Below are 115343 nucleotides of genomic sequence, written 5' to 3'. Positions count from 1 at the left end.
GTGCAATTCTGGCTGGGCCGCCGTCCCAGCACACCCGATGGGATGCCCTGCATCGGTCACTCCCGCGCCAGCGGCGACATCATCCATGCCTATGGCCACGGCCATATCGGCCTGGGCTGCTCGGCCCGTACCGGTCGTATCGCCGCCCAGTTGCTGGCCGGACAAGCACCGGAAATCGACCTGGCGCCTTTCAGTCCACAGCGGTTCTGAAACCCGCAGTGCCTATCAGAAGCGGATATCGCTGGCCGCGGTGATGGTGGTACGCACGCCATAGGCGCCCAGGTTGGCCAGGGTGGTCTGGTGATGCGCGATCACATCGGCCACCGACAGTACGCCATTGGGCGCCGTGGTGTGGGCGCCGGCTGCCAGCGTCACCGGGAACCCCAGCGCCAGCGCGCGCCGCACCGTGGACTCCACGCAGAACTCGGTCTGCATTCCGCAGATCACCAGTTGCCTCACCCCGCGTGACTGGAGCAGGGCTTCCAGTTGCGTCTGGTGGAAGGCATCCGAGCCGCGCTTGCCCAGGTAAAGGTCGTCGACTTGATGATGCAGTCCCGCTGCCAGTTGCCAGCCGGGGCTGTCATGCGTCAGTGCGCCGTGATCCGCGTGTTGCACGAAGATCACCGGCACGCCGGCGGTGCGTGCCCGTTGCGAGAGCAGGTTGATGCTGGCAATGGTTTGTTCTGCATTGGCCACGGCATCAGCGCCGCTGCACAAGGCTTGTTGAACATCGATGATGAGCAGGGCAGAGGTCATGGCAGATGGACTGTTTCAATCAATCGGCCATGGTAACCCATGCCCCGCCACCCTGTGATCAGAACGAATGGCGGATGCCCAGCATCGCCACGAACTGGCCGCGACCATTGGAAGGCGTGCCATTCTGCGAGTCGCCCACGACGGCCACCGCATCGACGATGCTGGTTCCCGAGCTGCCCACGCGCAGCGTCTGGCCATTGGCACGCTGGTAGGCCTGGATCGCATACAAGGCGGTGCGCTTGGAGAGCGCATAGACCTGCTCCAGCGAGAGCTGGTTGTACTTGGCCGGCGAGGAAATGCCATTGCGCGCCTTCTCGGCCGTGTAGCTGTAGCCGGCGGCCAGGGTCAGGGCGGCATTGACGTTGTAGCTGGCGATCAGACCCACGGTGTTGAAGGTCGCCGTCTGCGTGAAGGCCGACAGCGCACCGGGCTTGTACTGCACATTGGAATAGTTCAGGCCCATCATCAGATCGCCCCAGGTGTAGCGGGCTGCCGTAGCCAGCAACTGGGTGCTGTCGGCCGAGGCATAGCCGGCATTGATGGGGGAATTGTTGGCGAAGCTGCCGACATTGCCGAAGTTGCCGGCGCTGTTGCCGCTGGCCAGGTTCTTGATGCGGGTATAGCCGGCGCTCCAGGAGAAGGCTTGGTAGTCGTAGCGCAGCGCGGCACTGACGCTGCTGCCGTTGGCCGCGCTGCCCGCCTGTTCGCCCATGCCGTACTGGATGCCCGCCTGCAGGCCGCCCAGCGTGGGCAGTGTATAGACGATGGAATTGTTCATGCGCAGCGTGGTATCGAGCGCATCGATATCGCCCGGATGCGCACCCGTAGCGCCGGTCAGCACACCGGTCGGGCCCAGGCCGCCCACGTACTGGAAGTAGGGCGTGTACTGGCGGCCTACCGTGACCTGGCCCCATTGCGTGCTGGCCAGGCCGACATAGGATTGGCGGTTGAACAGCACGCCGCCGCTGGACATGGCGCCGGTATCGGCACTGAAGCCGTTTTCCAGGCGGAACAGGGCGCTGGTGCCGCCGCCCAGGTCTTCGCTACCCATAAAGCCCAGCTTGCTGGCGTTGAGTGCGCCGGAATTCATGTAAGTGTTGGAGGCGCCGCCCTGGTTGCTGCTATAGGCCAGGCCCAGGTCGACCGTGCCATAGAGCGTCACCGCCGATTGCGCCCAGGCCGGCATCGCCGCGCCCGCGCCCAGCAGGGCGGCGCACAGATACAGGGGGTGCAGCGACAGCCGGGTTGCGGGGGTAGGGGTGTTGGTCGTTTTCATTCATGTCTCCTGTTTTGGCGTGGTGTGTTGTGCTTGTGGTTGCTGTATTGCCTGCTTAATTCTTCATATCGAGCCGCAGACAGCGCCAGCCGTGGCTGTTGTGCTCGCTGGCGATGCGGGCCTCAGGTGTGTGCAGGGTGCGGGTGTCGCCAGCGGGCAGCCAGATGTCCACCGTGTCGGTGGCCACCGGCATCTGGCCTTCCTGCGTCACCTGCAGCGTGATGCTGTGGGCATCGCTGCGGGCGCGCACCTGCCAGCGTCCTTGCTCACCTTCGCGCCAGGCCTGGCTATGGCCATCGTCCTCGATGCAGCCGCCGCTGGCTTCCCCCTCACCGGCCACCGGCGCCACCAGGAAGGCGCGCGCATCGGCGGGCTGGCCGAAGTGTTGTTCGGCCACGTTCATGGGGATCACGCCCCCCTTGCGGATGAGCATCACCGGCTGCTCCCAGGGCGCCGGCAGGCGCACGCGCTGGCCGCCGGCAAAGCTTTCGCCGCTCCAGTACGAGACCCAATCCGCACCGGCTGGCAGATAGAGCTCGCGCTCGGTCTGTCCAGCCTCGACCACGGGGGCGACCAGCAGGTCGCTGCCCAGCATCATCTCGTCACATTCTTCATAGCAGCGACGATCCTGCGGGAACTGCGCGAAGGTCGGGCGCAGCACCGGCTGGTAATCCCGGGTGGATTGCCACAACAATTCATACAGGTAAGGAATGAAGCGGTAGCGCAGCTTGATGAGCGCGGCGATCTGGGCAGTCGCCTCGGGATACATCCAGGGTTCGTTGACGGTCTTGTCGTCGTTCCAGGAATGGATGGAAAAGCGCGGCATGAACACGCCGAAGGCCACCCAGCGCACCAGCAGTTCCGGTTCCGGCGCCGGCCCTGCGAAGCCGCCGATGTCGTGGCCGATATTGGAGACACCCGACAGCGCCAGGCCCAGACCCATCTTGAGGTTGTAGCGCAGGGTTTCCCACGAGGTGTAGTTATCGCCCGACCAGGTCTGCACGTAACGCTGCATCCCGGCGCCGCCGGAGCGCGACACCAGGAAGGGGCGCTGCTGTGGTGCGGCCTCGCATTGCGCATGGTGCGAGGTGCGCATCATCAGCATGGTCTGCAACACCTTGGCCTGCTGCACCGGATAGGGCGCGCCGAAGCCATGGGCCAGGGCATCCGGGGTCCAGACTTCGAACTCGTTGTTGTCGTTCCAGGTGGCGCTGATGCCATAGTCCAGCAGGGCCGACTTGACGTTGGCTTTCCACCATTGCTGGGTGGCCGGATTGGTGAAATCGAGATAGGCCCCGACCTCATCCCAGAACTGCACCCAGGCCGGCTGGCCCTGGCTGTCGTTGATCAAGAGTCCCGCTTCGCGCGCCTGTTCGAACTGCGGATGGTCGCGCAGCAGGCAGGGTTTGATGTTGGCGCACAGGTGTACGCCGGCATCGTGATAGCTCTGCACGAAGCCCTTGGCATCGGGGAATTTGTCGGTGTTCCAGTGGAACACGTAACGCTTGGGACCAATCGAGGTATAGCCCGACGACAAGTGGAAGGAGTCGCACAGGATGTCGTGCTCGCGGCACTTGTCGATGAACTGCCCCATCTGCACCTGGGCATCGGGCGCATCGGTATAGCTCATGGTGGAGCCGGAGTAGCCCAGGCCCCACTTGGGCATCCAGGCGGGCCGGCCGGTGAGCCAGGTGAAGCGGCGGGTGGCGGCCAGGGGCGTGTCGGGCGAGGCGATGAAGTAGTAATCCAGGTCGCCATGGGGCGCCACGAAGTAGCGATACAGGCCGTGGTAGTTGTCCAGCTCGCGGCCCATGTCGAAGCGGCAGTCGGAGAGGGTGTCGTAGAACAGTCCGAAGCCGCTGGCGGCTTGCGCATTCCAGGTGATGTAGAAGGGGATGTGCTTGTAGAGCGGATCGGTGTTGCGGGCGCTATAGCCCATGGCATCGATGTTGCGCATCTCGTAGGACTGGCCGGCGCGGTTCATGTCACCGGCGCGCTCGCCCAGGCCGAAGTACAGTTCATCGGGCTGGCGCTTGAGGTAGTGATAGACCTGCTGGTCCCAGTAACCGAAGTTGTAGGCTTGCGTGGGACGGTCCGTCAGCACCGTCTGCCACTGGCCTTGGCGCTGCATCTCCCATTGGCAGAAGCCGCCCTCCAGCGTCACCGTCAGACGGATTTGCGTGGTCTCGATCTGCACCCGGCCGGCTTCATTGTGCAGGGCGAAGTCGGGCAGCGTGAAGCCGTTCATATCGCGCCGGTCGCGGCCTTGCGGCGGCGTGTCTTCGGCGCCGGGCGCAATGGCCCAGGAGGCTGGGCCGTGCAGTTCGCCCTGGGGCAGCACCAGCACCCGGATGATGTCTTCTTCCAGGACAAACAGCTCGATAGCGGCACCGGACTCGGCGGCCAGGCGCAGATGGTTGCCGTAGCGGGATTGCAGCGCGAAGCGCGGCGGATGGAGCATGGACATGATGAAACCCTTGCGTTTAGACAGTGCGAGGCGGCGTGCGCGCGGCACGCTCCTCATTGGATTGACCACGGATCAGGAGGATGAGCAGGACTGCGCCGATCAGGTCAAAGGCGCCCAGCATACCGAATAGCGGGCCATAGCCTACCTTGTCGGCCAGCGCACCCACCAGCAGCGAGAAGCCCAGGCCCCCGATCCAGGCCGACATGCCGGCAAAGCCGCTGGCCGTGCCCACCTCTTCGGGATCGAACACGTCCGCCGAGAGCGTATTGACCAGGCCGGAAATCATCTGGTGCGCAAAGCCGCCCACGCAGAACAGCGCGATGGCGGTATAGGGCGAGGCCACCAGGCCGACGCAGGCGGGACCGATCATCATCACCGCGCCCAGCACCACGCCATAGACGCGCGACCAGATCAGCGGCACGCGGAAGCGATTGATCAGCCAGGGCGACAGGTAGCCCCCCACCAGTCCACCCAGGTCGGCCGCCAGGAAGGGCAGCCAGGCAAACATGGCGATGGATTTGAGGTCCAGGTGACGCTCGTTGACGAAATACAGGGGGATCCAGAAGCTGAAGGTCTGCCAGGCCGGTTCCGCAAAGAAGCGCGCCAGGGCGATGGCCCAGAAGCGGCGCGAGCTCACCACGTCCTTGACCGGACGCTTGCCGCGTTCTGCGCTCACCGGACGTTGCTGGCCGCTGACGATGGTCGTGCGTTCTTGCTCCGACAGCGCCGCATGGTCGCGCGGCGAGCGATAGAACGCAAACCACAGCGCAGCCCAGGCAAAACCGAGCACGCCGGTCACCACGAAGGCCGATTGCCAGCCATAGCGCAATTGCAGGAAGATCACCAGCGGCGGCGCCAGCATGGCACCCAACGAGGTGCCAGAATTGAACCAGCCTACCGCCACCGATTTTTCCTTGTCGGGGAACCACTCGGCCACCGCCTTCATGCCGGAAGGGATGGCCGCTGCTTCGGTCAAGCCCATCAGCGCGCGGAAACCGGCCAGTGACAGCCAGCCGGTGGCGCCGGCGTGCAGCACGCCCGCCAGTGACCACAGCACTCCGAACAGGGCAAAGCCGATGCGCAGCCCGATGAGGTCCACCACGAAGCCACAGACCGGCTGCATGATCGTATAGCCGACCTGGAAGGCCGCCACCACGTAGGAGTATTGCTGGGTGCTCATCCCCAGTTCGTCCTTGAGCGTGGGCGCCAATACGCCCAGTGAATTGCGCGCCAGATAGTTGGTGATGGTGCCCAGACAAACCAGCACGATGATCCACCAGCGCAAGCCTTTGATCGTTTTCAAGCGATGTCTCCTGATAGGAATGTTATTTGCCGTCAGGAAACGGTCGCCCGGAGAGGGCAGGCTGAACCTTGTCGGCGAATTGGTAGCGGTACCAAATTTATTTTGCGTGATGGTAGCGGTACCAAAATGCGATGTCAACGATTGTTTCCTGACCCCTGGGACGCCCCAAGGGGAGGGGCAGCCTCACTTGCCACTCTGGCACTGCGGCAATTTGTCCCATGGGCGCGGGGGTCGGGCTTGGCTAGAATGGAGCGTTGGTCACTGTCTCCATTTCCCCCGTTTCTTCATTTCCTTCATTTTCGCCATGACTGCCCTGTTTGACCGCGTCGAAGGCTTCCTGCGCAAGGCATCCGGCCTGCACATCGTGCTGGCCCTGCTGCTGGTGTGCAGCCTGTTGTGCTGGGCCGTGTGGGTGTGGGCCACTGGTGAGGGCCGTATCCCGTTCGGGATGCTGGACTTCTGTATCACGCCACCGGCCAGGTAATACCCGCCTGGGAGATTGCCCTGCACGCGGGCCGCGTCGCGCCCTACAATGGCCGCTTCCCGAACCTTCCCTGGCCGCATGTCGTCTTCGCCCGCTCCCTGTACCTTGCATCCCCGCCTGACCCTGCAGACGCTCACCCGCGGCCAGGGCCTGTTGGGAATGCGCGCGCACGGCCTGTTCGGACCGCGTGGCGGCATGGTCACGGTGGCGCAGATCGACTGGGTCTATGGCGAGGGCGCGCAGCGCTGGAGCACGCCGGCCCCGACCAGCCAGGCCGAGCAGGAGACCAGCTACACCCCCGCCCACATCCGCCGCGATCCCGACGCCGAAGCCCTGGCACTGGACACCATCCGCGAGATGGGCCTGTTGCCGCTGCGCGAAGATGCCCTGCAATGGCGCGCCGACAATCCCCTGCACGATGCCGGTCCACTCTGGAGCCTGATGCTGGAAGCATCCTTCGGTGACTTCTGGGCCGACCAGGCGCCGCGCCTGCAGCAACTGGGCTGGACCTTGCGCGTGCGTCCCGGCTTTGCGCACGAGAGCGTGCCGGTCAGCGCCTGGCGGTTCATCGTCAGTAGCGACACCGGCGCAGTCATGGCGCGCGAAGTGGCCGCACCGCTGCAGCCGCGCGCCTTTTCCAGCGAGCTCTTCGATGGACTGGACCCCGGCGGTCGCTGGCTGCTTTCGATGGGCATCGAGGTCGATGGACAGCACCTGGACCTGGCACCGATGGTGGCCGACCTGCTGCGGCGCGACCCGCGCTGGGGCGATGCCCAGCAGGTCGAACGCATGGACCCGCACGCGGTGATTTCATTGCGCGCACCCGGTGGCCGGCGCATCGATGCCATGGTCGGCCCCTTGCGGGCCGTGGTGCTGGCGCTACTGGATCTGCTGGTGGACCTCAAGCGCAAGGAGGGCCCGCTAGCGCTGTCGCCCTGGGATGCCCATCGCCTGGAGAGCCTGCAGCACGCCTTGCAGGGTATCGAAGGCGGCGCCCCCTGGCACTTGAGTGGCGCCGCCGGCCTGCTGCAACTGGCGCAACGCCTGCGCGCAGCCGGCAGCGTGCAGCCGGTAGCGCCACCGGCCGGACTGGGACTGGACTTGCGCGGCTACCAGCGACAAGGCGTGGCCTGGTTGCAGTACCTGCGCCAGCACGGTCTGGCCGGCATCCTGGCCGACGACATGGGCCTGGGCAAGACCGCCCAGGTGCTGGCCCACCTGTTGATCGAACAGCAGGCCGGTCGCCTCGACTTGCCGGCGCTGGTGGTGGTGCCGACTTCGCTGCTGCTGAACTGGCAGCAGGAAGCGCGCCGCATCGCCCCGGCCCTGCGCGTGCAGGTGCTGCATGGCGAACACCGCGCCGCGCAGTTGCCCGCCATCGCCGCCGGCCAGGCCGATCTGGTGCTGACCACCTATACCCTGCTATGGCGCGACCTGGATGCGCTGCTGGCACTGCGCTTTCACCTGCTGGTGCTCGATGAGGCGCAGACCATCAAGAATGCCGGCGCCCGCAGTGCCGCCGCGGCACGCCGCCTGCACGCGCGGCATCGCCTGTGCATGACCGGCACCCCGGTGGAAAACCACCTGGGCGAATTGTGGAGCCAGTTCCATTTCCTGATGCCGGGTTTGCTGGGCGACGCCCGCAGCTTCGCGCGCTTGTGGCGCAAGCCCATCGAGCAGCAGGGCCAGACCGCGCGTGCCCGCCTGCTGGCCCAGCGCGTGCGCCCCTTCATCCTGCGGCGACGCAAAGAGGATGTGCTGCAGGAGTTACCCGCACGCATCGAGATGGTAGAGCGCCTGCCCTTGCAGGGCCGCCAGCGCGAACTCTACGAAAGCGTGCGCATGGCCGCCGACAAGCAAGTGCGGCGGGCCCTGGAGCGACGCGGCCTGGCCAGTTCGCAAGTCACGGTGATGGATGCCTTGTTGAAGTTGCGCCAGGTCTGCTGCGATCCCTACCTGTTGAAGCAGGGCCGTATGCCCAAGGGCCTGGAGCGCGCCAAGATCGAATGGCTGCGCGACACCCTGCCCACGTTGATGGAAGAAGGCCGGCGCGTGCTGGTGTTCTCGCAATTCACCAGCATGTTGCAACTGATCGCCAGCGAACTGGCGGCCTTGCAATTGCCATGCCTGATGCTCACCGGCGAGATCGACCCGGCCGCACGCGGCGCCGTGGTCGCGCAGTTCCAGGAGCAAGCCGTACCGCTGATGCTGGTGAGCCTGAAGGTGGGCGGCGTGGGTCTGAACCTGACCGCAGCCGATACCGTGGTGCTGGTCGATCCCTGGTGGAACCCGGCCGTGGAAGAGCAAGCCATCGCCCGCGCCCACCGCTTGGGCCAGCGGCGCCAGGTGTTCGTCTACAAGCTGGTCATCGAAGGCAGCATCGAAGAACGCCTGCTGGAACTGCAGGCGCGCAAGTCAGCCCTGGCCGAAGGCATGTTGGGGCGCGATGACGCCAGCACCGTCAAGTTCGGCGAAGAGGAATTGCAGGCCCTGTTGGCACCGCTGGGGGCGGGCATCGCCGAGAAGATCCTGATCTGAACGTCTGCTTTTTTCTTTCAGTTTTGCCATTCCGCCACGTCTTCCAGCGTGCGCCGTTCGGCATCCACCGCCCAGCAGCGGGAATACCTCGCTGGCCGTGAGATAGGCCGAACCGCTCCAGGCGGGCCGGGATGTTGGCCGACGATGTGACAGATGAGCTAGGCGATGAGGGGGCAGACATGAAGGGCTCCGCGAACGGCACATGAACGGCAGACCCTGACGGCACGTGCGCGGTTCCTGCCGATGAGCTTGGCGCGGGCGGCATAGGCGTATAGGAGCGTAGCGGGCCGGCCACTCAGTCATTTCCTGATGGGCGTGTCAGGATGGCGGCGCTACCATCGCCATATTCAATGCAAAGGCGAGGAGGGGGACGTGGACTGGTTCGACATCCTCATGCCCTATGCCATCTATGCCGCCCTGGCACTGTGCATGGTGGGCTTGCTGGCTTCCATCGTGCTGTTCATCGCCCTGGAACGTCGCTGGCAGGTGCGCGATATGGAGGCATTGGAAGCGCTCGCGGTGCACTGGGTCGCGCCACCGCGCTGCGATGACCTGCCCATCCATCCCTGGGAAGAACTGCGCAATCGCATCGGCGAGATGCAGATCGTGGCCGATGAGATCGACCGTCCCGCTCCTTACAAGAACATCGCCTGAGCCGCACCGGCAGCCATATTCAGCGCGGTCCTTTCTGCTGCCGATACGCCAGTTGCGCCCGGCTGATGCCCAGCAGGCGCGCCGCAGCCGACAGGTTGCCCTCGGCGCGGGCAATGGCTTCGGCGATCAAGGTGCTTTCCATGTCCGGTAACGACAATGCCGCGTCTTGCTGCGTGCTCCGCCATTGCGTGAGCAGGTCCAGCAGACTCTGCTGGCCACCGGCGTCGGGCTTGTCTTCCTGCCGTCCGGCCAGCGTGCCGGTCTCGCCCTGCAAGGCCAGTGACAGCACCTCATCGTTGAGCGTCTCGCCGCTGATGAACATGTGCGGCAAATCCAGCGGATGGCCCTGGGCCAGGATCACGCCGCGTTCGACCAGGTTCTGCAATTCGCGGATATTGCCCGGGAAGCTGTAGTTGAGCAGGGCCTGGATGGCGCGCTGGGTAAAGCCGCGCACCGCCACGCCATGGCGCTGGCCATAGAACTTGAGGAAGTGGTTCATCAACAGCGGAATGTCGTCGCGCCGTTCACGCAGTGGCGGCAGATGGATGGGGAATACATTGAGCCGGAAGAACAAGTCCTGCCGGAAGCGCCCCTGACGCACCGCCTGCGCCAGGTCTTCGTTGGTGGCTGCGACCACCCGCACGTTGACCTTCACCGGCCGGGTCGAGCCGACCCGCTCGAATTCCCCCTCCTGCAGCACGCGCAGCAGCTTGCCCTGCGCCACCAGACTGAGCGTGCCCACCTCATCGAGAAAGAGCGTGCCGCCATCGGCCAGTTCGAACCGCCCGGCGCGCGATTGGGTGGCCCCGGTATAGGCCCCGCGCTCCACGCCGAACAGTTCGGTCTCGATCAGCGTCTCGGGAATGGCGGCGCAATTGATGGCGATGAAAGGCTGTCGCTCGCGCTTGCCGATCTGGTGCAACATGCGCGCAAAGCGTTCCTTGCCGACCCCTGATTCCCCCGTGAAGAGGACCGTGGCGTCCGTCGCGGCGACCCGGTTCAGCAGATGGCAGGCGGCGTTGAAGGCCGAGGAAGTGCCCACCAGTGCGCGTGTCAGTTCGGCCTCTCCAGCCTCTGCCTGTTCGGCCGGGGTGGCGCTGTCGCCAGCGATCTCGCCGTCGCTTGCCAGCATTCCCGAGCCGACGAAATCCTGGGCGTTCAGGTAGCGCAGGTCATCCTCGGCATCGCTCCACAGTTCGGCCGACTTGCCGATGACGCGGCAATGTGGCGTGCCCATGGCGCGACACTCCACTTCGCGAAAGATCACCAGATGCCCCAGCAGGGTACTGACGTAGCCGATCGCATAGCCGATCTGCTGCCAGCACGAGGGTGCGGCGGCGATGCCATAGGCGGCCAGGTGTTCATCGGCCTCGCTGGAGTTGTGCCACAGGAATTCCCCTTCATAGCGACCGCTGTCGGGGTCATAGCTGAAGCTCACCGGCACCACCTTGACCACCCCTTCCAGCGTATGCAGCCGGGTGCCGGCCATGAGGATGGTGGAGGGATCGGCCTCGGGCCAACGCTCCCGCACCAGTTGCGCGTCGCGTGCCCCGGAGATGTAGCCGGCGCGGGTGAGCAGGCCGCGTGCCTTGTCGATGCCGAGGTTGTCGATCAGCTCGCGCCGCAGCGTGCCCATGCTGCGGCTATGGATCAACAACATGCGCTGGTCGTTGAGCCAGATGCGGCCATCGCCGGGCGAGAAGAACAGGCATTCGCTCAGGTCGGCCAGGGTGGGATGGGCATCCACGCTCCAGCGGTCGGTACCGGCCGAACTGAGCTGGGTCAGCGGGGCACCCTGGCTGCGCGCCATCTCGGCAAGGGAAATACGCGGCGACGGCGGCATAAGCGGGCTCCTGGCGGGCGAGTCGGGTTTCATCAAATGATGAAATTCAGTGGACTGATGGTTGGCGAATTTGCGCAAATCCGCAAGCTGCACTGCGTCATGAAACCCCGGCACGGTGCAGCAAAAAGGCCATATGAAGATTCCTTCAGCTCCTTCCGCACGCCTTGTCGCATGTGCTGCAAAGCCGCATGGAATCTGGCTCTGCGCGATGGCACAGGCTTTGCACTATGGCCGCTTGAGCCGGCATCGCCGATCATGAAGAGGGCTTCCTGATTGCGCCGGTAATAACACCAGGAGACCAACCATGCCATCCACCCCCTTTCTCGATTCCGCCTGCTGGCAGCGCCATCTGTTCCGTGGCCGCTGGGAACCCGCTGCGCAGGGCGCCACCGTCATCGAACCCGCCACCGGGCAACCGCTGACCGAGGTCGGCCTGGCCACCCCGCAGGACGTGGACATCTCGGTTCAGGCCGCAGTGGCCGCCCAGGCCGAGTGGCAGGCCGTGCCGCCGCGCGAACGCGCCGACCTCTTCCGCCGCGCCGGCGCGCTGTTCCAGCAGCACTTCGACGAACTGGCGCGCATGGTGGCGCGCGAAACCGGTGGCGTGCTCTTCAAGGGCGAGCACGAGGTGCGCGAAGCCATCACCCTGTGCCACCTGGCCGCCGCCATGCCCTTGCAGGCGCAAGGCCAGGTGCTGCCCAGCGTGCCGGGCCGCCTGAGCCTGGCGCGCCGCGCTCCGCTGGGCGTGATCGGCGTGATCTCGCCCTTCAACTTCCCCCTGATCCTGACCCTGCGTACCGTGGCGCCGGCGCTGGCGGCCGGCAATGCGGTGGTGGTCAAGCCGGACGTGCGCACCCCGGTCTCGGGCGGCTTCATGCTGGCGCGTGTGTTCGAAGAAGCGGGGTTGCCCGCCGGTCTGTTGCATGTCCTGCCGGGCGGCGCCGAAGCTGGCGAGGCGCTGGTGAGCGCGCCCCAGGTGCCGATGATCGCCTTCACCGGCTCGCCCGCCGTGGGGCGTCGCATCGGCGAGCTGGCCGGACGTCATCTGAAGAAGGTCTCGCTGGAACTGGGCGGCGCCAATGCGCTGGTGATCCTGGAGGACGCCGACCTCGACGTGGCCGCCAGCAATGCCGCCTGGGGCGCCTGGCTGCATCAGGGGCAGATCTGCATGGCGGCCAACCGCATCCTGGTCCATCGCTCGCAGGCGCCGGGATTGCTGGAGCGCCTGGTGGAAAAGGCGCGCCACCTGCCGGTGGGCGATGGCGCCAGCGGCCAGGTGGCGCTGGGCCCCTTGATCGACCAGCGCCAATTGCAGCGCGTCCATGGCCTGGTGCAGGACAGCGTAGCGGCCGGCGCACGCTTGCTGGCTGGCGGCACATATGAAGGTTTGTTCTACCAGCCCACCGTGCTGGCGGATGTGAAGCCGGGAATGCGCGTTTTTGATGAAGAAATCTTCGGACCTGTGGCCAGCGTGATCAGTTATGACAGCCAGGAGCAAGCCATCGCCCTGGCCAACCAGAACCAGGGCGGACTGGCCGCCGGCGTCATCTCGCGCTCGGTAGGACGGGCCATGGCGGTGGCTGCGCAACTGCGCCAGGGCATGGTCCACGTCAACGACCAGACCGTCAACGACGAATGCGTCAATCCCTTCGGCGGCCCCGGCATCGCCGGCAACGGCACCAGCGTGGGCGGCCCGGCTGACTGGGAAGAGTACACCCAGTGGAAGTGGATCACGGTCAAGCAGGAGGCCAGCGCCTATCCATTCTGAATTGTCTCGTTGTCGTCGTTAATAAAGCTATAAATCATTTAAATCATTTAAAAAAATTTGGACCGCCAGGCCGATCCGGCTTGTTCGATCCATCAAGGAGACCAGCATGAAACTGCAAGACAAGACCATCGTCGTCACCGGCGTGTCTTCCGGCATCGGTGCCGAGACCGCGCGACTCTTGCGCGTCCAGGGAGCCCGCGTGATCGGGGTTGATCGCAATGCCCCGATGATCAGCATGGAAGGCTTCGTCCAGGCCGACCTGTCGACGGTGGAAGCCATCGATGCCGCCGTGGCCCAATTACCGGCCCAGGTCGACGGCCTGTGCAATGTCGCCGGCGTGCCCGGTACGGCCCCGGTGGACCTGGTAGGGCGCGTCAATTACCTTGGTCTGCGCCATCTCACCGAGCGCCTCATTGCACGCATGGCGCCGGGCAGCGCCATCGTCAACGTCGCCTCCATCCTCGGCGCCGAATGGCCCAAGCGGCTGGAGCCGCACAAGGCGCTGGCGCAGACCGCCAGCTTTGCCGCCGGCGCCGACTGGCTGGCGCAGCATCCGGTAGCGCAGGAAAGCTGCTACCAGTATTTCAAGGAAGCCCTGATCGTATGGACCCTGACCCGCGCCCAACCCCTGTTCCTGCGGCAATCGGTGCGCATGAACAGCGTCGCGCCGGGGCCGGTGTTGACGCCCATCCTGGGCGACTTCGTCACCATGCTCGGACAGGAACGGGTGCAGAAGGATGCCCATCGCATGAAGCGCCCGGCCTATCCCGATGAAATCGCCGCGGCCATCGTCTGGCTGTGCGGCGATGACAGCCGCTGGATCAATGGCGTGAACCTGCCCGTCGATGGCGGGCTGGCCTCGACCTATCTCTGAGCCCGGCCTGCGACTCCACCACCACACCCAAAACAACGATAAGCAAGGAGACGACAACATGAGAAAGATCAAGCGACACGCACGCCGCATCGGCGCCACCGCCCTGCTGGCGGCCACACTCTGCCCCGGCTTGGCCAGCGCCTTCGACCAGCCGTCCGTCAACATGGGCGGCACCAGCTTCTTCGACGGCGCCCCGCTGCCGGGCGGGCCGGGATTCTATTTCATCGAATACCTCAGCTATACCAAGGCCACCAAGCTGGTCGACAACAACGGCAACCGCATGGGGTTTTCGAGCACCCAGGACATCAGTGTCTTTGTCCCCACCAGCCAGTTCATCTTCGTCCCCCAGGGCGCCAAGTTCGGCAACAAGCAACTGGGCTTCCAGGTGCTGGTGCCGTGGGTGGCCCGCGCCAAGGTGGACGATGGCGCCAACAATGCCATCCTGCGCGGCAATACCGGCATCGGTGACATCAGTGCCGGGGTGTCGGTGCAGTACGATCCCATCATGGGCAAGCAAGGGCCGCTCTATGCGCAGCGTTTCGAACTGCAATTCATCCTCCCCACCGGCGCCTATGACCGCAATGCCACCGTCAACCCGGGCAGCAATTTCTGGTCGTTCGACCCGTACTGGGCCGGCACCTTGTGGGCGAGCGAGAACCTGAGCTTCAGCTGGCGCCTGCACTATCTCTGGAACGCCCGCAACAACTCCCCCAGCGCCGCCTTCGGCAACAACGTCACCTCCACCCAGGCCGGCCAGGCGGTCCATGCCAACTTCGCCGCCGAATACGTCCTCAATCCGACCTGGACGGTGGGCGCCTCCGGTTACTGGTTGCAGCAGATCAGCGATACCCAGGTCAATGGCGCCGACGTCAGTGGCCGCCGCGAACGGGTGGTGGGATTGGGACCGGCGGCGATGATGCGGCTATCCGATCGCGACTCGCTGTTCTTCAATGTCTACCAGGAATTCGCCGTACGCAACCGGGCCGAGAACAGCAAGATCCAGATCCGCTACGATCATCACTTCTGATATCTGAGTTCTGACCTCAGAGTTCTGAGCTCTTAGTTTTTGGTTCTGACCGACCGGCTTCATCACCGGCCTGGCTCTGCCTGCATTGCGGTAGCAGGCAGAGCCATGGTTTTACTATTGCCCTGATAGTCCCTGCCGATTGTTCCAGATCGAGGAACACTCAATTCTCTCCAGCCTGGTTTTTCTCCCTCACGTGCTTGCGTAGACTTCAGTCCATCGGCAAGTAAAACCACCAAGAGGAATGCATCATGTTGCAGCAACTGTTCTCGCGTAGCCTGTCCGTCTATCCACGGCTCTACCTGCAATTTGCCGCGCTGGTCGGTTTGCTCATTGCAGCCGAGTTCAGCTTGAGCACACTGTCCATGATGCTGACCCAGCGCGCCGTCTATCGCGTCTCGCAAGGCGTGCGCCAACGTCGGGCCGCGTTGCGCCAGGCGCGCAGTGGCCACCTCGACGGCGACTGTTGTGCCTGAGCGTCGGCCGGGAAGAACCGGGCCATGAAACGACAACGGCGCGCCATTCTTGCAGATGGCGCGCCGTTGTCGTTGCGCGGGGCCGCTTTGCGCTGTCCGTACTACAGCCCGCGTTCCAGCAACTGCAACTGTTCACGAAAGGCCGATTTCAATCGATACAGTTGCGCCGGTCGATGCGCGCCGCTGGCGTCGAACTGGCCATCGACAGCGTCCAGCATATCCATCTCGCTCATCTTGCGGCGGAAGCTGACCTTGTTGATGGTTTCTCCCAGCAGGATTTCATAGACCCGCTGCAACTGCGGCAAGGTGAACGCTTCACCCAGCAGATGGCAGGGTAGGGAGGAGTACTGGCTCTTGCTGCGCAGGCGCGAGACCGCCGTGTCGATGATGGTGCTGTGATCAAAGGGCAGCGGTGGCAAGCGGTCCACGCTGTAGAGGCGCACCTGGCTGCGTTCGGCCTGGGCGATGGTGGCCGCAGGCACCAGCGCGTAATAGGCAATCGACACCGACCAGCCGCGCGGATCGCGCGCCGCACCCGAAAAGGTCGCCAATTGTTCCAGGTAAGGCGCGGCGATGCCGGTCTTGTCCAGCAGCACGCGGCGCGCCGCATCGCGGGCGTCGGCGTCGGCCTGGGTGTGGATGTAGCCGCCGGGCAGGGCGGTCACGCCCTTGAAGGGCGCATGTTCGCGCTTGAGCAGCGCCACCTCCAGCCCATCGGCTGCCAGCGTGAGCAATGCCACATCGACCGTGCAGATCACCGGATCCATTTTCCTCCTCGACGTTTCCCCGTTTGCCAGTCTGGAAGTCTAATGGCACTTAGTGTCATTGTGAATCTATTTATTGTATTTCTTTAAATGATTTTTGCCAGGAAGGTATTGGGTCTGTATCAAGAACGTTTTTGTTAGTTGCAAAAGTAAATTAAGTGGTCTACACTGGTTTCACCGTAACCCGCTGGACTCAGCATTCATCAAAGGTGAATACCATGAAGCGCTCCCTGCACCTGCTCGTCATTGATCCGCAAAACGATTTCTGCGATCTGCCAGCGTCCTGGCTGCCGGTCGATCCGGTGGCCGGTGGCGTGCTGCAGCCGGCCTTGCCGGTGACCGGCAGTCATGCCGACATGCTGCGCGTGGCGCGCCTGATTGAGCAAGGCGGCGCCGGCTTGTCGGCCATCAGCATTACCCTCGACGCACACCACCGGTTCGACATCGCCCATCCCACCTTCTGGCGGTGCGGCGATGGCGCAGCGCTCGCGCCCTTCACCCAGATCGAGGCGGCCCAGGTGCGCGCCGGCCTCTATCTGCCGCGTGACCCGCAGGCCCTGCCGCGCACCCTGGCCTACCTCGATGCGCTGGAAGCGGCCGGGCGCTACCGCCTCATGGTGTGGCCGGTGCACTGCGAGATCGGCAGCTGGGGCGCCGCCGTCCATGCCCAGGTGCGGGCCGCCTACAACCGCTGGGAAGCCGATTCGCTGGGCATCGTCACCAAGCTGGGCAAGGGCAGCAACCCCTGGACCGAACACTATTCAGCCGTCATGGCCGAAGTGCCCGACGCCGACGATCCCGATACCCAGCTCAACCGTGGCTTCATCGCCACCCTGGCCCAGGCCGATTGCGTCTACATCACCGGCGAAGCCGGCAGCCACTGCGTGCGGGCCACCACCGAGCATATCGCCGCCAACCTGGATGCCGCCGGGCGCGCCCGGCTGGTGCTGGTGACCGACTGCATGAGCCCGGTGGCCGGGTTCGAAGCGCAATACCGCGACTTCCTGGCCGCCATGTCCGAGGCCGGTTTGAGGCTGGCCAGTTCGGAGCAGGTGTTGCAGGAGCTGCAAGCCAATTTCTGACATCCTCCAGATTCCGATTCGATCCTGAACCGACCCACAACAAGGAGTGCCCATCATGGCGCCCGTCGTCCGCAGTCTGCTCGAAACCGATCTCTACAAGTTCACCATGTGGCAGGCGCTGCTGCATAGCCACCCCGGCGCCCAGGCTGAGTACACCTTTGTCTGTCGCAATGAACCACAGTTCCCGCTGGCCGAACTGCAGCAGGAGGTGGAGCGCGAACTGGATCATCTCTGCCGCCTGCGCTTCCAGCCCGAGGAACTGGCCTACCTGGCCGGGCTGCGCTACATGAAGAGTGACTTCATCGACTTCCTGGCGCTGTTCCGTTTCCAGCGCAAGTTCATCCAGGTCCAGACCCGTGGCGAGCAACTGTGCATCGTCGCCCGTGGGCCGCAGGTGCATGTGATGGGCTTCGAGATCTTCGTGCTCTATATCGTCAACGAACTCTACTTCCGGCGCCTGGGCACACCGGCCACGCTGGTGGAGGCCCGGCGGCGCCTGCAGGACAAGCTCGCCTTGCTGCACGAACTGGCCAGCCAGCCTGCGGGCCGGCACCCCTTCGAGTTCTTCGACTTCGGCGTGCGTCGACGCTACTCCGGCGCCTGGCAGGAAGAAGTGGTCGCGACCCTGGCGCGCGAGGTGCCGCATTATTTCAAGGGCAGTTCCAATGTCTGGCTGGCCATGCAGTACGATCTGGTTCCCATCGGCACCATGGCCCACGAATACCTGCAGTCCTACCAGGCCTTCGGGGTGCGCCTGCGCGACTTCCAGAAGGCTGCGCTGGAACATTGGGTGCAGGAATACCGGGGTGACCTGGGCGTGGCGCTGACCGACGTGGTCGGCATGGATGCCTTCCTGGCCGACTTCGACTTGTACTTCGCCAAGCTCTTCGACGGCCTGCGGCATGACTCGGGCGACCCCTTCGAATGGGGTGAGAAGGCCCTGGCCCACTACCGCAAGCTGCGCCTGGATGCCCATACCAAGCGCCTGGTGTTTTCCGATGGACTGGACCTGCCGCAGGCCATTGCGCTGTATCGCCACTTTTCCGACCGTGCCATGACCGGCTTTGGCATCGGCACCAACCTGAGCAACGACACCGGCATCCCGCCGCTGAACATCGTCATGAAGCTGTCTTCCTGCAATGGCCAGGCCGTGGCCAAGCTGTCTGATTCGCCGGGCAAGACGCTGTGCAAGGATGAAACCTTCCTGGCCTACCTGCGCCAATTGTTCGGCATCGCCGCCCCGGCGCCCGGCGCTATCTGAACGCAAGAAAGGATCTCTCATGCTTCGCATCGCCATCGCCCAATGCAATCCCACCATCGGTGATTTCGACGGCAACCTCGCGCTGCACCTGGCGGCCCTGCAGCGTGCCGCGCGCGCCGATGCCGACCTGCTGGTCTTTCCCGAACTCTCGATCTGCGGTTATTACCCGGGCGATCTGCTGGAAGAACCGCGCTTCCTGGGCCAGGCCGAGCAGGCCTTGCAGCGCCTCATCGCCGCCACCCGCGACTATCCCGGCTTGACCGCCGTCATCGGCGCGCCGCGCCGCAATGCCGGTCCCGGCAAGCCGCTCTTCAATGCCCTGCTGGCCCTGCGCGAAGGCCAGATCGTGGCCGAATACCACAAGCAGTTGCTGCCGGTCTATGGCGTCTTCGACGATGGCCGACACTTCGAGGCCGGTCCCGAAGTGGCTTGCGTCCTGCCGTTGAAGGGACAGCGCGTGGGCTTCCTGATCTGCGAGGATGGCTGGAACGATGAGCTGCGCAGCTATCGTATCAATCCCTTCCAGCGTCTGGCCGAGGCCGATGCGCAATTGGTGGTGTCCATCAATGCCAGCCCTTCCGACATCGGCAAGCGCAGCCAGCGCCATGCCCTGTTCCAGGCGGCTTGCCTGCGCCGTCAGATGGCGCTGCTCTACGTCAACCAGGTGGGGGGGCAGGATCAACTGGTCTATGACGGCGGCTCCTTCGCCATGTCGCCCACGCAGGGACTGGCCTTCGAGGCGGCCCGCCTGGCCGAGGATTTCCAGGTGCTGGCCTTCGAGGAGGGACGATTCCTGCGCAGTGACGGCAGCAGCGATGCACTGCCGCTACAGCAGGCTCTGGCCACGCCCGAATTCCAGCGCCGTCAGATCATCCTCGGCCTGCGCGACTATGCCCGCCGCTGCGGCTTCGGCAAGGTGGTGGTCGGCAGTTCCGGCGGCATCGATTCGGCACTCACCATCGCCTTAGCCGCCGAGGCGCTGGGTGCGCACAATGTGGTGGCGGTGACCATGCCGTCGATCTTTTCCAGCACCGGTTCCGTGGACGATTCGCAGGAACTGTGCCGTGCCCTGGGTGTGACCCTGTTCCGCCACCCCATCGCCGAGCTGGTGCGTGAATTCGAAGAAGGCTTCGCCCGCGCCTTCGGCGCCCCCTTGCGCGGCCTGCCGCTGGAAAACCTGCAGGCGCGGGTGCGTGGCGCCATCCTGATGGAATACTCCAACGGTTATGGAGCACTGCTGCTGACCACCGGCAACAAGAGCGAAATCTCGGTGGGCTATTGCACCCTGTATGGCGACACCAACGGCGGCCTGGGCCTGATCGGCGATCTCTACAAGACCGAGGTCTATGCCTTGGCGCGGCACCTCAATGCCAGCGCCGATCGCGAGATCATCCCGCGCGCCATCATCGACAAGCCGCCTTCGGCCGAACTGGCGCCCGACCAGCGCGATACCGACAGCCTGCCGCCTTACGAGGTGCTGGACGACATCCTCAAGTGGCACATCGAAGGCACGCGCCTGCCCGCCGACGAGGCGCAGGCTGCGGCGCGGGCGGTGGAGCAATTGCAGGCCAGCCAGCAGGGCGCGGCGCTGGTCGAACGCATCTGCCGCATGGTGGCGCGCAACGAATACAAGCGCCGCCAGTCGCCCCCAGTGATCCGCGTGCGCGCCCGCGCCTTTGGCAGTGGACGGCAAATCCCCATCGCGGTCGCTTATTGAAGCGTCGGCAGGTACAGCCTCAGGCGCAATTCGCGTTCAACAGAAGCAGAAGAAGGAATTTCCATGTCAGCATCCGCTCCACTTTCCCAGGCCGACGCCGCCGTCGTGATCGGTCGCTTCCAGCCCTTCCACCACGGCCATCTGCACTTGTTGCGCCATGCGTTGGAACGCGCGGCCAGCGTCATCGTCGTGCTCGGTTCGGCGTTCCACGCCCGCAATACCAAGAACCCCTTCACCTGGCAGGAGCGCGCCGCCATGATTGCCGGTGCGCTCGCGCCGGCCCAGCGCGAACGCGTGCGCTTCGTCGCTACCCGTGACTACTACGACGACCGTCGCTGGTCGGCCGAGGTGCAGCGGCTGGTCAGCGCAGAGCTTGACCCCCAGGCCCGGGTGTTGCTGGTGGGGCATTTCAAGGATGCCTCCAGCTACTATCTGCGCCACTTCCCGCAGTGGCAACTGGAATCGCTGGAACGTGCCGGCGAAGTGGACGCCACCGACATCCGCCGCGTCTGGTTCGAAGCCGAAGACCTGGAGGTCAGCCTGGACGTGCTGGCGCCCATGCTGCCGGCCAGCGTGCGCCACTACCTGCGCGCCTGGTCGCTGCTGCCGCACTATGCCGCGCTGGTGGAAGAACATCGCCAGTTGCGCAAGTACCAGACCGCCTGGGCCGCCGCGCCCTATCCCCCGGTCTTCACCACGGTGGACGCCGTCATCCGTGCCGCGGGCCACGTCCTGCTGGTACAGCGCAAGGGCTTTCCGGGACGCGGCCTGTGGGCCATTCCCGGCGGCTTCCTGGACCAGCGCGAGCGGCTCATGCAGGCCGCGCTGCGCGAACTGGCCGAAGAAACCAACCTGGCCGTGCTGGAGGTGACGCTGGAAGAAGCGCTGGTGGACGTCAAGATCTTCGATCACCCCGACCGCAGCGCGCGCGGCCGCACCATCACCCACGCGTATTACTTCGACCTGCGTCTGGAACACCTGCCCGAGGTCGAGGCTGCCGACGATGCCGCCCAGGCGATCTGGATGCCCATTGAACGGCTGGTGGCCATGGAAGAGCAGTTCTTCGACGATCACTTCCATATCCTCGATAGCTTCCTCAACCTGACAGCGCCGCATTGATCCCCCTGGCACCGCTGTGATGAAGAGCTGAACCGCTGGCCCGCTTAACTCCTGCTCAACCTATCGGGGGGCGCTCTATGCCAAAATGGCATGAAACGCCTCCCCTTATGCCGTATCGGTATAGTGGTTGGCGTTCCAAAGGATGGGCGCGGCCAAGAATCAGGTGGCCGGCGCCGTAGAGAAGCCGCCTGATCAGCGCGGCAGGCCAACGGGGTAGGCAAGCATGGAAATCAAATGGGTGGAGGACTTCCTCTCGGTAGTCGAAACGCTGAACTTCAGCCGCTCGGCCAAGTTGCGCAATGTCACGCAACCGGCCTTTGGACGCCGCATCCGTTCGCTGGAAACCTGGCTGGGCGCGGAACTGTTCGACCGCTCCTCCTACCCCTGCACGCTCACGCCGGCCGGCGAATCCTTCGTGCCGATTGCCAAGGAAATGCTGAACCAGTCCATGCAGGCCCGACTGGTGCTGCGCGGCCAGTTGGCCGGGGCGCAATCGTCGCTGCGCTTTGCCATGCCGCACACGCTGTTGCTGACGGTCTTCCCCAAGCTGCTCTCGGAAATCGAAAAGAAGATCGGCACCATCACCACCACGGTGATGGCCGGCAACGTCCACGACGCCGTCATGGCCCTGGTGGAGCGCAACTGCGATCTGCTGCTGTGCTATGACCATCGCCAGCAGGGCATCGCGCTCGATACCGAACGTTATGCGGTTCTTTCGCTGGGCAAGGAACCGCTGCGCCCCTATGTCAAGGCCTTACCCAGCGGCTTGCCCAAGTACGTGCTGCCGGGCACGCCCAATGAGCCGCAGCCCTTGCTCGCTTATTCGCCGTATTCCTCGCTCTCGCGCATCGTCGAAAAGGCCTTGCATTCCAGCCAGCGTCGCGTGCACCTGTTCCGTCGTTTCGAAACCGACCTGGCCGAGGGCTTGAAGAGCATGGCCGTGGAAGGGCATGGCATCGCCTGGCTGCCGGCCAGCGCGGTGGCGCGCGAGATCGCCGAAGGCAAGCTCACGCTGGCCATCGCCCCCACCGACAGCGAGGCGCTGGCGCAGGGCTTGTGGTGCGATGAAATGGATATCCGCATCTACCGCCGCCTGGATGGCGCTAACCCCGATATCGACCGTGTCTGGAACTACCTCAAGGCCGAGCACGGCACTTCTTGATGCGCTCAGGCGAGCGCCTTCTTGTCCTTGAGCGCTACTGCCGGCTTGGCCCGCAAGGCGATGGCGGTCGCTACCAGCACAATGGCAATGCCGGCCACGGTACCCAGGGTCACCGCTTCATCCAGCAGCAGCCAGGCCCACAGCGAGGCCGTCATGGGTACCAGAAAAGTCACCGTGATGGCCTTGGTTGCACCTTCGGCGGCAATCAGTTGGAAGAATAGTGCATATGCCAGCCCGGTACAGACTACCCCCAGCACCAGTACGGACAGCAGCGCCGGCAGCGTCCCGGCTTGCAGCGCGTGCGGCACCGAGGGCGCCGCCAGCGGCAGCAGGCACAGGGCGGCGGCGAACTGGCTACCGGTCGCCATGGCGATGGGCGGGATGCCACCGGCACGCATCCGCGTGAAGGTGGCCGCAAAGCCATAGCTGACCGCTGCACCCATGGCGGCCAGCACACCGGCGATGACCAGTGCGTCGGCCGGCGCCGGGCCGATGCCCACCAGCACCGCCACGCCCACCAGGCCCAGCACGAAGGCCGCGGTCCGTAGCAGGCTGAGCCGTTCGCCCATCAGCAGGAAGCCGAACATGGCCGTGAAGATCGGCGCCAGCGAATTCATGGTGGCCATGTAGGCCGAGGGAATGTGCAGTGCCGACCAGGCAAAGAGGGCAAAGGGCAAGGCCGTATTGAACACTCCGATGATCAGGTAGGGCAGCCAGTTGCGGCGCCAGTGCAGCGGCACCCCGCGCACGCGGGCATAGGCCAGCAGCGCGAGCGTGGCCAGCGCGGCGCGGCCGAAGGTGGTCAGCATGGGGCCGAAAATGGGCGCAGCGATACGCATGAGCATGAAGCTGGTGCCCCAGATGGCGGCCAGCAACAGCAATTTGGCGATATTGGATGAGGACATGAGGCTGGGGCTGCCGCACGGGCGGCCGCGGGGATGGCCAATCGGACCATGATTGTACGGCCAGTTCAGGCCACCGTCCCGGTACAGTTACAGACTTTGTACCGTGCCACTTGCCTGGCCACCACAGTCAGTTGGGATGGCCGATCGGAACTGTACATGGAGTGGGCATGGCCGCAAAGCGGATGGGCGCGGTACACTGCGGCCTTGCGCCCCTTTTCCGTTTGCAGGCTTGCCATGGTGTCCCGAAAGAAAAAACTGCTGTTCCTTGCCGCCTTCCTCGGCTGTTTGTTGCTGGCCAGTGTGCCGTTGTTGTCCTTGCTGTTCTATTGATGAACTATTGAACGAGCAAAAAAAGCCCCCGGATCAACGACCAGGGGGCCTAACACCATCACACCAACATTCCTGCTGGTTCGTTCAATAGGGCAGCCGTTGCTCCGGCAAGCTGGCGGCGCGGGCCAGCGGGTGATGCCGCCAGTGGGCTTCGGCCAGCAGGTAGATGCCCACCGAAGACAATCCCACGGTCAACAGCATCAACAGAACGACATTCAGCAAGAAGGGGGTGAACATGGTGATCTCCTCAAGACGACTTCATCTTAGGAGAGCTCATTACATTTGGCTCTAGTGATTTTCCCTAGAAAACTCCCTCGTCGCTCAGGAAATTCCTGAACCGCTGGCCTTGCCGGTCGGCAACCCGTCAATAGCGCTCCAGCCAGTGTGCATACGGCGCCGGCAGCGTCCACGAAGGGCGCTCCACGCCCAGTTCCTTGGCGGCCTGGTAAGGCCAGTGCGGATTGACCAGGTGCGAGCGGCCCACCATCACCAGATCGAGCTGGCCCTCCTTGACGGCGCGCTCGGCCAGTTCCGGCGTGCCAAAGCCCCAGGCCGAGGACACCGGTACGCCGGCTTCGTCGCGCACCCGCTTGGCAATCGGGCCGAGGAAGGCCGGGCCCCAGGGGATCTGCACCTCGGCAATGGTGAAGCCGACGGTTACGCTGATCATGTCCATGCCGCTGTCCTTGAACTGGCGTACCAAGCCGATGGATTCCAGCAGGGTCTGCTCATCGCGGCCATCGTATTCCAGCACCCCGAAACGCACCGTCAGCGCCAGGTGCTGCGGCCATACCTGGCGCACGGCGCGCAGGGTTTCGAGCAGGAAGCGGGCGCGGTTTTCGACGCTGCCGCCATAGAGGTCGTCGCGCTGGTTGGTATGCGCCGAGAAGAAGCTCTGGCCCAGATAGCCGTGGGCGAAGTGCAATTCCAGCCATTCGAAGCCGGCATCACGGGCACGGATGGCGGCGTCCACGAAGTTCTGGCGCACGCGGGCGATGTCCTCCAGGCTCATGGCCTTGGGGACTTTGGGCAAGCCACGGCCATAGGCAATCGCCGAAGGCGAGAGGGTGTCCCAGCCGCGCGGATCATCGGCGGCAATGTGATCATCGCCTTCCCACGGACGGTTGGCGCTGGCCTTGCGACCGGCATGGCCGATCTGGATGCCGGGCACGGCGCCGGCCGCCTTGATGGCTTGCACCACCGGCACGAAGGCTTGGGCCAGTTCGTCCGACCAGATGCCGGTGCAAGCCGGGGTGATGCGACCTTCCGGCGCCACCGCCGTGGCCTCCACGATCACCAGGCCGGCACCGCCCCGGGCCAGGCTGGCATAGTGCGACAGATGCCATGCATTGACCTTGCCATCCACGGCCATGTATTGGCACATGGGCGGCACGGCGATTCGGTTACGCAAGTTCAGCTCATTGAGCTTGAAAGGGGTGAAGAGGGCGGACATGAGGGATTTTCCTGTCAACAATGAAAGAGAATTGTCAGGCAATGCCGATGCGCATTGTCTGCTTCGTTGGTTCGAAGATATTCGAACTATGGAACGAGTATAACCCAAGGTGTATCATCCTGCAGATGCGTCCCTACAAACATCCCGAGATTGCCGAGTTCGTGCTGGAGCGCGTGCTCTATGCACTGAGCGATTCGATCCGCCTGGAGATCGTGCGCCACTTAGCGCGCGTCGAATGCGCGACCTGTGGCGAGCTCGATGGCGGGCGTCCCAAGTCCACCGTCTCGCACCACTTCAAGGTCTTGCGCGAAGCCGGCCTGGTGCGTACCGAGAGCAATGGCACCACCCACATCAATACCTTGCGTAGCGCCGATATCGAGCAGCGTTTCCCGGGCTTGCTCTCGGCCATCCTGGCCCAGCAGGACAAGCTTCCCAGCCGTCGCAAGAAAGCCGCCTGAGGCGCGCTCTGGCGATCAGAGCTTGCCGGTGGCGATATCGGCATCCACGGCAACAAAGGCCGTGGCCATCGCGTATTGTTCCGCTTCCACCGAGGTATTGCCGCGAAAATCCTCACACGCCACGCGCCGGAAGGCGACCGGGTTGTCGTTGCGATGCAGCTGGTAATGGCCGACCCAGGTGCCATCGAGCTGCTCGGTGCTGCTGACCCGGATGAAGTAACCGTGATGCTCGGCCACGTCATTGTCGAGCAGGGTATCGATCACCGCGCGCGCATAGCCGACCCCGGCCACCTGTGCTGAGGCCGCCGAGCCGAAGGGATTGCCGCGCAGGCCGGGTGCCGGCTCGCCGTCGATGGCAACGGTGCAGATGACCTCACCCTCGCGTTGCTGCGTGCAGGAGACGCTGATGTGCTTGCCGCGATAGGTGGCGCCGTAGGTGGGGAACATGCGTACTTTCAAGAGGAATTCCTGGGCCCTATAGTGGCGTGATCGGCCATCCTGGTCAATCGCCGTGCGTTTCCTTTCAAGATCTACAGATGTAAAAAAGGCCCGCATGTTTCCATGCGAGCCTTGCGTTACCACGATCAGTGCAATGGATCAGGAACCGTGCTTGGCAATACCGGCCCGCATCCGGCTCACTTCACTGGCCGAGACCGCACCAGCGTGGTTGCCCCAGCCCTGGCGCACGAAGCTGGCCAGTTCAGCCGCTTCCTGGTCCGAGAGACGATGAGCGAAGCCCGGCATGACCAGGATCGACGGCGCCTTCTCGGTGGAGGGTGTGCGCGCCCCGGCCAGGATCACGTGCAGCAAGGCACTGGGATTGTCGGCATTGACCACGGTGGCGCCATCCAGGGCCGGGAAGATACCCGGTGCGCCACGCCCCGTGACGAAGTGGCAGGCCGCGCAGTTGTCCAGATAGAGCCGCTCGCCCAGGCTCAGGTCCTTGGCCGCAGTGAGCTTCTTGGCGGTGGCCTCGGCGCCTTGCGGGGTGACGCCGCCACTGCTGCTGGCGGCCACCGGCGAGAGCGTCTTCAGGTAGGCGGCGATGGCTTGCAGATCATCGGACTTCAGGTGCGCGGTGCTGTGCTCCACCACCAGGCTCATTTCACCGGCCACCGAGGCGGTCTTGTTGCGACCGGTCTGCAGGTAGTCGACGATGTCCTGCGCGCTCCAATGCGGCATCCCGCGCAATGAAGGCACGGCCCAGCCGTTCAGATCACCGCCCGAGAGGAACTGCGCCTGACTGCTGTCGCTGGCCTTCTCGTTCATGGCCACGCCACGCGGCGTGTGGCAACTGCCGCAATGGCCCAGGCCTTCAACCAGATAGGCGCCGCGCTTGATCTGGTCATTCCAGCCCGCCTGCTCCTGGAACGGCTTGTCATTGGCGAAGAACGCATTCCACAACTTCATCCCCCAGCGGATATTGAAGGGAAAGCTCATGTCGCTGGCCGGTGGCGTGCTGGCCACCGGTTTGACCCCTTGCATGAAGTAGGTGTAGAGGGCATGGATGTCCTCGTCACTCACCTTGGCATAGCTGGGGTAGGGCATGGCCGGATAGAGCTGGGTGCCATCGGCGCGCACGCCATGGCGTACGGCATTGGCGAATTGGGCCTCGCTGTAGTTGCCGATGCCGTGTTCCTTGTCCGGCGTGATGTTGGTGGAATAGATGGTGCCATGGCCGCTGTCGATGGCCAGCCCGCCTGAATAAGCCGGCTTGCCGGCCGCGCTGTGGCAGGCCATGCAGTCGCCGGCGCGCGCCAGGTATTGGCCGCGCGCCACCAGATCCTGGTCGGCCGCGTGCGCCATGGACAACGCACCTAGCGACAAGGCCAGGGTGGCAAACAATGAAGTCAGTTTTTTCATGTTCTCTCCCCCTTATACCTGGACCAGCGGGCCGGGGTTCTTCAGATACTGCGTCTTGATGGCCTGTGCCGCCATGAGCGTGATGGCGCCGATGGTGTCGGTCGGATTGGCCTGGAAGTTCTGCGGGAAGGCATTGCCGCCGGGGACGAAGACGTTGTGCACATCCCAGAATTGCAGGTACTTGTTCAAGGCCGAGTCACGCGGCGAATCACCCATGATGGCGCCGCCCACGTTGTGGGTGGAGACGTACTTGGTGATGTCCCAGTGCGAATCCAGGGCCAGGAAGCTTTCCGACATGTGGTCGGGATTGAGCTCCTTGGAGATCTTCAGCACGATGTCGCGCAGGTAGCGTTGCAGCTTCAATTCGTTCTGGCGCCAGTCGAAGGTCATGCGCAACAGCGGTTGGCCCCAGGGATCCTTGTAGTTGGGGTCCAGGTCCAGGAAGTGGCCGCGATAGGACATGCAGGTGGTGGTGATGCTGATCTTCATGGAATGGTCGTACCAGTCGATCATGCCTTCCTTCCAGCCGCGGCCCCAGCTCGGGGTGCCCGGTGGCAGGGCGGTGCCGATTGGAGCGCCCGAGGCTTGCGAGCTGTGGATCTTGGCGCCGCCGATGAAGCCCAGCTTGATGCCATCGTCGAAGTTGCCCGGCGAGATGTCGTTGAACATTTCGCCGGTAGCGCCGGCCGTGGCAAAGGAATTGAAATGCTTGTCCTTGAAGAACAGCGTGGCCCCGCCATTGGAGAGGAAGGCATAGTTGCGGCCGATGACGCCGGTCTCGGTGATCGGGTCGTAGGGCTTGCCGATGCCCGAGAGCAGCATCAGACGCACATTGGCGAACTGGAAGCTGGAGAGGATCACGATCTTGGCCGGCTGGAACACTTCCTTCATGTTCTCATCGATGTAGGTCACGCCGCGCGCGGTCTTCTTATCGGCGTGCAGATCCACGCGGATGACGTTGGCGTTGACCTTGTAGTCGAAGTTGGGCATACGCTTGACCACATCCAGGATGGTGGTCTGCGGCGAAGCCTTGGAGTAATTCAGGCAGGGATACTTGCTGCAGAAGCCGCAGTAGTTGCAGGGTGCGATCTGCGCGCCATACGGATTGGTCCAGGCCTGCGAGACATTGGCCGAAGGATTGGGGAAGGGGTGGTAACCCAGCTTGCGTGCGACCTCGGCGAACAGACTGTTGTTGTAGGTGTCGTGCAGCGGCGGCAGCGGATAGGGGTTCGAACGCGGACCTTCGAAGGGGTCGCCGCCCGGCTGGATCTGGCCACGCAGGTTACCGGTCTTGCCCGACTGGCCGCACACCTTTTCGAAGAAATCGAAGTGTGGCTCGATCTCGTTCCAGGTGAACGGGAAGTCCTTGATGCGCATCTCGGGATCGAGCTTGCTGTGCTTGTAGGCCTGGTCGGCGTAGGTCTTGAGCTTGATATCGGTGGGCGTGGGACGGATCAATACCGCAGTCCAGTGCAGGCCCGAGCCGCCCACCCCGGTGCCGGGCGCGAAGGCGCCCCACTTGCGGGTGGGCAGCGCCTGTTGCGCGGTGTTGTAGCGCACCGTCAGGGCGGCATCGCGCGGCGTGGCGAAGACCTTGTTGCGGGTGGCGTAGCCGTACTGGTCGGCTGGCTTGGGATAGGCGAAGTCTTCGGGCGGACGGTCCGGGCCGCGCTCCAGGGCGCGCACCTTCAGACCGGCCTGGGCCAGTTCGATGGCCATGAGGGAGCCGGCCCAGCCGAGGCCGACGATGACGACGTCGACGTCGTCGTTGGTGATATTAGGCATGGAGATGGAATCGGTAAGAGGTTGCAGGCGTGAACATCAGAGGGCCAGGCACGATCACGCGCGCTTGCCCGACAGGCTCACGGGCCCCAGCGGATACTTCACGTTGTGCTGGTCCACCCATTCGGTATAGGCCGCACGTGCGCCGGGGAAGCCGATGGCGACCCAGGCCTTCATATCCTTGTTGCCACCGTACATGGGATCGGCCAGGTAGCCGTTCTTGGTATCGCCCAACAATTGGCCGAAGAATTGCGAAGGCTTCATGGCCTTCTCGCCCAGCGCGGCGAAATCGACGCCATTCTTTTGCAGCGCCGTCAGCAAGGCATCCTTGTCCTTGGCTTCCAGTTGCTCGAAGGGCTTGCCGTGCTGTTGCTGGCTGACTTCCTGGGTGAGCTTGATGCCGATGCGATAGATGTCCTGCGGCGCATAGGGAATCTGGAAGCCCAGTGTGGAAGGGAAGTCCGCCGGGTGCGGACCTTGCTGGTAGATATCGCTACCCAGGCCGTGATGCAACTGCTGGTCGATGAAGACCGGCACATTGGTTTCCAGCGCGCCCGGCCCGCGTCCTTCGGCGGGGATCAGGCGGTCACAGGCGGCCAGGATGAAGCGCCATTGGGCATCGTCGAAGAACACCGGCTTGTAGTGCTGCAGCTCGATGCCTTCCAGGCCATCGGCCCGCGCCTGCTTGAGCAAGGGCAGCGAGACGATGGGCACGGCCGCTGCAGTGGCGGCCAGGACGGCGCGCCGCGAGGGACTGAACTTGGTGGTCATGGTGGAGGCAGTGTGGAGTGGGTGGAAAACAAGTCACGCAAGCTGCCGGGGCAACTGCGCCATGGGCGAGAAGGCGTCGCCCGGCTTGTTCCCTCGCCACGACCGGCGTGCGCTGTCCCGTGCCGCTGGCCGAGCCAAGGTACGCGGGTGCTGCCGTCGAGATGAGGGAGTCTGCCATGCGTCGCAATCTCAGAGTGGATCAACTCGTCTCCGATCAAGCGTCCAGCCTCACGGGCCGGCATTTCTTATCATTCCCCTGGTCTTGCCATACGGACAAATCCGGCAAGAAGTGGCGCTCTATGGATGAGCGGGCGCATTTTAACACCTCTAGTTGTCAGATGTCTTAAGACAGCGGGGGTATGGGCAAATTCATCCACAGGCGTCTTCGGCTACACTGCTGCCATGCCCGATGGGCTCTCCTTGACTCGATCTCTGATACCCGAAATCAAACGCCATGCAGATCCGCGACGCCATTCCCGCCGACATCCCCGCCATCACCCAGATCTTCAACGATGCCGTGATCCATACCACCGCCATCTGGAGCGACACCCTGGTCAACGACCAGAACCGCCTGGACTGGCTGGCCGCCCGGCGCCAGCTCGGTTACCCGGTGCTGGTGGCAGTCGAGGATGAGAAGGTGCTGGGCTATGCCAGCTTCGGCGACTGGCGTCCCTTCGATGGTTTCCGCCATTCGGTGGAACACTCGGTCTATGTCCACCAGGACCATCGCGGCCAGGGCCTGGGTGAAGCACTGATGCAGGCGTTGATCCCGCGTGCGCGGGCGGTGGGCAAGCATGTGATGGTGGCCGCCATCGATGCCAGCAACGTCGGCTCCATCGCCCTGCACAAGAAACTGGGTTTCGCACAGGTCGGCCACATGCCGCAGGTCGGCACCAAGTTCGGCAAGTGGCTGGACCTGGCTTTCCTGCAATTGACACTGGACCAGCGCACCGACCCGGATCGCCTCGGTAGCTGAGGAGGGCAACATGAAGAAGGGCCGCTTCAGGGCGGCCCTTCTTCATTGGTTCATACAGTCAGCGTGAGGGTGGCGGATCAACCCTCGTGCTTCTCGGCTTCACGCTTTTCCTTGCCGCGTTCTTCTTCCTCGTGCTTGGCGGCTTCGTGCTTTTGCGCGGCATGGTTGTCGGCGGCATGTTCATGCTCATGCGCGGCGGCTTCATGCTTTTCCATGGCCGCTTTCTGTTCGTGCTCGGGCTTGTTTTCCGAACGGGGTTCGGGTCTTTCGGCGCGCACCGCCTGCGCTTGGCGGCGCTCGGCCTGCTGGGCCTGGAGGCGGGCATTTTCCTGCTCCTGCTGCTTCATGGCCTGGGACTTCCTTTGTTCGGCCTGCAGTCGCGCCTGCTGCTGCTCGTTCTGCTGGGCCTGCAAGCGTTCACGCTGGGCCTGCTGTTCCATCTCCTGGCGTTGATGCGCATCATTGGCATGGGCGGCTTCGCTCTGTGCGGTCGATGGTGTAGCCGGTTGCGCATGGACATTGGCCAGCTCCATCTTCTGCTGCCCCATCTGCTCGCGGTGCTCCGGCATGGCGCCCACACGCGTATCGCTGGCCGTGAAGTGCGGCATGGTCATGGCCGTCGCAGCGGGGGCGACCGTTTCATGACGATTGTCGATGCGGGTCTGGTTGTAGTTGGTGATATTGCGTTGCTCGACGTTGCGCACGTTATTGACGTTATTGACGTTATTGACGTTATTGACGTTATTCACGTTATTGACGTTGCTGACATTGTTGACGTTGTTGTTCACCACCCGCGTATTGTTGATCGTCACATTGTTGTTGGTCACGCGATTGACGATGGTGGTCGAGTGCGAGACATAGGTGGCATTCTTGTACACCACCGCAGGCCGCTGCCACTCGCCGCCACCCGAGCCACCCCAGTGCATACCCCAGTCGTGCCAGCCCCAGCCCCAGTCGCTGTGATGGCTGATGGCCTCACCCACGAACACGCCCACGCCAAAGCTCAAGGCTCCCACCACCACTTCATTGGCCACCGGGCTGGGCGGGCGATAGACGTAACCGGGATAGACCGGCACCGGCGGACCATACACCACCGCCGGGTTATAGGTCGGCACGTAGACGGTATCGGGCTGGCTCGATTCGATCACGATGGTCTGCGGCGGCGGCGGGATCACCGGGGCGCCGGCATAGACCGTGCGCGGCTCGGGCGCATTCTCCACGCGTACCGATTCGCTGCTGCGCACCGTGCTCGATACCCGCAGCTGCGAGGAACTCTTCAGGTTGCCGGCCTGCTGCGCGCGCAGGCGCAGTTCCTGGATGGCGTTCATCACGTCGTTGGGATCGTTGACGAAGGCGTCACCCAGCGAGCGCGTCCAGTCTTCGTTGCTGGCCATCTGCGACAGCGCGGCCGGGAACATGGTCAGTGACTTCACGCTGACGTCCCACGGTTGCTTTTCTTCGGCGGCCTGCAGGATGTCACCCTTGAGCGCGCTGTTCTGGCCCAGCCACTGGTTGGCCGCGACGATCTGGTCGGGATAGGTGGCCCCGGCCAGCACCTGTGCCACCAGCTTGTCCGGGAATAGCGCGATGGGCGCCACCATCTGCGACAGTTGCTGGGCCGTGGGTGGTGTGTAGGGTGGCGTGGTGGGCGCAGCCGGTGCGGCAGCAGCAGTGGGCGGTGGCGTATCCTGCTTCTGGCAGGCTGACAGGGCCAGCACGGCGCCCAGCAATGAGGCAGAGACGATGATGGCGGAAGTTTTGTTTCTTGTTGTCATGATGCTTGTCCTCGATCCGGTACGGATGATGGAAACGGCGTTGGGATAGCCACGCTAACGAGCTGTCGTGTCGCCCAGTTGACCTATGAATTGTGATGGGATGTAACCGTGCCTGATTCTTTGTGAGTGTTACCCGGTGTTAGTCTTCGAGCATCCTTGCGCAGAAAGGTTCGGCACCAAAAAGAAGCATCATGTAAAGATCGCGCAACGCGGGAATCTGACAAAGGACTGACTGGAAATGCACGCCAGCAAAGGGGTTTCGCTTTAAGATCATTGTCAGCCATTTGCAAGGAAGAATAAAAAAAGGCAGACCGTAAAGAGTCTGCCTTGCAAAAGTTTGTATCAGGAAAACTTAGTTTTTATCGCATGCAATTTCCGCCTCAGGCCGCCTGCGCCAATTCATGATGGGCTGCACGCAATGTCTGCGCGGCGGCCACCATATTGCGCAGGGCCGGAATCACTTCAGCCCACTGGCGCGTCTTCAGGCCGCAATCCGGGTTGACCCACAGGCGCCGCGCATCGATGCGTTCGGTCGCCTTCTGCATCAACTGCACCATGTGTTCCTGGGTGGGAATGTTGGGCGAGTGGATGTCATAGACGCCGGGGCCGATCTCGTTGGGATAGTTGAAGTGGTCGAAGGCATCGAGCAACTCCATGTCCGAGCGGGAAGTCTCGATGGTGATGACGTCGGCATCCATGTCGGCAATCGAGGCGATGATGTCATTGAATTCCGAATAGCACATGTGGGTGTGGATCTGCGTGGTATCGGCCACGCCATTGGCGGTGATGCGGAAAGCCTGCACCGCCCAGTTGAGGTAATGCTGCCACTGGGCGCGACGCAGCGGCAGGCCTTCGCGCAGCGCCGCTTCATCGATCTGGATCACGCGCACGCCGGCTGCTTCCAGGTCCAGCACTTCCTGGCGGATGGCCAGTGCCAGTTGACGGCAACTGTCGGCTCGCGGCTGGTCGTCGCGCACGAAGGACCAGTTCAGGAGGGTCACCGGGCCGGTCAACATGCCCTTCATGGGTTTGCTCGTGAGTGACTGCGCATGGGTGATCCACTCCACCGTCATGGCTTGCGGGCGGCTGATGTCGCCAAACAGGATGGGCGGCTTCACGCAGCGCGAACCATAGGATTGCACCCAGCCGAACTGGCTGAAGGCATAGCCCTGCAATTGTTCACCGAAGTATTCCACCATGTCATTGCGTTCGGCTTCGCCATGCACCAGCACGTCCAGTCCCAGCGCTTCCTGCTCGCGCACGCTGCGTTCGATCTCGGCCCGCATGACGGTGCGATAAGCTGCTGCATCCAGCTGACCGGCCTTGTACTGGCTGCGGGCCTGGCGGATCTCGGTGGTCTGCGGGAAGGAGCCGATGGTGGTGGTCGGGTATAGCGGCAATTGCAGCAGCGCCGCCTGCTTGGACGCGCGCTCCGGGTAGTGGCTGTTGCGCTGCCCATGCTGGGGCGTCAACTGCGCTAGTGCGGCGCGCACGGCCGGGTTGTGCACCCGCGGCGAGGTGCGGCGTGCCGCCAGTGCTGCCGCATTGGCGTGCAAGGCTTCCTGCACGGCAGCGCGACCTTCGCGCAGGGCACGGCCGATGAGCTGCAATTCATCCAGCTTCTGCACGGCGAAGGCCAGCCAGGACTGGATGTCCTGATCCAGTTTTTCTTCCTGCGCCAGATCGACCGGCACGTGCAGCAGCGAGCAGGACGGCGCAATCCACAGTCGTTCGCCCAGGCGCTGGGCCAGCGGTTCCAGCCAGTCGAGCAGGGCGCTGAGATCGGTCTTCCAGATGTTGCGGCCATTGATGACGCCCAAGGACAGCACCTTGTGCGGCGGCAGGATATTGAGGAGACCGGTCACCTCCTCGCGGCCCTGGATGGCATCCACATGCAGGCCCGCCACCGGCAGGTTGGCGGCGAGGTAGCCGTTCTCCTGCAACTGGCCGAAGTAGGTGGCCAGCAGCAGCTTGACCTTGCATACCTTGAGGTGGTGATAGGCGTGATTGAGCGCGTGTTGCCAGTCGGCATCCAGTTCCGTGACCAGGATCGGTTCATCGATCTGCACCCATTGCACCCCGGCTGCGGCCAGCGTGTCGAGCAACTGCGAATACACCGGCAGCAGCCGCTCCAGCAGGGCCAGCTTGTCCGAACCATCCTTGGCCTTGCCCAGCGCCAGGTAGGTGACCGGGCCGATGATGACCGGCTTGGCCTGCACGCCCTGCTCCTGCGCCTGGCGCACTTGCGCCAGCAGGCGCGAGGCATCCAGCGTAAAGCGGGTGGTGGCATGGAATTCGGGGACGATGTAGTGGTAGTTGGTATCGAACCACTTGGTCATCTCGCCGGCCGCCACACCGGCGCAGCAACTGTCATGGGCGTGCGGCGCCGAGCGGCCACGCGCCACGCGGAAATAATTGTCCAGCGCATGGCCGTGGAAATCCTGCACCCGCGCCGGCAGGTTGCCCAGCGTCACGCTCATGTCCAGCACCTGGTCATAGAAGGAAAAATCGCCCACCGGCACCAAGTCCAGCGCGGCCTGGTCCTGCCAATGGCGGCGCCGTAATTGAGCGCCCGTCTCTTCCAGTGCGGCAAGCGAGGACTCGCCCTTCCAGTAGGACTCCAGCGCGAACTTCAGTTCGCGCCGGGCGCCGATGCGGGGAAAGCCGAGATTGTGGATGGTGGTCATGCAGTGCTCCGGGAAAGGTCGTCGATGCAGGCATCCTAAGTTTCCTGATACATGAAGTAAAATGGTTATATCTCAACAATCCATGAGTTTCATTCATAGTCATGCTGGACCGCATCCATCTTTCCATCGTGCAGGAGGTCGAGCGCCAGGGCTCGCTCACTGCGGCAGCCGGCGTGCTGCACGTGACCCAGTCGGCCTTGAGCCACAGCATGAAGAAGCTGGAACAGCAACTGGGCACCGACATCTGGCTGCGCGAAGGCCGCCACCTGCGTTTGACGCAAGCCGGCCAATACCTGCTGGCGGTGGCCAATCGCGTCTTGCCGCAACTGAGCCTGGCCGAGGAAAGGCTGCGCCAGTTCGCCCAGGGCGAGCGCGGCGCGCTGCGCATCGGCATGGAATGTCACCCTTGTTACCAATGGCTGCTCAAGGTGGTCTCGCCCTACCTGGCGGCCTGGCCGGACGTGGATGTGGACGTGAAGCAGAAATTCCAGTTCGGCGGCATCGGTGCATTGTTCGGCTATGAGATCGACCTGCTGGTCACGCCCGATCCGCTGGACAAGCCCGGCCTGGTATTCGAGCCGGTGTTCGATTACGAACAGGTGCTGGTGGTGGCGGCCGATCACCGGCTGGCCGATGCGGATTACGTCAAGCCCAAGCAGTTGAGCAATGAAGTATTGGTGAGCTATCCGGTGCCGGTGGACCGGCTCGACATCTACACCCAGTTCCTGGCCCCGGCCGGCATCGTGCCGCGCCGTCACAAGACTATCGAGACCACCGACATCATGTTGCAGATGGTGGCCAGCGGGCGCGGCGTGGCCGCGCTGCCGCGCTGGCTGGTGCTGGAATATGCCCAGCAGATGGCAGTGGTGCCGGTGCGCCTGGGCAAGCACGGCATTGCCAAGCACATCTATCTGGGCGCGCGCGAAAGCGATGTCGAGATCGATTACCTGCGCGCCTTCATCGATGAGGCACGGCAGGCGCAGGCGTAAATTGCGCAATGGCAGGTAGCCGGCTATAGTCTGTTCCGGTTTGGAGACAGGCAAGCGCATGACAACAACGAAACGGCCCGCGAATGCACGCACCGGCCCGGCCCGCTGCGGGCTGGTCGCCGGGTGGCTGCTCGCCTGGGCGCTATGGCTGGGCCTTGGGGTGGCGCAGGCGCAGTCTGCACCAGCGGTAGCGGTAGCCGGTCCGCTCGCCGCGCCATCCAATCCGGTGGCTTCGCTGCAGGTACTGCATTGGTGGACCTCGGCCAGCGAGCGGCAGGCCATCAACGTGGTGGTCAACCAGTTGGCGCGGGAGCATATCCAGTGGCGCGACGTGGCCATCCCGGGCGGCGCCGGCATGGGCGCGGCCAAGGTCTTGAAGAGCATGGTGCTGGCCAATCGCGCACCGGAAGTGACGCAATTGAATGGCGTGGTCTTCGCCGAATGGGCCGACCTCGGCCTGTTGCTCACGCTAGACAACGTGGCCGCCCAGGGCAACTGGGAAAAGCTGATGTTTCCCACCGTCTGGTCGCTGCTCAACAACCGTGGTCACGTAGTGGCCGCGCCGCTGGGCATCCACCGTATCAATTCGCTGTTCTACAACATCGCCATCTTCCAGCGCTACCATTTGAGCCCGCCGCGCACCTGGGATGAGTTCGACCATATCGTCAAGAAGCTGCAAGGCACTGGCGTCATCCCGCTGGCGCAAAGCGCCGAAGCCTGGCAACTGGCGGGCTTGTTCGAGAATCTGGTGCTGGCCGAGAGTGGCCCGGCCTATTACCGGCGCCTGTTCGTGGACATGAACCCGGCCGCCTTCCTCGATGCGCGCATGTTGCATATCCTCAAGCGCTTCAGGGCGCTCGCGGCGGCCATGCCGCAGCCGCTGCGCGAGCGGCCGTGGACCGAAATGGCGCGCAGCATGGTCAGCGGCGAGGCGGCCATGCTCATCATGGGCGATTGGGCCAAGGGCGAGCTCAATGCCTGGGGCATGGAAGTGGACCAGCAGTTCGGTTGCGCACCGGCGCCAGGCACGGCTGAGTTCCACCTCTACAATACCGATACCCTGGCCATGTTCGCCGGCAACCATGCGCACCAGGCCATGCAGGAAACTCTGGCGCGGCTGACCATGTCGCCGGCCGTGCAGTCCGAATACAATAGGATCAAGGGTTCGATCCCGGTGCTGCGTGCGGCTGACCCGCACATGGACCGCTGCGCACGCGACTCCTGGCGCACCTTCAGCAAGGGGCCGGCTTACCAGGCCCCCAGCCTGGTACACCGCATGACCACCGACGACACCACCAAGGACGCCATCGTGGCCGAGGTGCAGCGCTTCTTCCTCGACCGCAGCATCAGCGAGGAACAGGCGCAGAAACGACTTGCAGCGATTGCGCGCACCGTAGCGCGCAATCGCAACGATTAAGACATTGGAGATGGAAGCACCATGACGCGCAAGATATTGATCGTCGACGATGACCAGAAGACCCGCACGCTCTTGAAGGCCTACCTGGAAAAGAACCAGTACGAGGTCAGCCTGGCCCATGACGGCGCAGCCTTCCTCAGTGAATTCCAGCGCGTTGCCGATGAGCTCTCGCTGGTGATCCTGGATGTGATGCTGCCCGATACCGATGGCTTTGCCCTGTGCAAGGCGGTGCGGCGCAAGTCCAATGTGCCGGTCATCATGTTGACCGCCAGTTCGGATGAGACCGACCGCGTGGTGGGCCTGGAACTGGGCGCCGACGACTACATCGCCAAGCCCTACAGCCCGCGCGAACTGCTGGCGCGCATCAAGGCCATCCATCGCCGCATCGGCATCGACAGCAGCGCGGCGCCGCGCTACTACCGCTTCGCCGGTTTCAGCCTCGATACGGTGGAGCGTACCTTGACCGACCGCGCCGGCCAGATCGTCCCGCTGACCGGCATGGACTACCAATTACTGAAGTATTTCGTCGAACATCCGGGTGACGTGCTCGATCGCAACGTGCTATGTGAAGAAACCCGCGGTCGTGATGCCGGCCCGCTGGACCGCTCGCTGGACGTGCAGATCAGCAAGCTGCGCCTGCGCTTGAATGACGGCGGTCGCCAGCCGCATCTGATCAAGACCGTGCGTGGCGCCGGCTATGTCTTCTCGGCCGACGTCAGTGTCGCAGCCGCCTGAGCGCGTGGCGCCGCAGCCGGCGGCCGAGACTGTCGCTGCCAGCTCACCCAGCCTGCGCGCTCGTCTGGCCGCCCTGCTGGACTGGCTGCTGCCGGATTCCCTGCTGGGACGCCTGTCGGTGGTGATGATCTTTGGCGTCTTGGTGACCCAGGTGGCCGGCGGCATGATCTGGGCCGCGCAATTGCGCAGCAAGTCCGAGGCCGAGACACGCATCGCCGCCCAGCACCTGGCCCATAGCGCGGCCTCGGCGATCCGCTACTTCGTCAGCCTGCCGCCGAACTATCGTCCACTGATGATCCAGCAATTGCGCGAGATGGGCGGCACCCGTTTCTTCATCAATGCCAACAGCAGCGCCGTGCCGGTCCAGTCCATCGGCCCGCGCCACCTGGCGGACCTGGCCCTGGAGGTGACCGCCCAGACCCTGCGCGAAGACCTGCCCTTCTTGCCGCAAGCGCGGCTGGCTTTCGCCTGGCCCGATGGCTTGCCGGTGGCCAGCGATGGCTTGACCGTCAACGACCTGCCCGACAACTGGGTGCAGCACATCTTGCTGACCAAGCCTAACTCGGCCCCGGTCTTGGTGATCCAGATGCAGGTGGAAAGCGGTCGCTGGATCTACCTGGCCGCGCTCATGCCCAATCCCTATTTCCTCGACAGCGACAATCCGCTGTGGCTGGACCGGCTGGTGCTGCAGGGCTTGTCGCTGGCCGCCATCCTCTTGCTGACCATCCTGGTGGTGCGCTGGACCACGCGCCCGCTGGCCGCGTTGGCCGACGCCGCCGAAGCCTTCGGCAAGGGCGAGACCGTGCCGCGCCTGCCCGAGAGCGGCAGCCGCGAATACGTCAAGACCGCGCGTGCTTTTTCCGGGATGCGCGAGCGCATCAAGCGCTACCTGGAAGACCGCGAGCGCTTGTTCGTCTCGATCTCGCATGACCTGCGCACCCCCATCACGCGCTTGAAGCTGCGCACCGAACTGATGGATGACGACGCCATGCGCACCGATTTCCATGACGACCTCGATGAGCTGGACATGATGGTCAAGGGCGCCCTGCAATCGGTCAAGGATAGCGACATCCACGAGAACCGCACCGAAGTGCGACTCGATGCGCTGGTGTTGCGCATGATCCGCGATGCCCGCCTGGGCGGTCACGAAATCGCCTTCACGCCTTCCGGCATCAATGTCATGGCCAAGCCGCTGGCCTTGAAACGCGCCATCGGCAACCTGTTCGACAATGCGCTCTACTATGGCCAGAAAGTGGAAATCAGCATCCGTCCCTCGCCCGGCGCCGAAGGCGACCTGGTGGAAATCGAGATCCGCGACCACGGCCCGGGCGTGCCCGAAGACGCCATGCGCACCCTGTTCCAGCCTTATGTGCGGCTGGAACATGGACGCGCCAGCAATAGCGGCGGCATGGGGCTGGGCCTGGGCATCTCGCGCAACATCGTGCAGGCGCATGGCGGCGAGCTGCTGTTGCGCAATCATCCCGAGGGTGGCTTGATCGCCACCATCATCCTGCCGGCACGGTAAGTGAGGCATGGGAACAGTAAGGAAGATGGAGCGGTCATATCGATCCATCGCATTGAATCAGCGACAGGAGCATAGACTTCTGCACGGCACCCAGGAAGTGGCAGTCCCCTCAATCTTTCCCCGCAGAACATTTCTCCAAGGAGAACCATGAGCTATATCGCCGAACCCTCCCGCTACGATGGCCGCATGAGCTACCGTCGCACTGGCCGCAGCGGCCTATTGCTGCCCGCCATTTCGCTGGGCCTGTGGCAGAACTTCGGTGGCGTCGACAACTTCGAAACCGGTCGCGCCATCTTGCGCCGCGCCTTCGATCGTGGCGTCACCCACTTCGACCTGGCCAACAACTATGGCCCGCCCGCCGGTTCGGCCGAAGACAACTTTGGCCGCTGGATGGCCAAGGATTTCCTGCCCTACCGTGATGAGCTGGTCATCTCCAGCAAGGCTGGCTGGCAGATGTGGCCCGGTCCCTATGGCGGCCCCAGCGGCGCGCGCAAGCATCTGATCGCCAGTTGCGAACAGAGCTTGAAGCGCATGGGCCTGGACTATGTGGATATCTTCTATTCGCACCGCGTCGATCCCGACACGCCGCTGGAAGAAACCATGGGTGCGCTGGCCCACCTGCACCGCCAGGGCAAGGCGCTCTACGTCGGCATTTCTTCCTACTCGCCCGAGCTGACGCGCCAGGCGGCCGCCATCCTCAAGAGCGAAGGCGTGCCGTTGCTGATCCACCAGCCCAACTATTCCATGCTCAATCGCGCCATCGAAGGCGGCCTGCTGCCTGCGCTGGAAGAACTGGGGGTGGGTTGCATCGGCTTCTCGCCGCTGGCGCAAGGCTTGTTGACGTCCAAATACCTGGGCGGCGTCCCCGAGGGGGCGCGCGTGACTCGCGCCCCGTCGCTGCCGCAACGGATGCTCTCGGAAGAGAACCTGGCGCGCATCCGCGCCCTGAACGAGATTGCCCAGCAGCGTGGCCAGACCCTGGCGCAGATGGCCATTGCCTGGGTGCTGCGCGATGCCCGCGTGACCTCGGCACTGATCGGTGCGCGCACCGTGGAGCAACTCGACGATGCGCTCGATGCTCTCAAGAAGCCGGACTTCAGCGCCGATGAGCTGGCCCGCATCGACCGTCATGCCACCGATGGCGATGTCGATCTGTGGAAGGTGTCGTCCTCCATCACCTGATGGGCTGAGCTTGTGATGCCGGGCCGGTACCGTGGTGAGCGGTACCGGCCCGTTTCCTGTCTTTCATTTCTCTTGCTCGGTGGCGCTGCCGGGCAGCGCATTGTCAGCCTCGATGCGTTCCGGCCGTGACCACATCCAGGCCGCACCCACCGCCATGCCCAGCGTGGCCAGCACGATCACCCAGTGGCGCTTGACGGTGAAGAGCATGATCACCAGGCACAGGCTCATCATCAGCGAAGCACTGATCTTGGCACGCCGCGCCACCACCTGGCCGTGGCGCCAGTTGTGGATCATCGGGCCGAACAGGCGATGCTGCTCCAGCCAGCGTTGCAGGCGGGGCGAGCCACGACTGGCAGCCCAGGCCGAGAGCAGCACGAACTCGGTGGTGGGAATGCCGGGGATGAAGAGTGCCACGATGCCGATGCCCAGGCTCACATAGGCCAGCAGCAGCCACAACCAGCGCGTGCGCAGCGGCGCCAGTCGGCTACCGGGCAGAGGCGAATGCGGATCCGGCGACGGACTGTCCATGCCGCCTCACGCCAGCGCGAAGTGTTGCCGCAAGAGCCAGCCGAAGCGCGCGAACGCGGCAGCAGCGCCCGCTATCACCGCCGACTGCTGCTGTGCCGACAGGCCCGGCGCATCGAGAAAGCCGACGAAGCGGCGCCACACCAGCGCGCGTCCTTCAGGATAGGCCGCCAGGTTGCGTGCGCCGAAGTCTTCACGCAAGCCCAGCTTGGCCTTGACTTCCTTCAACAGGAACGCCGCGCCCAGGGTCGATCCTTCCGAGACATACAGCCAGCCCAGGGCTTCGGGTAGCTGGACCGTGGCGGTGGCGATGGCCAGCGCGCCCGGTTCTGCATCGAGGTCGGCCAGGTCGGCCAGAGCGGCGGCTTCGCGGCCGCGCACCTGCAGGTCGGGAACGGCCGCCTGCAGGGCCGGGTCGTCGAAGAGATGTTGCACATCGCGCTGGAAGTGATACTGCGCCGCCACGAAACGGGCATAGTGCGCCCGGCTGGAAAAGGGCTGGGCGCTTTCCATCAAGGCGTGCATCTGTTCGTGCAGGGCGGCGGTTTCGGTCTTGAGGCGGGCCGACAGCGGGGCGGCTTGGGGGGAGACAATATTCATGGATGATCAGGACGGGTCAAAGGGTCCGCCATGAAAAATTCGGAAAGCGCAGGCGACATCGTCTTGCGCTATTCCGGCCAGGCTGCATCGGGCAGGCGGCACATGGGCGGAGCGGCTGGCAGACCCGGCCCTAGAGGTCGGTTACGGCTGACTGCGTCGGCCATTTTAACGCAAACGGCCTGGCCCGCTTGCGCGGCCAGGCCGTGAGGGACCTCGTCGGCGTGCCGATGAAGCGACTACATCTTGAAGCCACCGACCAGCACCGACAGCCGGTGGGCCTCATCCTGCAAGGATTTGGCTGCGGCCGCGGCCTGTTCGACCAGTGCCGCATTCTGTTGCGTGCCTTCGTCGATATGGGTGATGGCCAAGTTCACTTCCTGGATGCCGCCATTCTGCTCGCCGCTGGCGTGGGCGATTTCGCTGACGATCACGCTCACGTCGCGGATGCTGGAGACGATCTGTTCCATGGTCTGGCCGGCCTGGGCCACCAGCACGCCACCATCGGCCACCTTGGATACCGAGGTGTCGATGAGCACTTTGATTTCCTTGGCTGCCTGCGCGCTGCGCTGGGCCAGCGAGCGCACTTCGGACGCCACCACCGCGAAGCCGCGCCCTTGTTCGCCGGCACGGGCCGCTTCCACGGCGGCGTTCAAGGCCAGGATATTGGTCTGGAAGGCGATGCCATCAATCACCGTGATGATGTCGGCGATCTGGCGTGAGGAGGCATTGATGGCTTCCATGGTCGAGACCACGTTGCCCACCACTTCACCACCCTTGGCCGCGATCTGCGAGGCGTTGCCGGCCAGCTCGTTGGCGCGGCGGGCGTTTTCCGAGTTCTGTTGTACGGTCGAGGTCAGTTGTTCCATGGCCGAGGCGGTTTCTTCCAGGGCGCCGGCCTGTTGCTCGGTACGTGCCGACAGATCCTGGTTGCCGGTGGCGATCTCGGTGGAGGAAATCTTGACGGTATCGCTGCTGCGGCGCACATCCTGCAGGATGCCGGTGATCTGGTTGACGAACTTGTTGAAGGAGCGCGAGATCTGCGTCACTTCATCCTGGCCATCCTCGGCCAGGCGCAAGGTCAGGTCACCATTGCCAGAGGACAAGTTGTCCATGGCGCGGCGCACGCGCGAGAGGCGCAGGAACACCGCTGTGGTGATCAGGCTCATGATGCCTGCGGCCACCAGGGCCACCAGCACCAGAGCGATCAGCGCCGAGCGGGTGGCGTTACGCATCCCGGCGGTGACGTCGGCCTTGTCCATGGCCAGCACCAGAGTCCATTCGGTGCCCTTGATGGGCAGACCTTTGACCAGCTTGGCGGCGCCATCGAGCATCATGGCGCTGACCTTGTCCTCGCTGCCCAGGCTTTGCACGCGTTCCGGGGTGAGTTCGGCATTCCACTCCTTGGCCGGCTTGTTGACCCATTGGCCGTCTGGGTGGGCCAGCATCAGGCCGTCGCGGTCGATCAGGAAGGCAAAGCTGGCCGGGGTCGGGTGGATGGAGCGCACCACGTCAGATACCCCGTCCAGGAACATGGCTGCCGCCACCACGCCCACCCGTTGGCCGTTCTGCAGCACTGGCGCGGTGAAGGACACCATCGGCTTCTTGGTGGCCACATCGGTGTAGGGCTTGGTCAGCACCGGTTTGCCGGCGGCCACCGCCTGCTTGTACCAAGGACGCGCGGTCGGATCGTAGCCTGCCGGCAAGCCTTCGGCCGCCGAAGTGAAGGCCGCCTTGTCTTCCTTGCCCAAGGTGGTGACGTAGAAGCCGCCGCTCTTTTGCAACATCTTGATGACGAACACCGGATCGGCTGCCAGCACGCCCTCGGCGGCGGCCACCGTCATAGCGCTTCTGGCTGCCACCCATTCATTGATGGTCGAGCCGTAACCGCTGGCCACGGCCTGGGCATTGCGCTCGATGGCGCGGTCATTGTCGCTCTTGATGATGATGAAGGAGAGCGTTCCCACCACCGCCAGGCTGGCGATGAGCAGGGTGATCGTATAGAACAGGATGCGGGCTTTGATCGATTTGAGCATGTGGAGTCCCTGATTGATATCGCTGGGCGATCCAGTCCTGTTGGTGTGGAAGGTATGCGGACCGGTGCATGAGTGTGGCCCCCGTTGCCTTTGGCGAAACGCTGGAATACAGCGGGATTTCACCGTCTAATGCGGGCTTGTCGGGATACTGCCGCCGCGCCCGGCCGGCGGGTCCCGAAAACTAAGAATGTAAGCCAGCTTGCAGCCTGCAAAGCCTTGCAGGAAGCAGCCTGGAAAGATCATTCATATGTTTTTACTAAGTTTTACGGAATGCGGGAGGCGTGTGACTGTTTCATGACAATAGTTCACGTAACAGATCCTTGCGCGGCCCCGACTTGGGTTCGAAGGCCAGCGCCTGTTCCACGTGCAGCAGGTGATGCTCCATCAGTTGCACCGCGCGCTCGGTATCGCCGGCACGGGCGGCGGCGATGAAGGCGCGGTGTTCGTCGCTGGAACAGGCGGCGTCGCGGGTGGACTGGTACAGCATGGTGATGAGAGCGCTGCGCCCGGCCAGTTTTTCCAGGATGTCGGTGAGCACCTCATTGCCCACGATGCGCGCCAGCAAGATGTGGAAGTCGCTCAACAGCGAAGAGCGCACCTGCATGTTGTCTTCCTTGACGGCCTGGGCTTCCTGTTCCAGGTGAGCGTCCAGCCGGGCGTAGTCCTCGGGTGTGGCGCAGGCCACAAACTGGCGCACCATGGCCGCTTCCAGCGTGCGGCGCACGAAGAAGATGTTGCGGGTTTCTTCCACCGTGGGCTTGCTGACGAAGGCCCCCTTGTCGGGGATCAGGTCCACCAGCTTGTCCTTGGCCAGCATTACCAGGGCGGCGCGGATCTTGGTGCGGCTGACCTGGTACACCCGCGCCAGTGCTTCTTCGGGCAACTTGGCGCCGGGCGGCAGGCGTTGCGCGGCGATATTGGCCGCGATGTCGCTGGCGATGGCGTCGGAACTGTCAGGCGCGGGGACGGAATCGGTCATGGCTACAGGTAACGGGTGGCTCGGAAGGCCGCACGGAGCGGCGCTCCATTGTAACCAGTGCAATGCAGCACAGCCATCCCGTTTCCCATGGACAAGGTGTTCACTTCAGGCCTGGGCCGCCTTGCCGGTTACGCCCAGCAAGTCGATGGCCGGGGTTTCATCGACCAGCGGGGCGACGTTTTCGCCATTGAGCACGGCGCGGGCACGGACCTTGTCGATATCCTTTTCCCAACTGGCGATAACCACCGTGGCCACGCAATTGCCCAGCAGGTTGCCCAAGGCGCGGGCAATGCCGATGAACCAGTCGATGGACAGCACCAGTACCAGCCCCACCACCGGAATGGCGGGGATGGTGGTCAGTGTGGCTGCCAGGATCACGATGGCTGAGCCGGGCACGCCGTGCGCTCCCTTGGAGGTCACCAGGGCAATGGCCAGGATCGCTGCCAGGTCGCCCATGGAGAGATGGGTATTGGTGGCCTGGGCGATGAACAGCGCGGCCATGGTCAGGTAGATCGAGAAGGCATCCAAGTTGAAGGAATAGCCGGTGGGGATCACCAGGCCGACCGTGGATTTCTTGATGCCCATGTGTTCGAGCTTGCGCATGATCTGCGGCAGCACGCTATCGGAGGAGGTGGTGGCCAGCACCACCACCAGCTCTTCGCGCAGGTAGCGGATCAGCTTGAAGATGGACAGCCCGCTGGCGCGCAGGATGCCGCCCAGCACCACCAGCACGAAGAAGATCACCGCGCCATAGAACAGCAGCACCAGCAGCGCCAGTTGCTTCAACGAACCGATGCCGTACTTGCCGACCGTGAAGGCAATGGCGCCCAGCACGCCCAGGGGAGCCAAGCGGATGAAGAAGGACATGCACTTGAAGAAGGTATCCGACAGCGACGACACCAGCGCCACCACCGGCGCGCCCTTCTCACCGATCAACAGCAGCGCGCAACCGAAGGTCACCGAGATCAGCAGCACCTGCAGCACGTCGCCGGAAGTGAAGGCGCTCACCGCAGTGGCTGGGATCAGCTTCATGATGAACTCGGCAAAGCCGGCTTCCTTGACCTTGCCGGCATTGGCCATGTAGCTCGACAGGCTGCTGGCGTCCAGGTTGCTGGGATCGATGTTCATGCCGGCGCCGGGCTGCACCACCAGCGCCAGTACCAGGCCCAGCATCAGGGCCACGGTGGTGACCACCTCGAAATAGATGATGGCCTTCACGCCCACACTGCCGACCTTCTTCAGGTCGCTGGCGCCGCAGATGCCCTGCACCACCACGCAAAAGACGATGACCGGAATGATCATCTTGATCAGCTTGATGAAGCCATCACCCAGCGGTTTGAGGTTTTGGCCGAAGTCCGGCCAGAACAGGCCGATGACGATGCCGGCCATCAGGGCCAGTACCACCTGCCCGAACAGGGACTTGAATACTTTGCTCACCGTTGTCTCCTTGACTTGTTTTTTGGAAATATTGCCAACGCAGGTGATCTTTTTGCTCCCGGTGGCGCGAGATCACTATATTGCATACAATTTTTGAATACAATAAAAAAGACGAATTTTTTCGAGTCCCGATCCATCCCGGAGCCGGGCGAGCACGAGGAGACGTGAATGAATGCCATCCATGCCATGGCGCAGCCTTTTCGCCAGGCCGGCCAGCAGGCCATGCAATGGGCCGAACAACTGGCCCGGCACACGGAAACGCCCGGCATGTTGACCCGGACCTACCTCACTCCCATGCACCAGGCCGCTGCCAGCGAACTGGCGCACTGGATGGAGCAGGCCGGCATGAGCGTGCGGCGCGACAATGCCGGCAACGTGATCGGCCGCTACGAAGCCGCTGCCGGCCACGAACAGGCCCCGGCCCTGGTCACCGGCTCGCACTTCGATACCGTGCGCAATGCCGGCAAATACGACGGCAACCTGGGCATCGTCTTGCCGCTGGCTTGCATTGCCCAGTGGCACCGGGCGGGGCGACGCTTTGCGTTTCCGATCGAGGTGATCGGCTTTGCCGAGGAAGAGGGCGTGCGCTTCAAGGCCACGCTACTGGGTAGCCGCACGGTAGCGGGTAGCTTTGACCAGGCAGCGCTGGACCATCTCGATAGTGCCGGCATCTCCATGCGTGAAGCCATGCAGGCCGTGGGCTTCGATCCGGCCCGCATTGCCGCCGATGCCTGGCCGCGTGGTTCGGTGGCGGCCTTCGTGGAGGTACATATCGAGCAAGGCCCGACACTACTGAACGAGAACTTGCCGCTCGGCGTGGTCACCGCGATCTCGGGCGCGACCCGCTTCATGGGCGAAGTGCGCGGCCTGGCCGGACACGCCGGCACCGTGCCCATGCATTTGCGCCGCGATGCCGCCATGGCCGCGGCCGAGATCGGGCTGTACATTGAGCGTCGCTGCGGCATCAAGCCGGGACTGGTGGGGACCATGGGCATTCTGGAAGTGGTGCAGGGCGCGGCCAACGTAGTGCCGGGACTGGCCAGCTTTTCCATCGACATCCGGGCCGAGCGGGATGAGGACCGCCTGGCCGCAGTCGCCGATGTCACCGCCGAGATCGAGCGCATCGCGGCACGGCGCCAGGTCGAGGTGGTGCTGCGCCGGACCCACGAGGCCGCCAGCGTGCCCTGCGCGCCGCGCTTGCAGGCGGCGCTGGCACAGGCCATCGAGGCCGCCGGCTGGCCGGTGCGTCATCTGCCTTCCGGTGCCGGTCACGACGCCATGGCGCTGGCGCCGCTGTGCGAGGTGGCCATGCTCTTCGTGCGCTGTGGCAACGGTGGCATCAGCCATCACCCCGATGAAACCATGACGACCGACGACGCTTGCATCGCCGCCCAGGTCTTCAGTCACCTGGTCGAACAATTCCAGCCTTGAGCCGTCGCGCTCAGGAACCCCTCATAGACGGATCAAGGAACATCTCATGCCTACCAATACCCATACGAATACCCAGACCATCACCATCGACGGTTTCACGCTCACCGCGGCGCAGGTGCTCAGCGTAGCCCGCGCACCGCACCTGAAGGTGGCCCTGGCCGAGTCTTCCCGCGCGGCCTTGAAGCAAAGCCGCGACTACATCGAAAGCACCTGGATGCACGATGAAGCGCCCATGATGTACAGCTTCAATACCGGCGTGGGTCTGTTGAAGGACACCCGCATCAAGGTTGAGCATATCGAACTGTTCCAGACCCAGATGATCCGCGCCCATAGCGCCGGCATCGGCGAACCCTTCTCCGAGGAAGTCAGCCGCGCCACCATGCTGTTACGCGCCAATGCCTTCGCCTCCAACTATTCGGCGCCGCGCGTGGAAGTGGTGGATCGCCTGCTGGCCTTCATCAATGCCGGCATCCACCCCATCATGCCGCAGAAGGGCTCGGTCGGCGCTTCCGGCGACTTGGCACCGCTGGCCTACCTGGCGGCGGCCATCGCCGGTTTCGATGAAGCCGAAGTGATGTACCAGGGTCAGCGGATGCGCGCTACCCAAGCCATCGAGCAGGCCGGTATCGGGCCGGTGAAATTCGATCTCAAGGCCAAGGATGCCTCGGCCCTCATCAATGGTTGCACGGCCTCGCTGGCCGTGGCCATCCTGGCCGCGCACGACGCCCGCAATCTGCTGACCGATGCCTGCCTGTCGCTGGGCCTGACGCTGGAGGCGATGCGTGCCGAGATGTCGGCCTTCGATGCGCGCATCCAGCAGGCGCGTCCCCATGCCGGGCAGATCAAGACAGCGGCGGTGATACGCACGCTCCTGAACGGCTCCACCCGCACCACGCATGACGCCCGCGCCGTGCAATTGCCCGATGAACTGCGCCGCACTGACATCCCCTATACCGCCCGGATCCAGGACGTCTATTCGCTGCGCTGCGCACCGCAGGTGTATGGTCCGGTGTTCGATGCGCTGGACTACATCGACACCATCATCGAGAAGGAAACCAACTCCGCCACCGACAATCCGCTGATCTTCAACAAGGAGGATGGCGAAGGTTTCGAAATTATTTCCGGGGGCAACTTCCACGGCCAGTACTTGGCCCAGGCCATGGATCTGTTGGCCATGGCCATCACCGACCTGGGCAGCATCTGCGAGCGTCGCATCGCGCGTCTGATCGACCCGACCTTGTCGTGGGGTTTGCCGCGCAACCTGATGAGCGGCATCCGTGGCGTCAATACCGGCTATCCGGTAGTGCAATGCTCGATGAGTTCACTGGTGATGGAAAACCGCACCCTGTGTATGCCGGGCAGCGTGGACAGCATCCCCTCCAAGGGCAATAGCGAAGACCACATCTCCAACTCCACCTGGTGCGCTCGCAAAGCCATGACGGTGGTGCAGAACACGCAGTACATCGTCGGCGTGGAGATGCTGCTGGCGGCGCAGGCGCTGACCATGACTGACGATCTGTTGAAAGACTTCACGCTGGGCCAGGGCACGCAGGCCGCCTATGCGGAAATCCGCCGCCAGATTCCCGCTTGTCTGGATGGCGATCGCTGGTTCCATGATGACGTGCAGCTTGCCCATGACTTCGTGGTCAGCGGGTCGGTGCGCAATGCGGTGATCGCGGCGATTGGCGACTTCCTCTGATCCCGTGAAGTGATAATTTAAGGCCTTGCTCTTAAGTCTTTTGAAAAGCCGCCGTTCAGTATGTTCTGGCCGGCGGTTTTTTTGTCGCAGTCCGGTATGGACGGCATCATTGCAAGACCTGTTGCCGCGGGGGAATCAGCTTTTGCGGATCGAGCGTGGCAACACTATCCACCCGCAAAACTCATCAGTATCAATGGGGGGGGTTGTAATGAACGTAAAGAATGTGAAGATCAGCGTGCGCCTGGCAGTGTGCTTCGCCATCCTGATCGCTGTCATGTGCCTTATCACCGGCACCGCAATGAAGAGTTTGTCTGGCGTGAGCCACTCCACCAGCCAGATCGTTGATGATCGTTACGTGAAGATTTCACTGGTCAACGAGGTCAGCGACAACGTCAACAGCGCCGCCCGCAACCTGCGCAATGCACTGCTGGCGCGCAATGTCGAGGAATCCAACAAATACCTCAGCGCCGGCCTGGCCAATAGCAGTCGCACTGTCGAGGCATTGGGCAAGCTCGAAAAGTTGATCAATACGCCCAAGGGCAAGGAAATGTTCGCGGCGCTGATCGCGGTACGCAACGCCTACAGTGGCCCGCGTGACAAATTGCGCGAGCTGATCAAGGAACAGAAGAAAGACGAGGCCATCGACTATCTGTTCAAGGAAGTCATCCCGCGCCAGGACGAGTATTTTGCGGTGCTCGACAAATTCGTGGACTACCAGAAATCCCTGATGGATGCCAGCGTGGCCCAGGGCAAGGAAATTTCTTCTTCGGCCGTCACCCTCATGCTGGCTTTGTCCACCATCGCCATCGTGCTGTGCGCACTGGCCGCCTGGCTGGTGACCCGCTCCATCACCCGCCCGCTCAATGAAGCCGTCAAGGTGGCCAGCGCCGTGGCCGAGGGCGACCTGACGGTGCAGATCGGCCAGACCAGCAAGGATGAAACCGGCATGTTGCTGGCTTCGCTCAAGACCATGAATGAGAGCCTGCATCGCATCGTCAGCGAGGTGCGCAGCGGGACCGATACCATCAATACGGCATCCTCCGAGATTGCCACCGGCAACCTGGACCTGTCCTCGCGTACCGAGGAACAGGCCGGTGCCCTGGAAGAAACCGCTTCGGCCATGGAAGAGCTGACCTCGACCGTCAAGCAGAACGCCGACAATGCACGCCAGGCCAACCAGCTCGCCGCCACCGCCTCCGAAGTGGCGGTGCAGGGCGGCAGCGTGGTCGGCCAAGTGGTGCAGACCATGGGCGAGATCAACGAGGCTTCCAAGAAGATCGTGGACATCATCAGCGTCATCGATGGCATCGCCTTCCAGACCAATATCCTGGCCCTGAATGCCGCAGTGGAAGCGGCCCGGGCCGGCGAGCAGGGGCGCGGCTTTGCGGTGGTGGCCTCGGAAGTGCGTACGTTGGCCCAGCGCAGCGCTTCGGCCGCTAAGGAGATCAAGGCTCTTATCGATGATTCGGTCACGCGCGTAGACAATGGCAGCCGCCTGGTGGAACAGGCCGGCAGCACCATGGGTGAAGTGGTGGCCAGCGTCAAGCGGGTCACGGACGTGGTGGCCGAGATCTCGGCGGCCAGCAATGAACAGAGCGATGGCATCGAGCAGATCAACCACGCCATCACCCAGATGGATCAAGTGACCCAGCAGAATGCGGCCCTGGTGGAAGAAGCTGCTGCTGCTGCGCAATCCTTGCAGGAACAATCCTCGCGACTGACCGCGACGGTGAGCGTCTTCAAACTCAGCAGCAATGATGCCGGGCGTGCGCAGGCCGCACGCAAGCCGGTACCCAAGCCCACCCCAGCCCCCACCCCGGCGCCGCACAAGCCGGTTGTCGCTGCCCCCAAGCCGGTACCGACGGTGCCCGCCCCCAAGGCGCTGCCGGCCAAGCCCGCCGCCGCTTCTGCCGCCAGTGCCAAGGCTGGCAGCAAGCCCGTGGCCGATGATGGAGATTGGGAACAGTTCTAGGCGGCGGGGCCGGTGGTCGATGGGCTAGCGGCGATGGATGCACCAACAGAGTTTCATACCCGTACTTCCACCCCGCCCGTAAAGGCGATGCGCACCAATAGCCCGCTTCCCAGCGCCGGTGTATCCAGCGTTACGCTGGCATGGTGCATGGCGGCGATTTCGCGCACGATGGACAGCCCCAGCCCGGTCCCTCCCGGATTGACGTGCTGGGTGGCACTGGCCCGGTAGAACGGTTCGAACACCCGTGCGCGTTCGGCCGGGGCAATGCCGGGGCCATTGTCTTCCACTTCCAGCAGGGCGCAGGTCGGCTGCCCCGGCGCACTGGTGGCGCGCACCCGCAGGGTGACCTGTCCGCCGGACGGGGTGTAGCGAATGGCGTTGTCCAGCAGGTTGACCATCAATTCATGCAGCAGCAAGGCATTGGCATCGATTGCGATGTCGCCTTCTTCCTCGAAGCCCAGGTTGATCTCGCGCGCCACCGCCTGTTGCGACAATTCCAGCGCCACCTGGCGCGCCGCGTCGGTGAGCGAGACCGGCCGCGTGCCACCTTCGGCGGCGCCATGCTCGGCCCGCGCCAGGGTCAGCAAGCGGTTGGCCAGGTGGACGGCGGCATCGGTGGTGCGCGCCATGCCCTGGACCAGCTCGCGTAATTCGGCGGCATCCAGATGCTCGCGGCGCAGCTCGCGCAGGGTCAGTTCGGATTGCGTCTTCAATACGGTGAGCGGCGTGCGCAACTGATGCGAGGCATCGGCGATGAAACGTCGCTGGCCACTGATGAGCGCCTGCAGACGGCCCATGTAGCCATTCATGGCCAATACCAGCGGCCGCATTTCCTTGTGCACCAGGGCCGGATCGAAACCGGACAGGTCGGTCGGCGCGCGCGACTCCACCTCGCCCTTCAACTGCATCACCGGGCGCAGCACGAAGCGCACCGCGAACCACACCAGCAGGGCCGCCACCGTCACCAACGTGCCTTGTCGCCAGAGCGTGTCGAACAGGATCTTACGTGTCATGCCATTGCGCCCTTCCATGGTTTCGCCGACCTGGATCAAGGCGATGCCGCGCATACTGTCGTCATACACCGGCTGCAGTAGGGCGGCGATGCGGATCGGCTGCTGGTGGTAATCGGCTTGGTAGAAGCGCACCAGGGCCGGATAGGCTTGCGAGCGCTTGACGTTGGCCGGCACTGGCGGCAGGTCGTCGTAGCCCGACACCAATTCGCCATCCAGTCCGGTGACCTTGTAGTAGATGCGGCCCAGGGTATCGGTCTCGAAACTGTCCAGCGCCACGTAGGGCACATCGGCCGTGACCCGGCCATCGACGATGGAGACCCGTTCGGCCAGTGCCCGGGTCGAGGCCAGCAGCGAACGGTCATAGGCCAGGTCGGCCACCTCCAGCGCGTTGTAATAGACCGAGACCGCATCCAGGGCCACCAGCAGTGTCAGCGGGATCAACAGCCAGCGCACCAGCTGGCTGCGCAGGTTGCCCAGGCGCCGCGCCGCTGCACCCATCATGCCGCCTGCAACAGGTAGCCCAGGCCGCGCAGGGTGGTGATGCCGACCCGACCCGGGCCATCGTGTTCCAGCTTCTTGCGCAGGCGATGGATATAGATTTCGATGGCATCTACGCTGGCATTGTCATCCAGCGAAAACACCTGCTGGAACAGCTTGTCCTTGGGCACGGTATGGCCCTGGCGCATGATCAGCGCTTCCAGCACGGCATGTTCGCGCGGGGTCAGGGCCAGCAGTTCGCCGCCATAGGTGAAGGTGCGCGAGACGGTATCGAAATTGAGCGCGCCGCAAGCCACGGTCACCGCTTCCTGACTTTGCGAGCGGCGCAGCAGAGCCTTCACGCGGGCTTCCAGTTCTTCCAGTTCGAAGGGTTTGGCCAGGTAGTCGTCGGCCCCCATGTTCAGGCCGCTGACGCGGTCGGCCAGGCCGCCGCGGGCGGTCAGGATCAGCACCGGCGTGCGGCTGCCGCGGGCGCGCATTCGCTTGAGCACTTCCAGGCCATCCATGCGCGGCAGGGTCAGGTCCAGGATCACCAGGGCATAATCCTGGGTCAGCAGCAGGCTGTCGGCATCGGCGCCGTTGTGGGCGCACTCGACGGTGAGGTGGGCGTCGCGCATGGCCTTGGCCAGCCAGCGGGAAAGTTCGATATGGTCTTCGACCAGCAGGATGCGCATGATGCTGCCTTTGACTTTTATTGAGGTAAGTACGGTAGGGCCTTACGGCCTGTCTCCAGCGCGGATGCTAACAGATGGCTGGCGGCCTTTGAAATGCCCGCTGCCGCCATTGCGCTGATGTGCAGCTTTCCCTGTGGGGAGAAAACCGCACTGCCAGTTTCACCGAAAGGCGACTGAAAGCCGACTGAAAGCCTTTTCTTGTACGATGCGCCCATATCAAAAAAGATCATGCAGGAGACACATCATGACCGCCCTGGGGGCCGGCCGCGCCGGCACCGTTTGTCCCGCATCACTTTTCTTGCGCTGTTGACCGCCATGCAGGCCAGTCGCTGGCGCTCTGTTGGCCGTCCTTTCCTGGTCGCATGTCTGTTGGCGTGCGCGGTGCCGTGCGCGCTGGCGCTGGAGTGCATCGTCCCGGCCAAGCCGGGCGGCGGCATGGATGCCTCGTGCAAGCTGTTGCGCCGGGTGATGCAGGAACAGGGCCAGCATGAGGCGTTCAAACTGGCTTACCTGCCCGGTGGCATCGGTGCGGTGGCCTGGAGTTCGGTGGTGTCGCACCGGCGCGGCGGGCCGCAAACGCTGGTGGCCTTTTCCGGTGGTTCGCTGCTGGGACTGGCGCAAGGCAAGTATGGTCGCGCTGAAGTGGGCGATGTGCGCTGGGTGGCCGGTATCGGGATCGATCACGGCATGATTGCAGTGCGCAGCGATGCGCCCTGGCGCAACCTGAAGCAGTTGCTGGAGGCGATTCGCAAGGATCCGACCAATACCACCATCGGCCTGTCGGGCACGGTGGGCAGCCAGGACTGGCTGAAGATGGCCATGCTGGTGGAGCGCGCCGGCATGAATGCGCGCCAGTTCCACTTCGTGGCGCTGGAAGGTGGGGGCGATTCGTTTGCGGCCTTGCAGGCCGGCCACGTCCAGGTGATCTCGGGTGACGCTTCGGAGGCGGCCTATTTCATCGCCGAGGGCAAGGTGCGGATCCTGGCGGTGCTGTCCGAAAAACGCCTGCCAGGCCCGCTGCAGGATGTGCCGACCGCACGTGAACAAGGCTATGACGTGGTCTGGCCGATCATCCGCGGCTTCTACATGAGTCCGCATACCAGCGATGCCGATTACCGGCGCTGGGTACAGTATTTTGAGCAGGCACTGGCCGATCCTGAATTCGATCGCCAGCGCAGCATCGGCGGCTTGCAAGCCTTTGCCATGACCGGCAAGCCGCTCTCGGAGTACATCGCGCAGACCGTTGCGCGCTATCGCAAGCAGTCCCAGGAGTTGGGCCTGGTGCGCTGACAAGCAGGGCTGCACACGCCGTCAGGCGTGCTCTGCAGCCCGGCCGGCGCAAGGTCCGTTTCATCATCAAGGAGAACCCATGTTGCACAAACGTCGCCTGAGCATTGCGCTCGGCCTGGCCCTCGCTTTGCCTGTCACTTTCAGCGGTGTGGCGCACGCCGATACCCCGGCCGGCTATCCCGCCGACTATGCCAAGGTCATCGAAGGAGCCAAGAAGGAAGGCAAGGTCGTGATCTACAGCACCACCGATTCCAAGGCTGCCGAAGCACTGATCAAGGATTTCAGCGCGCTCTATCCGACCGTGAAGGTGGAATACAACGACATGAATTCCACCGAAGCCTACAACCGTTTCATCTCCGAAGCGGCCGCTGGTGGCGCCACGGCTGACGTGATGTGGTCGGCCTCGATGGACCTGCAGGTCAAGCTGGCCGCCGAAGGCTATGCGGTTGCCTACAAGTCGCCCGAAGCCGCCGCCCTGCCGGCCTGGGCCAACTGGAAGGACACCGCCTACGGCACCACCTTCGAGCCCGCCGCCATCGTCTACAACAAGCGCCTTGTGAGCGAAGCCGAAGTGCCGACCAGCCATGCCGAGTTCACCAAGCTCTTGACCAGCAAGCAGGACAAGTTCAAGAACAAGGTCACCACCTACGATATCGAGAAGTCCGGCGTCGGCTTCAGCCTGATGACCTATGACCTGAAATACAACCCGCAATTCTGGGACTTTGCCCGTGCCATGGGCGGTGTGGCGGCGCGCGTGCAATCCTCCACCGGCACCATGCTGGAACGCATCTCTTCCGGTGAAAACCTGATCGGCTACAACATCCTCGGTCCCTACGCCCTGGTGCGCGCCAAGAAGGATCCTTCCATCGGCGTGGCCTTCACCAAGGATTACAACCTGGTGCTCTCGCGCGTGATCTTCATCAACAAGGCTGGCAAGAACCTCAATGCTGCCAAGCTGTGGGTGGATTACATTCTCTCCAAGCGCGGCCAGACCATCATCGCCAACGATGCCCAGCTCTTCGCCATCCGCGCTGACGTGACCGGTACCACCACCTCGGCCGAACTGACCAAGCAATTGGGCGACTCTCTCAAGCCCATGCCGGTGTCCACCGAACTGCTGGAATACCTGGACCAGAAGAAGCGCCTGGATTTCCTGAAGCAGTGGAAGGAAGCCACCAAGAAGTAAGGCGACCATCGCAAAAAAATCGCGTTTGATCCGCATGGAGCGCGCCGCAAGGCGTCTCCATCGGTACCGTTTTACCTCCGTCATCGCTGGCCGGTGCGGAGGCCACCAGCCCCATCGAGAGGCGCAACATGCAAACCACCACTACCTTGGCCCGCAGCGAGCAAGCCCTGCCGGCCCGCCGATTCCGGCTGAACTGGCCGCGCGGCCTGGTCGTGCTGCTCACGGCCCTGGCCATCTTCGTGCCGCTGCTGCTGATTTTCTACCAGAGCTTCCTGTCGGCCCCGTTCTTCGCGCCGGTCAAGGAACTGACCTTCGATTCCTACCGCTTCATCTTCGATGATCCGGACTTTCGCCAAGCCTTCATCAATGGCTTGACGCTGGCCACCGGCCTGGCCTTGATCGCCGTGCCCCTGGGCGGGATGCTGGCCTTCCTGATGGTGCGCACCGACTTGCCGGGCCGCAGCCTCATCGCCCCGGCACTGATGGTGCCCATCTTCGTCTCGCCCATGGTGATCGGTTTCGGCTATGTGGTTTCGATGGGCCCGGTGGGCTTCTATACCGTGTGGGTCAAGAATCTGTTGTCGGTGTTTGGCTTCGAGGGCGATCCCTGGAACATCTATTCCTTCACCAGCATCGTCATCATCGCTGGCCTGACCCACGTGCCACACGTCTACCTGTATGCCTCGGCAGCCTTGAAGAGCCTGGGGTCGGACGTCGAAGAAGCGGCCCGCGTGGCCGGTGCATCGCCACTGCAGGTGGCGCTGAATGTGTCGCTGCCGATGATCACCCCGGCGCTGGCCTATTCCGGCGTGCTGGTGTTCTTCCTCGGCTTCGAGGTGTTCGGTCTGGTGCTGGTGCTGGGCGACCCGGAAGGCCACCTGGTGCTGCCCACCTATCTCTACAAGCTCACCAACAAGCTGGGTACGCCCTCCTATCACCTGATGGCGGCAGTGGCCGTGTGCCTGGTGGCGGTGACCATGCCGTTGGTGATGTTGCAGCGCTGGCTGCTGCGCTCGGCCAACAAGTATGTCGCCATCAAGGGCAAGGGCGCGCGCCAGAAGGCGCTGCCGCTGGGCAAATGGCGCTGGGTGGCCTTCACCTTGATCGCCGGCTGGCTGCTCTTCACCGTCGTGATTCCGCTCTCGGGCATTGGCTTGCGCACCTTCGTCTCGCACTGGGGTGATGGTGTGAGTCTGCTGGAGGTGCTGACCTTCGAGAACCTGTTGAACGTGTGGGACCAACCCTCGCTGGTGCGCGGCATCATCAATACGGTCTTGATCGGCGTCATCGGCGGCGCCCTGGCGGTGGCCTGCTATACCGCCATCGCCCTGGCCATGCACCGCAAGCAGGATGGCGTGACGCGCTTCCTCGACTACAGCGTGCTGGTGCCGCGTGCGGTGCCGGGCCTGTTGGCCGGCCTGTCCTTCCTATGGGTATTCCTGTTCGTTCCTTCACTGCTGGACTCGGCCCTGAAGGGCATCGACAACCCCATCGCCCTATGGTTGGTAGAAAGCTTCATTCCCGCCCTGCGCGGCCTGCGCTCGACCATCTTCTCGGTCTGGCTGGCCTACTCGGTGGTGTGGATGGCCTATGGCCTGCGCCTGATCAATACCGCCCTGCTACAGGTCGGCCCGGAACTGGAAGAAGCCGCACGTGCCGTGGGCGCCTCGCGTTCGCGCGTCACCCGCGACGTCACCATCCCGCTGGTGCGCTATGGCCTGGTCGGTGCCTGGCTGATGGTGTTCCTGATCTTCGAGCGCGAGTACTCCACCGGGGTCTATCTGCTCTCGCCCGGCACCGAGGTGATCGGCTCCATGATCGTTTCCATGTGGGCCGCGGGCGCGGTGGAACTGGTGGCAGCGCTGTCCTTCATCAACATCACGCTGGTGGCCGTGGGCCTGGGCATTGCGCTGCGCTTCGGCGTGAAGCTGCACGACTGAGCCCGTCTCTCAATTGCACCGGCCGGCGCCATGGATGCGCCGGCCTCCTGATAGCGCATTCTAAGGAATCATCATGACTGAACTTTCCGTCAACGACCTGCACCTGGACTACGGTACCGGCGCCTCTGCCAACCCCATCCTCAAGGGTGTTTCCATGCAATTGCAGCGCGGCGAAGTGGTGGCCCTGCTAGGGCCTTCGGGCAGCGGCAAGACCACCTTGCTGCGCGCCGTGGCCGGGCTGGAGTCGCCCAAGGCCGGGACCATCGACATCGGCAGCCGCCGCGTCTTCGATGGCGCGCGCGAGTTCGAGATGCCGGCCGAAGAACGCAACCTGGGGCTGGTGTTCCAGTCCTATGCGCTGTGGCCGCACAAGACCGTGGCCGACAACGTGGCCTATGGCTTGAAGCTGCGCAAGACACCCTCGGCTGAGATCGCCAAGCGCGTCAAGGAAGTGCTCTCGCAACTGGGCCTGGGGCATCTGGGCGAACGTTATCCGCACCAGCTCTCCGGTGGCCAGCAGCAGCGCGTGGCCATTGCCCGCGCGCTGGTCTACAACCCGCAGGTGATCCTGCTGGACGAGCCGCTGTCCAACCTGGACGCCAAGCTGCGCGAGGAAGCCCGCGCCTTCCTGCGCGAACTGATCGTGCGCCTGGGCCTGTCGGCCCTGATGGTGACCCACGACCAGGGCGAGGCCATGGCCATCTCCGACCGCATCCTGCTGCTCAACAATGGCCGCATCGAACAGCAGGGGACGCCGCAAAGCATGTACCAGACCCCCAATACCCTGTTTACCGCCGAATTCATGGGCAGCAACAACAAGCTGGCCGCCGAAGTGCTCAGCCGCGAGGGCGAGCGCGTGACCCTGAAACTGGATGGCGGCACGGCAGTGGCCACCCTGCGCGGGCGCGACGATGCCAAGCCGGGCGAGCAACTGACCGGCATCATCCGCGTCGAGCAGGTCCGTATCTCGGGCGAGCAGACCGACAATGCGATTCGCCTGCCGCTGTCTACCTGCATGTACCTGGGCGACCGCTGGGAATGCCTGTTCAAGGTCGAGGGCGGTCCAGCCGGATCGGTCGGCCTGCGCGCCTATGCACCGCAGCGCCTGGACCAGGGCCAATACTGGCTGTCGCTGCCGGAACAGGCGCTGTGGGCATTCTGAATACTTAGATGAGCATTTCCCAATACTAAGTTTTTGCGATACATCGACTTAGTTTTTTGACCCTTTCATCTTGATCGATGAAGACCCGGAAGCGATGACTACCCGTTGTCGCTTCCGCCCGTACCACCCGGCTTGCGGCGTGGCCGGGCGCATGACCAGAAGACGTCGCGCGGCGCATCCGTACCGACGCAATACCTCAAGCTTTCAACCAAGGAGACCTCAGTGCAAAGGAATCATCTCGCCGCCAGTATGCTGGCCGCATTCGCTACCCTGGCCGCCGGCGGCGCCCAGGCCCAGACCTCGGTGACCGTCTACGGCCTCATCGATACCGGTGTGGAATATCTCAACAATGCCAACGCAGCCGGCAACAGCGTGGTGCGCTTGAGCTCGGGCAACATGAACACTTCGCGCATCGGTTTTCGTGGTAGCGAAGACCTGGGCGGTGGCCTCAAAGCCATCTTCCAGTTGGAAAACGGCTTCAAGCTCGATACTGGTGGCTTCGATGGCGATGCCAACCAGATCTTCAACCGCCAGTCCAACGTTGGCCTGGAAGGGGGCTTCGGGCGCGTGGTGACTGGTCGCTCCTACTCGACCACCTATGACTTCATCGCCCCGTTCGACCCCATGGGTTACTCGGCCAACTATTCGTGGGTGACTTCGGCCGGTGCCACCGGTGGCCGCAAGGATGGGATGCCGACCGGCGTGTCGAACCTGGTCAAGTACCAGGGCGAATTCAGCGGCGTGAAGATCGGCGCCATGTATGGCTTCGGTGAAGTGGCCGGCCAGACCAGCAATGGCGCCAAGTACGGCGTCGGCCTGGGTTGGGGTTCGGGCCCGTTCAGCCTGGCCGCCACCTATGACCGCAACAACAGCACCACCACCGTCAATACCGCCTACGACCGTGCCACCAGCGCCCATCTGGCAGCGGGCTACCAACTGGCCGATGCCTGGAAGTTCAATCTGGGCTACCGCTACTACAAGAAGACCCTGGCCAGCGGCGCCACCGACCTGCGCAGCGACTTCTACTGGGGCGGCGTGAGCTACAAGTTCACGCCTGCCATGACGGTCATTGGCGCCATCTACTACCAGAACATCAAGAACGTGGCCAAGGATGCGGACCCGATCATGTACTCGCTGCGCTTGAAGTATGCGATGTCCAAGCGCACCGACCTGTACCTGAGCACGGCCTATGCCAAGGCCAAGAACAACCAATTGGTGGGTCTGTCGCGTGATGACGTGGGCTTTGGCAATAGCCAGTTCGGCATGACCATGGGGATGCAGCACCGCTTCTGATGCACTGGGAGCCTGGCCCGGTGCGTGTGAGCGCTATCGGGTCGCAATAGTCTTGAGCTGTTTTGATCGGAGCCCACCTGCTTGCTGCAAGTGTGCTCCGTTTTTTATGGCGACTTGCGTTGGTCTGCGCCGGGCAGTTGCAGGCGATCAATCAGGTTGTCATCGCAGGCGTTGCGATTGCAGCCAGTCATGCTGAGCACCATCTGCGCGCCTACCAGCAGCACGAAGATGGCACCCACGACGATCCGCCCCCAGGGAATGCGGCGCGGTTCGTTCGGCGCTTCGGCGCTTTGTAGCAGCAACAGGGTGGCCGGATATTCGGCGCTCTTGAAACCCAGTAGACCGGCGATGACCACCAGCGCTACCAGCGAGAACAGGATCGCCCAGGTGTAGAAATGCAGGCCCAGCATCAGCGCCCCATGCGCCTGCTGGCCCGCCATCCCCTCCAGTGACAGTTGACGCAGGGCCACCACGCCGGTCAGCAACGCCCCCAGCAGCGCCATCCCGTAATGCGCGCTCTTGACGCCGAAGCGCAGGTTACGCAGGAAACCGATGCCGGTGAGGATGATGCCGATACGCTGCAGCAGACAGAGCGGACAGGCTGGCTCCAGCAGCATCCACTGGTAGTACAGCAGCAGCCCCAGGCAGCCGCTGACGGCCAGCAGGCACAGGCAATTGAGAAAGATCCCGCCCGGCAGGACGGGATCCCGCGGCGTGAAGACGACAGAGCGATCCATGGGACGGCGCGATTACAGGACCAGGCCCTGGGGGAGCTGGAGGTAGGGGCTGAAGCGCCACAGAGTCAGCCCCATTGTTGCCAACCATAGTTTATTGCTCAATGATTTCCAGCCGAAAGAAATCCCGAGGACGGTCAGGAAGGCCAGCAGGAAAGGAAGATAGAGGAACATGAGACAGTCCGGCGTTGGCCCGGATTCATATCCGGGAGGTTGTAGGTGTGTTTTTTATCCAATCGTAGCCGAATGCCTGCCAAAATTTCGCTCAAAAACCTCGAAAAAAATCGAGATTTACCGAGTTTATTCTGAGTGGCCGGGGTCACTTGCGCTTGCGCCGGCTTGGCGCCATTTCCCGCATCAGTGCGATAAAACGCTGTGCCCCCAATCCCAGGGGCCGGTCCTTGCTCCACACCACGTCCACCCACATGCGCTGCTGGTTGCTGATGTTGTCGAAGTCGATCACCACCAGCGTGCCGGCCTCGATCTGCGCCTGCACCAGGCTGTGCGGCAGATAGGCCCAGCCCAGGCCTTCACGCACCAGCGACAAGGTGGCCAGGTGGTTGTCGGTGCGCCAGATGTGGCGCGCCAGGAAAAAGCGCGGATCCGAGATGCTGGCGTCGCGGCTGGCCACGGCGATCTGGCGGATGTCGTACAGGTCTTCGTAGCGCAATTTGCGCTTCTTGCGTAGCCGCGCCGGATGGTCGGGGGCGATCACGGCCACCATCATCTCGCTGCTCAATTCCTGGAAAGCCTCGCTGTCATCACCGGCATGGCGCTCGAACACCAGCGCCAGTTGCGCCGTATTGTCATAGAGCATTTGCATGGCGTCGGCCTGCGGTGAGGACAGCACCTCCACCTCCAGCGAAGGAAACTCCGCCGCCAGCACTGCCAGCGGCCTGGCCCAGGGCACCGACAGCAACTCCGGTGCGATGGCCAGCGTCAGCTTGCGCTCCAGCCCCTGGTGCATGGCCAGCGCGTGGGCATCGAGCTGGCGCAGGGTGCTGGCCAGCAGGCGCGCATCCGGCTCCAGGGCGCGCGCCAGTTCGGTGGGACGGGCGTCGCGCGCGGTACGGTCGAACAATTGCAGGTCCAGCTCCGCTTCGAGCTGGCTGATGGTCATGCTCACCGATGAGGGCACTCGCCCCAACTGGCGCGCAGCGGCCGAGAAGGAGCCACTGTCGAGCACGGCCAGAAAGACCTTGACGTTGTCACTGGAGAAAGCCATCGCAGCATCCTTGCAGGGTGGTCGGCTACCTATCAGTAAAACTGAAAGAAGCCGACTTCTTCTATCAAAAAACTCATCATAGAATGCTTTCCATCCCAAGGCCAGGTGCGCTGGTTTCAGTTTGTCTTATCCACAGGCGCAGCCTCTGCCGTATCTGCAGTATCAGGAGAATGTCATGCAAGGATTCAAACGCAAGCTGGTCTATGCCAGCCTTTTCGAAGGCTTGGCCATCATTTTCACGACCGTCGGCCTGACCGTGTTCGCCGGCCACGACAGCACGCATTCCTTGGCGGCCGCGGTGGTGTCCTCGACCATCGCCTTCCTCTGGAATTTCATCTTCAATACCTTGTTCGAGCGCTGGGAAGCGCGCCAGCCCCGCCGTGGCCGCAACTTCGCCCGGCGCGCCGCGCACGCCATCGGCTTCGAAGGCGGGTTGGTGGTGATGCTGGTGCCGCTGTTCGCCTGGTGGTTGGGCATCAGCCTGTGGCAAGCACTGGCGTTGGACTTTGGGTTGATCGTCTTCTTCATGATCTATACCTATCTGTTCAACCTGCTGTTCGACCGCATCTTCGGACTGCCCAGCTCGGCCATGCCGCTCACCGCGCCGGCAGTCCAGACGCGCTAGAGGGGCGCGATGAGGGGGGCAATGCAATAGAATAGAACGCTCTCATTGCCTCCCATCCCAACGCGCACACTCACACCATGTACATCCCCGCCCACTTCGCCGACAACGACACGGCCAGCCTGCACCAGTTGATCGCAGCCCATCCCCTAGGCGTGCTGGTCTCCCACACCGCCAGCGGGCTCGATGCCAATCACTTGCCATGCCATCTCGATCCCGCGCAGGGCGCGCTGGGCACGCTGCATCTGCACGTGGCACGGGCCAATCCGCTGTGGCGCGAGCTGGCCGATGGCGATGCGGTGCTGGTGGTGTTCTCGGCGGGCGATGCCTACATCTCGCCCAACTGGTACCCCAGCAAGCATGAGGCGCATCGCCAGGTACCGACCTGGAACTACAGCGTGGCCCATGCCCATGGCCGGGTCACCATCCGCGATGATGAGCGCTATGTGCGCGGCGTGGTGGCGCGGCTCACGCGCACCCACGAGGCGAGTCAGCCACAACCCTGGAAGATGTCGGATGCGCCAGCCGATTTCACCGATACCCTGCTGCAAGCCATCGTCGGCATCGAAATCGAAATCACGCGCCTGGAAGGCAAGCGCAAGCTCAGCCAGAACAAGGAAGTGCGCGACATCGAAGGTGCCGCCAATGCACTCAAGGCGGCGGGTCACACGGCGCTGGGGCAAGCCATGCAGGAACAGGCTGCGCTCAAGCAACAGTGAACAAGCGTGAGCAAGGAAGCAATACTCGCGCATCCTCGCACACGAAATGCCGGCTCTGTGTAGAATCCGCAGCACCGGCGTGCAGACGCCTCACATCGCATTCCAATGAGGTCGTCCATGTCCGCACTCGCTACTGTCTCTCCCCATGCCGTGCGCAGCGATTCGCTGGGTTGCTCGGCCACGCACTTGAAGCAAAGCCAGGAACTGCAGGGTAGTGAGTTCAGTTTCTATCGCAAGCGGGTCGAAGGCCAGGAGGTTTCGCAGGTCTATACGCCGGCCTCCGACCGCGGTTTCCTGGTGGGGATCTCATTGGCGCCGCGGCATCAGCGCAGCATCTTGCGCGGTCGCCAGCGCACCCAGTTCGACTTCGCACCCGGTGCGGTCTATACCCGCGATTTTTCCGAAGATTACCGCGCCGACCTGCAGACGCCTTTCGACTTCCTGCTGGTGGAGTTGCCCTTGTCCTGGTTTGCCGCGGCCAGTGATGAGCTGCGCGGTCGCCGCGTGAGCGGCCTGTCCACCGTCACCGGCCAGGCCGACCCGGTGCTGGCGCATCTGGCCTGGGCGCTGGCACCGGCACTGGCGTGGCCCGATCCAGACAATCAATTGTTCATCGACCAGTTGGGCCTGGCCATGGGCACCCACCTGTTGCAACGCTATGGCGGCGTGACGCTGCCCACCACGCGTCCGGTGCGGTTGTCGCGCCTGCATGAAGAGCGCGCCAAGGAGATGTTGTTGCAGAAGGTCAAGGGTAATGTCTGCATTCCCGATATCGCGCGCGAGTGCAATATGTCGGCCAGTTATTTTCTGCGCGCCTTCAAGGCCAGCACCGGCTATACGCCGCACCAGTGGCTGCTGGTGCAGCGGGTGGAAATGGCGCGTGAATACCTGCGCCATACCCAGCTTTCGCTGGCCGAGATTGCGGTGGCGTGTGACTTCTATGACCAGAGCCATTTCAGCCGCGTGTTCTCGCAGGTGGTGGGTTCTACGCCCGGGGCCTGGCGGCGCAAGTTGCGCTGACCGGCAGCATCAAGGGATGCGCGGCAGATCGAAGAAGAACAGTGTTCCCTGGGGCTCGGCGGCCATTACCCGCAGGCGTCCGCGATGGGCCTCGATGATGGAACGGCAGATCGCCAGCCCCATGCCCATGCCATTTTCCTTGGTGGTGTAGAAGGCATCGAAGACCCGCGACATGGCCTCGGCGGCAATGCCTACGCCACTGTCCTGCACCCTGACCTCGACCCGCTGCTCGTTGCAGCAACTGGCGCTGATGCCGAGCAGGCGGGTGTTCGGGACCACGCTGGTCATGGCATCGATGGCATTGATCACCAGGTTCAGCATGACCTGCTGCAACTGCACCGGATCACCCAGCACGAAGACATCGGCCGGCATCAGTGAGAGCGTCAGCGATACCTCACGCTGCTCCAGTTGGCTGCGCGAGAGCGTCAGGATGTGGCGGATCAGCGCATGAAGATTGACCCGCTCGAATTCCGGGGCGCGGTTGCGGGTCAGGTCTTGCAAGCCACTGATGATGCCGCCGGCACGCTGGCCTTCGCTGATGATGTCGCGCAGCCCGGCGCGGGCGTGCTCCAGATCGGGCACCGGCCGATTCAGCCAGCGCAGGCTGGCGCCGGCATTGGAGACGATGGACATCAGGGGCTGGTTGATTTCATGGGCGATGGAGGCCGTTAACTGGCCCACGGTGTTGGCGCGGGCGACCCGTTCCACGTCCACCTGGGCGGCGCGGATGGCGTATTCAGCCTGGCGTCGCACGGTGATGTCGGTGGCCGTGCCCATGTATTCGGTGAAGGTGCCATCGACCCAGACCGGTTTGCCGATGCCCGACAGATAGCGTATTTCGCCGGTATCCTGGCGACAGATGCGATGCTCCACACGGATGGTGCCCCCCATGGCCACGGCGGCATTGACGGTATCGAGCACTTCCTGACGATCATCCGGGTGCATGATGGAGGCGAATTCTTCGTAGGTGATGCAATTGCGCCCGGCTGCCAGGCCGTAGATGCGGCACAGTTCGTCGGAACAGAACATCAGGTCTTCGCGCACCAGGTAGCGCATACTACCGGCGTGATTGAAGCGTTCGCCTTGCTTGAGCAATTCCTGGCTGGTGCGCAGTTCGCGCTCGGCGCACAGTAATTGTTCCTTTTCCCGCAAGGCCCGTGCATGGCGCTCGGCATTGGCCAGCGCCACCGCCGCGTGGGCGGCGATATGGTGGGCGCAGCGCGCCAGGGCCGGCGTGGGTTGGGCGTCGTAATGCAGGTAGAGTTCGCCGCGTGTCTGACCATCGTGATGCAGTGGCAGTACCAGTTGCGCTGCTTGCAGTTCGCGTGAAGTGGCGATGCGGTGCGCCTGGGGATGGCAGACGTGCAGGCCATCCTGGCGCGCCTCGGCCTCGATGAGCGGCAAGCCGGCAGCTTGCTGCACCAGCAGGCAACGCTGCGCACCGGCCAGGCAGCATACGGCGCGGGTGATGGCCGGCTTCAACTGGGTCGGATCGAGCAAGGCGCACAGCGCGCGCAGCGTGTGCAGCAGGGCATCGTTGTCGTCGGGAACAGGCGGGGCGGACGGCAAGTCGGTCTCCTGGCGGGCAAGGGGGCAAAGGTAGGCAAGCGGGCTAAAGCCGCATTGTGCCCGATCCGCCATTTTCAGGTACGGCCGTAGAGCAGGGTGGCGGTGAGCAACACCAGCAGGGTGTCGGCATCGACCGGCTTGGTCAGCAGTGGAAAACCCAGCGCCAGGGCGCGCTGGCGCTGCGGTGGCGTGACCTGCGCCGAGATCAACAGCAGCGGCAGCGTCGGCCGCAGCTGCGCCAGTTGCTCGGCCAGCTCGAAGCCGCTCATGCGTGCCAGGCCCAGGTCGACGATGGCGCAGCAAGCCTGCTCCAGGCAGGGGCTGACCAGGAAATCTTCGCCGCAGTCGAAGCTGCAACTGCGATATCCCGCCGAATCGAGCAGGTTGCACAAGGCAGCCCGCACCCCCAGATCGTCATCGATCACCGCGATGGGGCGATGCGATGGCGACAAGTTCTCCCCTTCGCTCATCATGATGCGTTGGCTTACTTCTGTTCGGGTGGGGGCGTGCCGGTGATCTTGGGAATGCATTCCCGGTGGAACCACGATGCCGTCAAGGGTTCGCCGGCCAGCTTGCGACGCACGATGGGCACCACCTGCTCACCGATCAACATGCCCAGCAAGCCCAGTAGCGCAATGATCGGTGGTGCTGGCGACTGCACCTGCAGGGCAGCGTAGATCAGGCCAGCCAGGACACCCATCAACAGGGAAATCAAATAAGGTTTCATGCGTACTCTCACCTCAGCTATTCAGGTACCGAACCAGTGCAGCAGGCGTTCGCCCAGCACCATGCCCAACAGGCCGATCAAGGCGATGCCCGGGGGCGCCGGTGAGCGCACCTTGAAGAGCGCATAGACGACGCCGATCAACATGCCGGCGCCCAGGGAAATCAGATAAGCGGACATGGCCCGGCTCCTCATGAAGATGGCGCACCGCCGCGCCTGCGCCGTACACGGAGAGCGGGCAGGGCGGCGGCGTGCAAGGCGGACTTACTTGGCCGCGATCGGAGCCAGGGTCTTCTGATTGCCGTGCGGGCGTTGTTCGGCCTTGTGCACCATGGTGTAGGCGTAGTCCACGCCCATGCCGTAGGCGCCGGAGTGTTCGCGCACGATGTCCATGACGGCGTTGTAGGTTTCCTTGCGGGCCCAGTCACGCTGCCATTCCAGCATCACCTGCTGCCAGGTCACGGGGATCACGCCGGCCTGGATCATGCGTTGCATGGCGTAGTCGTGGGCTTCCTTGGAGGTGCCGCCGGAGGCATCGGCCACCATGTAGATTTCGTAGTCGCCTTCGGCCATGGCGCACAGGGCGAAGCTGTTGTTGCAGACTTCGGTCCACAGGCCCGCCACCACCACTTTCTTCTTGCCGTTGGCCTTGAGGGCGTCGCGCACCTTCTGGTCATCCCAGGAGTTCATCGAGGTGCGTTCCAGGATGTCGTGCTCGGGGAACACCGACAGCAGTTCCGGGTAGGTATAGCCGGAGAAGCCCTGGGTTTCCACGGTGGTGATGATGGTGGGGATGTTGAACACCTTGGCCGACTTGGCCAGGGCGACGACGTTGTTCTTCAACGCCTGGCGGTCCATCGATTGCACGCCAAAGGCCATTTGCGGCTGGTGGTCGATGATGATGAACTGGCAGTTGGTCGGGGTCAGCACGTCGAGCTTGGTATTGGTAGTCATGATCGTTCCGTAGGTGGGTAGTGTGTGTATGTGGAGGAGAGTGCTGGTCTGGCGGCGGGGAAACCACGCCAGCCAGCGGGCAGCGGGAGTCAGGCTGCCGGAGGCGATCATAGGCAAGCGGGACGGGCGCTGCCATTATCTGTTCGTATAGCTAGACGCTGGCACGGCGTTTTTGCACACTGCCAGCACCAATAAAAGCGTATGGGATGGGCGTTGCTGCCAACACAGTGGCTCACCATGTACGCAATACGCCCCTCTTCATCGCCGTAATCGCCCTATTCCATGCCCGGAGCCTCCATGACCACCGCAGCCAGTCCTACCCCTGACCTGATCCTGTTGAACGGCAAGATCCACACCGTCGACCAGCAGAACCCCATCGCCGAGGCCGTTGCCATCGGTGGCGGAAAATTCCTCGATGTCGGCAGCGCCACCGATGTGATGCGCAGCAAGCAAGCCCATACCAAGGTGATCGACCTGGGTGGCCGCACCGTCATCCCCGGCCTGAACGACTCCCACCTGCACCTCATCCGCGGTGGCTTGAACTACAACCTGGAACTGCGCTGGGAAGGCGTGCCCTCGCTGGCCGATGCCCTGCGCATGTTGAAGGACCAGGCCGCGCGTACTCCGCATCCGCAATGGGTGCGCGTGGTCGGTGGCTGGACCGAATTCCAGTTCGCCGAAAAACGGATGCCCACGCTGGACGAATTGAACGCCGCCGCCCCCGATACCCCGGTCTTCGTACTGCACCTGTACGACCGCGCCTTGCTCAATCGTGCCGCGCTGCAAGCGGTCGGCTATACCAAGGACACGCCCAACCCACCGGGCGGCGAGATCGTGCGTGACGCCTCGGGCCATCCGACCGGCATGTTGATCGCCCGTCCCAATGCCATGATCCTGTACGCCACCCTGGCCAAGGGCCCGACCCTGCCACAGGAATATCAGGTCAACTCGACCCGCCAGTTCATGCGCGAACTGAACCGCCTGGGCGTGACCAGTGCCATCGATGCCGGTGGCGGTTTCCAGAACTATCCCGATGACTACCAGATCATCAACCAGCTGGCCGCCGATGGGCAATTGACCATTCGCATTGCCTACAACCTGTTCACCCAGAGCAAGGGCGGCGAACTGGCCGACTTCCAGAAGTGGACCGGCATGGTCAAGCCGGGTGACGGCGACGACTTCCTGCGTCATAACGGCGCCGGTGAAATGCTGGTGTTTTCGGCGGCCGACTTCGAGGACTTCCTGGAGCCGCGTCCGGATCTGGCCGAGGGCATGGAAGAAGAACTGGAACGCGTGGTGCGTCACCTGGTCTCCAATCGCTGGCCGTTCCGCTTGCACGCCACCTATGACGAATCGATCTCGCGCATGTTGGATGTGTTCGAAAAGGTCAATCGCGAGATCCCCTTCGATGGTCTGCACTGGATGTTCGACCACGCCGAGACCATCACCGAGCGCAACATCGAGCGCGTCCGTGCTCTGGGTGGTGGCATTGCCATCCAGCATCGCATGGCCTTCCAGGGGGAATACTTCATCGACCGCTATGGCGCCGAGGCGGCCGAGCACACGCCGCCGATTGCCAAGATGCTGGAAATGGGCGTGCCGGTCGGCGCCGGCACCGACGCCACCCGCGTGGCCAGCTACAACCCCTGGACCGCCCTGTACTGGCTGGTCTCGGGCCGCACCGTGGGCGGCGCCAAACTGTATGGCGCGGCGGGCCGCTTGCCGCGCGAAACCGCACTGGAACTGTGGACCGCCGGCAGCGCCTGGTTCTCCAGCGAGCAGGCCAAGAAGGGCCGCATCCAGACCGGCCAACTGGCCGACCTGGCGGTGCTCTCGGCGGACTTCTTCAGCGTGCATGAAGATGAGATCAAGAGCATCGAATCGGTCATGACGGTGGTCGATGGCAAGGTGGTTTATGGCGCCGGCCCGTTCTCGGCGCACGGTCCGGGCGAGATCCCGGTACTGCCCGAGTGGTCGCCGGTGGCCAAGGTGCCGGGTCACTACCGGGCCGTGGCCAAGAGCGATGCCGCGCGCCAGAAGAAGGCCATGCTGCCCCATGCCTGCGTGGGCTCCTGCGGCGTCCACGGGCACGCTCATGACGTGGCGCGCAAGTCCAGTGTCCCGGTCTCCAACTTCGCCGGTTTCTGGGGCGCGTTGGGTTGCAGCTGCTTCGCGTTCTGATGGGGGCTGCTCATGCAAACGCGTCATCCTACCCGCCGGCAGGCATTGCCGGTGCCGCCCCTGGACCTGGGTCTGCTGTTCTTGCGCCTGGCCGGCAGCTTCATGCTGTTCTATGTGCATGGCTTGCCCAAGCTCATGCATTACGCGCATGAACTGACCGTGATCGAAGACCCCTTCGGCATGGGCCCGACGGTTTCACTCTGGTCGGCCATCCTGGCTGAAGCACTGTGTCCGGTCCTGATCGCCCTGGGCCTGTTCACCCGCCTGGCCTGCCTGCCCATCATCGGCGTGCTGCTGGTGGCCATGCTGGCCGTGCATCCCGACTGGAGCATTGCCGAAGGTCAATTCGGCTGGCTGCTGCTGGTGATCTTCACTGCCATCGCGCTGTGCGGTCCGGGCCAATGGCGCCTGGGACGCGCGGTAGCCCAGCAGTAGGAATTAAGTTTCTACCGTGCAGTCTGTAAGTCCCAGTAGCTGAAAAACTTAGTTTTCTCCCGGCCGCCGCCTTGCCATGCACAAGGCGGCTGCTCCACGCAGGGCGCAGCAATCGACATGCCCCCCTCACACCTCATCAAGGAGTAACACCATGAGCACCATCATCACCCGCGACGGCACCGAAATCTATTACAAGGACTGGGGTAGCGGCCAACCGGTCGTCTTCGGTCACGGCTGGCCGCTCGACGGCGACATGTGGGAATACCAGATGAATTTCCTGGCCGAGCGCGGCTATCGCGTCATCGCCTATGATCGCCGTGGTTTCGGTCGTTCCAGCCAACCCTGGAACGGTTACGACTACGACACCTTCGCCGATGACCTGGCCGAGCTGATGGACAAGCTGGACCTGCAAGGCGCGACCCTGGTGGGCTTTTCCATGGGCGGCGGCGACGTCGCCCGCTACATCGGTCGCCACGGCAGCAAGCGCGTGGCCAAGGCTGCGCTGCTGGGTGCGGTCACGCCGATCTTCGGCCAGGCCCCGGACTTCCCACAGGGCGTGCCGGCCGAGGTCTTCGCCGGCATCAAGGACGGGTTGCAGAAGGATCGCGCGCAGTTCATCAGCGACTTCGCCGCCGTCTTCTTCGGCACCAATCGTCCCGGCAAGTCCAACGCCGTCAGCCCGGCAGTGCTGGCCCAGACCTTCAACATCGCCATGCTGGCTTCGCTGAAGGGAACCCTGGATTGCGTGAGCGCCTTCTCCGGTACTGACTTCCGCGAAGACATCAAGAAATTCAACTTCCCCACCCTGGTCATCCATGGTGACGATGACCAGATCGTCCCCATCCAGACCACCGGCAAGCTGGTCGCCGAGATGGTGCCGGGCGCGCAACTGAAGATCTACGGCGGCGCCCCGCACGCCCTGTGCGCCACCCACAAGGACCAGGTCAACGCCGACCTGCTGGCCTTCCTGAAGGGGTAAGCAATATGAGCCTGGACGCTACCCAACGCCAGCAACTGGAGCAACGCCGCAAGGCGCCGCTGGCCACGCCCGGCGTGCTGTCGGCGCAGGCCAGCAAGGAGATCAGCGGCGCCTTGACCATGCTGCTGGCCGATATCTTCGCCTTGTATCTGAAGACGAAGAACTTCCACTGGCACATGTCGGGCCCGCATTTCCGCGACTACCACCTGCTGCTGGACGACCAGTCCCAGCAGATCATCGTCATCACCGATGCGGTGGCCGAGCGGGTGCGCAAGATCGGCGGCACCACCCTGCGTTCCACCGGGCATGTCGGTCGCCTGCAACGGCTGGCCGACAACGATGCCGACTTCGTCACGCCCTCGGACATGCTGGCCGAACTGCGCGAGGACAATCTGCGTCTGGTCGGTTTCATGTTGGCCACGCATGAGCTGTGCGATGAGCACGGCGACGTGGCCACCGCCAGCCTGCTGGAAAACTGGATCGATGAGGCCGAGCAGCGGGCCTGGTTCCTGTTCGAATCGGGACGCACGTCGATGTGAGGCGTGCCGGTTTCGGCACCAAAGGCAGGACTTGAGGCAGGGCTTGACGGCCCTGCCTTTTTTGCGTTTTCCTTCACACTGCGTCTGGTGGACCGCTCTGTCCCGCGCTATGGTGGCGGGGCGGTTTCTTTATCCTTCATTTCCATGGTTTTTTCGCGTGACCCAGCCCTTACCCACCCGTGGCATGAAGCGCTTTCACCTGCAGGACGACATCACGCTGGTGCGTGCGGCGCAGGGTGTGGCATCAGAGCAGGCGCCGGTGATCGACATTCCCGAGGATGACGCCTTCTCGATCATCGTGCAATTGCAGGACTTCCGCCATCACAAGCTCTGGCGCGGCCGGCAACTGGTCCATGCCGGCGGCCACCGGCGCGGCGAGATGGCCATCACCGACCTGCGCGAGCAGTGGCGTTGCCAGCACCTGTCGGGCTACGACAATGTACGCCTGCACCTGCCGCGCAGCGCCATCGAGCAATTGAGCCAGGACAGCGGACGTCGCATCAGTGGCTTGCAGCCGGGCCAGGCGTTGCAGGATCCGGTGGTATGGCACCTGGTCCATGCCTTGCTGCCCGTGCTGGGCGAGGCCGCCAACGACAGTGACACGGTCTTCATCGACACCGTCACGCTGGCCTTGCACACCCACCTGGCGCAGCGTTACGGCGGCCAGGCGGCGCCGCGCAGCAGCGGGCGGCTGGCCGGATGGCAGCAGGTGCGGGTGCGTGACTACATGCTGGCGCATCTGGGTCAGCGTCTGAGCCTGGCGGAGTTGGCCGCGCAATGCGGCTTGTCGCGCGCGCATTTTTCACGGGCTTTCAAGCTCAGCTTTGGTCTGCCGCCGCACGCCTGGCTGCAACGCCAACGTATCGCCCTGGCTTGCGGCCTGCTGCGCGAGGGCGGCAAGAGCATGACGGCCATCGCGCTGGAATGCGGGTTCTCGGACCAGAGTCACTTCAGCCGGGTGTTCAAGCAGGTGATGGGGATGGGGCCGATGGTGTGGGTGCGGGATTCGTGATTCGAAGACAGCGAGTGAAGTTAAGGCCCCACCTGGCTTCCGCGTCTTCGAATGGATAGCTCTTCCGGGCAGCTTGCAGCTTCAACGATGCTGTGCCAGCCATTCGCGCAAGGCGCCGTTCATTCGGCTTTGCCAGCCCGCGCCCTCGCTCTTGAAAGCCTCCAGCACATCAATATCGAAGCGCATCGTCACCTGCACTTTCGTACCGCTACCCGCCGGGCGGCCACGGCTGCGCGCTGGCCGCATGGCTGCAAAATCCTCGGCAGTCAGAGGTGGATTGTCCGGGTCTGACAAGGCTGCCGCAGTGATCGCTGCATCTTCCTCATCGCCGGGGGGAAGCGCCCCTTGTTTAATTTTCGGCATACAGTTGAAACTCCCTTTGATTGACCTTGCGCAGGCTGATCATGCGCCGCTGGTCAGCCCGTATGACGTATACAGCCACATGGAGCCGCATACCGATGAAGGCAATGGCAATTTCTCTTTGCTCTTTGTAGTCGTGCCGGTCATCGGTTCTGATCAGCGCATCTTCCCAGTCCATCTTGGCGGCCAGCGCAAGTGAGACGCCATGTTTGGCAAGGTTGGCCGCATCTTTGGCGGGGTCGAATACGATGTCCATGCATATTATCGTAGCTACGATAAATGTGCGGATCAACGATTATTTGTAGCTACATATAAAACCGGCACCAAAGCACTGGAACCCATTTCATCAATAGGAAGAACCCGAAGGGAGCGGCCCGTTCGGGCGAATTTGCGTGACGAATTTGGCTCAAGACGCACCCCCCGGCATAAGTCAATCGCTTGTGCCCTTGCGATCTTGGTTGGAGGGCCACCTCGCTTGATGTTGACCACCGGTGCTCAGGAATGCGTGGTTGCAGAAAAGCGCTGGCCGTCTACCGCTGCCTGGCCGAATGAATCTGCAAACGCTCCGCCGCCCGCACCAGGTCGGCCAGGGTCTTGGTCTGCATCTTGTCCATCACGCGGCGCTTGTGGACCTTGACGGTGATTTCGCTGATGCCCAGTTCGGTGGCGATCTGCTTGTTGAGCAGGCCGCCGATGGCCAGCTCCAGGACTTCGCGTTCGCGCGGGGTCAGCTTTTCCAGGCGCGAGGCGTTGGCCGCGTGCTCCACCCGTTTGTGTAACTGCCGTCCGGCCACGGTCAGCGCTTCTTCCACCGCACCCAGCAGGCGTTCATCCTCGATGGGCTTGGTCAGAAATTCATGGGCGCCAGCCTTCATGGCCTGCACCGTTGTCGGGATGGTGCCGTAGCCCGAGATGAAGATAACGGGAATGGCGTCGCCCCGCTGTTCCAGCCGATGCACCACGTCAAAGCCATCGGCGCCGGGCATCTTCATGTCCAGCAGCAGGCAGCAGGGGGTGCTGGGCAGCGGCACCTGCAGGAATTCATCGGCCGAGGCGAAGCCGCGTGCAGTGTAACCGGCCGCGGCCAGCAGTCTGAGCAGAGCCGTCCTGACCATGCCATCGTCGTCGACGACATATACGGTACTTTCCATGGTTCCATCCGTCTTGCCGGGTTGCAAAAATCATTGCGCAGGCAGGGGGCCGATACAGGGGCGGTCAGGGGCGCCATCAGGCCATGCTGTGCATTGCCTGCCATCATCTGCATTCGAGTCGGGTTTGGATTGTACGAATGTGCTGTTTTTTGTAAAAAACGCCTTTGTTGCATTTGCTTGTCCGGCGCCTGCGCCCTATCCGCAGGGATAATGGGCGCGCCGGGCGCGCGGTGCTATGGTGTGCGGCCTGGCTCCACCATCCTCCACCCAAGCGAGACCCACCCTCATGAATGTCGCCCAACGCAACCGCCTGCAGTCCTCGGGACTGGCTTTCCTCGCCGCCTATGTCGATACGCTGGGTTTCATCGCCCTGTTCGGCTTGTTCACGGCGCACGTAACGGGCAACTTCATCCTGATCGGCGCGGCCCTGGCCGATACCTCGCAGATGTCGATCCTGCTCAAGTTCCTCGCCTTCCCGGCCTTCATCCTGGGCGTGGCGGTGGCACGTGTGTTCATCGCCGCCATCCAGCGCGCCCATGGTCGGGCGCTGGCCTGGTCGCTATTGCTGCAACTGGTGCTGTTGATCGGTTTCATGCTCTGCGGCATCGCGGCCGCGCCGGTGCAGTCGCCTACCGCAGGCTGGGTGATGGCCGCGGGCCTGCTGGGCACCGCTTCCATGGGCGTACACAACGCCATCAGTCGCCTGTTGCTGTCTCACCTGGCGCCGACCTCGCTGATGACCGGCAATGTCACCCAGGTGGTGATCGACATGGTCGACATGCTACGCGGTGCGGCCGATGCCGGCACCACCGAGCGTTGCGTCAAGTTCGTCTGGCCGGTGCTGTCCTTCGGCGTGGGTGCCATTGCGGCGGCCTTTGCCTATCACGCCATCGGCTTTGCCGGGCTGATCGTGCCGGTGCTGATCCTGGTGGCCATGATCGTTTGGGAATGGCGCCAACCTGCTCCCTCGGCGCTGGCCAAGTGAACAAGTCGCGGCTGGAAGCCTTCAGCGATGGCGTCATCGCCATTGCCATCACCATCATGGTGCTGGGCCTGCAGACACCCCAGGGCGCCAGCCTCGATGACTTGGCGCCGCTGATGCCGCCACTGCTGAGCTATGTACTGAGCTTCGTCTACATCGGCATCTACTGGGTCAACCATCACCACCTGCTGCAACTGGTCACGCAGGTCGACCGCCGCGTGCTGTGGGCCAACCTGCACTTGCTGTTCTGGCTGTCGCTGCTGCCCTTCGTCACCTCATGGGTGGCCCATCATCATCGCCAGAGCGCGCCGGTGGCCTGCTATGGCGTGGTGCTGCTGATGTGCTCGGTGTCGTTCCTGTTGCTCAAGCTGGCATTGCACCATAGCGAAGCGGCCCATCCTTCGCTGGCGGCGCTGATCGGCCATGGCCGCAAGAATGCGCTGTCCATCCTGCTCTATGCGGTGGCCATTCCACTGTCCTTGTTCACGCCCATGGGCGCCACCGCCATCTACGTCTTGCTGGCCCTGCTGTGGTTCCTGCCGGACCATCACTTCGAGCAAGCGCGTCCTTGACCACGCCCGTGATCAGGCGCCGAGCTTGTCCCACAAGGCAGCGGCGTTGAAGTCGCGGATCACCGCATCGGCCCCGGCGGCGCGCAGGCGCGTTTCATCCAATCCCCCCAACATGCCGAAGGTCCAGACCTTGGCACCGCTGGCGGCTTTTACGCCCGAGCTGGAATCCTCGAAGGCCACCGCCTGCTGCGGCTGACCGCCCAGCACTTGCAGCGCGGTCAGGTAGGGCAGGGGATCGGGCTTGGCGCGCGCCAGTTCGTCGCCGATCACCAGCGTATCGAAGCGCCCGGCCAGACCCGTGGCCTTGAGCATCAGCTCGGCATTGGCGCGCGGGGCATTGGTCACCACGGCGCTACGGCCACCGATGCGGGCGATGTGTTCCAGCAAGCGTTCGATACCCGGCGTGGGTGCGACCTGCTGGTCCAGTTGCGAGCGGAACAGTTGCTCCTTCTCTTCGGCCAGCGGCTGGCATTCGGAGGCCGGCATCCCGGGGAACAGGTGGCCGAAGATCATGGCATTGGAGGCGCCCATGATGTGGGTCTTGTAGTAATCGACGTCGATGCTGCGGTCCCAGCGTGCCAGGATGGTGTTGAAGGCGGCATGATGCAGGGCGTCGCTATCCATGAGCGTGCCGTCGAGGTCGAACAGGAAATGGGTGATGGTCATGTCGGCTGTGCACTCGCTGAGTGGTGAAAGATAAAACGACCCATGCCTGCAGGCAGGGCTGAGGCGGCCATTCTATAAGAGCCGCTGCGGATGTGCTGTGCACTTTCTTGCGCATCCTCTTTCCCCTCTTCCTTTATTTCTCTCGGCATTTTTCGCGCTTTCCTACGCCAGCAGCCGAACTGCGCCGATGGCGCCTGGCCCGGCGCGCCCCTACAGTCTGTTCGTGGCAATGCCCCCGGCCCTGTGCACGCTGCAGGGATCAATCCATCAAGAAACGCGAGGAGATTCATGACCACCTCAACCCTTCACTCCCTCCCACCGGCCAGCAGCGAAGCCGTCAATCCCAATGGCTCCGGCGTCTCCTGGGGCGCCATCCTGGCCGGCGCCTTTGCCGCCGCCGCACTTTCCTTCATCCTGGTGATGCTGGGCTTCGGCCTGGGCTTTTCCTCGATCTCGCCGTGGTCCGGCCAAGGGATCTCGGCCAAGGCCATCGGCTACTCGACCGCCGGCTGGCTGCTCTTCACACAGATCGCGGCCTCCGCCATCGGCGGTTTTCTGGCCGGACGCCTGCGCGTGAAGTGGGCCGGCCTGCATACCCGTGAAGTGTATTTCCGCGACACCGCGCATGGCCTGCTGGCCTGGGCCGTGGCTTCGCTGGCTACCGCCGCCCTGCTGGGCTCGGCCGTGGGCAGCGTCATCTCCGGCGGCGCCAAGACCCTGGGTGCCGCAGGTGGCGCGCTGGGCGCTGGTGCTGTAACCACTGCCGCTGCCATGGGGCCGGACGGTGCGCAACAGGCGGGTAACCTGGCCGATCGCGCCTCGGGCTATTTCATCGATTCGATGTTCCGCACCGGCAGCAATGCCGCTGCGCCAAGCACCGGTGCGGCGCCCGCCGCGCCGCTGACTCCGCCTGCCGGTAGCGATGCCGCCAGCGCTTCTGCTATGGCACCGCTGGCCGCACCGACGCCCGCCGATGGCCGTGAACTGAGCTCGGCCCAGCGCATGGAAGTGGCACGCGTGTTCGGCTATTCGCTGGCCAAGCAGCAACTGGCCGACAACGACAAGCGCTATCTGGGACAGCTGGTGGCGCGCCACACCGGCCTGGCGCAAGCTGATGCCGAAAAGCGCGTCGCCGACACCTTTGCCGCCTACCAGCGCAATCTCGATGACGCTGCCGCCAAGGCCAAGGAAGCCGCCGATGCTGCTCGCAAGGCCGCGGCCTATGCGTCGCTGTGGATGTTCCTGGCGCTGCTGTGCGGGGCGTTTATCGCCAGCCTGCTGGCCACCTATGGCGGTCGCCTGCGTGACCGCAATGAGCTCTATGGCGAGCCGGTGCTGCATCACCCGGTGCACGATCCCCGCGTCGACGGACCCGAACACCAACTTTGATAGGAGACTGACATGGGCGCCATTCTGCTCTGGCTCTTGGGTATTCCGATTCCCATCATCCTGCTGCTGATCCTGTTGTTCTGAGCATCGTTGCAGCATCACCGTGAGAACGCCAAGGGCGGCCGCAAGGCTGCCCTTGCCCTTTGTCATGCCGCGATACGGTCCTGCTACTTCCTCATCAGCGGCCGTCGTCGGATGATGGTCAGCAGCCGCTGGGCCGCGGGTGACAGGTAGATGTCGCGGCGGTAGGTCAGCCCCATGCGACGCAGCATGGTGGTTTCCTTCAGGACCACTTCGCGCAGATGGCCGCGCCCGGCCTGCAGGTTCAGCTTGGAAGCAAAGCCCAGCAGGTTGCTGCGCTCGATCAAGGGCATGATCATGTTGAGCACCGTAGGCATGATCTGCACGGTGGGCCGGGGCAGATGATGGCGATCGAACACGTTGTCCAGCCACTGGCGACTCAGCACCGACTGCGCCGGCAGCACCCACTGGTACTCCAGCAGATGGCGCAGCTTGATGCGGCGCTCGAAGATGGGATGGTGCGGACTGGCCATGACCACCATCTGGTCCTGCATGATCTCTTCGGTATGGAACACCTCATCTTCCTGGATCATCGGCCCCAGCACGATATCCAGCTCACCGGTCTTCAAGCCTGCCAGCAGCACGTCGTTCATCGAGACCTTCAGTTCGATAGTGACCTTGGGCGCCTCTCTCAGCAACTCCTGGCACAGACCCGGCAGGATGTGCTCGGCCAGGGTGGGAATGCAACCCAGGCGGATGTTGCCTTCGCGGCCGTGGGCGTAGTCGCCGATCTCGCGCGCGGTCTCATCCATCATCAGGCTGATCTGGCGCGCCCGGTTCAGCAGCGCCTGGCCCACGGCGGTCAGACGGATACCCCGACCGGCCCGCTCGAACAGTGGTGCGCCCAATTGTTCTTCCAGACGATCAATGCATTTGGTCAGCGCCGGCTGGGTCTTGAAGAGCCGTTCGGCAGCGCGTCCTACGTGGCCTTCCTCAGCAATGACGGCAAAATACTTGAGGTCGCGGAAGTCCATGATTCATTCCTCAAAGTTATTGAATCTAAAATAAAAGCAAATATACATTAAATATCCTGCCGCGTAGACTGCGCTCCAAACAAGAACCTTGCCCGTCAGTGGCAACGACAATATGGAGACCATTACGATGCCTGACCAGCCTTCGCGGCGCCATTTCCTGCGCCGCAGTATCCGCTTCGCCGGCGCCCTGGGCGCGGCTACCTATATGCCCATCGCCCTGGCACAGAATGTGAGCTATCCGCATTCTGCCGGCGACGCACTTCCCGTGGCTCGCCTGCCGGCCAATGCTTGCGATTGCCATATGCACATCTACGATGCGCGCTTCCCCTGGGCGCCCGGCGCCAAGCTGTTGCATCCGCCCGCCACCGTGGCCATGTACCGCCAGATACAGCAACGCCTGGGCAGTACGCGCAACGTCGTGGTGACGCCCTCCGCCTACGGCGTGGACAACCGTTGCACCCTCGATGCCCTGGCCCAGTTCGGCGCCACTGCGCGCGGCGTGGCGGTGGTCAACGACCAGGTCAGCGATGAGGAACTGCAGCGCCTGCATCAGGCCGGGGTGCGCGGTCTGCGCTTCAACCTGGCGCTGGGTTCGGTGACCACCGTGGCGATGATGGAACCGCTGGCGCGCCGCGTAGCAGCGCTGGGCTGGCATCTGCAGGTGAACATGTCCAATGAGGTCTTGCTGGCCAATGGCGCCTTGCTGGCACGACTGGCGGTGCCGGTGGTGTTCGATCACTTTGCCCGTATTCCGCTACAGGCAGGCGCTGGTGATCCGGTGTTCGACCTGGTGACCTCCTTGATGCGCGAGCAGCGCGCCAGCGTCAAGTTGTCCGGTGCCTATCTCTTTAGCAAGCGCGGTGCACCTGCTTACGAAGACGTGGCGCCGCTGGCCCGCGCGCTGGTCGAGGTTGCGCCCACCCAGGTGGTGTGGGGCAGCGACTGGCCGCATCCGACCGAACAGCACAAGCCCGATGATGCGCGCTTGCTGGATGCGCTCATCGGCTGGCTGGGATCGGAACAGATGATCCATACCGTGCTGGTGGACAACCCCGCCCGTCTCTACCACTTCTAAGGGAAGCTCCCATGTCACAGGCATCGATCAATTCCATCGCCAGCGCGCCCGTCAGTACCGCCGCCGTGAGCGAACAGGCCACCATGAAGAAGGTGATGCGTCGCCTCATCCCCTTCATCCTGCTGTGCTACGTGGTCAGCTACCTGGACCGCATCAACGTCGGCTTTGCCGCGCTGACCATGAACAAGGAACTGGGCCTGACCCCCTCGCAGTTCGGTCTGGGCGCGGGTCTGTTCTTCATCGGTTATTTCTTCTTCGAGATTCCCAGCAACCTGGCCCTGCATCGCTTTGGCGCGCGCATGTGGATCTCGCGCATCATGATTTCGTGGGGCCTGATCTCCATGGCCACTGCCTTCGTGGTCGGTCCCAAGAGCTTTGCGCTGGCGCGCTTCCTGCTGGGCATGGCCGAGGCCGGATTCACGCCGGGTATCTATCTGTATTTCACGCAGTGGTTCCCTGGGCCCTGGCGTGCCAAGGCCACGGCTTTCTTCCTGATCGGCATTCCGGTGGCCAACATCATCGGCTCGCCGCTCTCGGGCGCGCTCATGGAGCTGCATGGCATGTGGGGCTTCCAGGGCTGGCAGGTGCTGCTGTTGCTGGAGGCCTTGCCGGCGGTGTTGCTGGGCGTGCTGTGCCTGTTCCTGCTGCCGGACCGTCCGGCCAAGGCCAACTGGCTGAACCCGTCCGAAAAGCAATGGCTGGAAAATGAATTGTCCACCGAGCAGAACGTACTGGCCCAGCGCCACGGCAACAAGTTGAAGGATGCCTTCACCAACTGGCGCGTGTTCGCCCTGGCCGGCGCCAACTTCTGCGGCATCATCGGTTCGCTCAGCATCGGCTTGTGGCTGCCGCAGATCATCAAGGAATTCGGCCTGCCTGCGCACCAGGTCGGCCTGGTGGCGGCCTTGCCCTACGTGGTCGGTGCGATTGCCATGACGTTGTGGGCCCGGCTGGCCAATCGCAGCCAACGCCGCCTGCTGTTCGTGGCCGGGGCCATCGTGCTGGCCGCGGTTTCGCTGGCAGTATCGGCCTTCCTGCATACGCCCTTGCTGAAGATGCTGGCCATCACCGTTGCGGTGGCGTCCATCCTCTCGTTCCAGGCCACCTTCTGGGCCATTCCCTCGGGCTTTTTGACCGGTCGCGCTGCAGCCGGCGGACTGGCGCTGATCGTCTCCATCGGTAACCTGGGCGGCTTCGTCGGTCCCTCGGTGATCGGTTTCATCCGTGAGGCGACCCAGGGCTTCACCTATCCGCTGCTGTTCGTGGCCGGTGCGCTGCTGCTGGGTGCGGTCATCACGCTGGCGCTGGGCGATCCTGCCCGTGTGCACTCCACTTCCAAGGAAACATCATGAGCTTCTTTGCCCCGCCGCCGGTGGTCGATGCCACCGTCTTCACCCGCCTGCCGGATCATTTCCGCACCCCCCGCAAGAATGCCTGGGGCGATGCCAACCGCGGCGGCCTGCCCATCGATTCCTTCCTCGAAGGTCCGTCCTTCGACCGCCAGGGCCGGCTGTATGTGACCGACATTCCCTATGGCCGCATCTTCCGCATTTCCATGGACGGTCAGTGGGAACTGATCACCGAATACGACGGCTGGCCCAATGGCTTGAAGATCGACAAGAATGGTCGCATCGTCATCACCGACTACAAGCGCGGCCTGGTGCAGCTCGATGCCGATACCGGCACGGTCACGCCGCTGCTGGAGACGGTCGGCTCGGAAGGCTTCAAGGGCGTCAATGATCTGGTGTTCGGCCCCAAGGGTGAGATCTATTTCACCGACCAGGGCCAGACCGGCCTGCAGGACGCCACTGGCCGGGTCTACCGGCTGGACCCCAATGGTCAGTTGACCTGCCTGATCAACACCATCCCCAGCCCCAACGGCATCGTCTACGATCCGGCGCTCAATCACTTGCTGGTGGCAGTCACGCGGGCCCAGCAGATCTGGCGCATTCCGCTGCATCACAACGGTGTGGTCGGCAAGGTCGGAGTGTTTGCCAACCTGCATGGCGGCATGGCCGGTCCCGACGGCTTGGCGCTGGATGCCGAGAGCTGCCTGTACATCGCGCATACCGGTTTCGGTTCCATCTGGCGCTTGTCCAAGTTTGCCGAACCGCTGCTGCGCATCCGTTCCACTGCAGGTATCTCCACCACCAACCTGGCCTTCGGTGGCCCGGATGGCAAGAGCCTGTTCATTACCGAATCCCAGACCGGTTCCATCCTGCGCGCCGAGGTACCGGTGGCCGGTCTGCCCATGTATTCCCACGCCTGAGCATCGGCGTCATCACGCATTGTCAACTTACCGTAAAGGATCATCATGAGTACGCAACCCGACTTCATCCGCGACTTCGAACGTGTCGATGCCGCCATCGTCGCCCAGGCTTCCGAATTTGCCGCCTCCATCCTGGCTGACGTAGCCGGTCGTCGTGGCACCCTGTGCAGTCGCGTGGCGCCGCTGTCGCCTTCCATGCGTGTGGCCGGCCCGGCACTGACGGTGGAAGTGCGCCCCGGCGACAACCTGATGATCCACGCCGCCATGGCCATCGCCAAGCCGGGCGACGTGCTGGTCATCGATGGCAAGGGCGATGAGACTTGCGCACTGATGGGCGAGATCATGGTCTCGCAGTGCAAGGCCAGCGGCCTGGCCGGCATCATCATCTACGGTTCGGTGCGCGATACCGAAGCGCTGCGCGAGATCGGCTTCCCGGTCTATGCTGTGGGCGCCAATCCCAATGGTCCGACCAAGAACATCGCCGGCCGCGTCAACTGGCCGATCTCGGTGGGCGGCACCGCCGTGGCGCCGGGTGACCTGATCGTGGGCGACGCCGATGGCGTGGTGGTGGTCGAGCGCGAAAAGGCGGCCTCGCTGCTGGCCGCAGCCGCCAAGAAGGTGGCCGACGAAACCAAGCGCTTGACTGAAATCCGTGGCGGTGGCCCGCTGCGTCCGACCTGGCTGGAAAGCGCGCTGCGCAAGGGTGGCGTGCTGGCCGAAGGAGAGTCGCTGTGAGCGCCAGCAAGAAGGAAGTGATCATCGTCACCGGCGTGGACCTGGCGCCGGCCGCCGTGGCTATCCTGCGCGACTACCAACTGGTCTACGCTGGCGCCAAGCCGACCGAGGATGACCTGGTCCAGCTGGCACAACAGCACCAGCCGGTGGCCATCATCGTGCGCTACGGTGGTGTCAGTGCGCGCGTGATGGATGCCAGCCCGGCGCTGCGTGTGATCTCCAAGCACGGCACCGGTATCGACACCATCGACAGCCAGGCTGCGCAGCAGCGTGGCATCGTGGTCAAGGCTGCCGCCGGCGCCAATGCCCCGGCCGTGGCCGAGCATACCTGGGCGCTGATCATGGCCTGCGCCAAGAACGTGGTCGGGCTGGATCGCCGGATGCGCGACGGCCACTGGGACAAGTCCACTCACAAGAGCCTGGAGTTGAAGGGACGTACCTTGGGCCTGGTCGGCTTGGGCGCCATCGGTCGCCGCGTGGCCGCAGTCGCGGTGGCCCTGGAGATGCCGGTGCTGGCCTACGATCCTTATGCCAAGGAAGCACCGCAGGGCGTGCAACTAGTCGATCTCGATACGCTGCTGGCCGGCTCCGACGTGGTCTCGCTGCATTGCCCGCTGACGGCCGAGAATAAGCATATGATCAATGCCCAGTCGCTGGCGCGCATGAAGGATGGCGCCATCCTGGTCAACACCGCGCGCGGTGGCTTGATCGATGAACAGGCCTTGATCGCCGCGCTGGGCTCGGGCAAGTTGCTTGCCGCCGGGCTGGACAGCTTCGAGAAGGAACCCTTTGCCGCGCCTCATCCGCTGCAGCAGGTCGGCAATGCGATCCTGAGCCCGCACATCGGTGGCGTGACCACGGATGCCTATATCGCCATGGGCACCGGCGCGGCCAGCAACGTCCTGGCCGTGTTGAACACCCAGGCCCAGCCTGCCTGATCCATCATCACTACGGGCTAGCCGCCGAGACAGGCGGCGCCCACTTCCGAGAGAGAGACATGGAGACCATCCAAGACGAAAAGCGGCTGGAGCGGGAAACCGTCCGCAAAGTCACCTGGCGCTTGTTGCCATTCCTGATGCTGTGCTATCTGTTTGCCTTCATCGATCGCGGCAACATCGGCATGGCCGCGCTGCAGATGAATCACGATCTGGGGCTCTCGCCCAAGATGTTCGGCTTTGCCAGCAGCCTGTTCTTCATCGCTTACTTCATCTTCGAGGTGCCCAGCAACCTGGCGCTGCAGAAGTTTGGCGCCCGCAAGTGGCTGGCGCGCATCATGATCACCTGGGGCTTGATTTCTGCCAGTACCGCCCTGGTACAGGGCCCCCATTCGCTGTACGTGGCGCGCTTCATCCTGGGGGCGGCCGAGGCCGGCTTCTTCCCCGGCGTGGTGCTGTACCTGACCTACTGGGTGCCCTCGGCTTACCGGGCGCGCATGGTGGCCTTGTTCATGGTCGCCATTCCGGCGGCCAGCTTCGTGGCCTCGCCGGTGTCGGCCTTGCTGTTGCAGATGGATGGCATCGGCGGGCTGCGCGGCTGGCACTGGCTGTTCGTGTTGGAAGGCTTGCCGACCGTGCTGCTGGGGGTGGTCTGCCTGATGTTCCTGACCGATCGTCCAGAGCAGGCGCGCTGGCTCGATGAGCACCAGCGCAATTGGCTGGTGGCCACCATGAACCGCGAGGCTGCCAGTCGCGCCGCCAAGCAGCACATCCCGCTGTGGAAGCTGTTCAGCCAGCCGCATGTATGGGGCATGGCCCTGGTGTGCGCCTGCGCCTCGGCGGCCGGTTCGGTCTTGAACGTATGGCAGCCGCAGCTGCTCAAGTCCTTCGGCCTGTCGGTGATGCAGACTGGACTGGTCAATTCCATCCCTTACCTGATCGCCTCGGTGCTGATGGTGTGGTGGGGACGTCATTCGGACCGCAGCGGCGAACGTCGCTGGCATACCGCCATCCCGCTCATGCTCATCGGCGGCGGCCTGGCCTGCGCCACGTTGATCCACTCGCTGATCCCGGTGGTGTTGATGCTCACGCTGGTGTTGATCGGTGCCTATTGCTTCAAGGGGCCGTTCTGGGCCATGGCCACCAACTGGCTGGCGACCGGTTCGGTGGCGGCCGGCCTGGCCGGCATCAATGCCGTCTCCAACCTCATTGGCGGCGGTTTGATGGTCAACGTCTATGGCTGGGTCAAGGGTGCCACCGGCAGCTTCGCGCTGGCACTGCTGCCGCTGGTGGGCCTGTCGGTATTGAGCGTGGCGATCCTGCTGTTCTTGTCGCGCAAGTCGCGTACACCGGCTGCCACGGTCGCGGCGACGGCCAAGCCAGCGGCGCATTGATCAGCCGCCGCGCTGTAGAAAACAAAAAGCCGCAGCCGCCTTGCGCAAGCAGGCGGCTTTTTTGAGACTCACCCCTTTAGCACTTGAGGCAAAATTCCACCGCATGACGATGTGGCTCACATTTCACTACGGCGAGGAAGCAAATCCTGCTCTACGAGCCTTATTTCAATGGAGGTAGCCACCTTGATGTGCTCCTCGTTTTGCACCGAAAAGGGCTCGTCCATGATACTAACGACGATAGTCCCTTTTTGTTTCCCAGTGCTGTCCTCAACGGGAATCAACTCCTGCGCTTCAGGAACCTGAGAAGCTTTAATCACTTTGGGGAGATAAAGCATCCAGCCAACGCCCGGACGATCGTCAAATACCTTATGTATCGCATCATAGGGCGGATCGGTGACGGAAATGAAAGGTGCTGGCCAAATCTCCAACAATCCCTTCACTACCTGAATCATCTTCGACTTTTCCATTAGCGCCGGAACAGACGTAGATTGAAGGCTGAAGGTGGACTTGGAAGGGTATTCACGTACAACCAGAGTGTGATTCATCAAAATTGAGCCCTCTTCAAGGAGTCCATTCCAAACGGCCATTGAGCGAACATCCTTCTCGTCACGGTCTTTGTCCTCCTCTTTGAAAATGGCTAATGCAGCTTGAGATGGACCGTCATCATCGAATGCTTTGTTTCGCAATGAATTTTCTGGAGTATCTGCGGGCGGGCACCAGTCGGCCATAGGTACGCCAACTTGGTCTAACAAAACGGCTGTACGCCACAGCATTTTCAACTGCCCAGAAACATCCGGGAGCGTGCTTTGCTCATAGCGATAAGAAAACTTGATGTCCATAAATCTCAAGGCATATAAATTGAATTGATGCGAATCAGATCGTCTTCTGCAAAAGCGCTTTTCATGGAGAGGTACATTGTCTTCTCCATGAAATACCAGTTCAGCGCAGCCGGAAAAATCATGCTTTATGACCGAGAAATTTTAGGAAGCAGGTCGCTTTTTTCGTTGTACGTTGGTGGGGATCAGGTGAAGCCGAACAGCGCGGCCGGATTGTGCACCAGGATCTGTTCGCGGGTGGCGGCATCCGGCGCCCAGGCGGACAGCAGGTCGAACAATACGGCGTCATCGGGCTTGATCTTTTCGGTCGGATGCGGCCAGTCGCTGCCCCAGATCGCGCGCTGCGGTGCTGCCTGCACGTAGGCGCGTGCCAGCAGGCTGGTATCGGGATAGTCGGGTGGACCCTGCAAGGTATCGGCATAGGCTTCGGACAGCTTGATCCAGGTATGCCCCTGCCGCAGCAGGCGCAGGATGGCTTGCGCGCCCGGGTGCTCCAGACCGGCCGGCTGCGGGATGCGGCCCAGGTGATCGATCACCACCGGTGTGGGCAGGCCAGCCAGCACCGCTTCATGCTCGGCAATCTGCGCTCCCGACATCAACACCTGCACATGCCAACCCAGCGGCGCGATCTTTTCGGCAGTACGACGCAGCCGCTCCACCGTGGTGATGCCCCAGGTCTGGGGTGACAGGAAATTGACGCGCACTCCGCGCACGCCCAACTGGTGCATCTCCTGCAATTGCGCCATCGGCACCTCATCTTCGATGACCACGATACCGCGTGCACGCGTGCCGAACTGGCGCAGGGCGTCGAGCAGACAACGATTGTCGCTGCCATAGGTAGAGGGCTGCACCACCACGTGACGGGCGATGCCCAGCTTGGCCATGAGCAGGCGATAGTCCGCCACGGTGGCGCCATCCGGGCGGCCCCCGCGCCAATGCGGCGAGACCGGGAAACGTGCATCGTAGATATGGTGATGGCTGTCGCAGCTCAAGGCCGGCGCCGTCAGCCGCGGTGGCTGCTGCCCCGCCGAATTGGGAACGCTTTGCGCCAGTGCAGCGCGCAGGCCGCTACAGGCCAGCAGGCTGCCGGCCAGGAAATGTCTTCTGCTTAGCATGAGTCTCCTTGGTTTTTTCGTTGTCGGACGCAATCACGCCCGGCTAGTGAAGAGCCGGGCGTGCAGGTCTGTGACCAGAAGTCTAGCGATGCGGGCTAGCGAGGACTATTTGCTTTTGTTTTGCCATTGATAACTCGCAGGAATGATTGCCGCAGGGCAGCCACGGTGCTTCATGGCACGCCCTGCAGGCCGTCCTGCTGCCGTCATACCCCGAAAATGGTGGCTGTATTGACGCTGTTGTACACCACGTTCTGCAAGTGCAAGGTATAGGTCAGCGTCCCCGGTCCGGCCCCATCCAGATCGATCACCAGGCGCGTGTCGTTAGCCGTGGGGCCGGCGGAGGCCGTCACGAAACGCGACAGGTTGGCCGCGGTAAGGTTCTGGTTGAACACCTGTACCTTGTCCACCCCCAGCGTGAAATCGCCCACGGTCGCGGCCAGGTTGTCGCTACGGCCAAAGGAGCCGACGATGATCCTATCGTCTCCCGTACCGGTCTGGATGAAGGTGGCCGCACCGGCGCGGGTCGCACCGACGACGATGTCGTCATTGCCGTTGCCGCCCATGATATCGCCCGCCGCTTGCGCAGCCCAGTACCACCCCAGCTTCAAGCCCTGCACTGCCGTGCTCTGCCCGAGGTTTTCACCGTTGGAGCGCGAGGCCGTGACGGTGAGGTCGCGGTACAGGCCCGGCGCCAGGGCTGCGGCCGGCAGGGTGATCGAGAAGTCGCCCGCCGCCACTTCATCGAAGGCCAGCACCTTGCCGCCCATTTCGATGGTCACAACGTAACGGTCGCTACTGCCGCCCCCGCCGACCTTACCCGAGAATACCGGACCACTAGCGGGATGGCCGAAGGCGGTCGAGCTATCGAGGTCGTTGAGGGTGACATAGCTGGACTCGGAGGCGTTGAGCGCCCGCGCCGAAGCGGGCGCCTGGTTGCTGCTGCGCACGGCCAGGTCGGTCAGGGTCACCGCATTGCTGCCGCTGGCCACCGATACGTGTTGCGCGGCGCCGTTGACGGTATTGCCGGCCGTATCGGTGTAGCGCGCCACGATGTCATGCTCGCCCGGCGCCAGGCTTTGCACCACTGTCAGGTTCACGGCCTTGTTGCCGGGACCGACATCGTCACTGGTCAAGACCTTGCGCGCCAGCATGGTGCTGCCCTCGAACAGCGCCACCACGTCGCCCACGGCGGCGCGACCGCCGTCATAGCCGACCTGGATGGTCGGGGTCTTGTTGGGGCGGTTGGTGTCGATCTGGTAGAGCAGGCCGATATTGGCCAGATCGATGCCGGTGCGGCTCTCGTCCGCGGCGGGTGTGGCCTGGTACAGATCCTGGCGGCCCAGGGAGAAGCTGCCCAGGTGGTCGATGAAGAGGTCATCGGCTGCCTTGCCCGTTTGCCTTTTCAGCGTGAAACTGAGCCAGGCGCCCAGCACGTCGCTGCCCGCTCCTTGCTGCATGACGGCCAGTTTCTGTCCGGAGGCGAGCGACTGATTGAACAGGTTGTAGCTCTTCTGGTTGGGGTCGCTCCTGTCGGCACTGCCCACGATGGCGGTGCCGCCCCATTCGGCCGAGATGCCGCGGATCGCCGCCAGGAAGCTGGCCGCGCTGGTAAAGCCTGTGGGCAGCGGCGTGGGGATCCCTTCCCCCTTGGTCAGGTTGTGCGGGTGGGTCACGGGGTAGAACGTGCTGCCGAAGATATCTTCCATCTTGACCAATCCGAAAGCCTTCTGCGAACCCGGCACCAAGACCGTGTTCAACTGGGTCGGCGCGACGTCGTCCAGCGACAGCACCAGCTCGCCTCGGGCCACGTTGCTGGCCTGGTCTACCAGTTCGATGGGGATGATGCGTCCCACGGCAGGCGGCGTGAAGCTGTACCTGAGCGATTCCAGGATGGCCTTGACCTGCAGGCCATCAAGCGCCCCTCCACCGGTGCGGCTGATCGTGAACTGACGGGTGGAGGCAACGTAATGCAGTTCCACGCCGTTCACGCCACCCAGGTTGCCGCCGGTGAAGTCGAAGTTGTTGCGGGTGGTGAAGCGCTCATTGCCCAGGATCAGGTTGTCGTTGCTGGCGTCGCTGCCGCCAGGCAGGGTCAGGCGCACCATGGCGATGTCCTGGGCAATCGGCGCGGCCATCTCGCCGTTGATGAGTTTGACGCCATTGGCCGCATCGGCCAGCCTGAAGGACTGGCTGCTCCGTGTCTGGATGCCGGCGGCGTTGGCGTCCAGGTCCAGGATCGGCGCGACAGTGTCCACTGCCAGGATAGCGCGCGAGGTGATGCCGGCCCCACTGGAGGGGCTCACCAGCGTAATGTCCATGCTGCGCTCTATATTGGCCTGGCTGCTGCTCTGGAGCTTGATCCCTTCCACGATGGCTTTGACTTCCGCACTGGTCAGTGCAGCGCCGCTTTCCTTGCGGATGACCGTCAGGCCAGGACGATCAGGTGACAGGAACCACAGTAAGCCGGTCACACCACCGATGGCACCGTGGAATACACCCGGCTGGGATGGTGAGCTGTTGACGACATCGGCGAAGATGATGCGGTCGGTGCTGTTGTCGATACCGTTGAAGCTCACCGCGATACCACCGATGACCGCCGTTGGCGGCACGACATTTCCGGCAAAACTCGTTGCTCCGGCAAACGTCGAGAGTTGATTGCTGGCGTTGACATAGCGGGTGCTGGTGGTCTGCACTCCGGCACGGCTGGCGTTCAGATCCAGTCCAAGTCCGCTGCCATCGGTCTGCACGGTCACCCGGTTCAGATCCACGCTGCGATGACCGCTGCCGTCACCGAGACTGATGTCGAAGCTGCGGGCTTTCACCTCGCTGCTGAAACTGGTGTTCTGCAGGCGCAGGGATTGCAGCACATTGCGTGCTTCGTCACCGGTGAAGGCGCCGCCGTCGGTCTTGGTGAGGGTCACCGTACTCTTGTTGGCGACGGTGACGATCTTGTAGCTCAGGCCAGCCACGCCGCCGATGCTGCGGTTATCGACCTGCGCCAGGTTGTTGTTGATGCCGACCAGGCGGTCCAGGAGCAGCGAGTCCACCGGGGAGGCCCCCCTATTGTCGGACACCAGTTCGATGAAGCGGATATCGCTGGCCTTCGGGGTGGCCAACTGCGGCATCAGGGAGACGCCATTGGCAGTGGCCACTTCGGCGTTGGTGACGGTAATGCTGCGGCTGGCCTGTACGCCATCGGTAAAGGCATCCAGATCCAGTTGCGGCGGTACGTTGGTGACCATCTGCAGCTTCAGGTTCGCTACGTCGCTGCTCCTGCCCTGGGCATCGATCTGCTTGACCTTGTAACCCCAGGCGGCATCGCGCGTGCCATTGGCATTGACCAGGTTCACACCATTGAGCCGGCTCTGGTGACTGGAGGCGCCATTGTTGCGCAGCAGTTCATCGGCCACCAGGCTGGCGCCGCGATTGACCGCCAGCCACGCGCTGACTGCCTCCGGCGTCTGCGCCGGCTGGCTGGAGGGCGCTTCGCGGAACCACTCGCTGCTGTCGTTCTTGCGCGAGATCACATAGCCGCCGCCAATGGCCGACCAGACGAACCAGTCGCCGGCCCCATTGCCGGTGCTATAGACCGGTTTGCTCAGGTCGATGGCGACCGCGCCCGTGGCCAGGTAGGCCGCGCTGAAGGGGACGCCGCCGCTGTTGCGCAGGGTCAGGACGTCGTCCGAGGACAGCAGCGTGTAGACCGCATTGGCCGTGGTATTGCCACCGGCAACCGTCTTCAGGCCGCTCACGGTCAGGTTGCGATTGAGATTGAAGCTGGCCTTGCCGGCGCTGTCGAAGCTCTTGCGCTCGATCTCGGTACCATCGTCGCGCGTCAACACCGCCACGCTGCCGCGCCGTCCGCTGAGCTCCAGCGTCACCGTCTTGTTGGGGCCGGTGGCCGCATCCACCACCACGGTGCCATCGGCCAGCGTCTTCAAGGGCGAGACTACGGTCACGCTCGGCGCTTCGATGCGGGTGACCAGGTTGAATTGCAGCACGTCGCTATCGGTCGTGTTGCCCGCCTTGTCGATCTGTCGTACCTGTACGCTCTTGACGCCATCGGTGTTGCCGTTGCCATCGATGAGGCCCTTGACCTTGAGGTTGTCGCCAGTACCTACGGTCCAGGTGGCGCCGCGATCCAGGCTGTATTCCCAGCGCGCACCGGCTTCGAGGTTGCCGATCCGCACCGTGCCATCGTCGGTGGCGCCGTTGTTGATGGCCGGCTTGGCCAGCGTCAGGGTGGGCTTGGCGGGGGGTGTGGTATCCAGCGTGAAGGTGAAGACATCGCTGGCCTGACTGACGTTGCCGGCCATATCCTTGGTACGCAGGAGCACACGCTTGAGACCATCCGCGCCCCCGTCCTTGCTACCCTTGATGGCGATGTTGATGTCGGTCCAGGCTCCGTTATCGACACTATATTCATAGATCACACCGGGTTCGTCCGGCGCGGTCGGTATCAACTGACCATTGTTGGTGATGCCGTCGGTCCTGGACTCACCAGTATCGATCCCCAATCCTGCCGGCGCAGGTTTGGCCGGTGCTTGTGTATCGAGTGTGAATCGGAAGACATCGCTGGCTTCGCTCACGTTGCCGGCGCGGTCGCGGCTACGCACGCGCACGTTCTTGTCGCCGTCACGGTCGCCATCCTTGAAGCCCTTGACGGGCTCGCTGAAGGAGGTCCACGCGCCATTGTTGACGCTGTATTCGAAGCGCAGATCGGCTTCGCTGGCCGGCGGCGGCAGCAGGTGGCCATCGTTGGTGCGCAGGTCGGTGCGGGAGGCACCGTTGTCGTTGGCCAGCGCAGCCTGGCCCGGCTTGGTCGGTGGGGTGGTGTCGAGCTTCATGGTCAGCACCGCGCTGGTGGTGGTGTTGCCGGCCGCGTCGGTCTGTCGCACGCGTAACTGCTTGTCGCCATCGCCGCTGACGGTGAAGCTGTTGCCGCTGCCATTGCTCCAGGTGGTGCCGCCATCGGTGCTGTATTGCCAGGTGCTATCCGCATCCAGGTCCCGCACGTTGATGTTGCCGTTATTGGTGATGCGCAGCACTTCGTCACCGCTGCTGTTGTTGGCCAGCGCCAGGAGCGGCGTGCGCGGCGGCGTGGTATCGACGGTGAACTCCAGCTTGCCGCTGGGATCGCTGACGTTGCCGGCGCGGTCGATCTGGCGCACCAGCAGGCTTCTGCGGGTACCGTTATCGGTGAAGTTGAGCGTGTTGTCGGCGGAAATGCCCTGGGTCGACCAGTTGCGGCCGTTGTCCAGGCTGTACTCCCAGGTGGCGCCGGCTTCCAGGTTGTCGATGCGTACCAGGCCGTTGTTGGTGATGCCATCGTTGTCCTTGATACCGGCGTCGCTGTGCAGGCGCGGCTCGGGAGCGTCGGGCTTGCGGGTGTCCAGCGTGAAGCTCAAGGGCGCACTCTCGGTACGGTTGCCGGCCAGGTCGAACTGGCGCACGATGACCGTCTTCTGGCCGTCGCCGGCCGGCAGGGTCAGACGACTGCCGGTGCCGGCGATGAAGCTGCTGCCGCCGTTGAGGGAATATTCCCAGCGGCCCAGCGGTTCCAGGCCCTCGACATCGATGTTGCCGCTGTTGCTGAACAGCCCCGTAGCAGCGTTGCCGCGCGCACTGGCCAGGACCAGGCGGGGCGCGGCCGGTGGCGTGGTGTCCATGGTGAAGCTCAAGCGGCTCACGCTGCCGGGGTTGCCGGCCTGGTCGAGTTGGCGCACTTCCACATACAGGTTGCGGTTCTGGTTGGGGTTCAGGCCAGCCGGGTTGAAGCTCGTGCCGTTGCCGTTGGTCCAGTCCGGGTTATCGGTGAAGTCGTTGCGGTTCACGCGCCATTGCCAGGTGGCATTGGGCTCCAGGCCGCTGATGCGGATAGTGTCGTTGTTGGTGACCGGCAGGTCGTTGACGGTGCCGCCGACGGTGGCCAGGGCGATGACCGGCGCGGCCGGGGCCGTGGTGTCCAGCGTCATGCTCAGGGTCTGTGCGGCACTGCGGTTGCCGGCGCTGTCGTACTGGCGCACGGTGAGGGTGTGTGCGCCCTGTTGCGTGACCTCGAAGCTGTTGCCCGAGCCGGTCTGGAAGGGACCATTGTCGATCTGGTACTCCCACTGCGCGCCTGGGGCCAGGTTGCTGACGTTGACCTTGCCCTGGTTGGTGACGCCATCCGTTTCGGAACTGCCGTTGTCCTTCTCCAGCTTGATCAACAGGTTGGCTGGCGGGGCCACGGTGTCGATGGTCACCTTGTGGGTCACCTTGATCGAATCGACCCCGGTGCTGGTGTTCCTGGCCTGCAGTTGCAAGACCTTTTCCACGCCATCGGCGCCGTCGGCGTTGAGGCGGGCCCAGTTCTCGCTGGTCAAGGTGTAACTCCATACCCACCGGTTGTTGCCCGCGTTGGTCACGGTGATGCCATTCTTCATGACCGTGCCATCGGGATAGAACAGCGTGAGCACATCGTTGGGTCCGGCGCTGCCGCTCAAGGTCACGCCAGCCGTGCGTTCGGCCAGGTTGATGACATCGTCGCCGGCCACCACGTTCCAGGCCGGCACGCCGGTCACGCTCAACACCAGCGTGCGTAACTGGCTGAAGGTATTGAGGCTGCTGCCGTTGTCAGGCAACTGCTCCAGCTGCTGGCGCAAGGTGGCCAGGCTGGCTGCCTCCACGTTGATGCCGATCAGGGTGAAGTCAGCCGCCTGCAATTGCTCGGCATTGCGCCCCTGTTCGGCCAGGGCCAGTTTCTGCACCAGGCTCACCAGTTGCTGGATTTCCTGGGGCGTGTCCACCGCACTGGCACGGCGGCTGTCGATGATGGAACTGAGCAACTGCACCGCATTGCCGGTGGCGCCGGGCGCGTTGCTATCGAGGGCCCTGAGCGAACTCATGTCCACGCCGATGCGCTCGAAGTCGTCCAGCTTGGCCAGGTTGGCGGTGTTGGTGTTGTCGGCGGTGCCATCGGCTTGTTGCAGCAGCAAGCGATAGGTATCGGCCACGGCTTGCAGCGCGTTGAGCTTGGCAACCGTGCTGCCGCTGACCGCGACCGTGGCCAGGGCGGCGTTGACGGCCTCGCGGTGGCCGTCATTGTCGCTCATGCCGGTGATGGCCAGGGCTTGGTAATCGGCCAGGGTGGGTGCGCTGCCGCCATTGGTGTCGGCGAAGGCGATCACGCGGGCATAGGCACTGCGCACGCTGGTGGCCAGGGTCTGCAATTCACCCAGGGTGTCGAAGTCGGCCGCACCCTTGGTTTGCAGCACGGCGACCAGGGCATCCCGTTCATCAGTGCTCAGGGTGCGCACGCCGAAGGTATCGAACTCGCTGCTGCTGGGGGCGTTGGCGACCGGCTGGTTGCGCGGCTGGCCCGCCAGGCCGATCAGCTTGGCCACGCTCGCGCCCAGGGCTTCGATCTTGGTCGGGCTGGAGACCTCTGTGGCCGGCACGCTGTCGATGAGCGAGATGAACAGCGAGAACAGGGCCGCATCCTTGGCAGTGCCGCCGCCGCTGGGCTGGGTCACGCCGGCAATGGTCACGCCGATGTCGCGGAACTGCTCGGCGGTGAGGGCCACGCCGGTGTCGCCGGCGCGGCCATTGGCGCTATCGAGGATGGCGTTGTAGGCTACGACGATGCGCTTGAGCTCGGCCGGAGTATCGGCCTGGGCAGCACTGATGCCGGGGCCATGCAGGGCGGCATTGATGGCCTCCACGCGCTCGGCACTGAGCAGTGCGGCGCGTGCCCCGTTGGCATCGGTGTCGTGCTGCGCCAAGCCGATGGCGCGATAGTCCGCGGCCGTGGGGGCGGGGGCATTGGGGAAGCGGCTTTCATCGGCATATTTCAGGATCTTGTCCTGCGCGATGCCGGCACGCTCGGCCAGGCTTTGCAGGCGGCTGACTTGGCTGCCGTCGCTGCGGCTGGCGGCAATGGCGGCGAGAATGGCCGGCAGGTGATGGCCGGCCGCGCCGCTGGCGTCGGAATAGGCCGTCAGATTCACGCCCAGCTCTTGCAGCTCGGCGGCGGTGAGGCTGTCCTTGACCACGCCCATGGAGGCGGAATCGCGCAGTGCCGTGATCAGGCCCAGCAAATGGTTCAGCTTGCCCGGCAAGGGCAGGGCAGTGCCGGCATGATCGCGGCCCAGTTCGACCAAGGGGCGGGCGGTGATGCTGTCGATCAACATCTCCAGGGCCACAGGGCCGGCATTGTCCACGTCACGATGCGGCAGGCCCAGCGCTTCCAGGTCGGCCACGGTCGGTCGCGCGTTGGCTTGCGGGACATGGCCGGACGTGCTGTCGACCACGTGCTGGGCGGCGTCGATGATGGTTTGCAGCAGCGCCGGGGTGTTGGCGCGATTGCCATCGATGGCCGACGATTGCAGGGCTTCGTTGAAGAGCTTGAGATATTCGGCATTGCTGTTGCTGCCGTTGACCGGCAGGCTCAGGCCGATGGCTTCCAGATCGGCGGCGGTGACGGCCTCGCCGCTATTGTCCTGGGCCAGCTTGACGATGCGGTTGCGGGCGCTGGCGGCCGCCTCGGCCAGGCCTTGCAGGGCAGTCAGCGAGACCAGGGCGCTGCCATCGTCGGCAGTGCTTTGCAGCTTGTTGAGCAGGAATGCCAGATTGTCGCCATTGACTGCGTTCACGCCCAGCCATTGCAGCTCGGCCACGCTGAGCGGGCTGCTGGGGGCGGGATAGTGCGCCGGTGTGGTGCCGGGTAGCGGGGCGACGGTGGTCACCTGCATCAACTGCTCCACGGTCAGTGCCAGCCGGTTCAGGCCAGCGACGGTGTTGATCTTGGTGACATCGGGCTGGGCGTGGATGACGCTGTTCAACAGTTGCAAGCCCTGGGACGCATTGACGGTGGGCAGTGCCACGCCGATGTTGAGGTAATCCTCGCGCAGCGGGGCGGCCCCGGCGGCAGTGCGCACATAGGCCATCAGCTTGGCGTAGCTGCCGGCGATGGCCGAGAGTTCCTCGATGCTGTTGACGCCACTCACATCGTGGGTGGCTGCGGTGTCTTCCGAGCTTGGTGCGCGGGTCACCGGATCGACGCTATTGCCTTTGAGACGCACTGCATTGAGGAAGGCCCAGCGCGTGGCGTCATCGGTGATCACCCCCAGCCCCAGGTTGTGCAGGCGGGTCAGGTCGAGGGTGAAGGCTTGTTGCGCCGAGACCGGATCGGCCGCGCTCTCGCGGGCCAGGCGGATCAGGTCGCCGACGGTGGCCGCCAGGCTTTCCAGGCGCTCTGGAGTGCCGACACCGGCCTTGGTCTGCGCGCCCACCACGCTGTTGAACAGGGCCAGCTTGTCGGCATCGATGGGGTTGGCCGGGGTGGCGCCAGCCAGGCTGTCCAGGTTCACGCCGATGGCGCGGTAATGGCTGGCCTGCAGCGCCGCACCGGAGTTGTCGCCCATGGCGCCATCGGCGGCGCTCAGGATGGTGTTGTAGGCCTGCACTACGGTCTTGAGTTTTGTGCGCGTTTCGACATCAGGCCCGGTCAATTTGGCCACGGCGGCGTTGATGTTGGAATGATTATTCATATCCACCGTCACCGCACCCGATCCAGCCGTAATTCCCGTGGCGACATAGTCGGCCAGGCTCGGTGGCGGGTTGGCGTTGCTGTCGTTGGCATAGGCGATGATGGCGGCCAGCGCGTCGTTGCCGCGGTCGAGCAGGCCTTGCAGTTCGGCCACGGTGTCGATCTGGTCGGCGTTTTTGCTGCGGATGGTCTGCACCAGCGCATCCAGGTTGCCGCCCTCGGCGCTCACTACCAGATTGTGCAGACCCAGCAGGCGCGCAGCCTCGGCCCATTTCTGGCGCCCCGCTTCGTCCAGCGTGCTCACGCCCCGGCCATCCAGGAATAGGGCCACGGCGGCGCCCAGGGCTTCCAGCTTGTTTAGGCTGTCGACCTGGTCGCGGCTCTTGTGCTTGAGGGCGTCGTTGAGCAGGCTCAGGTGTTCGGCCGTCTTGTCGCTGGGGCCGGCCGGGTCGGTCAAGCCCCAGATGGTCAGCCCCAGGGTGGTGTAGTGCGCGGCCAGCGGATCGTTTCCCGGCGTGGCGTCGTCCACCAGGTCTTGATCGCTGGCGGGGCGGTTGCCCGAAGTCGGCGTTTCGTTGGCTTCGGAGAGGATGCGCTCGAAGGCGTCCACGATGCCTTGCAGCAGCTCGGGGCTGGTCACCTGGGCCGCGCCGATCTTGGCGCCGGCCAGGACGGAATTGAGCGCGCTCACGCCCACCCGGTCTGCGCCGGTCACGCCCATACCGGTGTAGTCGGCCAGGGTCGGGGCGTTCTGGGCGGCATCCTCGGCATAGGCGTTGATGCGGGTTTGCGCGTTGCGGGCGGTGTCGGCCAGGGTCTGCAGTTCAGCCAGGGTATCGACCTGGCTGCCATCGTCGCGGCTGGCGCGCAGTACGGCCAGTACCGCGGCCATGCTATCGGCACGCAATCCGCTCACGCCCAGTTGGCCCAGCGCGCTCTGCAAGGCTTGGGCGTGATCGGCGGCAGTGGCGGGCAAGTCGCTCAGGTCGTCGGCGGCGATGTGGATGACGGTGTCGCTGGCGCGCACCAGCGGCAGCAGCTTGTTGACCGTGTCGATATCTTCACGTCGCTTGCCACCGTTGGCCAGGGCCGAGTTGAGCAGGCTCAGGCTGGCGGTGGTTTGCGGCGGGGTGACGCCAATGGCTTCATAGTCGCTCGCTGCCGCCGTCGGACGGGCTGCGTTGCCATTGCCGATCTGCGCCAATATGACGCGATAGGCATTGACGATGCTTTGCACCTGCGCGGGCAGGCGCACCTGCTCGGCGTCGATGGCGGCGCTTGCCAGCGCGGAATTGATTGCCCCCAACAGCAGGGCGTCGTCCACCCCGGTCACGCCGAGGATCTGGTAGTCGCCCGGCAGTGGTTCGCTCTGGGTGGCGTCATCGGCATAGCGGCTGATGCGCTGGGCGCTGCCCAGGGCGTTGCTGGCGCGCGCCGATAGCAATGCCAGGGTATTGACTTGGCTGCCGTCATCGGCGGTGGCGGCAATGGACGGCAGGACGATGCGCAATTGATCGGCCGTCAGTTCGGGGCTCAGGTGCAGGCGCTTCCATTCGTCGGCGCTGATGGTATCGGACTTGCCAGCGGCAATGCGGATGATGCGGCTGGCGATGTCGGCCAGGCTGTCGAGCTCGGCCACGGTATCGACTTCATCACGGTTGCTGCGGTCGATGGCATGGCTCAGCAGGGTGGCGGCATTCTGTCGGGCGGCTGCGTCGGCCGCCGTCGGGAACTGGCTGAGCAGGCTTTTGACGCCAACCCGGCTGTAGTCGGCCTCGGTCGGCAGGACGGCGGTATTGCTCATGCCATCGGCGGCGTTGAGGATGGCGGTATAGGACTTGACCAGCGCGGCGATCTTGCTCCACGCATCGACGGCTTCCACGCCCACCTTGGAGAGGGCGTCGTTGATCGAGGTCAGGCGCTCGGCGGTGACTTCGGCACCGGCGGCACGCAGCTCTGGATGGTTGTACTGAGCGATGGTCGGGGCCAGCAGCGACGGGTTCTCAGGATCGATGGGCGTGATGTGCTGGGCGAAGTTCATCAGCGTCTGCAGCGTGCCCAGGTCGAGTGCGACGATGGCGCTGATCTCGGCCAGGGTATCGACCACGCCATCGACCGTGTGATTGTCGCGCAGCGAGGCCGGAACTTCACGCAATGCGGCAGCCATCCGGGCGACGTTGTCGGTGGTCACACCACGGATGCCCAGGGCGCTGAAGTCCTGCGGTACCAGCGGGGTGGGCAGGTTGTTGCCGGCGGCATGTTGCGTCACGCGCTGGGCCGCGGCGGCGATGCTCTCCAGCAGGGCCGTGGTGGCCACTTCGTTGAGCCCTTTGCCATCGATGACCTGACCGGTCACGCGCGCCCCCGCTGCGCTCAATGGAGTACTCACGCCCAGGGTGCTGTAGTCGGCCGCGCTGGGCAGGGCGGACTCGGCGCTGTTGCCGGGGATGCCATCGGCCAGTGCCGCCACGCGCGCGGCGGCGGCCACGATGTTGCGCAGTGCGGCGATGGTATTGGTGCGGGCCACCGGCAGGGTCTTCAGTGCGGCATTGGTGAGCGTCAACGTGGACAACTGGTCGGTGCCGAAGATGGCCATGCGTTCGAAGTCGCTGGTGGTGGGGGCCGGGTTGCTGTCGTTGTCGCCGTACACCGAGGCCTTGGCCAGGGCGTTGCTGGCGGCGGTGATGGTGCTGTTGATCAGCAGCTTGAGACTGATGGCTTCATTGACCTTCTCCGGGTCAGCCACGGCGGCCACGGCGCGCACCACGGCCGGCACGAAGGCGGGATCGATGGTCCGTTCCATGATCTCCGACAGGCGGGTCGTGCCATCGCTCTTGATGAGTGCGGCCTGGGCCTGTTCCAGGGCCAGGTCGCGTGTAGCCTGCGCCTGTTGCAGCGTGCTCTGCGCCGCCGTCAGGAGGGTCTGCTTGGCGGCCTTGTCTTCGGCGGCGCCCTGGTTGTAGGCTTCCTGCGCCCGGATGACGTCGGCCTTGGCCTGCTCCACCGCCTTTTCGCGGTTGGCCAGCAGCACGGTCTGCTCGATCACGCGGGTGCTGTCGGCGATGAAGGTCTGGGTGGTGTCGGTGAAGTTGCCAGCCTGGTCGAGCTGGCGCACCTGTATCCGCGCCTTGCCATTGCCGCGCAGGGTCTCGCCGATCAGTTGCAACTGGTCGCCGGCCTGCCAGCGAATCCAGCTGCCATGCACGACCGGTATCCGTTCGCCATTGGGGCGCACCAGTTGCAGTGTGCCGGCGTCGGTGCCGGTGCCATTCAAGAGCCGCAGATGGACTTCGGTACCGGCTTCGAAGGGGGCCAGCGGCTGCAGCGTGATCTGGGTCTGGCTGGAGATGCCGTCCTGGTTGCTTGCGCCATCGTCGCGGTTGTCAGCCATGTTCAGTTGCACCTGGGCCGGTGCGGTCTTGTCCAGCGTGAAGCGCAGCGGCGTGTCCATCTCGCGGGCATTGCCGCGACCTTCGCCCGATGGGTTGCCGGTGGGCAGGATGCGCGCCTTGATCCACACGGGGCCCTCGCTGTTGGTGAGGTTGCGGGCCACGTATCGGACCTGGCCATTGCTCTCGGTGCGTTCCACCGCCAGTTCGGCCGGATCGATCCAGTTACCGTAGCGCGGTTTGCCATCGGGGCCAACGCCGGTGGCCACGGCGAATTGCAGGTGCTCTTCGGGCTTGAGCAGGCGGGTCAGCACCACGCGCACGGCGGCGTCGCTGGTGATCTGGTCATCGTTGCCCAGGGGCGTGGTGCGCAGCGGATCGTTACCGTCACCGCCGCCGTAGAAGCTGTCGTTGACCAGCACGATCTGGTTGACGGCGAAGTCGGCCAGGCCGGGCGGGGTGTTGAGGTCGATGCGCACGTCGACGTGGTTCTTCCAGACGTTGTCGTTGACGCGGCTATTATCGCCATCGGTCACCGTGACCCGCGCCGAGACCGGACGCTCGCGCGTCATCTGCTTGAACAGGTCGATGGCGGCCTGGTCGGCCTTGAGGACGGCAAAGCCGCTGTTGTCGGCGGTACTGACCGGCAGCTTGACGCTCAATTCCTTCCCCTGCACGTCATGGCCGATCAGGGTCACTTCGACCTTGGATTGCGGCGGTGCCTTCACGGCCAGGCCACCGTCCAGGATTTGAGCTTGGTCCAGCACCATCGCGCCGTTGCTGGACGGCGGCTGCCAGGGGGCCGCACCCGGCGTGGTGTTCTTGATCAGGATGGTGGGTTCGAGGATGCCGATGTGGTTTTCCAGCAGGTAGTCGGTCACGCTGCTGCCGTTGGGCAGCTTCTGCAGCGACTCAAGGAGGGTGCGCGCTCGCTGGCGCTGGTCGTCGCTCAGGCCGGTATCGTTGGCGCGGGCGTTGAGGCGTTCGCTGAAAAGGTCGGCCTGGGTAATGGCATCGCTCCACTTCAGTTTGCTCAGCAGGGCATCGCTGAACTGCAGGCTGTCGGCCAGTTTCTGGATGGCTGCACCCTGGTCGACATAGCGGCCGGGGTCGGTCTGTGTCAGGTTGGCGATCGCCTTCAAGGCGATACCATAGTTGCGTCCGGTGGTGCTATTGCTGCGGGCGAACTCGGGATTGAGTACGGCGGTGCCCTGGGCATCGGTGGTGGTCAGTGGCACGACTTCACCGGAGGTGATGTTGACCTTGAAGAGGGCGCTCACTGCCGCATTGGCGCCGGCCACCATGGTGGCGCCGACCTGGCTGGCGGCCAGGTTGGTCTGGCCGGCCGCCAGCCCTGCCTTGAGCGTGGCCAGTTCGGTCAGGGCCGTGACATTGATGGTCTGGTTGCTGCCATCGGCCAGCACCACCGAGCGCAACACGGTATTGCCCAGGTCGGTGATGCGCATGGTGGCTTCATCGGCGAAGTTGTCGGCCACGCCCGGTGTATTGTCGCGCACGACCAAGAGCAACAGGCCCTTGTAGCCGGGCTGGTCCAGCACCAGCGAATAGCGGCCATTGATCACCGGTACCGCCTTGCCGATGATATGGCCCTGGCTGTCGTAGGCGGTGATGGTGGCGTTGTTGAGTGGACCCAGTGCGGTCGCGCCAGAGAGGGTGGCGGGAGGCACCGGAGGGGCAGGCGGAGTCGTATTGGCGGCGTTGTTGCCAGGGTTGCTGGCCGCTGTCGCGCCGCTCCCGCCGCCACCTCCACCTCCGCCCCCGGCGGCGGCCAGCAAGGCAAGGCCGCCGGCCACCACCGGCCAGGAAATGCTGGTGCCTGTATCGTTGCCGGTGGTGGCACCCGGGTCGGCCAACGATGGCGAGGAGAAAGAAGACGGCGTGCGCGCCGCACTACCGGCATCGGCCTGCTCGCTCAAGCTGCCGCCGGACTTGCCGGCGGCGCTGGCCAGGGCCTCGGTGGGTTTGCCTTCGTCAAGCTCCAGCTTGAGCGGGGCGTCTTCCACATCCTTGTCCTTCTTGCCGGCCTCACCCTTGGTCACGCGCTTGATGCCGTAGCGGGTGATTTCCTTGGAGGTGACGGTGAGGGCGGCGTCAGCGGGTACTTCGATATGGTTCAGTTTCTCGAACACCTCGCCCAGTGCCACATCGCCATCGGCGAATTCCAGTTGCACCTGGGGCGTATTCACGGCACTGACGGCGCCGCGGCTGATGATGATCTTGTGGCCGTTTTCCAGCACGAGGACCAGATCGAGGTCAATGGCACGCACGTCCTTGATGTCGCGTTTGTAGATGGTGCGCAGCAGGCTGCTGGCTTCGGTCAGGTTCAATACGGTAATGGTCATGATGGCTGTCTTGTGGTTGAGAACATGCCGGATCGCATCGTCCGACATGCATGTTGATCACGACTACGCCAACCGCAGGGCGATAAATACCAGGCTGCTATCCGAAAGGACAGCAGCATGACGATCATTGCGATTGAGACAGGACTGTCCGGATGAAGGGTCTGCTCTCGGATCAGTGGGGCGAAGCCTGTCTCGGTGGAGGAGTGATGAAGCGCTGTCCGCAGCGCACGCCAGTGTTCCTTGTCTTGTTTTCTTGTGGATTCACCGGGCGCAGCTTGCGTGACTGAAACTTCCGCCACGACGTAGATTAACGGCGGAAATTATGCGTGGCCGATGGCCGTTGATCTGTCGAATAAATTCGATTTTTCAGGGAAAGAGGCACGTCTTTTGGAATGCTTCAAAAAGTCGATCGGGTGGCTTGTGACGGGGAACAAAAAAGCGTGCCGCAGGGAAAGGGATTGGCTTGGCGGGATGGCGCGAGATCGCCTGGAGGGCTCACGCATTCTGCGGGCGAGGAGGGTAAAGTGCGATGGAGGAAGATAAGTTCATACAGGGGAAAAGCGGCCCCATGGATGGGCAGGCAAGGCAGTCTGCGGGCGCCTTCTCTGCCCTATCCCTCAGAAATGTTCAGTCTTCTTCCACCCAGTCCACCACCGCCCCCAGCGAACGCAGGTTTTCCACGAACTTGGGATGGGCGCGCCGGATCGGCAGCGCATTGCGAATCTCGGAACGTCCTTCGATGCTGGCCGCCACCATGAACAGCGCAATGGCCACCCGGATGATGTAGGGACTTTCCACCGAGGCCGGCGACAGTGGCAGACCGCCGAAGGTGATCAGGCGATGCGGGTCGCCCAGGAACACGTGGGCACCGAACTTGGACAGTTCGCTGCTCCAGCCCATGGCGCCATCGTAGATCTTGTTCCAGAACATGGTATTGCCTTCGGCCTTGACCCCCAGCGCGATGAAGATGGGCAGCAGGTCCACCGGCAGGTAAGGCCAGGGCGCGGCTTCCACCTTGGTCAGGATATTGCTGGTGAAGGGCTTGACCACTTTGAGCGGGCCGTTCTGGCGGGTGTGCGACCAGCCGTTTTCATGCACCACTTCCACCCCGAACTTGGCGAAGGTGCGGTCGATCAGCGGAAATTGCTCAGGTGCGCTGTTGCGCACCCGCACCTGGCCACCGGTGATGGCGCCCATGGCCAGGAAGGTGGCGATCTCGTGGAAGTCCTCATCGAAGCGGAATTCGCCGCCGCCCAGCTTGCCGCCACCTCGCACCGTCACGCGCGAGGTGCCGATGCCTTCGATCTCTACGCCCATCATGGCCATGAAGCGGCAGAACTCCTGCACGTGCGGTTCCGAGGCGGCATTGGTGAGCACCGATTCGCCAGCGGCGGCGGCCGCGCACAGCACGAAGTTTTCGGTGGTCGTGACCGAGGCATAGTCCAGCCAGTGGTGGTTGGCCTGCATGGCGGCGCTGCGGATGATGAGCGAATCGGGACTGCTTTCTACCCGTGCGCCGAAGCGCTGGAACACTTCCACGTGGGGATCGATCTCGCGCACGCCCAGGGTGCAGCCCTTGACGTCGTTTTCCAGCCGCGCTACGCCAAAGCGCGCCAACAGCGGCGGCACCAGCATGATGGAAGAGCGCATTTCCTCGGGCAGGTGATGCACTTTGGGATCGAAGCGGGTCGCGCGGTGATGCAGCTCCAGGATGCCGCTGGCATAGTCCACCGCGACCTCGCTGCCCAGCACGCGGAAGATCTCCAGGATCTTCTTGACGTCGGTGATTTCGGGAATGCCGATCAGGCGCAGCGGCTGGTCGGTCAGCAGGGTGGCGCAGAGGATGGGCAGGACAGCGTTCTTGTTGGCAGAGGGGGTGATGTCGCCGCGTAGCGGGCGGCCGCCGTGTACGATGAGATTGGACATGAACAATGGATGTGAATCGATGTGGATCAGTCTGACGTGGGCGCCGGATGGTAGGGCGCCCCGGCCTGGAATGGACAGATTATGCGCCGCCCGGTTGCAGCCAGGGAAGCAAATTGTGGGTGGGAAGAGGCTTGTCTTTTTTGCTATTTTCTTCACTTTAAGTTATCCACAGCTGAAGTGTGCTGCAGCAAAGTCCAAGTTTCCGTATCATGGCCGGTCTTGGATGAATGCACCGACTAAGGTTTCGACGATGTTTTGCACGCAGCAGTCCCGTTCCGGTAATGATTTCCCCTTTTTCCTGTTGCTCCTGCGCCGTGCCGGCCTGCTGGCCCGGCTGCTCCTGTGTAGTGCGCTGCTGCTGGTGTTGAGCGTCATTTCCGGTAAAACCAGCGAGGCCCAGGCCGCCACCTCCACCGCCGGCAAGCACCGGGCCGTGGCCACGGGCGTCAAAGGCCGCAAGCGCAACCTGCGCAAGAAGACGCCGGTGCAGAGCAAGGCGCGCGCGCCTTCCCACCCCCGGCGTCATGGACGTGGCCGGGCGCATGGGGCGGCAACAGCGGCGGCGGCCGTGACCGCAGCGGGAGCGACGGCGGCAGCGGTGACTGCGGCTCCGGCTGAGGCCAGCGCAAAGACTGCCACGGCTGTGGCCACCAACACCAAGCCCGAACTGCTGCCGCGCTGCGGCTTCACCGAAGCCTCGCGTCGCCACCTCTTCTCGCGCGGCATCTACGTGCTCGATGAACAGACCAATACTCCGCTCTTCGAACGCGATGCCGACACGGTCGCGCCCATTGCCTCGGTGACCAAGCTGATGACGGCCATGGTCTGGCTGGACCAGAAGCCGCTGCCGCTGGCCAACCGGCTGGAAGTGAGCGAGGACGACCTCGATACCTTGAAGTTCACCCATTCGCGCCTGAACGTGGGTGCCAGCCTGTCGCGTGCGGACATGCTGCATATCGCCCTGATGTCTTCCGAGAACCGCGCCGCTGCGGCCATGAGCCGCGACTATCCGGGTGGTCGGCCGGCCTTCATTGCGGCCATGAATGCGCGTGCCCAGGCGCTGGGCATGAGCCATACCCATTTCGAGAATGCCACCGGACTCTCGCCGGAAAATGTTTCCACCCCGCGCGAGCTGGCCGAGATGGTCAAGGCCGCCAATCGTTACCAGTTGATCCGCAACGATTCGCTGGACAAGCAAAAGATGATCAACATCGGTCGTGGCCAGTTGCAGTACATCAATTCCAATCGCCTGATCCGCTATGGCCAGGTCAATGCCACGGTGCAGAAGACCGGTTTCATCAACGAGTCCGGCCACAACATGGTATTGCGCCTCTTGGTGCATGACCGCCGTCCGGTGATCGTCACCATGCTCGGCAGCGGTAGCGCCGATGGTTCGCGCCTGGATGGCGTGCGCATCGCCAAGTGGCTCAACTGCTCGCTGAACTGAGGACCAGGTCGTTGGCCTGCTCGGCCCGGGCCGGCCGGTACAACTGCACCCGGTTGCGCCCGGCGCGCTTGGCCTGGTAGAGCGCTTCATCGGCGGCCTTCACTACTTCCTCCATGCTCTGGTGCAAGTCACGATCCAGGCAGGCTACCCCGATACTCAGTGAAAGTCGCCCGAAGGGGCTGCGCTCGTGCGGGATCTTCAAGGCCTGCAAGCTCGTGAGGATATTGCTGGCTACGTGCAGCGCGCCTTGCGCATCGGCTTCGTCGAGCAAGGCCACGAATTCCTCGCCACCGAAGCGACCGGTCTTGTCGCATTGCCGTGCCACCGCTCCCTGGATGCAACGGGCCACCGCCACCAGCGCATAGTCGCCAGCCTTGTGGCCGTAGGTGTCGTTGTAGAGCTTGAAGAAATCGACATCGGCAAACAGGACCGCAAAGCGCGTGGTGCTATTGCGCTGGCTTTTGTGCCAGGCTTCCTGCAATGCTTCGTCCAGGGCGCGGCGGTTCAGCAGCGAGGTCAGCTTGTCGGTGCGGGCTTGCTGTTCCAGTTGCAGGTCCAGCTTGCCGCGCCGGAAGAACTCCTCGCGCAGGCGGCTGATGAGATAGATGCTGGCGGTGCTGAAGGCCGCCGTGAGCAGCAATACCGCATAGAACATGCGTGTCCAGTCGCGAAACAGTTCGGCCTTGGTGCGACCGATGAAGACCACCCAATTGGTGTGCGGCACGCGTACATAGGCATACAGGCGCTTGACCCCATCCTGTCGCGAGCGGGCGAAATAGCTGCCCTGCTGCGGCGCTTGCGGGGACGTCATGCGCTGCAGGTCGGGGACGTTGTCCAGGCGCGAACCGATGAAGGCTTCGTCGTAGGGCAGGCGCATATAGGCCACGCCACTGGTCGTGTAGAGCGACATGACCGCATTTTTTTCCAGCGACAGCCCCTCGAACAGTTGGCGGAAGTAATCCAGGTACAGGACCATGAAGGCGATGCCGGCAAAGCGCCCATCGGCATTGACCAGCCGCTTGGACAGGACCAGCACGTGCAGACGTCGCTCCATGCGTACCGACAGTGGCGATGAGATGTAGAGCCCACTGGCCAGCTCATGGCGCTGCTGCTCGAAGAAATCGCGCCCGGCAAAATTGCCCGGCATGATCTCGGCCAGACTGGGCGAGCCGACGATGAGTTCACCCTCGGCATTGACGATGCCCAGTGCAGCGATGTAGCTGGCTTCGACTTTTTCGCCCAGCAGGAAATCGAGTTGCTGCGCCGGCGGCATCTGGTGCAACTGCGTATGGCGATACCGCCACACCAGGCTGTCCAGTGCCAGCGAGAGCAGTTCGACGTTGCGCGAGATCGAACGCTGCGCGATGCGCGTCACGTTCAGGGCGTGGTTGATGGACGTGCGTTCTATCTGCCGATAGCTTTGATAGAGCACGATGCTGGTGATGATGACCGCCATCAGTGCAAGCGAACTGATGGTCAGGGTCATGTTGCGTTTGAGGCGTTTGATTTTAGTCTCCCCTACCTTTGACAGGCGTTCCCCGGCTCAATATCGCATCGGGATTGGCGCTTGGCAATGAAAAGGAAACCGATAAAAAGCTTATGTCATCAGGCCATAAATATTGGCCGAGGATTCGCCCCACAAGGCGTCCTGGTCGGCAGCGCAAAGCCGTTTGGCGGCCCATTCCCGCACCACTGCCACCACCCGTGCATAGGATGCTGCCAGCAGGCAGACCGGCCAGTCCGAGCCGAACATCAGACGCTGCGGGCCGAACAGTTCCAGTGCCGTATCCAGGCATTGCACGATGTGATCGAAGTCGCGCGAACACAGGCCGCGCAGCCAGTCGGCTTCGGTCAACAGGCCCGAGATCTTGCAGGCCACATGCGGCATGGCGGTCAGCTCGCGCAACTCGCGGCGCCAGCGTTCATAGGCGGCGCGGCCTTTGCGGAATTCCTTCAGGGCGGGCTTGCCGAGGTGGTTCAAGACGATCCAGTGCTGGTCGTGCAGGGTGCATAGCTGGCGTAGTTGCGGTAGGTGGCGTTCATGGGCCAGCACGTCCAGCACGTAGTCGCGCTCCTGCAGCCAGCGCACGCCGTGGTTGAATTGCGGCTGGGCCAGCAGCAGGGCGGCGTCGTCCGTTTCCGGCATGGCGTGACGCAGACCCAGCAGCTTGTGGCGGCCCCATTGCTCCATGCAATCGGCCAGTTGCGGCGAGGCGATATCGTCCCAGCCGATGACGCCGACGATGCGCGCATCGCGGCGTGCCATCTCCAGCAGGAAGGCGGTTTCTTCGCGCCCGGGGCGTGCCTGTACCGTGATGGAGGCGTGCAGGCCTTGCGCCTCCAGCAGCGGCTGGAACTGGTAGGGCAGGCGGTCCTGCGCCAGCAGGTCCATACCGGTACCGATCCAGGGATAGTCCTCGGAACGGTAGCGCCAGAAATGCTGGTGCGCGTCGATGCGCCGCGGCCCCTTGATGCGTTGCACCGGGGCCGGTGGCATGGTCATTTCACGGTGCAGGGTCAGCATATCAGTGGTTGTGCCGTGGCATGGTCTGCGCCACGCCCTGGTACTTCAGGGCCAGTTCCATGCAGGCGCCAGTTTCCAGTTGGCCCACCGTGCTGCGATAGATTTCCTGCCAGGGGGTCTGGCTGGGCGGCACCGGCGGGATGCCCTCGCTCTTGCGGCGCGCCAGCTCTTCCTCGCTGATGAGCATGTTGCACTCACCGGTGTTGAGGTCGATGCGCACGCGATCGCCATCGCGCAGGTAAGCCAGGCCGCCGCCCACGGCGCTCTCGGGCGAGGCGTTGAGGATGGAGGGGCTGTCGGAGGTGCCCGACTGGCGCCCATCGCCCAGTGTGGGCAAGGTGGACACGCCGCGCTTGATGAGCGCATCGGGCGGTTGCATGTTGACCACCTCGGCCGAGCCGGGCCAGCCCACGGGACCGGCGCCACGGATGGCCAGCAGGGTGTTTTCGTCGATTTTCAGCGCTGGATCGTTGATGCGGGCATGGTAGTCGTCCGACCCATCGAAGACCACAGCGCGACATTCGAAGATGTTTTCCTGGCCGGGGGTGCTGAGATAGCGCTCACGGAAGGCTTCGGAGATGACGCTGGTCTTCATGATGGCGAAGTCGAACAGGTTGCCCTTCAACACCAGGAAGCCGGCGCGTTCGCGCAGCGGGGCGGCAAACGGGTAAATCATTTCGCGGTCGTTCGATTGGCGACCCTGCAGGTTCTCGGCCATGGTCTTGCCGCTGGCGGTGATGCGTTCGGCGCGCAGCTTGCCGGCCTGCTGTAGCTCCCACATGATGGCCGGCACACCGCCGGCACGGTGGAAACGTTCACCCAGGTACTTGCCGGCCGGCTGCATGTTCAGCAGCAGCGGCACGTCGTAACCGTACTTCATCCAGTCTTCCGAATGCAGCTCCACGCCGGCATGACGCGCCATGGCCATGATGTGCGGCTGGGCATTGGTGGAGCCGCCGATGGCGGCATTGACCACGATGGCGTCGAGGAAGGCTTCACGCGTGAGGATGGCGGAAGGACGCAGGTCTTCATAGGCCATGCCGACGATGCGCCGGCCCGTCTCGTAGGCCATCTGGCCGCGCTCGCGATAGGGCGCAGGAATGGCCGAGCAGCCGGTCAGCGACATGCCCAGTGCTTCGGCCATGGCGTTCATGGTGGAGGCGGTGCCCATGGTGTTGCAGTGGCCGGAAGAGGGCGCCGAGGCGGCGGCGATTTCCAGGAATTTCTCATTGTCGATGCTGCCCGCTGAGAGTAGCTTGCGGCCCTTCCAGATGGCCGAGCCGGAACCGACCAGCTCGCCATCCATCCAGCCATCCAGCATGGGACCGCCCGAGAGCACGATGGCCGGGATATCAACGGTGGCCGCGGCCATGATCTGCGAGGGCGTGGTCTTGTCGCAGCCGGTGGTGAGCACCACGGCATCGATGGGATAGCCATGCAGGATTTCCACCAGGCCCAGGTAGGCCAGGTTGCGGTCGATAGCGGCGGTGGGGCGGCGGCAGTTCTCGAAGATGGGATGCAGCGGGAACTCCATCGGGATGCCACCGGCATCGCGGATGCCATCACGCACCCGCTTGGCCAGTTCCAGGTGGATGCGGTTGCAGGGACTGATGTCGCTGCCGCTCTGGGCGATGCCGATGATGGGGCGGCCCGAGCGCAGTTCCTCGGCGGTGATGCCGTAGTTCATGAAGCGCTCCAGGTAGAGCGCAGTCATGTCGATGTGGTCGGGATTGTCGAACCAGTCTTGCGAGCGGAAGCGACGGGGGGTGACGTTTGGCTTGTTCATGGATTCCTCTGGCCCGCAGGCGTATGGATGGGTTATGCGCCCAGCCAGCCGGCGTCGACGTAATATTCGCGGCCGCTGCACTTGGCGCCGCTGTCGGAGGACAGGAACAGGGCCAGGGCCGCGACATCATGCGGATCGACGCGCACGGGCAGGCATTGCGCAGCCAGGATTTTCGCCTCTTCTTCGGGAGTGTGCCAGAGCAGGGTCTGGCGCGGGGTACGGATGGCGCCGGGGATGATGGCGTTGACACGCACACCGTCGCGGCCGAAGTCGCGTGCCATGCCGTGCGTCATGCCTTCGATGCCGGCCTTGGCGGTCATGTACAGGGTCAGGTCGGGCAGGCCCAGGTGCCAGGAAATGGAACCGAAATTGAGGATCACCCCGCTCTTGCGCTCGCGCATTCCCGGCAGCACTGCCTGGGCGCAAAAGAACTGGTGGCGCAGGTTGACTGCCAGGCGTTCATCCCAGTAGGCGGGAGTGACGTCGGCGGTCTTGTGGCGGTCGTCGTTGGCGGCATTGTTGATGAGGATGTCCACGCCGCCGGCAATGGTTTCGATCTCGGTGAAGGTGGCGCGCAGGGCTTCCAGGTTCATCAGGTTGCAGGGGAAGAAGCGCGGGGCGACCGGCGCCGCCTTGAGCGCTTCCACCAGAGCTTCGGAAGGGGCGGTGGCGATGTCCAGGAAGTACACCTGGGCGCCTTGCGCGACAAAGGCTTCTACCAGTGCCGCACCGATGCCGCTGCCGCCGCCGGTAATGACGACCCGCTTGCCGGCGAGGCTGCGATAGAGGGCGTGTTCGAAGACGGGGGTAGTAGCTGCGGTCATGCTTGGTACTCCAGAGGATAAGATGGGCAGCAGGTGCGGCCCGGAAACGATATAAACAGTTTTTGCTTGTTGCGCTCAGCGGCCCGAACGGGTGCTCACGTCCACCCACACGGCCAGCACCAGGATGCTGCCCTTGACGATCATCTGCCAGTAGGTGCCCACGTCCAGCATGGACATGCCGTTATCGAGGCTGGCCATCACCAGCGCGCCGATCAGCGCGCCGTAGATGGTGCCGGAGCCGCCGCGCATGGACGTGCCGCCGATGAAGCAGGCGGCAATCGCATCGAGCTCGCCCATGTTGCCCGCCGAGGGCGATCCGGCGGCCAGGCGGGCGGTATTGACCAGCCCGGCCAGCGCGCACATCAGGCCCATGATGCCGAACACCCACAGCTTGACGGCCTGCACGTTCACGCCCGACAGGCGGGTGGCTTCCATGTTGCTGCCCACCGAATAGATGCGGCGGCCGAACACGGTCTGGGTGCTGACGTAGCTGAACAGGCCCAGCAGTGCCAGCAACAGCAGCACCGGCACGGGAATGCCGTCATAGCTGTTGAGCGTGCGCACGAAGGCCAGCAGCACGGCGCCGATGACGGCCACCTTCAAGCCGTCGCGCCACAGCGCCACCAGCGGCAGGCCGTGACGACTGCGGTTGACGCGGCTCATCCAGGTCAGCGCCAGCGCCAGCACGAACAGGGCAATGCCCAACGCGGCACCGATCTGCGGCGGCAGGTAGCCCTGGCCCAGGTAGACCATGTTGTCCGAGACCGGGGCGATGGTGAGGCCACCGGTAATGCCCAGCAGGATGCCGCGGAAGGCCAGCATCCCGCCCAGGCCGACGATGAAGGAAGGGATGCCCAGGTAGGCGGTCAGGTAGCCATTCAAGAGCCCCATCCCCAGGCCGAAGCCCAGCGCCAGCACCAGGTTCAAGGCCAGTGGCAGGTGGTAGCTCACGTCCAGCAGCGCGGCGATACCCCCCAGCAGGCCCAGCAGCGAGCCCACCGAGAGGTCGATTTCGCCGGCGATGATGACCAGCACCATGCCGCAGGCGAGGATGCCGGTCACCGACATCTGGCGCAGCAGGTTGGAGAGGTTACGGGGTGTCACGAAACCGCCATCGGTCATGAAGCTGAAGAAGCCCCAGATGATGGCAATGGCGATGAGCAGCGCGATGATCTTGTAGCGGCGGAACACCTGCTTGAGATTGGCCATATTGCCCATGTTGCTCAGAGTGCTTGAAGTCATACCGGATTCACCTTGTGTTTTTTTGATCAACCCGCTGCCGCGCGCGAGTTCGCTTGCGGCACGGGTTGGTTGATCGCTGCGGCCAGCACGGTTTCCTGGCTCAGATTGTCGTTGACGAAGTCGCCGCGCAAGCGGCCTTCGCCGATCACCAGTACGCGGTCCGACACGCCCAGCACCTCGGCCAGTTCGGAAGAGACCATGATGATGGCCAGGCCCGCCTTGGCCAGATCCGAGATGAGGCGATAGATTTCGGCCTTGGCGCCCACGTCCACGCCGCGCGTGGGTTCGTCCAGAATCAGTACCTTGGGCTGGGCCAGCAGCATCTTGGAGAGCACCGCCTTTTGCTGGTTGCCGCCCGACAGGCCCGTGATGGGCAGGAAGGGGCTGGCGGTCTTGACGCGCAGACGGTTGATCTCGCCCTGGATGGTCTTGAGTTCGGCGCTGCTGTCGATGCGACTGCCGCGTGAGAAGCGGTTCAACACCGTCAGGGTGATGTTCTGGCCCACGTCGAGGTCGGGCACGATGCCGTGGTGCTTGCGGTCTTCCGGCACCATGCACAGGCCCTGACGGATCGACTTCAAGGGTGAGCCGGTATCGGCTGGCTGGCCTTCCAGCAGGATCTGACCTTCATAGCGGCCGCGATAGGCGCCGAAGATGGCCGACACCAGTTCGGTGCGGCCGGCGCCGACCAGCCCGGCAATGCCCAGGATCTCGCCCCGGCGCACGCTGAAGGAAACGTCATCGACCCGCTTGCGGCGCGGATTGTCGATGTCGTAGCAGGTGATGTGGCGTGCCTCCAGCACCACCTCGCCGATGGCGTGGTTGCGCTCCGGGTACATGGCGGTGATTTCGCGGCCGACCATCTGGGTGATGATCTTGTCCACATCCATCTCTTGCATCGGGGTGGTGGCGATGTGCTTGCCATCGCGGATCACCGAGATGGTGTCGCAGATCTCGGCCACTTCGTCGAGCTTGTGGGAGATGTAGACGCAGGCCACGCCACGCGCCTTCAAGTCCTTGATGATCTTGAGCAGCACTGCGATTTCGGAAGCCGTCAGCGACGACGAGGGTTCGTCCAGGATCAACAGGCGCGCATCCTTGTTGAGCGCCTTGGCGATTTCTACCAGTTGCTGGTGACCGCCGCCGTATTGCGAGACCGGCAGGGCCACGTTGATGTCGGGCATGTTCAGTTCGCGCATCAGTTCTTCGGCGCGGCGATACATGGCGGGGTAATTCATGCGACCGCCCGGCAGGGTGATCTCGTGACCCATGAAGATGTTTTCGGCCACCGACAGCTCGGGTACCAGCATCAGTTCCTGGTGGATGATGACGATGCCGGCCGCTTCGGTATCGCGCACCGAATGCGCTTGCAGCGGCTTGCCGTCCCACAGGATCTCGCCTTCCCAGGTGCCATGCGGATAGACACCGGAGAGGATCTTCATCAGCGTCGATTTGCCCGCGCCATTTTCACCGCACAGGCCCACGCATTCACCGGGCCGGATCTTGATGTCGATGCCGTCCAGGGCGCGCACACCGCCAAAGCTCTTGACGATGCCTTTCATTTCTAACAGATACTCGGACATGCCTGTTCTTTCCAAGAAGCCTCTGGATCCTGCGCCCGGCGGACGTGCCGGGGGCGCAGAGGGCGACGCCGGCGACCGTTACGGCAGCCGGCGTTGGTCACCCGGGAATCAACGGCCGTCGATCTGGGCCTGGGTGTAGAAGCCGTCATCGACCAGGACCTTGACGTTGTCCTTGGTCAGCAGGATGGGCTTCAACAGCAGGCTGTCGACCTTCTTGAAGCCGTTGTCATACTGGGCGTTGTAGGTCGGCTTCTCGTTGCGGGCCAGTTGCACGGACAGCTTGGCGGCTTCGGTGGCGATCTGCTTCAAGGGCTTGTAGACGGTCATGGTCTGGG

At 63.7% G+C, this 115343-nt stretch carries 93 protein-coding genes (2 of these 93 running past the window's edge); 47 read left to right on the top strand and 46 right to left on the bottom strand.

Annotated elements, in window-relative coordinates:
- Nucleotides 1-210 carry the 3' end of an NAD(P)/FAD-dependent oxidoreductase gene (locus RC54_RS23745; protein WP_061788548.1) on the top strand. 1077 nt of this gene lie to the left of the window's left edge, so the window shows 210 of its 1287 coding nt (coding positions 1078-1287); its start codon lies off the left edge, out of view; its stop codon occupies nucleotides 208-210.
- Nucleotides 211-225: 15 nt separating this feature from the next.
- Here RC54_RS23745 and RC54_RS23740 read toward each other — a convergent pair whose 3' ends face one another.
- From RC54_RS23740 to RC54_RS23725, 4 genes are read right to left on the bottom strand one after another with little or no spacing between them, the layout of a single operon-like run.
- On the bottom strand, nucleotides 226-756 hold the full coding sequence (locus RC54_RS23740; RefSeq protein WP_061788547.1) for a cysteine hydrolase family protein: 531 nt from the start codon (nucleotides 754-756) through the stop codon (nucleotides 226-228).
- Nucleotides 757-814: 58 nt separating this feature from the next.
- On the bottom strand, nucleotides 815-2032 hold the full coding sequence (locus RC54_RS23735) for a porin (RefSeq protein WP_058897254.1): 1218 nt from the start codon (nucleotides 2030-2032) through the stop codon (nucleotides 815-817).
- Nucleotides 2033-2087: 55 nt separating this feature from the next.
- On the bottom strand, nucleotides 2088-4499 hold the full coding sequence (locus tag RC54_RS23730) for a glycoside hydrolase family 31 protein (RefSeq protein WP_061788619.1): 2412 nt from the start codon (nucleotides 4497-4499) through the stop codon (nucleotides 2088-2090).
- 16 nt (nucleotides 4500-4515) lie between these two features.
- Nucleotides 4516-5802, bottom strand: a complete 1287-nt coding sequence (locus RC54_RS23725; protein WP_061788546.1) for an MFS transporter — start codon at nucleotides 5800-5802, stop codon at nucleotides 4516-4518.
- A 304-nt stretch (nucleotides 5803-6106) separates the two neighbouring features.
- Here RC54_RS23725 and RC54_RS23720 point away from each other — a divergent pair, with 304 nt between their 5' ends.
- From RC54_RS23720 to RC54_RS23710, 3 genes are all read left to right on the top strand, one after another.
- Nucleotides 6107-6286, top strand: coding sequence for a hypothetical protein (locus RC54_RS23720; protein ID WP_058897252.1), 180 nt, complete (start codon nucleotides 6107-6109; stop codon nucleotides 6284-6286).
- Nucleotides 6287-6334: 48 nt separating this feature from the next.
- On the top strand, nucleotides 6335-8824 hold the full coding sequence (locus RC54_RS23715) for a DEAD/DEAH box helicase (protein WP_061788545.1): 2490 nt from the start codon (nucleotides 6335-6337) through the stop codon (nucleotides 8822-8824).
- 372 nt (nucleotides 8825-9196) lie between these two features.
- Entirely contained in the window at nucleotides 9197-9478 is a 282-nt protein-coding gene (locus tag RC54_RS23710; RefSeq protein ID WP_058897249.1) for a hypothetical protein, read from the top strand.
- A gap of 19 nt (nucleotides 9479-9497) precedes the next feature.
- On the opposite strand, the gene RC54_RS23705 is transcribed toward RC54_RS23710, so the two are convergent.
- Nucleotides 9498-11321: a sigma-54-dependent Fis family transcriptional regulator gene (locus RC54_RS23705; RefSeq protein ID WP_058897248.1), complete on the bottom strand. Its 1824-nt coding sequence runs from the start codon at nucleotides 11319-11321 to the stop codon at nucleotides 9498-9500.
- A gap of 304 nt (nucleotides 11322-11625) precedes the next feature.
- On the opposite strand from RC54_RS23705, the gene RC54_RS23700 reads away from it, so the two are divergent.
- The 4 genes from RC54_RS23700 (at nucleotide 11626) to RC54_RS23685 (ending at nucleotide 15463) form a co-directional block, all read left to right on the top strand.
- Nucleotides 11626-13089, top strand: a complete 1464-nt coding sequence (locus RC54_RS23700) for a benzaldehyde dehydrogenase (protein WP_061788544.1) — start codon at nucleotides 11626-11628, stop codon at nucleotides 13087-13089.
- Nucleotides 13090-13195: 106 nt separating this feature from the next.
- On the top strand, nucleotides 13196-13963 hold the full coding sequence (locus RC54_RS23695) for a coniferyl-alcohol dehydrogenase (RefSeq protein ID WP_058897246.1): 768 nt from the start codon (nucleotides 13196-13198) through the stop codon (nucleotides 13961-13963).
- Nucleotides 13964-14021: 58 nt separating this feature from the next.
- The gene (locus RC54_RS23690) at nucleotides 14022-14990 is read left to right on the top strand and encodes a SphA family protein (RefSeq protein WP_061788543.1); all 969 of its coding nucleotides are present in this window, start codon (nucleotides 14022-14024) and stop codon (nucleotides 14988-14990) included.
- A gap of 248 nt (nucleotides 14991-15238) precedes the next feature.
- Complete coding sequence (locus tag RC54_RS23685; protein WP_058897244.1) at nucleotides 15239-15463, top strand: hypothetical protein; 225 nt, start codon at nucleotides 15239-15241, stop codon at nucleotides 15461-15463.
- 101 nt (nucleotides 15464-15564) lie between these two features.
- Here the strand turns inward: RC54_RS23685 and RC54_RS23680 are convergent, their stop codons facing one another.
- Nucleotides 15565-16230 (bottom strand): NUDIX hydrolase, encoded by a 666-nt coding sequence (locus RC54_RS23680; protein ID WP_061788542.1) that lies wholly within the window; start codon nucleotides 16228-16230, stop codon nucleotides 15565-15567.
- A 215-nt stretch (nucleotides 16231-16445) separates the two neighbouring features.
- On the opposite strand from RC54_RS23680, the gene RC54_RS23675 reads away from it, so the two are divergent.
- From RC54_RS23675 to RC54_RS23655, 5 genes are all read left to right on the top strand, one after another.
- Nucleotides 16446-17309, top strand: coding sequence for a cysteine hydrolase family protein (locus RC54_RS23675; RefSeq protein ID WP_061788541.1), 864 nt, complete (start codon nucleotides 16446-16448; stop codon nucleotides 17307-17309).
- A gap of 55 nt (nucleotides 17310-17364) precedes the next feature.
- Entirely contained in the window at nucleotides 17365-18570 is a 1206-nt protein-coding gene (gene pncB, locus RC54_RS23670) for a nicotinate phosphoribosyltransferase (RefSeq protein WP_058897241.1), read from the top strand.
- Between the two features lie 19 nt (nucleotides 18571-18589).
- On the top strand, nucleotides 18590-20287 hold the full coding sequence (locus tag RC54_RS23665; protein WP_061788540.1) for an NAD+ synthase: 1698 nt from the start codon (nucleotides 18590-18592) through the stop codon (nucleotides 20285-20287).
- 63 nt (nucleotides 20288-20350) lie between these two features.
- Nucleotides 20351-21406 carry a bifunctional nicotinamide-nucleotide adenylyltransferase/Nudix hydroxylase gene (locus RC54_RS23660; RefSeq protein WP_061788539.1) on the top strand — a complete coding sequence of 352 codons (1056 nt, stop codon included), beginning with the start codon at nucleotides 20351-20353 and terminating at the stop codon, nucleotides 21404-21406.
- Nucleotides 21407-21629: 223 nt separating this feature from the next.
- Nucleotides 21630-22568, top strand: coding sequence for a LysR substrate-binding domain-containing protein (locus RC54_RS23655; protein ID WP_017450003.1), 939 nt, complete (start codon nucleotides 21630-21632; stop codon nucleotides 22566-22568).
- Nucleotides 22569-22573: 5 nt separating this feature from the next.
- On the opposite strand, the gene RC54_RS23650 is transcribed toward RC54_RS23655, so the two are convergent.
- Nucleotides 22574-23473 carry a DMT family transporter gene (locus tag RC54_RS23650; protein WP_058897238.1) on the bottom strand — a complete coding sequence of 300 codons (900 nt, stop codon included), beginning with the start codon at nucleotides 23471-23473 and terminating at the stop codon, nucleotides 22574-22576.
- A 156-nt stretch (nucleotides 23474-23629) separates the two neighbouring features.
- On the opposite strand from RC54_RS23650, the gene RC54_RS25545 reads away from it, so the two are divergent.
- Nucleotides 23630-23803: a hypothetical protein gene (locus RC54_RS25545; RefSeq protein WP_156425896.1), complete on the top strand. Its 174-nt coding sequence runs from the start codon at nucleotides 23630-23632 to the stop codon at nucleotides 23801-23803.
- 84 nt (nucleotides 23804-23887) lie between these two features.
- Here RC54_RS25545 and RC54_RS25540 read toward each other — a convergent pair whose 3' ends face one another.
- Entirely contained in the window at nucleotides 23888-24040 is a 153-nt protein-coding gene (locus RC54_RS25540) for a hypothetical protein (RefSeq protein ID WP_164471239.1), read from the bottom strand.
- 127 nt (nucleotides 24041-24167) lie between these two features.
- The gene (locus RC54_RS23640; protein ID WP_061788538.1) at nucleotides 24168-25256 is read right to left on the bottom strand and encodes an NADH:flavin oxidoreductase/NADH oxidase; all 1089 of its coding nucleotides are present in this window, start codon (nucleotides 25254-25256) and stop codon (nucleotides 24168-24170) included.
- 125 nt (nucleotides 25257-25381) lie between these two features.
- Between RC54_RS23640 and RC54_RS23635 the strand changes: the two genes are divergently transcribed.
- Nucleotides 25382-25714, top strand: coding sequence for an ArsR/SmtB family transcription factor (locus tag RC54_RS23635; protein ID WP_058897235.1), 333 nt, complete (start codon nucleotides 25382-25384; stop codon nucleotides 25712-25714).
- Nucleotides 25715-25729: 15 nt separating this feature from the next.
- Here the strand turns inward: RC54_RS23635 and RC54_RS23630 are convergent, their stop codons facing one another.
- The 4 genes from RC54_RS23630 to RC54_RS23615 form a co-directional block, all read right to left on the bottom strand.
- Entirely contained in the window at nucleotides 25730-26161 is a 432-nt protein-coding gene (locus RC54_RS23630; protein ID WP_058897234.1) for a hypothetical protein, read from the bottom strand.
- A 150-nt stretch (nucleotides 26162-26311) separates the two neighbouring features.
- Nucleotides 26312-27577 (bottom strand): c-type cytochrome, encoded by a 1266-nt coding sequence (locus RC54_RS23625; RefSeq protein WP_058897233.1) that lies wholly within the window; start codon nucleotides 27575-27577, stop codon nucleotides 26312-26314.
- Between the two features lie 12 nt (nucleotides 27578-27589).
- Nucleotides 27590-29362 (bottom strand): GMC family oxidoreductase, encoded by a 1773-nt coding sequence (locus RC54_RS23620; RefSeq protein WP_061788537.1) that lies wholly within the window; start codon nucleotides 29360-29362, stop codon nucleotides 27590-27592.
- A 54-nt stretch (nucleotides 29363-29416) separates the two neighbouring features.
- Entirely contained in the window at nucleotides 29417-30130 is a 714-nt protein-coding gene (locus RC54_RS23615; protein ID WP_017449995.1) for a gluconate 2-dehydrogenase subunit 3 family protein, read from the bottom strand.
- A 454-nt stretch (nucleotides 30131-30584) separates the two neighbouring features.
- Here RC54_RS23615 and RC54_RS23610 point away from each other — a divergent pair, with 454 nt between their 5' ends.
- Nucleotides 30585-31106 (top strand): GNAT family N-acetyltransferase, encoded by a 522-nt coding sequence (locus tag RC54_RS23610; RefSeq protein ID WP_061788536.1) that lies wholly within the window; start codon nucleotides 30585-30587, stop codon nucleotides 31104-31106.
- 77 nt (nucleotides 31107-31183) lie between these two features.
- Here the strand turns inward: RC54_RS23610 and RC54_RS23605 are convergent, their stop codons facing one another.
- A complete protein-coding gene (locus tag RC54_RS23605) occupies nucleotides 31184-32881 on the bottom strand; it encodes a DUF3300 domain-containing protein (RefSeq protein ID WP_174526042.1) in 1698 nt (565 codons plus the stop codon).
- Between the two features lie 380 nt (nucleotides 32882-33261).
- Nucleotides 33262-35568, bottom strand: coding sequence for a 5-methyltetrahydropteroyltriglutamate--homocysteine S-methyltransferase (metE, locus tag RC54_RS23600; protein ID WP_061788534.1), 2307 nt, complete (start codon nucleotides 35566-35568; stop codon nucleotides 33262-33264).
- A 101-nt stretch (nucleotides 35569-35669) separates the two neighbouring features.
- On the opposite strand from metE, the gene RC54_RS23595 reads away from it, so the two are divergent.
- The 5 genes from RC54_RS23595 (at nucleotide 35670) to mgrA (ending at nucleotide 41416) form a co-directional block, all read left to right on the top strand.
- Nucleotides 35670-36557 carry a LysR family transcriptional regulator gene (locus RC54_RS23595; RefSeq protein ID WP_058897226.1) on the top strand — a complete coding sequence of 296 codons (888 nt, stop codon included), beginning with the start codon at nucleotides 35670-35672 and terminating at the stop codon, nucleotides 36555-36557.
- A gap of 58 nt (nucleotides 36558-36615) precedes the next feature.
- Nucleotides 36616-37974 carry an ABC transporter substrate-binding protein gene (locus RC54_RS23590; protein ID WP_061788533.1) on the top strand — a complete coding sequence of 453 codons (1359 nt, stop codon included), beginning with the start codon at nucleotides 36616-36618 and terminating at the stop codon, nucleotides 37972-37974.
- A gap of 21 nt (nucleotides 37975-37995) precedes the next feature.
- Nucleotides 37996-38709 carry a response regulator gene (locus RC54_RS23585; protein ID WP_058897224.1) on the top strand — a complete coding sequence of 238 codons (714 nt, stop codon included), beginning with the start codon at nucleotides 37996-37998 and terminating at the stop codon, nucleotides 38707-38709.
- Entirely contained in the window at nucleotides 38693-40234 is a 1542-nt protein-coding gene (locus RC54_RS23580) for an ATP-binding protein (protein WP_123020493.1), read from the top strand. Before RC54_RS23585 ends, RC54_RS23580 begins: the two co-directional genes overlap by 17 nt.
- 147 nt (nucleotides 40235-40381) lie before the next feature.
- The gene (gene mgrA, locus RC54_RS23575) at nucleotides 40382-41416 is read left to right on the top strand and encodes an L-glyceraldehyde 3-phosphate reductase (protein ID WP_058897222.1); all 1035 of its coding nucleotides are present in this window, start codon (nucleotides 40382-40384) and stop codon (nucleotides 41414-41416) included.
- 63 nt (nucleotides 41417-41479) lie between these two features.
- On the opposite strand, the gene RC54_RS23570 is transcribed toward mgrA, so the two are convergent.
- From RC54_RS23570 to RC54_RS23550, 5 genes are all read right to left on the bottom strand, one after another.
- Nucleotides 41480-41944: a YbaN family protein gene (locus RC54_RS23570; RefSeq protein ID WP_058897221.1), complete on the bottom strand. Its 465-nt coding sequence runs from the start codon at nucleotides 41942-41944 to the stop codon at nucleotides 41480-41482.
- Nucleotides 41945-41950: 6 nt separating this feature from the next.
- Nucleotides 41951-42541: a biliverdin-producing heme oxygenase gene (locus tag RC54_RS23565; RefSeq protein WP_058897220.1), complete on the bottom strand. Its 591-nt coding sequence runs from the start codon at nucleotides 42539-42541 to the stop codon at nucleotides 41951-41953.
- Nucleotides 42542-42777: 236 nt separating this feature from the next.
- Entirely contained in the window at nucleotides 42778-44574 is a 1797-nt protein-coding gene (locus RC54_RS23560) for a methyl-accepting chemotaxis protein (RefSeq protein WP_058897219.1), read from the bottom strand.
- A gap of 292 nt (nucleotides 44575-44866) precedes the next feature.
- Nucleotides 44867-45553, bottom strand: coding sequence for a GntR family transcriptional regulator (locus RC54_RS23555; RefSeq protein ID WP_058897218.1), 687 nt, complete (start codon nucleotides 45551-45553; stop codon nucleotides 44867-44869).
- Between the two features lie 105 nt (nucleotides 45554-45658).
- Nucleotides 45659-46990, bottom strand: a complete 1332-nt coding sequence (locus RC54_RS23550; protein ID WP_082686129.1) for a C4-dicarboxylate transporter DctA — start codon at nucleotides 46988-46990, stop codon at nucleotides 45659-45661.
- Nucleotides 46991-47158: 168 nt separating this feature from the next.
- Here RC54_RS23550 and RC54_RS23545 point away from each other — a divergent pair, with 168 nt between their 5' ends.
- From RC54_RS23545 to RC54_RS23535, 3 genes are all read left to right on the top strand, one after another.
- Nucleotides 47159-48421: an allantoate amidohydrolase gene (locus RC54_RS23545; protein ID WP_061788531.1), complete on the top strand. Its 1263-nt coding sequence runs from the start codon at nucleotides 47159-47161 to the stop codon at nucleotides 48419-48421.
- Between the two features lie 46 nt (nucleotides 48422-48467).
- Nucleotides 48468-50120 carry an HAL/PAL/TAL family ammonia-lyase gene (locus RC54_RS23540; RefSeq protein WP_061788530.1) on the top strand — a complete coding sequence of 551 codons (1653 nt, stop codon included), beginning with the start codon at nucleotides 48468-48470 and terminating at the stop codon, nucleotides 50118-50120.
- A 208-nt stretch (nucleotides 50121-50328) separates the two neighbouring features.
- The gene (locus tag RC54_RS23535) at nucleotides 50329-52092 is read left to right on the top strand and encodes a methyl-accepting chemotaxis protein (RefSeq protein ID WP_061788529.1); all 1764 of its coding nucleotides are present in this window, start codon (nucleotides 50329-50331) and stop codon (nucleotides 52090-52092) included.
- Between the two features lie 53 nt (nucleotides 52093-52145).
- Here RC54_RS23535 and RC54_RS23530 read toward each other — a convergent pair whose 3' ends face one another.
- Both RC54_RS23530 and RC54_RS23525 read right to left on the bottom strand, forming a co-directional pair.
- Nucleotides 52146-53603 carry a sensor histidine kinase gene (locus RC54_RS23530; protein WP_058897214.1) on the bottom strand — a complete coding sequence of 486 codons (1458 nt, stop codon included), beginning with the start codon at nucleotides 53601-53603 and terminating at the stop codon, nucleotides 52146-52148.
- Nucleotides 53603-54277, bottom strand: a complete 675-nt coding sequence (locus RC54_RS23525) for a response regulator (RefSeq protein ID WP_058897213.1) — start codon at nucleotides 54275-54277, stop codon at nucleotides 53603-53605. The genes RC54_RS23530 and RC54_RS23525 overlap by 1 nt, the downstream gene beginning before the upstream one ends.
- A gap of 315 nt (nucleotides 54278-54592) precedes the next feature.
- On the opposite strand from RC54_RS23525, the gene RC54_RS23515 reads away from it, so the two are divergent.
- The 5 genes from RC54_RS23515 to RC54_RS23495 all read left to right on the top strand — a co-directional run bounded on the left by RC54_RS23515 (nucleotide 54593) and on the right by RC54_RS23495 (nucleotide 61148).
- Nucleotides 54593-55567, top strand: coding sequence for a Bug family tripartite tricarboxylate transporter substrate binding protein (locus tag RC54_RS23515; protein ID WP_058897678.1), 975 nt, complete (start codon nucleotides 54593-54595; stop codon nucleotides 55565-55567).
- Between the two features lie 79 nt (nucleotides 55568-55646).
- Nucleotides 55647-56753, top strand: a complete 1107-nt coding sequence (locus RC54_RS23510) for an ABC transporter substrate-binding protein (RefSeq protein WP_061788527.1) — start codon at nucleotides 55647-55649, stop codon at nucleotides 56751-56753.
- 128 nt (nucleotides 56754-56881) lie between these two features.
- Nucleotides 56882-58693 (top strand): ABC transporter permease, encoded by a 1812-nt coding sequence (locus RC54_RS23505; protein WP_058897211.1) that lies wholly within the window; start codon nucleotides 56882-56884, stop codon nucleotides 58691-58693.
- A gap of 73 nt (nucleotides 58694-58766) precedes the next feature.
- Nucleotides 58767-59855, top strand: a complete 1089-nt coding sequence (locus tag RC54_RS23500) for an ABC transporter ATP-binding protein (RefSeq protein ID WP_061788526.1) — start codon at nucleotides 58767-58769, stop codon at nucleotides 59853-59855.
- A gap of 222 nt (nucleotides 59856-60077) precedes the next feature.
- Nucleotides 60078-61148, top strand: a complete 1071-nt coding sequence (locus RC54_RS23495) for a porin (protein WP_082803044.1) — start codon at nucleotides 60078-60080, stop codon at nucleotides 61146-61148.
- 104 nt (nucleotides 61149-61252) lie between these two features.
- Here the strand turns inward: RC54_RS23495 and RC54_RS23490 are convergent, their stop codons facing one another.
- The 3 genes from RC54_RS23490 to RC54_RS23485 form a co-directional block, all read right to left on the bottom strand.
- Nucleotides 61253-61885 carry a disulfide bond formation protein B gene (locus tag RC54_RS23490; protein ID WP_058897208.1) on the bottom strand — a complete coding sequence of 211 codons (633 nt, stop codon included), beginning with the start codon at nucleotides 61883-61885 and terminating at the stop codon, nucleotides 61253-61255.
- A 12-nt stretch (nucleotides 61886-61897) separates the two neighbouring features.
- Nucleotides 61898-62056: a hypothetical protein gene (locus RC54_RS25535; RefSeq protein ID WP_164471238.1), complete on the bottom strand. Its 159-nt coding sequence runs from the start codon at nucleotides 62054-62056 to the stop codon at nucleotides 61898-61900.
- Nucleotides 62057-62201: 145 nt separating this feature from the next.
- Nucleotides 62202-63107 carry a LysR family transcriptional regulator gene (locus tag RC54_RS23485; RefSeq protein WP_058897207.1) on the bottom strand — a complete coding sequence of 302 codons (906 nt, stop codon included), beginning with the start codon at nucleotides 63105-63107 and terminating at the stop codon, nucleotides 62202-62204.
- 175 nt (nucleotides 63108-63282) lie between these two features.
- Between RC54_RS23485 and RC54_RS23480 the strand changes: the two genes are divergently transcribed.
- The 3 genes from RC54_RS23480 (at nucleotide 63283) to RC54_RS23470 (ending at nucleotide 65468) form a co-directional block, all read left to right on the top strand.
- Nucleotides 63283-63732, top strand: a complete 450-nt coding sequence (locus tag RC54_RS23480; protein ID WP_058897206.1) for a PACE efflux transporter — start codon at nucleotides 63283-63285, stop codon at nucleotides 63730-63732.
- A 77-nt stretch (nucleotides 63733-63809) separates the two neighbouring features.
- Complete coding sequence (locus tag RC54_RS23475; RefSeq protein ID WP_061788524.1) at nucleotides 63810-64448, top strand: FMN-binding negative transcriptional regulator; 639 nt, start codon at nucleotides 63810-63812, stop codon at nucleotides 64446-64448.
- Between the two features lie 117 nt (nucleotides 64449-64565).
- Complete coding sequence (locus RC54_RS23470) at nucleotides 64566-65468, top strand: helix-turn-helix transcriptional regulator (protein ID WP_061788523.1); 903 nt, start codon at nucleotides 64566-64568, stop codon at nucleotides 65466-65468.
- Between the two features lie 9 nt (nucleotides 65469-65477).
- Here the strand turns inward: RC54_RS23470 and RC54_RS23465 are convergent, their stop codons facing one another.
- The 5 genes from RC54_RS23465 to RC54_RS23445 form a co-directional block, all read right to left on the bottom strand.
- Nucleotides 65478-67037, bottom strand: coding sequence for an ATP-binding protein (locus tag RC54_RS23465; RefSeq protein WP_061788522.1), 1560 nt, complete (start codon nucleotides 67035-67037; stop codon nucleotides 65478-65480).
- A 74-nt stretch (nucleotides 67038-67111) separates the two neighbouring features.
- Nucleotides 67112-67510: a response regulator transcription factor gene (locus RC54_RS23460; RefSeq protein ID WP_058897202.1), complete on the bottom strand. Its 399-nt coding sequence runs from the start codon at nucleotides 67508-67510 to the stop codon at nucleotides 67112-67114.
- An 11-nt stretch (nucleotides 67511-67521) separates the two neighbouring features.
- Complete coding sequence (locus RC54_RS23455) at nucleotides 67522-67764, bottom strand: DUF1427 family protein (RefSeq protein WP_017449962.1); 243 nt, start codon at nucleotides 67762-67764, stop codon at nucleotides 67522-67524.
- Between the two features lie 21 nt (nucleotides 67765-67785).
- A complete protein-coding gene (locus tag RC54_RS23450; RefSeq protein ID WP_082803043.1) occupies nucleotides 67786-67941 on the bottom strand; it encodes a DUF1427 family protein in 156 nt (51 codons plus the stop codon).
- Nucleotides 67942-68025: 84 nt separating this feature from the next.
- Complete coding sequence (locus RC54_RS23445; RefSeq protein ID WP_058897201.1) at nucleotides 68026-68715, bottom strand: hydrolase; 690 nt, start codon at nucleotides 68713-68715, stop codon at nucleotides 68026-68028.
- 297 nt (nucleotides 68716-69012) lie between these two features.
- On the opposite strand from RC54_RS23445, the gene RC54_RS23440 reads away from it, so the two are divergent.
- The 5 genes from RC54_RS23440 (at nucleotide 69013) to RC54_RS23420 (ending at nucleotide 73861) form a co-directional block, all read left to right on the top strand.
- Nucleotides 69013-70896, top strand: coding sequence for an amidohydrolase (locus tag RC54_RS23440; RefSeq protein WP_061788521.1), 1884 nt, complete (start codon nucleotides 69013-69015; stop codon nucleotides 70894-70896).
- 12 nt (nucleotides 70897-70908) lie between these two features.
- A complete protein-coding gene (locus RC54_RS23435) occupies nucleotides 70909-71331 on the top strand; it encodes a DoxX family protein (RefSeq protein WP_058897199.1) in 423 nt (140 codons plus the stop codon).
- A gap of 151 nt (nucleotides 71332-71482) precedes the next feature.
- Nucleotides 71483-72310, top strand: a complete 828-nt coding sequence (locus tag RC54_RS23430) for an alpha/beta fold hydrolase (RefSeq protein ID WP_061788520.1) — start codon at nucleotides 71483-71485, stop codon at nucleotides 72308-72310.
- A 5-nt stretch (nucleotides 72311-72315) separates the two neighbouring features.
- The gene (locus RC54_RS23425; protein WP_061788519.1) at nucleotides 72316-72849 is read left to right on the top strand and encodes a Dps family protein; all 534 of its coding nucleotides are present in this window, start codon (nucleotides 72316-72318) and stop codon (nucleotides 72847-72849) included.
- Between the two features lie 157 nt (nucleotides 72850-73006).
- On the top strand, nucleotides 73007-73861 hold the full coding sequence (locus RC54_RS23420; RefSeq protein ID WP_244216409.1) for an AraC family transcriptional regulator: 855 nt from the start codon (nucleotides 73007-73009) through the stop codon (nucleotides 73859-73861).
- A gap of 81 nt (nucleotides 73862-73942) precedes the next feature.
- Here the strand turns inward: RC54_RS23420 and RC54_RS23415 are convergent, their stop codons facing one another.
- The 3 genes from RC54_RS23415 to RC54_RS23405 form a co-directional block, all read right to left on the bottom strand.
- Nucleotides 73943-74224 carry a BrnA antitoxin family protein gene (locus RC54_RS23415; RefSeq protein WP_061788517.1) on the bottom strand — a complete coding sequence of 94 codons (282 nt, stop codon included), beginning with the start codon at nucleotides 74222-74224 and terminating at the stop codon, nucleotides 73943-73945.
- On the bottom strand, nucleotides 74211-74477 hold the full coding sequence (locus tag RC54_RS23410; protein WP_061788516.1) for a BrnT family toxin: 267 nt from the start codon (nucleotides 74475-74477) through the stop codon (nucleotides 74211-74213). Before RC54_RS23410 ends, RC54_RS23415 begins: the two co-directional genes overlap by 14 nt.
- A 274-nt stretch (nucleotides 74478-74751) precedes the next feature.
- Nucleotides 74752-75372 carry a response regulator transcription factor gene (locus tag RC54_RS23405; RefSeq protein WP_058897194.1) on the bottom strand — a complete coding sequence of 207 codons (621 nt, stop codon included), beginning with the start codon at nucleotides 75370-75372 and terminating at the stop codon, nucleotides 74752-74754.
- 286 nt (nucleotides 75373-75658) lie between these two features.
- On the opposite strand from RC54_RS23405, the gene RC54_RS23400 reads away from it, so the two are divergent.
- Both RC54_RS23400 and RC54_RS23395 read left to right on the top strand, forming a co-directional pair.
- Nucleotides 75659-76357, top strand: a complete 699-nt coding sequence (locus tag RC54_RS23400) for a YoaK family protein (RefSeq protein WP_061788515.1) — start codon at nucleotides 75659-75661, stop codon at nucleotides 76355-76357.
- Nucleotides 76354-76926: a TMEM175 family protein gene (locus RC54_RS23395; RefSeq protein ID WP_244216408.1), complete on the top strand. Its 573-nt coding sequence runs from the start codon at nucleotides 76354-76356 to the stop codon at nucleotides 76924-76926. The genes RC54_RS23400 and RC54_RS23395 overlap by 4 nt, the downstream gene beginning before the upstream one ends.
- A gap of 12 nt (nucleotides 76927-76938) precedes the next feature.
- Here the strand turns inward: RC54_RS23395 and RC54_RS23390 are convergent, their stop codons facing one another.
- Complete coding sequence (locus RC54_RS23390; RefSeq protein WP_061788513.1) at nucleotides 76939-77592, bottom strand: HAD family hydrolase; 654 nt, start codon at nucleotides 77590-77592, stop codon at nucleotides 76939-76941.
- A 288-nt stretch (nucleotides 77593-77880) separates the two neighbouring features.
- On the opposite strand from RC54_RS23390, the gene RC54_RS23385 reads away from it, so the two are divergent.
- A complete protein-coding gene (locus RC54_RS23385; protein WP_058897190.1) occupies nucleotides 77881-78981 on the top strand; it encodes a hypothetical protein in 1101 nt (366 codons plus the stop codon).
- A gap of 167 nt (nucleotides 78982-79148) precedes the next feature.
- Here RC54_RS23385 and RC54_RS23380 read toward each other — a convergent pair whose 3' ends face one another.
- On the bottom strand, nucleotides 79149-80036 hold the full coding sequence (locus tag RC54_RS23380) for a LysR family transcriptional regulator (protein ID WP_058897189.1): 888 nt from the start codon (nucleotides 80034-80036) through the stop codon (nucleotides 79149-79151).
- Nucleotides 80037-80163: 127 nt separating this feature from the next.
- Here RC54_RS23380 and RC54_RS23375 point away from each other — a divergent pair, with 127 nt between their 5' ends.
- From RC54_RS23375 to RC54_RS23350, 6 genes are read left to right on the top strand one after another with little or no spacing between them, the layout of a single operon-like run.
- On the top strand, nucleotides 80164-81111 hold the full coding sequence (locus tag RC54_RS23375) for an amidohydrolase family protein (protein ID WP_058897188.1): 948 nt from the start codon (nucleotides 80164-80166) through the stop codon (nucleotides 81109-81111).
- Between the two features lie 11 nt (nucleotides 81112-81122).
- Nucleotides 81123-82463, top strand: a complete 1341-nt coding sequence (locus RC54_RS23370) for an MFS transporter (RefSeq protein ID WP_061788512.1) — start codon at nucleotides 81123-81125, stop codon at nucleotides 82461-82463.
- The gene (locus tag RC54_RS23365; RefSeq protein WP_058897186.1) at nucleotides 82460-83380 is read left to right on the top strand and encodes an SMP-30/gluconolactonase/LRE family protein; all 921 of its coding nucleotides are present in this window, start codon (nucleotides 82460-82462) and stop codon (nucleotides 83378-83380) included. Before RC54_RS23370 ends, RC54_RS23365 begins: the two co-directional genes overlap by 4 nt.
- A gap of 45 nt (nucleotides 83381-83425) precedes the next feature.
- A complete protein-coding gene (locus RC54_RS23360; RefSeq protein ID WP_058897185.1) occupies nucleotides 83426-84115 on the top strand; it encodes an RraA family protein in 690 nt (229 codons plus the stop codon).
- On the top strand, nucleotides 84112-85053 hold the full coding sequence (locus tag RC54_RS23355) for a hydroxyacid dehydrogenase (RefSeq protein ID WP_058897184.1): 942 nt from the start codon (nucleotides 84112-84114) through the stop codon (nucleotides 85051-85053). The genes RC54_RS23360 and RC54_RS23355 overlap by 4 nt, the downstream gene beginning before the upstream one ends.
- 59 nt (nucleotides 85054-85112) lie before the next feature.
- Nucleotides 85113-86444, top strand: a complete 1332-nt coding sequence (locus RC54_RS23350; protein ID WP_058897183.1) for an MFS transporter — start codon at nucleotides 85113-85115, stop codon at nucleotides 86442-86444.
- 116 nt (nucleotides 86445-86560) lie between these two features.
- Here the strand turns inward: RC54_RS23350 and RC54_RS23345 are convergent, their stop codons facing one another.
- The 4 genes from RC54_RS23345 to RC54_RS23330 all read right to left on the bottom strand — a co-directional run bounded on the left by RC54_RS23345 (nucleotide 86561) and on the right by RC54_RS23330 (nucleotide 105602).
- Nucleotides 86561-87283: an immunity 52 family protein gene (locus RC54_RS23345; RefSeq protein ID WP_058897182.1), complete on the bottom strand. Its 723-nt coding sequence runs from the start codon at nucleotides 87281-87283 to the stop codon at nucleotides 86561-86563.
- A 182-nt stretch (nucleotides 87284-87465) separates the two neighbouring features.
- The gene (locus RC54_RS23340; protein WP_061788511.1) at nucleotides 87466-88395 is read right to left on the bottom strand and encodes an amidohydrolase family protein; all 930 of its coding nucleotides are present in this window, start codon (nucleotides 88393-88395) and stop codon (nucleotides 87466-87468) included.
- Between the two features lie 203 nt (nucleotides 88396-88598).
- The gene (locus RC54_RS23335) at nucleotides 88599-103676 is read right to left on the bottom strand and encodes an adhesin (protein WP_061788618.1); all 15078 of its coding nucleotides are present in this window, start codon (nucleotides 103674-103676) and stop codon (nucleotides 88599-88601) included.
- Nucleotides 103677-104303: 627 nt separating this feature from the next.
- A complete protein-coding gene (locus tag RC54_RS23330; RefSeq protein WP_058897180.1) occupies nucleotides 104304-105602 on the bottom strand; it encodes a UDP-N-acetylglucosamine 1-carboxyvinyltransferase in 1299 nt (432 codons plus the stop codon).
- Nucleotides 105603-105852: 250 nt separating this feature from the next.
- Here RC54_RS23330 and RC54_RS23325 point away from each other — a divergent pair, with 250 nt between their 5' ends.
- The gene (locus tag RC54_RS23325; RefSeq protein ID WP_061788510.1) at nucleotides 105853-107049 is read left to right on the top strand and encodes a serine hydrolase; all 1197 of its coding nucleotides are present in this window, start codon (nucleotides 105853-105855) and stop codon (nucleotides 107047-107049) included.
- On the opposite strand, the gene RC54_RS23320 is transcribed toward RC54_RS23325, so the two are convergent.
- The 7 genes from RC54_RS23320 to xylF all read right to left on the bottom strand — a co-directional run.
- Nucleotides 107030-108535, bottom strand: a complete 1506-nt coding sequence (locus RC54_RS23320) for a sensor domain-containing diguanylate cyclase (protein WP_058897178.1) — start codon at nucleotides 108533-108535, stop codon at nucleotides 107030-107032. The genes RC54_RS23325 and RC54_RS23320 overlap by 20 nt on opposite strands.
- A 111-nt stretch (nucleotides 108536-108646) precedes the next feature.
- Entirely contained in the window at nucleotides 108647-109573 is a 927-nt protein-coding gene (locus tag RC54_RS23315) for an L-fucono-1,5-lactonase (RefSeq protein ID WP_061788509.1), read from the bottom strand.
- Nucleotide 109574: 1 nt separating this feature from the next.
- Nucleotides 109575-111359: an IlvD/Edd family dehydratase gene (locus tag RC54_RS23310; RefSeq protein ID WP_058897176.1), complete on the bottom strand. Its 1785-nt coding sequence runs from the start codon at nucleotides 111357-111359 to the stop codon at nucleotides 109575-109577.
- Between the two features lie 32 nt (nucleotides 111360-111391).
- On the bottom strand, nucleotides 111392-112183 hold the full coding sequence (gene xylB, locus RC54_RS23305) for a D-xylose 1-dehydrogenase (protein WP_061788508.1): 792 nt from the start codon (nucleotides 112181-112183) through the stop codon (nucleotides 111392-111394).
- Nucleotides 112184-112258: 75 nt separating this feature from the next.
- Nucleotides 112259-113425 (bottom strand): sugar ABC transporter permease, encoded by a 1167-nt coding sequence (locus RC54_RS23300; RefSeq protein WP_197416645.1) that lies wholly within the window; start codon nucleotides 113423-113425, stop codon nucleotides 112259-112261.
- Between the two features lie 26 nt (nucleotides 113426-113451).
- Entirely contained in the window at nucleotides 113452-115008 is a 1557-nt protein-coding gene (gene xylG / locus RC54_RS23295; RefSeq protein ID WP_058897174.1) for a D-xylose ABC transporter ATP-binding protein, read from the bottom strand.
- Between the two features lie 108 nt (nucleotides 115009-115116).
- Nucleotides 115117-115343, bottom strand: partial view of a D-xylose ABC transporter substrate-binding protein gene (xylF, locus tag RC54_RS23290; protein ID WP_017449923.1) — the 3' end only. Its footprint extends 790 nt past the window's final position; the window shows 227 of its 1017 coding nt (coding positions 791-1017); its start codon lies beyond the right edge, outside the window; its stop codon occupies nucleotides 115117-115119.

It is taken from the genome of Herbaspirillum rubrisubalbicans (assembly GCF_003719195.1).
GTDB lineage: Bacteria > Pseudomonadota > Gammaproteobacteria > Burkholderiales > Burkholderiaceae_D > Herbaspirillum > Herbaspirillum rubrisubalbicans.
Note: the sequence above shows the minus strand (reverse complement) of the source record. Positions and strands in the feature narration are given on the sequence as shown.

Coding starts and splice junctions, on each gene's coding strand:
- RC54_RS23740 (WP_061788547.1), bottom strand. CDS start 756: ATGACCTCTGCCCTGCTCATCATCGATGTTCAACAAGCCTTGTGCAGC.
- RC54_RS23735 (WP_058897254.1), bottom strand. CDS start 2,032: ATGAAAACGACCAACACCCCTACCCCCGCAACCCGGCTGTCGCTGCAC.
- RC54_RS23730 (WP_061788619.1), bottom strand. CDS start 4,499: ATGTCCATGCTCCATCCGCCGCGCTTCGCGCTGCAATCCCGCTACGGC.
- RC54_RS23720 (WP_058897252.1), top strand. CDS start 6,107: ATGACTGCCCTGTTTGACCGCGTCGAAGGCTTCCTGCGCAAGGCATCC.
- RC54_RS23715 (WP_061788545.1), top strand. CDS start 6,335: ATGGCCGCTTCCCGAACCTTCCCTGGCCGCATGTCGTCTTCGCCCGCT.
- RC54_RS23705 (WP_058897248.1), bottom strand. CDS start 11,321: ATGCCGCCGTCGCCGCGTATTTCCCTTGCCGAGATGGCGCGCAGCCAG.
- RC54_RS23700 (WP_061788544.1), top strand. CDS start 11,626: ATGCCATCCACCCCCTTTCTCGATTCCGCCTGCTGGCAGCGCCATCTG.
- RC54_RS23695 (WP_058897246.1), top strand. CDS start 13,196: ATGAAACTGCAAGACAAGACCATCGTCGTCACCGGCGTGTCTTCCGGC.
- RC54_RS23690 (WP_061788543.1), top strand. CDS start 14,022: ATGAGAAAGATCAAGCGACACGCACGCCGCATCGGCGCCACCGCCCTG.
- RC54_RS23685 (WP_058897244.1), top strand. CDS start 15,239: ATGTTGCAGCAACTGTTCTCGCGTAGCCTGTCCGTCTATCCACGGCTC.
- RC54_RS23680 (WP_061788542.1), bottom strand. CDS start 16,230: ATGGATCCGGTGATCTGCACGGTCGATGTGGCATTGCTCACGCTGGCA.
- RC54_RS23675 (WP_061788541.1), top strand. CDS start 16,446: ATGAAGCGCTCCCTGCACCTGCTCGTCATTGATCCGCAAAACGATTTC.
- pncB (WP_058897241.1), top strand. CDS start 17,365: ATGGCGCCCGTCGTCCGCAGTCTGCTCGAAACCGATCTCTACAAGTTC.
- RC54_RS23665 (WP_061788540.1), top strand. CDS start 18,590: ATGCTTCGCATCGCCATCGCCCAATGCAATCCCACCATCGGTGATTTC.
- RC54_RS23660 (WP_061788539.1), top strand. CDS start 20,351: ATGTCAGCATCCGCTCCACTTTCCCAGGCCGACGCCGCCGTCGTGATC.
- RC54_RS23655 (WP_017450003.1), top strand. CDS start 21,630: ATGGAAATCAAATGGGTGGAGGACTTCCTCTCGGTAGTCGAAACGCTG.
- RC54_RS23650 (WP_058897238.1), bottom strand. CDS start 23,473: ATGTCCTCATCCAATATCGCCAAATTGCTGTTGCTGGCCGCCATCTGG.
- RC54_RS25545 (WP_156425896.1), top strand. CDS start 23,630: ATGGAGTGGGCATGGCCGCAAAGCGGATGGGCGCGGTACACTGCGGCC.
- RC54_RS25540 (WP_164471239.1), bottom strand. CDS start 24,040: ATGTTCACCCCCTTCTTGCTGAATGTCGTTCTGTTGATGCTGTTGACC.
- RC54_RS23640 (WP_061788538.1), bottom strand. CDS start 25,256: ATGTCCGCCCTCTTCACCCCTTTCAAGCTCAATGAGCTGAACTTGCGT.
- RC54_RS23635 (WP_058897235.1), top strand. CDS start 25,382: ATGCGTCCCTACAAACATCCCGAGATTGCCGAGTTCGTGCTGGAGCGC.
- RC54_RS23630 (WP_058897234.1), bottom strand. CDS start 26,161: ATGTTCCCCACCTACGGCGCCACCTATCGCGGCAAGCACATCAGCGTC.
- RC54_RS23625 (WP_058897233.1), bottom strand. CDS start 27,577: ATGAAAAAACTGACTTCATTGTTTGCCACCCTGGCCTTGTCGCTAGGT.
- RC54_RS23620 (WP_061788537.1), bottom strand. CDS start 29,362: ATGCCTAATATCACCAACGACGACGTCGACGTCGTCATCGTCGGCCTC.
- RC54_RS23615 (WP_017449995.1), bottom strand. CDS start 30,130: ATGACCACCAAGTTCAGTCCCTCGCGGCGCGCCGTCCTGGCCGCCACT.
- RC54_RS23610 (WP_061788536.1), top strand. CDS start 30,585: ATGCAGATCCGCGACGCCATTCCCGCCGACATCCCCGCCATCACCCAG.
- RC54_RS23605 (WP_174526042.1), bottom strand. CDS start 32,881: ATGACAACAAGAAACAAAACTTCCGCCATCATCGTCTCTGCCTCATTG.
- metE (WP_061788534.1), bottom strand. CDS start 35,568: ATGACCACCATCCACAATCTCGGCTTTCCCCGCATCGGCGCCCGGCGC.
- RC54_RS23595 (WP_058897226.1), top strand. CDS start 35,670: ATGCTGGACCGCATCCATCTTTCCATCGTGCAGGAGGTCGAGCGCCAG.
- RC54_RS23590 (WP_061788533.1), top strand. CDS start 36,616: ATGACAACAACGAAACGGCCCGCGAATGCACGCACCGGCCCGGCCCGC.
- RC54_RS23585 (WP_058897224.1), top strand. CDS start 37,996: ATGACGCGCAAGATATTGATCGTCGACGATGACCAGAAGACCCGCACG.
- mgrA (WP_058897222.1), top strand. CDS start 40,382: ATGAGCTATATCGCCGAACCCTCCCGCTACGATGGCCGCATGAGCTAC.
- RC54_RS23570 (WP_058897221.1), bottom strand. CDS start 41,944: ATGGACAGTCCGTCGCCGGATCCGCATTCGCCTCTGCCCGGTAGCCGA.
- RC54_RS23565 (WP_058897220.1), bottom strand. CDS start 42,541: ATGAATATTGTCTCCCCCCAAGCCGCCCCGCTGTCGGCCCGCCTCAAG.
- RC54_RS23560 (WP_058897219.1), bottom strand. CDS start 44,574: ATGCTCAAATCGATCAAAGCCCGCATCCTGTTCTATACGATCACCCTG.
- RC54_RS23555 (WP_058897218.1), bottom strand. CDS start 45,553: ATGACCGATTCCGTCCCCGCGCCTGACAGTTCCGACGCCATCGCCAGC.
- RC54_RS23545 (WP_061788531.1), top strand. CDS start 47,159: ATGAATGCCATCCATGCCATGGCGCAGCCTTTTCGCCAGGCCGGCCAG.
- RC54_RS23540 (WP_061788530.1), top strand. CDS start 48,468: ATGCCTACCAATACCCATACGAATACCCAGACCATCACCATCGACGGT.
- RC54_RS23535 (WP_061788529.1), top strand. CDS start 50,329: ATGAACGTAAAGAATGTGAAGATCAGCGTGCGCCTGGCAGTGTGCTTC.
- RC54_RS23530 (WP_058897214.1), bottom strand. CDS start 53,603: ATGGGTGCAGCGGCGCGGCGCCTGGGCAACCTGCGCAGCCAGCTGGTG.
- RC54_RS23525 (WP_058897213.1), bottom strand. CDS start 54,277: ATGCGCATCCTGCTGGTCGAAGACCATATCGAACTTTCCCGCTGGCTG.
- RC54_RS23515 (WP_058897678.1), top strand. CDS start 54,593: ATGCAGGCCAGTCGCTGGCGCTCTGTTGGCCGTCCTTTCCTGGTCGCA.
- RC54_RS23510 (WP_061788527.1), top strand. CDS start 55,647: ATGTTGCACAAACGTCGCCTGAGCATTGCGCTCGGCCTGGCCCTCGCT.
- RC54_RS23505 (WP_058897211.1), top strand. CDS start 56,882: ATGCAAACCACCACTACCTTGGCCCGCAGCGAGCAAGCCCTGCCGGCC.
- RC54_RS23500 (WP_061788526.1), top strand. CDS start 58,767: ATGACTGAACTTTCCGTCAACGACCTGCACCTGGACTACGGTACCGGC.
- RC54_RS23490 (WP_058897208.1), bottom strand. CDS start 61,885: ATGGATCGCTCTGTCGTCTTCACGCCGCGGGATCCCGTCCTGCCGGGC.
- RC54_RS25535 (WP_164471238.1), bottom strand. CDS start 62,056: ATGTTCCTCTATCTTCCTTTCCTGCTGGCCTTCCTGACCGTCCTCGGG.
- RC54_RS23485 (WP_058897207.1), bottom strand. CDS start 63,107: ATGGCTTTCTCCAGTGACAACGTCAAGGTCTTTCTGGCCGTGCTCGAC.
- RC54_RS23480 (WP_058897206.1), top strand. CDS start 63,283: ATGCAAGGATTCAAACGCAAGCTGGTCTATGCCAGCCTTTTCGAAGGC.
- RC54_RS23475 (WP_061788524.1), top strand. CDS start 63,810: ATGTACATCCCCGCCCACTTCGCCGACAACGACACGGCCAGCCTGCAC.
- RC54_RS23470 (WP_061788523.1), top strand. CDS start 64,566: ATGTCCGCACTCGCTACTGTCTCTCCCCATGCCGTGCGCAGCGATTCG.
- RC54_RS23460 (WP_058897202.1), bottom strand. CDS start 67,510: ATGATGAGCGAAGGGGAGAACTTGTCGCCATCGCATCGCCCCATCGCG.
- RC54_RS23455 (WP_017449962.1), bottom strand. CDS start 67,764: ATGAAACCTTATTTGATTTCCCTGTTGATGGGTGTCCTGGCTGGCCTG.
- RC54_RS23450 (WP_082803043.1), bottom strand. CDS start 67,941: ATGTCCGCTTATCTGATTTCCCTGGGCGCCGGCATGTTGATCGGCGTC.
- RC54_RS23445 (WP_058897201.1), bottom strand. CDS start 68,715: ATGACTACCAATACCAAGCTCGACGTGCTGACCCCGACCAACTGCCAG.
- RC54_RS23440 (WP_061788521.1), top strand. CDS start 69,013: ATGACCACCGCAGCCAGTCCTACCCCTGACCTGATCCTGTTGAACGGC.
- RC54_RS23435 (WP_058897199.1), top strand. CDS start 70,909: ATGCAAACGCGTCATCCTACCCGCCGGCAGGCATTGCCGGTGCCGCCC.
- RC54_RS23430 (WP_061788520.1), top strand. CDS start 71,483: ATGAGCACCATCATCACCCGCGACGGCACCGAAATCTATTACAAGGAC.
- RC54_RS23425 (WP_061788519.1), top strand. CDS start 72,316: ATGAGCCTGGACGCTACCCAACGCCAGCAACTGGAGCAACGCCGCAAG.
- RC54_RS23415 (WP_061788517.1), bottom strand. CDS start 74,224: ATGCCGAAAATTAAACAAGGGGCGCTTCCCCCCGGCGATGAGGAAGAT.
- RC54_RS23410 (WP_061788516.1), bottom strand. CDS start 74,477: ATGGACATCGTATTCGACCCCGCCAAAGATGCGGCCAACCTTGCCAAA.
- RC54_RS23405 (WP_058897194.1), bottom strand. CDS start 75,372: ATGGAAAGTACCGTATATGTCGTCGACGACGATGGCATGGTCAGGACG.
- RC54_RS23400 (WP_061788515.1), top strand. CDS start 75,659: ATGAATGTCGCCCAACGCAACCGCCTGCAGTCCTCGGGACTGGCTTTC.
- RC54_RS23390 (WP_061788513.1), bottom strand. CDS start 77,592: ATGACCATCACCCATTTCCTGTTCGACCTCGACGGCACGCTCATGGAT.
- RC54_RS23385 (WP_058897190.1), top strand. CDS start 77,881: ATGACCACCTCAACCCTTCACTCCCTCCCACCGGCCAGCAGCGAAGCC.
- RC54_RS23380 (WP_058897189.1), bottom strand. CDS start 80,036: ATGGACTTCCGCGACCTCAAGTATTTTGCCGTCATTGCTGAGGAAGGC.
- RC54_RS23375 (WP_058897188.1), top strand. CDS start 80,164: ATGCCTGACCAGCCTTCGCGGCGCCATTTCCTGCGCCGCAGTATCCGC.
- RC54_RS23370 (WP_061788512.1), top strand. CDS start 81,123: ATGTCACAGGCATCGATCAATTCCATCGCCAGCGCGCCCGTCAGTACC.
- RC54_RS23365 (WP_058897186.1), top strand. CDS start 82,460: ATGAGCTTCTTTGCCCCGCCGCCGGTGGTCGATGCCACCGTCTTCACC.
- RC54_RS23360 (WP_058897185.1), top strand. CDS start 83,426: ATGAGTACGCAACCCGACTTCATCCGCGACTTCGAACGTGTCGATGCC.
- RC54_RS23350 (WP_058897183.1), top strand. CDS start 85,113: ATGGAGACCATCCAAGACGAAAAGCGGCTGGAGCGGGAAACCGTCCGC.
- RC54_RS23345 (WP_058897182.1), bottom strand. CDS start 87,283: ATGGACATCAAGTTTTCTTATCGCTATGAGCAAAGCACGCTCCCGGAT.
- RC54_RS23340 (WP_061788511.1), bottom strand. CDS start 88,395: ATGCTAAGCAGAAGACATTTCCTGGCCGGCAGCCTGCTGGCCTGTAGC.
- RC54_RS23335 (WP_061788618.1), bottom strand. CDS start 103,676: ATGACCATTACCGTATTGAACCTGACCGAAGCCAGCAGCCTGCTGCGC.
- RC54_RS23330 (WP_058897180.1), bottom strand. CDS start 105,602: ATGTCCAATCTCATCGTACACGGCGGCCGCCCGCTACGCGGCGACATC.
- RC54_RS23325 (WP_061788510.1), top strand. CDS start 105,853: ATGTTTTGCACGCAGCAGTCCCGTTCCGGTAATGATTTCCCCTTTTTC.
- RC54_RS23320 (WP_058897178.1), bottom strand. CDS start 108,535: ATGACCCTGACCATCAGTTCGCTTGCACTGATGGCGGTCATCATCACC.
- RC54_RS23315 (WP_061788509.1), bottom strand. CDS start 109,573: ATGCTGACCCTGCACCGTGAAATGACCATGCCACCGGCCCCGGTGCAA.
- RC54_RS23310 (WP_058897176.1), bottom strand. CDS start 111,359: ATGAACAAGCCAAACGTCACCCCCCGTCGCTTCCGCTCGCAAGACTGG.
- xylB (WP_061788508.1), bottom strand. CDS start 112,183: ATGACCGCAGCTACTACCCCCGTCTTCGAACACGCCCTCTATCGCAGC.
- RC54_RS23300 (WP_197416645.1), bottom strand. CDS start 113,425: ATGACTTCAAGCACTCTGAGCAACATGGGCAATATGGCCAATCTCAAG.
- xylG (WP_058897174.1), bottom strand. CDS start 115,008: ATGTCCGAGTATCTGTTAGAAATGAAAGGCATCGTCAAGAGCTTTGGC.